This is a genomic window from Streptomyces sp. G5(2025) (assembly GCF_049542075.1).
Lineage (GTDB): Bacteria > Actinomycetota > Actinomycetes > Streptomycetales > Streptomycetaceae > Streptomyces.
This window is the reverse complement of sequence record NZ_JBMUZT010000006.1, coordinates 1,079,078-1,193,851: the sequence shown is the minus strand read 5'-3', so window position 1 is coordinate 1,193,851 and position 114,774 is coordinate 1,079,078. Positions and strand designations below refer to the sequence as shown.

At 71.6% G+C, this 114,774-nt stretch carries 99 protein-coding genes, 6 pseudogenes and 1 riboswitch (2 of these 106 only partly in view); of the genes and pseudogenes, 78 read left to right on the top strand and 27 right to left on the bottom strand.

Translation table 11 applies throughout. The annotated features are described in order from the left end of the window. The 11 genes from ruvC to ACOBQB_RS16145 all read left to right on the top strand — a co-directional run. Window positions 1–157: the final stretch of a crossover junction endodeoxyribonuclease RuvC gene (ruvC, locus tag ACOBQB_RS16195; RefSeq protein WP_423592492.1), read on the top strand. Its footprint begins 479 nt before the window's first position; only the last 157 of its 636 coding nucleotides appear in the window; its start codon lies off the left edge, out of view; the stop codon is at window positions 155–157. Then, the gene (gene ruvA, locus ACOBQB_RS16190) at window positions 154–765 is read left to right on the top strand and encodes a Holliday junction branch migration protein RuvA (RefSeq protein WP_423592491.1); all 612 of its coding nucleotides are present in this window, start codon (window positions 154–156) and stop codon (window positions 763–765) included. The genes ruvC and ruvA overlap by 4 nt, the downstream gene beginning before the upstream one ends. Window positions 766–816: 51 nt before the next feature. Next, complete coding sequence (gene ruvB / locus ACOBQB_RS16185; protein ID WP_423592489.1) at window positions 817–1,902, top strand: Holliday junction branch migration DNA helicase RuvB; 1,086 nt, start codon at window positions 817–819, stop codon at window positions 1,900–1,902. 209 nt (window positions 1,903–2,111) lie between these two features. After that, window positions 2,112–2,573 (top strand): preprotein translocase subunit YajC, encoded by a 462-nt coding sequence (yajC, locus tag ACOBQB_RS16180; protein WP_423592488.1) that lies wholly within the window; start codon window positions 2,112–2,114, stop codon window positions 2,571–2,573. Between the two features lie 164 nt (window positions 2,574–2,737). After that, window positions 2,738–4,528 (top strand): protein translocase subunit SecD, encoded by a 1,791-nt coding sequence (gene secD / locus ACOBQB_RS16175; protein ID WP_423592486.1) that lies wholly within the window; start codon window positions 2,738–2,740, stop codon window positions 4,526–4,528. 1 nt (window position 4,529) lies between these two features. Further along, window positions 4,530–5,654, top strand: coding sequence for a protein translocase subunit SecF (secF, locus tag ACOBQB_RS16170; protein WP_423592485.1), 1,125 nt, complete (start codon window positions 4,530–4,532; stop codon window positions 5,652–5,654). Continuing rightward, on the top strand, window positions 5,651–6,199 hold the full coding sequence (locus ACOBQB_RS16165; protein WP_423592483.1) for an adenine phosphoribosyltransferase: 549 nt from the start codon (window positions 5,651–5,653) through the stop codon (window positions 6,197–6,199). Before secF ends, ACOBQB_RS16165 begins: the two co-directional genes overlap by 4 nt. 217 nt (window positions 6,200–6,416) lie before the next feature. Beyond that, window positions 6,417–8,966, top strand: a complete 2,550-nt coding sequence (locus ACOBQB_RS16160; protein ID WP_423592482.1) for a RelA/SpoT family protein — start codon at window positions 6,417–6,419, stop codon at window positions 8,964–8,966. Between the two features lie 32 nt (window positions 8,967–8,998). Then, entirely contained in the window at window positions 8,999–10,294 is a 1,296-nt protein-coding gene (locus tag ACOBQB_RS16155; RefSeq protein ID WP_423592481.1) for a protein kinase domain-containing protein, read from the top strand. Beyond that, the gene (locus tag ACOBQB_RS16150) at window positions 10,291–10,680 is read left to right on the top strand and encodes an effector-associated constant component EACC1 (protein ID WP_423592480.1); all 390 of its coding nucleotides are present in this window, start codon (window positions 10,291–10,293) and stop codon (window positions 10,678–10,680) included. The genes ACOBQB_RS16155 and ACOBQB_RS16150 overlap by 4 nt, the downstream gene beginning before the upstream one ends. After that, window positions 10,661–11,806, top strand: a complete 1,146-nt coding sequence (locus ACOBQB_RS16145; protein ID WP_423592478.1) for a caspase, EACC1-associated type — start codon at window positions 10,661–10,663, stop codon at window positions 11,804–11,806. The genes ACOBQB_RS16150 and ACOBQB_RS16145 overlap by 20 nt, the downstream gene beginning before the upstream one ends. Window positions 11,807–11,874: 68 nt before the next feature. Here ACOBQB_RS16145 and ACOBQB_RS16140 read toward each other — a convergent pair whose 3' ends face one another. Continuing rightward, the gene (locus tag ACOBQB_RS16140) at window positions 11,875–13,107 is read right to left on the bottom strand and encodes a DUF349 domain-containing protein (protein WP_423592476.1); all 1,233 of its coding nucleotides are present in this window, start codon (window positions 13,105–13,107) and stop codon (window positions 11,875–11,877) included. Between the two features lie 134 nt (window positions 13,108–13,241). Next, window positions 13,242–14,066 carry a peptidylprolyl isomerase gene (locus tag ACOBQB_RS16135; RefSeq protein WP_423592475.1) on the bottom strand — a complete coding sequence of 275 codons (825 nt, stop codon included), beginning with the start codon at window positions 14,064–14,066 and terminating at the stop codon, window positions 13,242–13,244. A 184-nt stretch (window positions 14,067–14,250) separates the two neighbouring features. Between ACOBQB_RS16135 and ACOBQB_RS16130 the strand changes: the two genes are divergently transcribed. Both ACOBQB_RS16130 and hisS read left to right on the top strand, forming a co-directional pair. Next, on the top strand, window positions 14,251–14,964 hold the full coding sequence (locus ACOBQB_RS16130; RefSeq protein ID WP_423592473.1) for an MBL fold metallo-hydrolase: 714 nt from the start codon (window positions 14,251–14,253) through the stop codon (window positions 14,962–14,964). A gap of 13 nt (window positions 14,965–14,977) precedes the next feature. After that, on the top strand, window positions 14,978–16,240 hold the full coding sequence (gene hisS / locus ACOBQB_RS16125) for a histidine--tRNA ligase (RefSeq protein WP_423592471.1): 1,263 nt from the start codon (window positions 14,978–14,980) through the stop codon (window positions 16,238–16,240). A 31-nt stretch (window positions 16,241–16,271) separates the two neighbouring features. Here hisS and ACOBQB_RS16120 read toward each other — a convergent pair whose 3' ends face one another. Next, window positions 16,272–16,418 carry a hypothetical protein gene (locus ACOBQB_RS16120; RefSeq protein WP_423592469.1) on the bottom strand — a complete coding sequence of 49 codons (147 nt, stop codon included), beginning with the start codon at window positions 16,416–16,418 and terminating at the stop codon, window positions 16,272–16,274. 74 nt (window positions 16,419–16,492) lie between these two features. Between ACOBQB_RS16120 and ACOBQB_RS16115 the strand changes: the two genes are divergently transcribed. The 3 genes and pseudogenes from ACOBQB_RS16115 to rpsD all read left to right on the top strand — a co-directional run bounded on the left by ACOBQB_RS16115 (window position 16,493) and on the right by rpsD (window position 19,527). Continuing rightward, the gene (locus tag ACOBQB_RS16115) at window positions 16,493–17,134 is read left to right on the top strand and encodes a vitamin K epoxide reductase family protein (protein WP_423592468.1); all 642 of its coding nucleotides are present in this window, start codon (window positions 16,493–16,495) and stop codon (window positions 17,132–17,134) included. 46 nt (window positions 17,135–17,180) lie between these two features. After that, a pseudogene (locus ACOBQB_RS16110) lies at window positions 17,181–18,541 on the top strand (replication-associated recombination protein A). Between the two features lie 371 nt (window positions 18,542–18,912). Then, window positions 18,913–19,527, top strand: a complete 615-nt coding sequence (gene rpsD / locus ACOBQB_RS16105; protein ID WP_055698916.1) for a 30S ribosomal protein S4 — start codon at window positions 18,913–18,915, stop codon at window positions 19,525–19,527. A 22-nt stretch (window positions 19,528–19,549) separates the two neighbouring features. On the opposite strand, the pseudogene ACOBQB_RS16100 reads toward rpsD, so the two are convergent. Beyond that, window positions 19,550–21,647 (bottom strand): annotated as a pseudogene (locus tag ACOBQB_RS16100) (ATP-binding protein). Between the two features lie 186 nt (window positions 21,648–21,833). Between ACOBQB_RS16100 and ACOBQB_RS16095 the strand changes: the two are divergent. The 13 genes from ACOBQB_RS16095 to nusB all read left to right on the top strand — a co-directional run bounded on the left by ACOBQB_RS16095 (window position 21,834) and on the right by nusB (window position 34,949). Continuing rightward, on the top strand, window positions 21,834–22,292 hold the full coding sequence (locus tag ACOBQB_RS16095; protein WP_423592466.1) for a DUF948 domain-containing protein: 459 nt from the start codon (window positions 21,834–21,836) through the stop codon (window positions 22,290–22,292). A 7-nt stretch (window positions 22,293–22,299) separates the two neighbouring features. Next, window positions 22,300–22,656 (top strand): DUF6167 family protein, encoded by a 357-nt coding sequence (locus tag ACOBQB_RS16090; protein ID WP_423592464.1) that lies wholly within the window; start codon window positions 22,300–22,302, stop codon window positions 22,654–22,656. Continuing rightward, window positions 22,656–25,325 (top strand): alanine--tRNA ligase, encoded by a 2,670-nt coding sequence (alaS, locus tag ACOBQB_RS16085; protein WP_423592463.1) that lies wholly within the window; start codon window positions 22,656–22,658, stop codon window positions 25,323–25,325. Before ACOBQB_RS16090 ends, alaS begins: the two co-directional genes overlap by 1 nt. After that, the gene (gene ruvX / locus ACOBQB_RS16080) at window positions 25,325–25,810 is read left to right on the top strand and encodes a Holliday junction resolvase RuvX (RefSeq protein ID WP_423592462.1); all 486 of its coding nucleotides are present in this window, start codon (window positions 25,325–25,327) and stop codon (window positions 25,808–25,810) included. The genes alaS and ruvX overlap by 1 nt, the downstream gene beginning before the upstream one ends. Before the next feature lie 124 nt (window positions 25,811–25,934). After that, window positions 25,935–27,827, top strand: coding sequence for an endolytic transglycosylase MltG (gene mltG / locus ACOBQB_RS16075; protein ID WP_423592461.1), 1,893 nt, complete (start codon window positions 25,935–25,937; stop codon window positions 27,825–27,827). After that, window positions 27,824–28,654, top strand: coding sequence for a shikimate dehydrogenase (locus tag ACOBQB_RS16070; protein ID WP_423592460.1), 831 nt, complete (start codon window positions 27,824–27,826; stop codon window positions 28,652–28,654). Before mltG ends, ACOBQB_RS16070 begins: the two co-directional genes overlap by 4 nt. A gap of 179 nt (window positions 28,655–28,833) precedes the next feature. Further along, window positions 28,834–30,018, top strand: coding sequence for a chorismate synthase (aroC, locus tag ACOBQB_RS16065; protein ID WP_423592458.1), 1,185 nt, complete (start codon window positions 28,834–28,836; stop codon window positions 30,016–30,018). Further along, entirely contained in the window at window positions 30,015–30,530 is a 516-nt protein-coding gene (locus ACOBQB_RS16060) for a shikimate kinase (RefSeq protein WP_423592457.1), read from the top strand. The genes aroC and ACOBQB_RS16060 overlap by 4 nt, the downstream gene beginning before the upstream one ends. Then, complete coding sequence (aroB, locus tag ACOBQB_RS16055) at window positions 30,527–31,624, top strand: 3-dehydroquinate synthase (protein WP_423592455.1); 1,098 nt, start codon at window positions 30,527–30,529, stop codon at window positions 31,622–31,624. Before ACOBQB_RS16060 ends, aroB begins: the two co-directional genes overlap by 4 nt. A gap of 150 nt (window positions 31,625–31,774) precedes the next feature. Then, the gene (locus tag ACOBQB_RS16050) at window positions 31,775–32,689 is read left to right on the top strand and encodes a Pro-rich N-terminal domain-containing protein (RefSeq protein WP_423592453.1); all 915 of its coding nucleotides are present in this window, start codon (window positions 31,775–31,777) and stop codon (window positions 32,687–32,689) included. Window positions 32,690–32,781: 92 nt separating this feature from the next. Further along, a complete protein-coding gene (locus ACOBQB_RS16045; protein ID WP_423592452.1) occupies window positions 32,782–33,888 on the top strand; it encodes an aminopeptidase P family protein in 1,107 nt (368 codons plus the stop codon). A gap of 57 nt (window positions 33,889–33,945) precedes the next feature. Then, on the top strand, window positions 33,946–34,512 hold the full coding sequence (gene efp / locus ACOBQB_RS16040; protein ID WP_423592450.1) for an elongation factor P: 567 nt from the start codon (window positions 33,946–33,948) through the stop codon (window positions 34,510–34,512). Window positions 34,513–34,514: 2 nt separating this feature from the next. Next, window positions 34,515–34,949 carry a transcription antitermination factor NusB gene (gene nusB, locus ACOBQB_RS16035; protein WP_423592448.1) on the top strand — a complete coding sequence of 145 codons (435 nt, stop codon included), beginning with the start codon at window positions 34,515–34,517 and terminating at the stop codon, window positions 34,947–34,949. A 208-nt stretch (window positions 34,950–35,157) separates the two neighbouring features. Here nusB and bldD read toward each other — a convergent pair whose 3' ends face one another. Then, on the bottom strand, window positions 35,158–35,658 hold the full coding sequence (gene bldD / locus ACOBQB_RS16030; RefSeq protein ID WP_055698930.1) for a transcriptional regulator BldD: 501 nt from the start codon (window positions 35,656–35,658) through the stop codon (window positions 35,158–35,160). 224 nt (window positions 35,659–35,882) lie between these two features. Between bldD and pyrR the strand changes: the two genes are divergently transcribed. The 14 genes from pyrR to ACOBQB_RS15960 all read left to right on the top strand — a co-directional run bounded on the left by pyrR (window position 35,883) and on the right by ACOBQB_RS15960 (window position 52,682). Beyond that, window positions 35,883–36,455, top strand: coding sequence for a bifunctional pyr operon transcriptional regulator/uracil phosphoribosyltransferase PyrR (gene pyrR, locus ACOBQB_RS16025; protein WP_205038763.1), 573 nt, complete (start codon window positions 35,883–35,885; stop codon window positions 36,453–36,455). Window positions 36,456–36,541: 86 nt separating this feature from the next. After that, entirely contained in the window at window positions 36,542–37,528 is a 987-nt protein-coding gene (locus tag ACOBQB_RS16020) for an aspartate carbamoyltransferase catalytic subunit (RefSeq protein ID WP_423592446.1), read from the top strand. Window positions 37,529–37,533: 5 nt separating this feature from the next. Next, window positions 37,534–38,820: a dihydroorotase gene (locus ACOBQB_RS16015; protein ID WP_423592444.1), complete on the top strand. Its 1,287-nt coding sequence runs from the start codon at window positions 37,534–37,536 to the stop codon at window positions 38,818–38,820. Then, entirely contained in the window at window positions 38,817–39,386 is a 570-nt protein-coding gene (locus tag ACOBQB_RS16010) for a hypothetical protein (RefSeq protein WP_423592442.1), read from the top strand. The genes ACOBQB_RS16015 and ACOBQB_RS16010 overlap by 4 nt, the downstream gene beginning before the upstream one ends. Continuing rightward, window positions 39,383–40,534, top strand: coding sequence for a glutamine-hydrolyzing carbamoyl-phosphate synthase small subunit (carA, locus tag ACOBQB_RS16005; protein ID WP_423592440.1), 1,152 nt, complete (start codon window positions 39,383–39,385; stop codon window positions 40,532–40,534). The genes ACOBQB_RS16010 and carA overlap by 4 nt, the downstream gene beginning before the upstream one ends. Then, complete coding sequence (gene carB / locus ACOBQB_RS16000; protein WP_423592438.1) at window positions 40,527–43,835, top strand: carbamoyl-phosphate synthase large subunit; 3,309 nt, start codon at window positions 40,527–40,529, stop codon at window positions 43,833–43,835. Before carA ends, carB begins: the two co-directional genes overlap by 8 nt. A gap of 67 nt (window positions 43,836–43,902) precedes the next feature. Next, entirely contained in the window at window positions 43,903–45,009 is a 1,107-nt protein-coding gene (locus tag ACOBQB_RS15995; RefSeq protein WP_423592436.1) for a quinone-dependent dihydroorotate dehydrogenase, read from the top strand. 17 nt (window positions 45,010–45,026) lie between these two features. After that, a complete protein-coding gene (pyrF, locus tag ACOBQB_RS15990) occupies window positions 45,027–45,872 on the top strand; it encodes an orotidine-5'-phosphate decarboxylase (RefSeq protein WP_423598518.1) in 846 nt (281 codons plus the stop codon). A 299-nt stretch (window positions 45,873–46,171) separates the two neighbouring features. Next, window positions 46,172–46,495 (top strand): integration host factor, encoded by a 324-nt coding sequence (locus ACOBQB_RS15985; protein ID WP_005319887.1) that lies wholly within the window; start codon window positions 46,172–46,174, stop codon window positions 46,493–46,495. Window positions 46,496–46,533: 38 nt separating this feature from the next. Beyond that, window positions 46,534–47,127, top strand: coding sequence for a guanylate kinase (gmk, locus tag ACOBQB_RS15980; protein ID WP_423592435.1), 594 nt, complete (start codon window positions 46,534–46,536; stop codon window positions 47,125–47,127). Between the two features lie 59 nt (window positions 47,128–47,186). After that, on the top strand, window positions 47,187–47,459 hold the full coding sequence (rpoZ, locus tag ACOBQB_RS15975) for a DNA-directed RNA polymerase subunit omega (protein ID WP_005319902.1): 273 nt from the start codon (window positions 47,187–47,189) through the stop codon (window positions 47,457–47,459). 127 nt (window positions 47,460–47,586) lie between these two features. Then, window positions 47,587–48,789: a bifunctional phosphopantothenoylcysteine decarboxylase/phosphopantothenate--cysteine ligase CoaBC gene (gene coaBC / locus ACOBQB_RS15970; protein ID WP_423592433.1), complete on the top strand. Its 1,203-nt coding sequence runs from the start codon at window positions 47,587–47,589 to the stop codon at window positions 48,787–48,789. A gap of 396 nt (window positions 48,790–49,185) precedes the next feature. Continuing rightward, window positions 49,186–50,394 (top strand): methionine adenosyltransferase, encoded by a 1,209-nt coding sequence (metK, locus tag ACOBQB_RS15965; RefSeq protein ID WP_423592431.1) that lies wholly within the window; start codon window positions 49,186–49,188, stop codon window positions 50,392–50,394. Window positions 50,395–50,498: 104 nt separating this feature from the next. After that, entirely contained in the window at window positions 50,499–52,682 is a 2,184-nt protein-coding gene (locus ACOBQB_RS15960) for a primosomal protein N' (protein ID WP_423592429.1), read from the top strand. Between the two features lie 358 nt (window positions 52,683–53,040). Here the strand turns inward: ACOBQB_RS15960 and ACOBQB_RS15955 are convergent, their stop codons facing one another. After that, window positions 53,041–53,595 (bottom strand): hypothetical protein, encoded by a 555-nt coding sequence (locus ACOBQB_RS15955; RefSeq protein ID WP_423592428.1) that lies wholly within the window; start codon window positions 53,593–53,595, stop codon window positions 53,041–53,043. 229 nt (window positions 53,596–53,824) lie between these two features. Here ACOBQB_RS15955 and fmt point away from each other — a divergent pair, with 229 nt between their 5' ends. From fmt to ACOBQB_RS15910, 9 genes are all read left to right on the top strand, one after another. Then, entirely contained in the window at window positions 53,825–54,766 is a 942-nt protein-coding gene (gene fmt / locus ACOBQB_RS15950) for a methionyl-tRNA formyltransferase (protein WP_423592426.1), read from the top strand. A 65-nt stretch (window positions 54,767–54,831) separates the two neighbouring features. Continuing rightward, entirely contained in the window at window positions 54,832–56,340 is a 1,509-nt protein-coding gene (locus ACOBQB_RS15945; RefSeq protein ID WP_423592424.1) for an RsmB/NOP family class I SAM-dependent RNA methyltransferase, read from the top strand. Between the two features lie 109 nt (window positions 56,341–56,449). Next, complete coding sequence (gene rpe / locus ACOBQB_RS15940) at window positions 56,450–57,136, top strand: ribulose-phosphate 3-epimerase (protein WP_423592422.1); 687 nt, start codon at window positions 56,450–56,452, stop codon at window positions 57,134–57,136. An 89-nt stretch (window positions 57,137–57,225) separates the two neighbouring features. Continuing rightward, on the top strand, window positions 57,226–58,278 hold the full coding sequence (locus tag ACOBQB_RS15935; RefSeq protein ID WP_423592421.1) for a sugar-binding transcriptional regulator: 1,053 nt from the start codon (window positions 57,226–57,228) through the stop codon (window positions 58,276–58,278). A 74-nt stretch (window positions 58,279–58,352) separates the two neighbouring features. Then, window positions 58,353–58,775: a ribonuclease domain-containing protein gene (locus ACOBQB_RS15930; RefSeq protein WP_423592419.1), complete on the top strand. Its 423-nt coding sequence runs from the start codon at window positions 58,353–58,355 to the stop codon at window positions 58,773–58,775. Beyond that, window positions 58,775–59,191 carry a barstar family protein gene (locus tag ACOBQB_RS15925; RefSeq protein ID WP_423592417.1) on the top strand — a complete coding sequence of 139 codons (417 nt, stop codon included), beginning with the start codon at window positions 58,775–58,777 and terminating at the stop codon, window positions 59,189–59,191. The genes ACOBQB_RS15930 and ACOBQB_RS15925 overlap by 1 nt, the downstream gene beginning before the upstream one ends. A 277-nt stretch (window positions 59,192–59,468) precedes the next feature. After that, entirely contained in the window at window positions 59,469–60,935 is a 1,467-nt protein-coding gene (locus tag ACOBQB_RS15920; protein ID WP_423592415.1) for a GuaB1 family IMP dehydrogenase-related protein, read from the top strand. Window positions 60,936–61,258: 323 nt separating this feature from the next. Continuing rightward, window positions 61,259–62,728 (top strand): amino acid permease, encoded by a 1,470-nt coding sequence (locus ACOBQB_RS15915; protein ID WP_423592413.1) that lies wholly within the window; start codon window positions 61,259–61,261, stop codon window positions 62,726–62,728. Window positions 62,729–62,738: 10 nt separating this feature from the next. Continuing rightward, a complete protein-coding gene (locus tag ACOBQB_RS15910; protein WP_230899707.1) occupies window positions 62,739–63,194 on the top strand; it encodes an Lrp/AsnC family transcriptional regulator in 456 nt (151 codons plus the stop codon). Between the two features lie 204 nt (window positions 63,195–63,398). On the opposite strand, the gene ACOBQB_RS15905 is transcribed toward ACOBQB_RS15910, so the two are convergent. Next, window positions 63,399–64,013 carry a Repetin gene (locus ACOBQB_RS15905; protein ID WP_423592411.1) on the bottom strand — a complete coding sequence of 205 codons (615 nt, stop codon included), beginning with the start codon at window positions 64,011–64,013 and terminating at the stop codon, window positions 63,399–63,401. Window positions 64,014–64,337: 324 nt separating this feature from the next. Between ACOBQB_RS15905 and ACOBQB_RS15900 the strand changes: the two genes are divergently transcribed. Beyond that, entirely contained in the window at window positions 64,338–65,135 is a 798-nt protein-coding gene (locus ACOBQB_RS15900; protein WP_423592409.1) for a carbon-nitrogen hydrolase family protein, read from the top strand. Window positions 65,136–65,184: 49 nt separating this feature from the next. Continuing rightward, window positions 65,185–66,894, top strand: a complete 1,710-nt coding sequence (locus tag ACOBQB_RS15895) for a flavin monoamine oxidase family protein (protein ID WP_423592407.1) — start codon at window positions 65,185–65,187, stop codon at window positions 66,892–66,894. A 597-nt stretch (window positions 66,895–67,491) separates the two neighbouring features. Here the strand turns inward: ACOBQB_RS15895 and ACOBQB_RS15890 are convergent. The 4 genes from ACOBQB_RS15890 to ACOBQB_RS15875 form a co-directional block, all read right to left on the bottom strand. Further along, window positions 67,492–68,196, bottom strand: a complete 705-nt coding sequence (locus ACOBQB_RS15890) for a DUF5995 family protein (RefSeq protein ID WP_423592405.1) — start codon at window positions 68,194–68,196, stop codon at window positions 67,492–67,494. 111 nt (window positions 68,197–68,307) lie between these two features. Then, window positions 68,308–69,522 (bottom strand): Cmx/CmrA family chloramphenicol efflux MFS transporter, encoded by a 1,215-nt coding sequence (locus ACOBQB_RS15885; protein ID WP_423592403.1) that lies wholly within the window; start codon window positions 69,520–69,522, stop codon window positions 68,308–68,310. A gap of 282 nt (window positions 69,523–69,804) precedes the next feature. Then, the gene (locus tag ACOBQB_RS15880) at window positions 69,805–71,223 is read right to left on the bottom strand and encodes a uracil-xanthine permease family protein (RefSeq protein ID WP_423592401.1); all 1,419 of its coding nucleotides are present in this window, start codon (window positions 71,221–71,223) and stop codon (window positions 69,805–69,807) included. 106 nt (window positions 71,224–71,329) lie between these two features. Beyond that, window positions 71,330–72,562 carry an MFS transporter gene (locus ACOBQB_RS15875; RefSeq protein WP_423592399.1) on the bottom strand — a complete coding sequence of 411 codons (1,233 nt, stop codon included), beginning with the start codon at window positions 72,560–72,562 and terminating at the stop codon, window positions 71,330–71,332. 127 nt (window positions 72,563–72,689) lie between these two features. On the opposite strand from ACOBQB_RS15875, the gene ACOBQB_RS15870 reads away from it, so the two are divergent. Further along, window positions 72,690–73,850: an ROK family transcriptional regulator gene (locus ACOBQB_RS15870; RefSeq protein ID WP_423592397.1), complete on the top strand. Its 1,161-nt coding sequence runs from the start codon at window positions 72,690–72,692 to the stop codon at window positions 73,848–73,850. Window positions 73,851–73,896: 46 nt separating this feature from the next. Here the strand turns inward: ACOBQB_RS15870 and ACOBQB_RS15865 are convergent, their stop codons facing one another. Next, a complete protein-coding gene (locus ACOBQB_RS15865; RefSeq protein WP_423592395.1) occupies window positions 73,897–76,245 on the bottom strand; it encodes a chitinase C-terminal domain-containing protein in 2,349 nt (782 codons plus the stop codon). Window positions 76,246–76,446: 201 nt separating this feature from the next. Continuing rightward, window positions 76,447–76,577: riboswitch (FMN riboswitch) on the top strand. Window positions 76,578–76,787: 210 nt separating this feature from the next. Here ACOBQB_RS15865 and ribD point away from each other — a divergent pair. The 10 genes from ribD (at window position 76,788) to ACOBQB_RS15815 (ending at window position 85,263) form a co-directional block, all read left to right on the top strand. Next, on the top strand, window positions 76,788–77,873 hold the full coding sequence (gene ribD / locus ACOBQB_RS15860; RefSeq protein ID WP_423598516.1) for a bifunctional diaminohydroxyphosphoribosylaminopyrimidine deaminase/5-amino-6-(5-phosphoribosylamino)uracil reductase RibD: 1,086 nt from the start codon (window positions 76,788–76,790) through the stop codon (window positions 77,871–77,873). A gap of 1 nt (window position 77,874) precedes the next feature. Beyond that, window positions 77,875–78,489 (top strand): riboflavin synthase, encoded by a 615-nt coding sequence (locus tag ACOBQB_RS15855; RefSeq protein WP_423592393.1) that lies wholly within the window; start codon window positions 77,875–77,877, stop codon window positions 78,487–78,489. A gap of 44 nt (window positions 78,490–78,533) precedes the next feature. Continuing rightward, the gene (locus tag ACOBQB_RS15850; RefSeq protein ID WP_423598514.1) at window positions 78,534–79,133 is read left to right on the top strand and encodes a nicotinamide mononucleotide transporter family protein; all 600 of its coding nucleotides are present in this window, start codon (window positions 78,534–78,536) and stop codon (window positions 79,131–79,133) included. Continuing rightward, window positions 79,130–80,428: a bifunctional 3,4-dihydroxy-2-butanone-4-phosphate synthase/GTP cyclohydrolase II gene (locus ACOBQB_RS15845; protein WP_423592391.1), complete on the top strand. Its 1,299-nt coding sequence runs from the start codon at window positions 79,130–79,132 to the stop codon at window positions 80,426–80,428. Before ACOBQB_RS15850 ends, ACOBQB_RS15845 begins: the two co-directional genes overlap by 4 nt. A gap of 38 nt (window positions 80,429–80,466) precedes the next feature. Next, window positions 80,467–80,952 (top strand): 6,7-dimethyl-8-ribityllumazine synthase, encoded by a 486-nt coding sequence (gene ribH, locus ACOBQB_RS15840; RefSeq protein ID WP_223773483.1) that lies wholly within the window; start codon window positions 80,467–80,469, stop codon window positions 80,950–80,952. Between the two features lie 35 nt (window positions 80,953–80,987). Continuing rightward, window positions 80,988–81,260, top strand: a complete 273-nt coding sequence (locus ACOBQB_RS15835; RefSeq protein ID WP_389316650.1) for a phosphoribosyl-ATP diphosphatase — start codon at window positions 80,988–80,990, stop codon at window positions 81,258–81,260. A 57-nt stretch (window positions 81,261–81,317) separates the two neighbouring features. Then, window positions 81,318–82,166 carry an ATP phosphoribosyltransferase gene (gene hisG, locus ACOBQB_RS15830; protein WP_423592390.1) on the top strand — a complete coding sequence of 283 codons (849 nt, stop codon included), beginning with the start codon at window positions 81,318–81,320 and terminating at the stop codon, window positions 82,164–82,166. Window positions 82,167–82,186: 20 nt separating this feature from the next. Beyond that, entirely contained in the window at window positions 82,187–82,627 is a 441-nt protein-coding gene (locus tag ACOBQB_RS15825; protein ID WP_423592389.1) for a PH domain-containing protein, read from the top strand. A 198-nt stretch (window positions 82,628–82,825) separates the two neighbouring features. Further along, window positions 82,826–84,169, top strand: coding sequence for a hemolysin family protein (locus ACOBQB_RS15820; RefSeq protein WP_423592388.1), 1,344 nt, complete (start codon window positions 82,826–82,828; stop codon window positions 84,167–84,169). Next, window positions 84,166–85,263, top strand: coding sequence for a hemolysin family protein (locus ACOBQB_RS15815; RefSeq protein WP_423592387.1), 1,098 nt, complete (start codon window positions 84,166–84,168; stop codon window positions 85,261–85,263). The genes ACOBQB_RS15820 and ACOBQB_RS15815 overlap by 4 nt, the downstream gene beginning before the upstream one ends. A 36-nt stretch (window positions 85,264–85,299) precedes the next feature. Here the strand turns inward: ACOBQB_RS15815 and ACOBQB_RS15810 are convergent, their stop codons facing one another. After that, window positions 85,300–87,192, bottom strand: coding sequence for an AAA family ATPase (locus ACOBQB_RS15810; RefSeq protein ID WP_423598512.1), 1,893 nt, complete (start codon window positions 87,190–87,192; stop codon window positions 85,300–85,302). Between the two features lie 445 nt (window positions 87,193–87,637). Further along, a complete protein-coding gene (locus ACOBQB_RS15805; RefSeq protein ID WP_423592385.1) occupies window positions 87,638–88,312 on the bottom strand; it encodes a uridine kinase family protein in 675 nt (224 codons plus the stop codon). A 288-nt stretch (window positions 88,313–88,600) separates the two neighbouring features. Here ACOBQB_RS15805 and ACOBQB_RS15800 point away from each other — a divergent pair, with 288 nt between their 5' ends. Together ACOBQB_RS15800 and ACOBQB_RS15795 are read left to right on the top strand one after the other, a co-directional pair. Continuing rightward, entirely contained in the window at window positions 88,601–89,956 is a 1,356-nt protein-coding gene (locus ACOBQB_RS15800; RefSeq protein ID WP_423592384.1) for a peptidase C39 family protein, read from the top strand. Window positions 89,957–90,118: 162 nt separating this feature from the next. Then, the gene (locus tag ACOBQB_RS15795; RefSeq protein WP_423592383.1) at window positions 90,119–90,265 is read left to right on the top strand and encodes an SCO1431 family membrane protein; all 147 of its coding nucleotides are present in this window, start codon (window positions 90,119–90,121) and stop codon (window positions 90,263–90,265) included. Here the strand turns inward: ACOBQB_RS15795 and ACOBQB_RS15790 are convergent. Genes ACOBQB_RS15790 through ACOBQB_RS15780 form a run of 3 tightly spaced genes read right to left on the bottom strand, consistent with a single transcriptional unit; the run spans window position 90,243 to window position 92,719 of the window. Then, window positions 90,243–91,160, bottom strand: a complete 918-nt coding sequence (locus ACOBQB_RS15790) for a hypothetical protein (protein WP_423592381.1) — start codon at window positions 91,158–91,160, stop codon at window positions 90,243–90,245. The genes ACOBQB_RS15795 and ACOBQB_RS15790 overlap by 23 nt on opposite strands. Before the next feature lie 24 nt (window positions 91,161–91,184). Then, on the bottom strand, window positions 91,185–92,180 hold the full coding sequence (locus ACOBQB_RS15785) for a DUF6114 domain-containing protein (RefSeq protein ID WP_423592379.1): 996 nt from the start codon (window positions 92,178–92,180) through the stop codon (window positions 91,185–91,187). Next, entirely contained in the window at window positions 92,171–92,719 is a 549-nt protein-coding gene (locus tag ACOBQB_RS15780) for a DUF6230 family protein (protein WP_423598510.1), read from the bottom strand. Before ACOBQB_RS15780 ends, ACOBQB_RS15785 begins: the two co-directional genes overlap by 10 nt. Window positions 92,720–92,926: 207 nt before the next feature. Here ACOBQB_RS15780 and ACOBQB_RS15775 point away from each other — a divergent pair, with 207 nt between their 5' ends. Next, window positions 92,927–93,550, top strand: a complete 624-nt coding sequence (locus tag ACOBQB_RS15775) for a TetR/AcrR family transcriptional regulator (RefSeq protein WP_423592378.1) — start codon at window positions 92,927–92,929, stop codon at window positions 93,548–93,550. A 70-nt stretch (window positions 93,551–93,620) separates the two neighbouring features. Here ACOBQB_RS15775 and ACOBQB_RS15770 read toward each other — a convergent pair whose 3' ends face one another. After that, entirely contained in the window at window positions 93,621–94,865 is a 1,245-nt protein-coding gene (locus ACOBQB_RS15770; RefSeq protein WP_423598508.1) for a glycoside hydrolase family 18 protein, read from the bottom strand. Window positions 94,866–95,272: 407 nt separating this feature from the next. Here ACOBQB_RS15770 and ACOBQB_RS15765 point away from each other — a divergent pair, with 407 nt between their 5' ends. From ACOBQB_RS15765 to ACOBQB_RS15755, 3 genes are all read left to right on the top strand, one after another. Beyond that, entirely contained in the window at window positions 95,273–96,445 is a 1,173-nt protein-coding gene (locus tag ACOBQB_RS15765; protein WP_423592376.1) for an acyl-CoA dehydrogenase family protein, read from the top strand. A gap of 781 nt (window positions 96,446–97,226) precedes the next feature. Then, entirely contained in the window at window positions 97,227–98,354 is a 1,128-nt protein-coding gene (locus tag ACOBQB_RS15760; RefSeq protein WP_423592374.1) for a hypothetical protein, read from the top strand. A gap of 32 nt (window positions 98,355–98,386) precedes the next feature. Next, window positions 98,387–99,487 (top strand): phosphotransferase family protein, encoded by a 1,101-nt coding sequence (locus ACOBQB_RS15755; RefSeq protein ID WP_423592373.1) that lies wholly within the window; start codon window positions 98,387–98,389, stop codon window positions 99,485–99,487. Window position 99,488: 1 nt separating this feature from the next. Here ACOBQB_RS15755 and ACOBQB_RS15750 read toward each other — a convergent pair whose 3' ends face one another. After that, on the bottom strand, window positions 99,489–99,917 hold the full coding sequence (locus ACOBQB_RS15750) for a hypothetical protein (RefSeq protein ID WP_423592372.1): 429 nt from the start codon (window positions 99,915–99,917) through the stop codon (window positions 99,489–99,491). 211 nt (window positions 99,918–100,128) lie between these two features. On the opposite strand from ACOBQB_RS15750, the gene ACOBQB_RS15745 reads away from it, so the two are divergent. From ACOBQB_RS15745 to fxsA, 4 genes are all read left to right on the top strand, one after another. Continuing rightward, window positions 100,129–100,569, top strand: a complete 441-nt coding sequence (locus ACOBQB_RS15745) for an Lrp/AsnC family transcriptional regulator (RefSeq protein ID WP_030789227.1) — start codon at window positions 100,129–100,131, stop codon at window positions 100,567–100,569. A 63-nt stretch (window positions 100,570–100,632) separates the two neighbouring features. Then, window positions 100,633–102,294, top strand: coding sequence for an amidohydrolase (locus ACOBQB_RS15740; protein ID WP_423592369.1), 1,662 nt, complete (start codon window positions 100,633–100,635; stop codon window positions 102,292–102,294). Between the two features lie 491 nt (window positions 102,295–102,785). Then, the gene (locus ACOBQB_RS15735; protein ID WP_423592367.1) at window positions 102,786–103,601 is read left to right on the top strand and encodes a polyprenol monophosphomannose synthase; all 816 of its coding nucleotides are present in this window, start codon (window positions 102,786–102,788) and stop codon (window positions 103,599–103,601) included. A 47-nt stretch (window positions 103,602–103,648) separates the two neighbouring features. After that, window positions 103,649–104,236 carry an FxsA family membrane protein gene (gene fxsA / locus ACOBQB_RS15730; RefSeq protein ID WP_423592366.1) on the top strand — a complete coding sequence of 196 codons (588 nt, stop codon included), beginning with the start codon at window positions 103,649–103,651 and terminating at the stop codon, window positions 104,234–104,236. A 112-nt stretch (window positions 104,237–104,348) separates the two neighbouring features. On the opposite strand, the gene ACOBQB_RS15725 is transcribed toward fxsA, so the two are convergent. The 4 genes and pseudogenes from ACOBQB_RS15725 to ACOBQB_RS15710 form a co-directional block, all read right to left on the bottom strand. After that, on the bottom strand, window positions 104,349–104,723 hold the full coding sequence (locus tag ACOBQB_RS15725) for an RNA polymerase-binding protein RbpA (RefSeq protein ID WP_030360404.1): 375 nt from the start codon (window positions 104,721–104,723) through the stop codon (window positions 104,349–104,351). Window positions 104,724–104,979: 256 nt separating this feature from the next. After that, window positions 104,980–106,329 carry an MFS transporter gene (locus ACOBQB_RS15720; protein ID WP_423592364.1) on the bottom strand — a complete coding sequence of 450 codons (1,350 nt, stop codon included), beginning with the start codon at window positions 106,327–106,329 and terminating at the stop codon, window positions 104,980–104,982. An 82-nt stretch (window positions 106,330–106,411) separates the two neighbouring features. Further along, window positions 106,412–107,128, bottom strand: a complete 717-nt coding sequence (locus tag ACOBQB_RS15715; protein WP_423598506.1) for a glycerophosphodiester phosphodiesterase — start codon at window positions 107,126–107,128, stop codon at window positions 106,412–106,414. Between the two features lie 53 nt (window positions 107,129–107,181). After that, a pseudogene (locus tag ACOBQB_RS15710) lies at window positions 107,182–107,922 on the bottom strand (YczE/YyaS/YitT family protein); the annotation flags it as partial. 30 nt (window positions 107,923–107,952) lie between these two features. On the opposite strand from ACOBQB_RS15710, the pseudogene ACOBQB_RS15705 reads away from it, so the two are divergent. After that, a pseudogene (locus ACOBQB_RS15705) lies at window positions 107,953–109,451 on the top strand (PLP-dependent aminotransferase family protein). A gap of 16 nt (window positions 109,452–109,467) precedes the next feature. Here ACOBQB_RS15705 and ACOBQB_RS15700 read toward each other — a convergent pair. Together ACOBQB_RS15700 and ACOBQB_RS15695 are read right to left on the bottom strand one after the other, a co-directional pair. Beyond that, window positions 109,468–111,062 (bottom strand): annotated as a pseudogene (locus ACOBQB_RS15700) (hypothetical protein). A 49-nt stretch (window positions 111,063–111,111) separates the two neighbouring features. Next, window positions 111,112–111,306 (bottom strand): hypothetical protein, encoded by a 195-nt coding sequence (locus tag ACOBQB_RS15695; protein WP_018534760.1) that lies wholly within the window; start codon window positions 111,304–111,306, stop codon window positions 111,112–111,114. Window positions 111,307–111,579: 273 nt separating this feature from the next. Between ACOBQB_RS15695 and ACOBQB_RS15690 the strand changes: the two genes are divergently transcribed. After that, on the top strand, window positions 111,580–111,972 hold the full coding sequence (locus tag ACOBQB_RS15690) for an ankyrin repeat domain-containing protein (protein ID WP_423592362.1): 393 nt from the start codon (window positions 111,580–111,582) through the stop codon (window positions 111,970–111,972). 301 nt (window positions 111,973–112,273) lie between these two features. After that, window positions 112,274–113,697, top strand: a pseudogene (locus ACOBQB_RS15685) (HEAT repeat domain-containing protein). Window positions 113,698–113,749: 52 nt separating this feature from the next. Here the strand turns inward: ACOBQB_RS15685 and ACOBQB_RS15680 are convergent. Together ACOBQB_RS15680 and ACOBQB_RS15675 are read right to left on the bottom strand one after the other, a co-directional pair. Continuing rightward, on the bottom strand, window positions 113,750–114,622 hold the full coding sequence (locus tag ACOBQB_RS15680; protein ID WP_423592360.1) for a biotin-dependent carboxyltransferase family protein: 873 nt from the start codon (window positions 114,620–114,622) through the stop codon (window positions 113,750–113,752). Next, a protein-coding gene (locus ACOBQB_RS15675) for a 5-oxoprolinase subunit B family protein (protein ID WP_423592359.1) crosses the window boundary here: on the bottom strand, window positions 114,619–114,774 show its end. 489 nt of this gene lie beyond the right edge of the window; the window shows 156 of its 645 coding nt (coding positions 490–645); its start codon lies off the right edge, out of view; its stop codon occupies window positions 114,619–114,621. The genes ACOBQB_RS15680 and ACOBQB_RS15675 overlap by 4 nt, the downstream gene beginning before the upstream one ends.

Below are 114,774 nucleotides of genomic sequence, written 5' to 3'. Positions count from 1 at the left end.
CCGCCTCCAGCGGGCCGTCGCCCAGAACCGCCTCCAGCGGGCCGCGGCCCTGCACGCCGCCAGGACCCCGGCGGCGAAGACCCCGGCAGCGAAGACTCCCGCAGCGAAATCCCCGGCAGCGAAGTCCCCGACAGCACAGAAAGGCCGTACGGCATGATCGCCTTCGTCAGCGGCCCCGTCGCCGCCCTCGCCCCCGACACCGCGGTGGTCGAGGTCGGCGGCATCGGCATGGCCGTCCAGTGCACGCCGAACACCCTCTCCACGCTCCGCGTCGGCCAGCAGGCCAAGCTCGCCACCTCCCTGGTCGTGCGCGAGGACTCCCTGACCCTGTACGGCTTCGCGGACGACGACGAGCGGCAGACCTTCGAGCTGCTCCAGACCGCGAGCGGCGTCGGCCCGCGCCTGGCCCAGGCCATGCTCGCCGTGCACAGCCCCGACGCCCTGCGGCGCGCGGTCTCCACCGGCGACGAGAAGGCGCTGACCGCCGTGCCCGGCATCGGCAAGAAGGGCGCCCAGAAGCTGCTCCTGGAGTACAAGGACCGCCTCGGGGAGCCGCTCGGCACCGGCGGCCCCGCCGTCGGCAAGGCCGTCACCTCCGGCTGGCGCGACCAGCTGCACGCCGCGCTCATCGGCCTCGGGTACGCCACGCGCGAGGCCGACGAGGCCGTCGCCGCCGTCACCCCCCAGGCCGAGGCGACCGAGGGCACCCCGCAGGTGGGCCAGCTCCTCAAGGCCGCGCTCCAGACCCTGAACCGCACCCGCTGAGCGCTCCCGCGCCGGCCCCCGACCCCCGAACCGCATCGCGAGGCACACCGCATGAACTGGGACGACACCACCGACGAAGCTGCCGCCGCGGCCGAGCGGCTGGTCGGTGCGGCCGCCGACGGCGAGGACCAGGCCGTCGAGGCCGCCCTGCGCCCCAAGGACCTGGGCGAGTTCATCGGCCAGGAGAAGGTCCGCGAGCAGCTCGACCTCGTCCTGCGGGCCGCCCGCGCGCGCGGCGCCACCGCCGACCACGTCCTGCTCTCCGGGGCCCCCGGCCTCGGCAAGACGACCCTCTCCATGATCATCGCCGCCGAGATGGGCGCCCCGATCCGCATCACCAGCGGCCCCGCCATCCAGCACGCGGGCGACCTCGCCGCGATCCTCTCCTCCCTCCAGGAGGGCGAGGTCCTCTTCCTCGACGAGATCCACCGCATGTCGCGGCCCGCCGAAGAGATGCTCTACATGGCGATGGAGGACTTCCGCGTCGACGTCATCGTCGGCAAGGGCCCCGGCGCCACCGCCATCCCGCTCGAACTGCCGCCCTTCACCCTGGTCGGCGCCACCACGCGCGCGGGTCTGCTGCCCCCGCCGCTGCGCGACCGCTTCGGCTTCACCGCGCACATGGAGTTCTACGAACCCGCGGAGCTGGAGCGCGTCGTCCACCGCTCCGCCCAACTGCTCGACGTGGAGATCGACCCGCAGGGCGCCGCCGAGATCGCGGGCCGCTCGCGCGGCACGCCCCGTATCGCCAACCGCCTGCTGCGCCGCGTGCGGGACTACGCCCAGGTCAAGGCGGACGGCAGGATCGACCGCGAGATCGCGGGCGCGGCCCTCGCGGTCTACGAAGTCGACGGACGCGGCCTCGACCGCCTCGACCGCGCCGTCCTGGAGGCCCTGCTCAAACTGTTCGGCGGCGGCCCCGTCGGCCTCTCCACCCTCGCGGTCGCCGTGGGGGAGGAGCGCGAGACCGTCGAGGAGGTCGCCGAGCCCTTCCTCGTACGGGAGGGGCTGCTCGCCCGCACCCCCCGCGGGCGCGTCGCCACCCCCGCGGCCTGGGCGCACCTGAACCTCACCCCATCGCAGCAAGTGGGCGGGAGCACGGGCGGGAAGGGACAACAGGATCTGTTCGGAGCGTGACGGCGGCGCGTCGGCCCCGCCGGGGCGGCACGCGGGCGTCGGAACGGCGCGGATAGTCGTCCGGTCAGGAACTGCGGTGCCATGCTGAGCGTTGTTCCTTAGGCGCGGACTCGCTTAGACTCCGCCGACGCCGCCTTTGCGGGCGGCGTGCCCACCCCCATCCATCAGGCCGCTTCACCCGCGCGGTCGTGCGAAGGAAACTCCGTCCCGTGAATATCGTGACCCTCCTCCCGTTCATCGTGCTCATCGGGGCCATGTTCCTGATGACCAGGTCTGCCAAGAAGAAGCAGCAGGCCGCCGCGCAGATGCGTAACGACATGCAGCCCGGCACCGGCATCCGCACGATCGGGGGCATGTACGCCACCGTCAAGGAGGTCCACGACGACGCCGTCCTCCTTGAGGTGGCCCCCGGTGTCCACGCGGTTTACGCGAAGAACGCGATCGGCGCCGTCCTGGCCGACGACGAGTACAACCGCATCGTGCACGGCACCGAGGACGACCTGAACGAGGACGCCCCCGTCGTTCCGGACGACGCCTCCTCCCTGACCGAGCCCGCCGAGCCCGCCGACGCCTCCGACGACTCGCGCATCGACCTCGGCAAGAAGGACGCGGCCGCCGAGGCCGACGACGCGCAGCCGAAGAAGACCGACGGCGAGTCCGACGCGAAGTAGTCACGACCGGGGCCCGTGGGGCGCGCCGCTCGCGCGCACGGGCCCCGGATCACGTGCATTTCGCGCCGAATCTCGACACCACTTCATGGCCGCCCGACCGGGCCCTCCCCGCACCGTTCGGGGCCGGACCGGACGCCGGGCGGTTGGACAGGGAGAACGAGAAGGTGGCAGCACCGAAGAAGGGCCGAAGGCAGAGCGCACCGGGCAAGCCGGGCCGCGCGCTGGCCTTCATCCTGATCGCCCTCGTGGCGCTGACCGGGGGAATGTTCCTTTCCGGGCACACCACACCGCGGCTGGGCATCGACCTCGCGGGTGGTACGAGCATCACGCTGGAGGCGAGGAACGAGCCGGGCCAGGCGAACGCGATCAACCCGACCAACATGAACACCGCCGTTGACATCATCAACAACCGTGTCAACGGCCTGGGTGTCTCCGAGGCCGAGGTTCAGACCCAGGGCGATCGCAACATCATCGTCAACATCCCCAAGGGGACGAACGAGAAGCAGGCGCGCGAGCAGGTCGGTACGACCGCTCAGCTCTACTTCCGTCCGGTGATCACGCAGGCCCCCAGCGGCCCGGCTCCCGAGCCGTCCCCCAGCTCCTCGTCCGGCACGGACAAGGAGAAGGACAAGGGCAAGGCCACCGACAAGGCGACGGACAAGGCCACCGACAAGGACGAGGCGAACTCCCCGTCCTCCTCCGCGTCGCCCCAGGGCCGCGCCGTCAGCGAGGCCCTGAAGGCCGACCCGACCCCGTCCGCGTCGGACAAGGCCAAGGCCGAGGACGACAAGAAGAAGGACGAGAAGCCCTCGCCCACGCCGTCCACGGACGCGTCCACGGCCAAGCTCCAGGAGCAGTTCACCAAGCTGGACTGCACGGACAAGAAGGCCCGCGCGGCGGCCGGCAAGGGCATCAAGCCCTCCGAGCCCACCATCGCGTGCGGCAAGAGCCCCGACGGCAAGACGTGGGACAAGTTCATCCTTGCCCCGGCCGAGGTCAACGGCAAGGACGTCGACGAGGCGCAGGCGACCATCAAGCAGGACACCGGTGCCTGGGTCGTCAACATGGACTTCACCAAGGGCGGCGCGAAGAAGTTCGCGAAGACCACGAGCAAGCTCTCGCAGCAGCAGTCCCCGCAGAACCAGTTCGCGATCGTCCTGGACGGCGAGGTCGTCTCGGCCCCCAGCGTCCGCACGACCCTGAGCGCCAACGCCGAGATCTCCGGCAGCTTCAACCAGGACTCCGCGAAGGACCTCGCGAACATCCTGTCGTACGGCGCCCTGCCGCTCACCTTCCACGAGCAGAGCGTCACCACGGTCAGCCCGGCGCTCGGCGGCGAGCAGCTCCAGGCAGGTCTGATCGCGGGCGCCATCGGCCTCGCGCTCGTCATCATCTACCTGGTCGTGTACTACCGCGGTCTGTCCCTCATCGCCATCGCGAGCCTCCTGGTCTCCGCGGCGCTGACGTACACGATCATGACGCTGCTCGGCCCGACCATCAAGTTCGCGCTGAACCTGCCCGCGGTCTGCGGCGCCATCGTCGCCATCGGCATCACGGCGGACTCGTTCATCGTCTTCTTCGAACGAGTCCGCGACGAGGTCCGCGAGGGGCGTACGCTGCGCCCCGCCGTCGAGCGGGCCTGGCCGCGTGCCCGGCGCACGATCCTGGTCTCCGACTTCGTGTCGTTCCTCGCCGCCGCCGTGCTCTTCATCGTCACGGTCGGCAAGGTGCAGGGCTTCGCGTTCACGCTCGGCCTGACCACGCTGCTCGACGTCGTCGTGGTCTTCTTCTTCACCAAGCCGCTGATGACGCTCATGGCCCGCAAGAAGTTCTTCGCGAGCGGCCACAAGTGGTCCGGCTTCGACCCGAAGCGGCTCGGCATCAAGCCCCCGATCCGCCGCTCCCGCCGCGCCGCCGGCTCCTCCGTCGGCCCTGTCGACCCGAAGGAGGCGTGAGATGTCGAAGCTCGGCAATCTCGGCGCCAGGCTCTACCGCGGCGAGGTCGGCTACGACTTCGTCGGCAAGCGCAAGATCTGGTACGCCGTCTCGATCCTGATCACCATCACGGCCATCGTCGGCCTGGCGGTGCGCGGCCTGAACATGGGCATCGAGTTCGAGGGCGGCGCCGTCTTCAACACCCCGAAGACGAGCGTCTCGGTCGCGAAGGCCGAGGAGTCCGCGGAGAAGGCCGCCGGGCATGACGCGATCGTCCAGAAACTGGGCGATGACAGCATGCGCATCCAGATCGCGGGCGTGGACATCGCCAAGTCCGACCAGATCAAGACGGCGCTGGCCAAGGACCTCGACGTCAAGGCCGCGGACATCAACGCCGACCTGGTCGGCCCCAGTTGGGGTGAGCAGATCGCCAACAAGGCCTGGCAGGGCCTGGCGATCTTCATGGTCCTCGTGGTGATCTACCTCGCCATCGCCTTCGAGTGGCGCATGGCGCTGGCGGCACTGATCGCGCTCATCCACGACATCACCATCACGGTGGGTGTGTACGCCCTCGTCGGCTTCGAGGTCACGCCGGGCACGGTGATCGGTCTGCTGACCATCCTCGGTTACTCGCTCTACGACACGGTCGTGGTCTTCGACAGCTTGAAGGAGCAGTCGAAGGACCTCACCAAGCAGACCCGCTTCACCTACAGCGAGGTCGCCAACCGCAGCATCAACGGCACCCTGGTGCGCTCCATCAACACCACGGTCGTCGCGCTGCTCCCGGTGGCGGGCCTGCTGTTCATCGGTGGCGGTGTCCTCGGCGCCGGCATGCTCAACGACATCTCCCTGTCGCTGTTCGTCGGCCTCGCGGCCGGCGCGTACTCCTCGATCTTCATCGCGACGCCGCTCGTCGCCGACTTCAAGGAGCGCGAGCCGCAGCTGAAGGCCCTCAAGAAGCGGGTGCTCGCCAAGCGTGCCTCGGCCGCGGCCAAGGGGGACTCGGCGGAGGAGGGCGCCTTCACGGGTGACGACGAGCCGCAGGACAGCGCCCCCGACGACGCCACCCCGGCTGTCGTCGGCCCGCGGTCCCAGACTGCCGCGCGCAGCCGCGGCAAGGGCCGCCCCTCGGGGAAGCGCCGATGACCGAGCTCGCAGGCGTCACAGAGCTGCTGCTCAGCCGCATCCGTGACGTCCCGGACCATCCGGTGCCGGGCGTGACGTTCAAGGACATCACCCCGCTCCTGGCGGACCCGGTGGCGTTCACGGCACTCACCGACGCGCTGGCCGACTTCAGCGTGCGGCACGGCGCCACGAAGATCGTCGGCCTGGAGGCCCGCGGCTTCATCCTCGGCGCCCCGGTCGCGCTCCGCGCCGGGCTCGGCTTCATCCCCGTACGCAAGGCGGGCAAGCTCCCCGGAGCGACGCTGCGGCAGAGCTACGACCTGGAGTACGGCAGCGCCGAGATCGAGGTGCACGCCGAGGACCTGGCGGCGGGCGACCGCGTCATGGTCATCGACGACGTCCTGGCCACCGGCGGCACCGCCGGGGCCTCGCTGGACCTGATCCGGCGCTCCGGCGCCGAGGTGGCCGGCGTCGCGGTCCTGATGGAGCTCGGCTTCCTTGAGGGCCGGCGCAAGCTGGCCCAGGCCCTGGACGGGGCGCCCCTGGAGGCGCTGATCACCGTCTGAGCCGACACGCGCGACAGCACGACGGACGCCCCGGCACCGGCCGGGGCGTCCGTCGTGCCATGGGCCGCAGGGAATCCGGGGAATCGGCGCCTCGCCCCGCGCGTTTCTCCAGTACAGCGGTGTCTCACCCGCCGCAGGCGAGCGGAAGCCCCAGGATCGATACCATGGGTACTTCGGGGCCTGTCCGGGGGACCCCGATCGCGCACAGGGAGCGCTCTTGCCAGACGAGTCCCAGCCACTCACCGCCGCCAAGGCCGCCCAGAAGGCCCAGAAGGCCCAGCAGGCCTCGGCGGGCTCCGCCGTGCCCGCGAAGAAGGCAGAAGGCGCGCAGGGCGGCTCGTCCGCGCAGCGCGCCAAGGGAGAGGTTTCCCGGGGCGACAAACCGGCCGAGCAGCCCCGCCCGAGGCCGCCCGCGGACCACCACCCGACGGCCCCCGCGATCCGTCCCGCCACGGGCCAGCCCGCGCGCTCCGGCTCCTCCAACCGCGTACGGGCCCGCCTCGCCCGCCTCGGCGTCCAGCGTTCGAACCCGTACAACCCGGTCCTGGAGCCCCTGCTGCGGATAGTGCGCAGCAACGACCCCAAGATCGAGACGGCCACGCTCCGCCAGATCGAGCGGGCCTACCAGGTCGCCGAGCGCTGGCACCGCGGCCAGAAGCGCAAGAGCGGCGACCCGTACATCACGCACCCGCTCGCCGTGACGACCATCCTCGCCGAGCTCGGCATGGACCCGGCCACCCTGATGGCCGGTCTCCTGCACGACACCGTCGAGGACACCGAGTACGGCCTGGACACCCTGCGCCGCGACTTCGGCGACCAGGTGGCCCTGCTCGTCGACGGCGTCACCAAGCTCGACAAGGTCAAGTTCGGTGAGGCCGCGCAGGCCGAGACCGTGCGCAAGATGGTCGTCGCCATGGCCAAGGACCCGCGCGTCCTGGTCATCAAGCTCGCCGACCGCCTGCACAACATGCGCACCATGCGGTACCTCAAGCGCGAGAAGCAGGAGAAGAAGGCGCGCGAGACCCTGGAGATCTACGCGCCGCTCGCCCACCGCCTGGGCATGAACACCATCAAGTGGGAACTGGAGGACCTCGCCTTCGCGATCCTCTACCCCAAGATGTACGACGAGATCGTGCGCCTGGTCGCCGAGCGCGCCCCCAAGCGCGACGAGTACCTCGCCATAGTGACCGACGAGGTCCAGGCCGACCTGCGCGCCGCCCGCATCAAGGCCACCGTCACCGGCCGCCCGAAGCACTACTACAGCGTCTACCAGAAGATGATCGTCCGCGGCCGTGACTTCGCGGAGATCTACGACCTGGTGGGCATCCGTGTCCTCGTCGACACGGTCCGCGACTGCTACGCGGCGCTCGGCACCGTCCACGCGCGATGGAACCCGGTCCCCGGCCGGTTCAAGGACTACATCGCGATGCCGAAGTTCAACATGTACCAGTCGCTGCACACGACGGTCATCGGCCCCAACGGCAAGCCCGTCGAGCTCCAGATCCGTACGTTCGACATGCACCGCCGCGCCGAGTACGGCATCGCCGCGCACTGGAAGTACAAGCAGGAAGCCGTCGCCGGCGCCTCGAAGGTGCGTACGGACGTACCGAAGAAGGCGGGCGGCAAGGACGACCACCTCAACGACATGGCGTGGCTGCGCCAGCTCCTCGACTGGCAGAAGGAGACCGAGGACCCCAGCGAGTTCCTCGAATCCCTGCGCTTCGACCTCTCGCGCAACGAAGTCTTCGTCTTCACGCCGAAGGGCGACGTCATAGCGCTCCCCGCGGGCGCCACCCCCGTCGACTTCTCGTACGCCGTGCACACCGAGGTCGGCCACCGCACCATAGGGGCGCGGGTCAACGGCCGCCTCGTACCGCTCGAATCGACCCTGGACAACGGCGACCTGGTGGAGGTCTTCACCTCCAAGGCCGCTGGCGCCGGGCCGTCCCGCGACTGGCTGGGCTTCGTCAAGTCGCCGCGGGCGCGCAACAAGATCCGCGCGTGGTTCTCCAAGGAGCGCCGCGACGAGGCCATCGAGCAGGGCAAGGACGCCATCGCGCGGGCCATGCGCAAGCAGAACCTGCCGATCCAGCGCATCCTGACCGGCGACTCCCTGGTCACCCTCGCCCACGAGATGCGCTACCCCGACATCTCCTCCCTGTACGCGGCGATCGGCGAGGGACACGTCACCGCGCAGTCCGTCGTGCAGAAGCTCGTCCAGGCCCTCGGCGGCGAGGAGGCCGCCACCGAGGACATCGCCGAGAGCGCGCCGCCCTCGCGCGGACGCGGCAAGCGCCGCTCCAACGCCGACCCGGGCGTCGTCGTCAAGGGCGTCGAGGACGTATGGGTCAAGCTGGCCCGCTGCTGCACGCCCGTCCCCGGCGACCCCATCATCGGCTTCGTCACGCGCGGCAGCGGGGTGTCGGTCCACCGCAGCGACTGCGTGAACGTCGACTCGCTCTCGCGTGAGCCCGAGCGGATCCTTGAGGTCGAGTGGGCGCCGACGCAGTCCTCGGTCTTCCTCGTCGCCATCCAGGTGGAGGCCCTGGACCGCTCCCGCCTCCTGTCCGACGTCACGCGCATCCTCTCGGACCAGCACGTGAACATCCTCTCGGCGGCGGTGCAGACCTCCCGCGACCGCGTCGCCACCTCCCGCTTCACCTTCGAGATGGGCGACCCCAAGCACCTGGGGCATGTACTCAAGGCGGTGCGAGGGGTAGAGGGTGTGTACGACGTGTACCGGGTGACGTCGGCGCGCAGGCCCTGAGCGGGCGCGGCGGGTGGAGCGGGGGGAAGGCGATGGACCACGGGGAGGGCGCGATCGTCGCCGGGCGGTACCGGTTGCTCGGGCTGTTGGGGCGCGGCGGCATGGGTGTGGTGCACGAGGCCGAGGACACCCGGCTCGGGCGGCGCGTGGCGGTGAAGGTGCTGACGGCCGTCGAAGGCCTCGCCGAGGACGGCGAGGCCCGCGACCGGTTCCTGCGCGAGGCACGGGCCCTCGCCCGCATCGAACACCCGGCCGTGGTCACGCTGTACGACGCCGGGCTGGTCGAGGGCACGCCCTACCTCGTGATGCAGGTGCTCGACGGACTGAGCCTCGCGGAACTGGTCCAGCGGACCGGGCCGCTGCCGGCGCCCGTCGTCGCACAGGTCGCCCTGGACGTGGTGCGCGGGCTCGCCGCGGCGCACGAGTCGGGAGTCCTCCACCGGGACGTCAAGCCTTCCAACATCGGCATCAACCACGGCGGCCACGTCGTCCTGCACGACTTCGGGCTCGCCCGGCTCGCGGGGGAGCGGGCGATCACCAGGACGGGGGAGCTCGTCGGCACCCCGCAGTTCATGGCCCCGGAGGCCATCCGGGGCGCGGCCCCGTCACCGGCCGCCGACCTGTACGGCCTCGGCGCCTGCATGTACCTCATGCTCACCGGAGAGCTGCCGCTCGGTGACGCCACGGTGGACTACGGCGCCATCGTGGACCGCGCCCTCGGCGACGGCGTCCCCCGGCTCGCCGGACGCCTCCAAGGACCTCCCCGCGAGCTCCTCGACCTCGTCGACCGGCTCTGCGCCCAGAGCCCCGCCGACCGGCCGGGGCCCACCGGCACCACCGAAGAAGTGCTCGAACGGCACGCGGACGGCGGCCGGGACACTCTGGCCGCGCTCCTGGCCGGTCAGGTGAGGGACGAGGCGGTGCGCTCCCTGCACGAGGCGGCGGCCGTCGCCGAGGAACCGGAGTACGACTGGGAAGAGGCCGTCCCGCACCCGAGGGCCGAGCTCGCCGACCCGCTGCACCCGCCGACGCTCAGCGACGCCACCCGCCGCATCGTGCTCAGCAGCATGACCCCGCAGAACGCCCTGTCCCGCCAGCGCGAGGCGGTCAACCTCGTGCTCCGGGGCGAACTGCAGGAGGCCGCGCAGATGCTGGCCGCGGTCGTCCCCGTCTGCCTGTCGTCGCTCGGGCCCGCCCACCCGACCACGCTCATCAGCCAGTACTGGCAGGCCGTGTGCCTGGCCCGGCTGGGCGCGGGCGACAAGGCCGTCGAACTGCTCGCCCGGGTGAACCGTCAAGTGGACCAGCGAAGAGGGAGCGAGCGGTGACCGATCTGGTGGTGGAGGTACGCGAAGCCGACGCCGAGGACGCACTGCGGTCCCTGGCGGGCTGGCTGCGAGCGGACGAGTCCCTCGACGGGCAGCTGCGCAGCAGGGTCGCCCCGGCCGCGCCCGCCCCGGCGGACCACATGGGCACCGGTTTCGACGTGCTCGAACTCGTCCTCGGCAGCTCCCTGTCCACCGCCGCCCTGGTCGTCTCCCTGCTCCAGTGGCAGCTCTCGCGCCGCAGGGCCCCGGCCCTCGTCCTGAGCCGCGGCGACGTACGCGTGGAGCTGACGCCGGAAGCGGCCCGCGACGAGGAGACCCTGCGGCGCGTCATGGCGGTCCTGGAGCGCGGCGAGGGGGGCGCGGCCGATGGCGACGGCGCTTCCTGACCCGGCCCGCTCCCGCGCCGTCCTGATCGGCACCGCGTCCTACCGCCACCTGCCGCAGCTGCCGGCCGTCGAGGCCAATGTGGTGGACCTGGCGGCCGAGCTGTGCGACGCGACCGTCTGGGGACTTCCCGTCCAGCACTGCACCGTGGTCACCGACCCGCAGAGCGTGCCCGCCATGCTCGACCCCGTGCACCAGGCCGCCGATGAGGCCACGGACACCCTCGTCGTGTACTACGCCGGACACGGCATGCGCGACTCCGAGTCCGCCGACCTGTACCTCGCCCTCGGCGACTCCCGCGACACCATGGGCTACACCGCGGTCGCCTACCAGCATCTGCGCACCGCGCTGCGCGGCTCCCGCGCCCGGCGCAAGATCGTCGTACTCGACTGCTGCTTCAGCGGACGCGCCGCGCGCACCCTGTCCGGCGGTGACGTGCTCGCCGCGCAGGCCGCCGTCGACGGGGCGTACGTCCTCACCGCCTCGCCCCGCGACCGCGTGGCCCTCGCACCCGACGGGGAGCGCTACACGGCGTTCACCGGCGAACTCCTGACCGTGCTGCGCGGCGGTGTCCCCGACGGCCCCGAGCTGATCGACCTCGAAACGCTCTACCGCGTCCTGGAGGAGCGGCTGCGCGCCAAGAACCGCCCGCTGCCCCAGCGCTCCCAGGAGAACGGCGTCGGCCGGCTGCCCTTCGCCCGCAACAAGGCCCGCGCCGCCCGCAGCGCTCCCGCGGGCCCGGTCCTCGCGACCGACATCCGCGCGGCCATGGTCGCCACCGGACTGAACATCGCCCGGCTGCTGCGCGCCGAGGGGAACACCCGCGACGCCCTGCCGGTGCTGCGCCTCGCGCTCCAGGAGCAGGTCAGCGACGGCCGGGGCGAACTGCTCGCCGTACAACTGGAGTTGTCGGAACTACTGGCCGAGACGGGGCAGATCCGCGAGGCCATCGAGGTCCTCGAACTCGCCTTCCAGCAGGTGCACAAGGTGTACGGGCCCGAGGCCGTCCTCGTCTGCCGCAGGCTCGCCGATCTGCTCCAGGAGTCCGGCAACCACATCCAGGCCTGCGAGGTCCTCAAACACGCGCTGGACCTCACCGAGTACGGGGGAGTGGGCACCGCGCCGTAGGCACCGGGAACGCCGCAGGGCCCGGCCGGTGCGCTCGCCACCGGCCGGGCCCTCCTCGTGTCGCGGGATCAGCCGCCGAACTCGTGCAGGCCCTTCAGCGCCTGGTCGAGCAGCGCCTGACGGCCATCGAGCTCCTTCTGGAGCTTGTCGGCCTTGGCGTTGTTGCCCGCCGCGCGCGCCGTCTCGATCTGGCCGCGCAGCTTGTCCACGGCCGCCTGGAGCTGGCCGGTGAGCCCCTCGGCACGCGCGCGTGCTTCCGGGTTCGTGCGGCGCCACTCGGCTTCCTCGGACTCCTGGAGCGCCCGCTCCACGGCCTGCATACGGCCCTCGACCTTGGGCCGGGCGTCACGCGGGACGTGTCCGATGGCCTCCCAGCGTTCGTTGATCGAGCGGAACGCGGCACGGGCCGCCTTCAGGTCCGTCACCGGGACGAGCTTCTCGGCCTCCTCGGCCAGCTCCTCCTTGAGCTTCAGGTTCTCCGACTGCTCGGCGTCGCGCTCCGCGAAGACCTCGCTGCGTGCCGCGAAGAACACGTCCTGGGCGCCGCGGAAGCGGTTCCACAGGTCGTCCTCGTGCTCGCGCTGGGCGCGTCCCGCCGCCTTCCAGTCGCCCATCAGCTCGCGGTACCGCGCGGCCGTCGGACCCCAGTCCGTCGAGCTCGACAGCGCCTCGGCCTCGGCGACCAGCTTCTCCTTGGCCTTGCGGGCCTCCTCGCGCTGCGCGTCCAGCGACGCGAAGTGCGCCTTGCGGCGCTTGGAGAACGCCGAGCGCGCGTGCGAGAAGCGGTGCCACAGCTCGTCGTCCGACTTGCGGTCGAGCCGCGGCAGGCCCTTCCAGGTGTCCACCAGGGCCCGCAGCCGCTCACCCGCCGACCGCCACTGCTCGCTCTGGGCCAGCTCCTCGGCCTCGACGACCAGGGCCTCCTTGGCGTGCCGCGCCTCGTCGGACTGCTTGGCCTTCTGGGCCTTGCGCTCCTCGCGGCGGGCCTCGACGGTCTCCACCAGCTTGTCGAGCCGCTTGCTCAGGGCGTCCAGATCGCCGACCGCGTGCGCCTCGTCGACCTGCTGGCGCAGATGGCCGATGGCGGTCATCGCGTCCTTGGCCGACAGGTCGGTCGTCTTCACCCGGCGCTCGAGAAGTCCGATCTCGACGACCAGACCGTCGTACTTGCGCTCGAAATAGGCGAGGGCCTCGTCAGGAGAGCCTGCCTGCCACGAACCGACCACTCGCTCGCCGCCGTCGGCCGTACGCACGTACACGGTCCCCGTCTCGTCGACGCGGCCCCACGGGTCGCTGCTCACAGCGCCTCCTCCACATGATGCCTGCGCAGGGCCGTCGGGCCCCCGGCATCGTCCACAGTTTCGTCACCGCCAACATAGGCGACCGGCGGGGCGGCTGTCCGCATCCCGCACGACCGAAGTTTGCCCGGCGGCGCTCAGGATTTCGTGACGGTCGCCTTGTCGATGACGACGGTCGCGTTCGGGGCGCCGTCGCCCCGCCCGGAGCTCTCCCCGGCGGCGGCGATCTTCTTCAGCACCTTCATCCCGGAATCGGAAATGGTCCCGAACGGTGTGTAGTCGGGCGGGAGCTGACTGTCCTGGTAGACGAGGAAGAACTGGCTGCCGCCGGTGTCACGGCCCTTCTTCTCCCGGGCGTTGTACTGGTTCGCCATGGCGACCGTGCCCGCCGGATACACATTCCCCTTCAGGCGCTTGTCCTTCAGGTTCTCGTCGGGGATCGAGTAACCCGGGCCGCCCTCGCCGGTCCCCTTCGGGTCGCCGCACTGAAGGACGTAGATGCCGCCGGTGGTGAGGCGGTGGCACTTGGTGTGGTCGAGGTAGCCCTTGTTCACCAGGAAGTCGAACGAGTTGACCGTGCGCGGGGCCTTCGCCGCGTCGAGGTCCAGGCTGATGTCACCGCACGTCGTCTTCAGGTTCATCGTGTAGTCGGCGGACTCGTCGACCTTGAGGGCCGGCTCCTTCTTGAAGCTCAGCGGCTTCACCTTGCCGGGAGCCGCCTTCGCGCACGGGTCCTTGGGCGTGCTGGTGGGCTCGGTGGCAGCGTCGTCCTTCGTCGCACCGCCGCCGTCGAAGGCGCCCGCCGCGTACGACACCGCGCCGCCCGCCACCACCACCGCGAGCGCCCCCGCGATCACGCCGTTGCGCAGGCGCGCCCTGCGCCGCGCGGCCTCCCGCCGCCGCTGCTGACGCTCGAACTTCTCCCGGGCGAGCTGCCGCCGCCGTTGATCGCTGCTGACCACCGGGTTCTCTCCCCTTTTGCCGTTCGGCCCGGCTCCCCGGACCTTTCTCAAGACCGCCTGAATGTGCCCCGTACCGTATATGGGTTACCTGTGGAATCGGCAGCGCCGGTAGGCTCTGATCTGCCGCATTCTCCCGTTCCGGGGGCTGCGGCCCCTCCCGCCGGACGACGAACGAAGGACGATCGTGCTCATTGCCGGGTTCCCCGCCGGGGCCTGGGGCACCAACTGCTACTTGGTCGCCCCCGCCGCAGGCGAGGAGTGCGTGATCATCGACCCGGGCCATCAGGCCGCCCAGGGAGTCGAGGACGCACTCAAGAAGCATCGGCTCAAGCCCGTCGCGGTCATCCTCACCCACGGCCACATCGACCACGTCGCCTCGGTCGTCCCGGTCTGCGGAGCGCACGACGTGCCCGCGTGGATCCACCCCTGTGACCGGTACATGATGAGCGACCCCGAGAAGGCGCTCGGCCGCTCCATCGGGATGCCGCTCATGGGGGAGCTGACCGTGGGTGAGCCCGACGACATGCGGGAGCTGGCCGACGGCGCCGAGCTGAAGCTGGCGGGCCTCGACTTCTCCGTCGCGCACGCGCCGGGCCATACGAAGGGGTCGGTGACCTTCCAGCTGCCCGAGACGGCCGAGATCCCCTCGGTCTTCTTCTCGGGCGATCTGCTCTTCGCCGGCTCCATCGGACGCACCGACCTGCCCGGCGGCAGCCACCCCGAGATCCTTGAGTCGCTGGCCCGCGTGTGCCTGCCGCTCGACGACTCCACCGTGGTGCTGTCCGGCCACGGCCCCCAGACATCCATCGGCCAGGAGCGCGCCACCAACCCGTATCTGCGGCAGGTGGCCTCCGGCCTGGGCGCGGACCAGACGTCCGCCCCGCGACGAGGAATGTGACGAGAGAAATTCCGTGAGCACCTTCAAGGCCCCCAAGGGCACGTACGACCTGCTTCCGCCGGACTCCGCGAAGTTCCTCGCGGTGCGCGAGGCGATCTCCGCCCCGCTGCGCACCTCCGGGTACGGCTACATCGAGACGCCCGGCTTTGAAAACGTCGAGCTGTTCGCGCGCGGTGTCGGTGAGTCCACCGACATCGTCACCAAGGAGATGTACGCCTTCACCACCAAGGGCGGCGACGAGCTCGCGCTGCGCCCCGAGGGCACCGCGTCCGTGCTGCGCGCGGCCCTGGAGGGCAACCTCCACAAGGCGGGCAACCTCCCGGTCAAGCTCTGGTACTCCGGCTCCTACTACCGCTACGAACGCCCCCAGAAGGGCCGCTACCGGCACTTCTCGCAGGTCGGCGCCGAGGCGATCGGCGCCGAGGACCCGGCGATCGACGCCGAGCTGATCATCCTGGCCGACCAGGCCTACCGCGCCCTCGGCCTGCGGAACTTCCGCATCCTGCTCAACTCGCTGGGCGACAAGGAGTGCCGTCCCGTCTACCGCGCTGCGCTCCAGGACTTCCTGCGCGGCCTGGACCTGGACGAGGAGACACGTCGACGTATCGACATCAACCCGCTCCGCGTCCTCGACGACAAGCGGGCCGAGGTGCAGAAGCAGCTCGTGGGCGCCCCCTCGCTGCGCGACTACCTGTGCGATGCGTGCAAGGCGTACCACGAGGAGGTCCGTGAGCTGATCACGGCGGCCGGCGTCGTCTTCGAGGACGACGAGAAGCTGGTCCGCGGCCTGGACTACTACACCCGCACCACCTTCGAGTTCGTCCACGACGGCCTCGGCTCGCAGTCCGCCGTCGGCGGCGGCGGGCGTTACGACGGCCTCTCCGAGATGATCGGCGGCCCCTCGCTGCCCTCGGTCGGCTGGGCGCTCGGCGTGGACCGCACGGTGCTCGCCCTGGAAGCGGAGGGCGTCGAGCTCGCCCTGCCCTCGTCCACCAGCGTCTTCGCGGTCCCGCTCGGCGACGAGGCGCGCCGCGTGCTCTTCGCCAAGGTGACGGAGCTGCGCAAGGCTGGTGTGGCGGCGGACTTCTCGTACGGCGGGAAGGGGCTGAAGGCGGCCATGAAGGCGGCCAACCGCTCCGGTGCGCGGTACGCGCTCGTCGCCGGTGAGCGCGACCTCGCCGAGGGCGTCGTCCAGCTCAAGGACATGGAGTCCGGGGAGCAGGAGCCGGTCGCGGTCGACGAGATCGTCGCCGTCCTCAAGGGCAAGCCGGCGTAGGCGAGTTCGCTTCCGGTGTCGAGGGGCGAGGTCACGGGCAGAGCCCACCGGCCTCGCCCTTGGCGACGACCGTGCCCCGTACGTCCACGGCGAGTTCGTATGCGTGTGCTGTCATGCCGTCGAGCGTCCCGTGGAGGCCGGCGCCCCGCTCCCCCCGTGCGGACCTACTTATGTCCATCGAACGGTGGACACACAGGCGCGTACGGCACAATGTGCGTGCCCGCAGGCCACCACAAGCGACGGAACGGCGTGATGACCAAAACGATGTCAGCGAAGGACGGCGCCCAGGACCACGACGAGCGGGTGGAGGCTCCACGCGCCGTCGGCGGAAGCCGCGCGTTCGCCGTGCTCCTGGTGATCACGGGCGCGGCCGGTCTGCTCGCCTCCTGGATCATCACCCTCGACAAGCTGGAACTCCTGAAGAACCCGAATTTCCAGCCGGGGTGCAGCATCAACCCCATCGTGTCCTGCGGCAGCATCATGAAGAGCGAGCAGGCGACGGTCTTCGGCTTCCCCAACCCGCTGCTGGGCCTGGTCACCTACGCCATCGTCATCGGTGTCGGCATGAGCCTGCTCGCCGGGGCGCGCTTCCCGCGCTGGTACTGGCTGACGTTCAACGCGGGCACTCTCTTCGGAGTCGGGTTCTGCACCTGGCTGATGATCCAGTCGCTGTACCACATCAACGCGCTCTGCCTGTGGTGCTGCCTGGCCTGGCTCGCCACGCTCCTGATGTTCTGGTACGTCACGTCGTTCAACATCCGCCACGGCTTCCTGCCCGCGCCGCGCTGGGCCAAGAGCTTCCTGGAGGACTTCACCTGGGCGCTGCCCGTGATGCACACCGGCGTCATCGCGATGCTGATCCTCACGCGCTGGGGCGCCGACCTCTGGGCCTGAACCGCGTCAGGAAGGATTGTCAGTGGGGTGACATAGGGTTTTGGACGTGGAGCCCGACCTGTTCACCGCCGCAGCCGAAGACCGCCAGGAGAAGGATCCGTCCAGTAGTCCCCTGGCCGTCCGGATGCGCCCCCGTACCCTCGACGAAGTCGTCGGCCAGCAGCATCTGCTGAAGCCGGGCTCGCCCCTGCGCCGCCTGGTGGGCGAGGCCGGGGAGGCCCGGCGGGCCCCTCCTCGGTGCTCTTGTGGGGCCCGCCCGGCATCGGCAAGACGACCCTCGCGTATGTCGTCTCCAAGGCGACGAACAAGCGCTTCGTGGAGCTGTCCGCGATCACCGCGGGCGTCAAGGAAGTGCGCGCGGTCATCGACGGCGCCCGCAGGGCCATGGGCGGCCACGGCAAGGAGACCGTCCTCTTCCTCGACGAGATCCACCGCTTCAGCAAGGCCCAGCAGGACTCCCTCCTGCCCGCCGTCGAGAACCGCTGGGTGACGCTGATCGCGGCGACCACCGAGAACCCGTACTTCTCGATCATCTCCCCGCTCCTCTCCCGCTCCCTGCTGCTCACCCTCGAACCGCTCACGGACGACGACCTGCGCGATCTGCTGCGCCGGGCCGTCACCGACGAGCGGGGCCTCGGCGGCGCGGTCGAGCTGCCCGAGGAGGCCGAGGAGCATCTGCTGCGGATCGCGGGCGGCGACGCCCGGCGCGCGCTCACCGCCCTGGAGGCGGGCGCCGGCTCGGCCCTCGCCAAGGGCGAGAAGGAGCTCACCCTCCAGACCCTGGAGGAGTCCGTCGACCGGGCCGCGGTGAAGTACGACCGCGACGGCGACCAGCACTACGACGTGGCGAGCGCCCTCATCAAGTCCATCCGCGGCTCCGACGTCGACGCGGCCCTGCACTATCTGGCCCGCATGATCGAGGCCGGCGAGGACCCCCGCTTCATCGCGCGGCGCCTGATGATCTCCGCCAGCGAGGACATCGGCCTCGCCGACCCCACGGCCCTGCCCATCGCGGTCGCCGCCGCCCAGGCCGTCGCCATGATCGGCTTCCCCGAGGCCGCGCTCACCCTCAGCCACGCCACGATCGCCCTCGCCCTGGCCCCGAAGTCGAACGCCGCGACGATCGCCATCCAGCAGGCCCAGGCCGACATCCGCGGCGGCCTCGCCGGCCCCGTCCCGCCCCACCTGCGCGACGGTCACTACAAGGGCGCCGCCAAGCTGGGGCACGCGCAGGGTTACGTCTACCCCCACGACGTCCCCGGCGGCATCGCCGCCCAGCAGTACGCCCCGGACACCATCGAGGGCAAGCGCTACTACCAGCCGACGCGCTACGGCGCCGAGGCGCGGTACGCCGACGTGGTCGAGCGGGTCCGCGCCCGGCTCAAGGGCGAGCAGCCCGAGAGCTAGCACCGCACCGCACGCGCCCCGGCTGAGGCACCCCGCCGCACCCGGTACACTTGCCCGAAGTGCTGCGTCCCGTGCCCGGTCTCGTACCGGCACCACCAGAACGGGACATCCAGCCGGAACCCCACCGCCGTAAGGCGCGGGGATCCAGGAGCGTCGCGCACCGTCGAAGGTGTCGCGGGCAGCCCACCACCACCCCGGAGCCCAGCCCCGGGAACCGGTCGGTGGGCCACTCGCGTACTGCACATAGTGCCCAGACCAGGGAGCGGCTGCCTTGAGAGCCCATGGTGGCTCACGAGGTTTCCCAGGCTGCGGATGCGACCTCCCCTAACCACTGGTGAAGCCGAATTCACATTGAACAGAGAGGTTGGTTCATGCCGAACCAGTCCCGCCCCAAGGTCAAGAAGTCCCGTGCTCTTGGCATCGCGCTGACCCCGAAGGCCGTCAAGTACTTCGAGGCCCGCCCCTACCCGCCGGGCGAGCACGGCCGTGGGCGCAAGCAGAACTCGGACTACAAGGTCCGTCTGCTGGAGAAGCAGCGTCTGCGCGCGCAGTACGACGTGTCCGAGCGCCAGCTCGTCCGCGCCTACGAGCGTGCCGCCAAGACGCAGGGCAAGACCGGTGAGGCCCTGGTCATCGAGCTGGAGCGTCGTCTCGACGCCCTGGTTCTGCGTTCGGGCATCGCCCGCACGATCTACCAGGCCCGCCAGATGGTCGTGCACGGCCACATCGAGGTCAACGGCCAGAAGGTCGACAAGCCGTCCTTCCGCGTCAAGCCGGACGACGTCGTCATGGTCCGCGAGCGCAGCCGCGAGAAGCCGCTGTTCCAGGTCGCGCGTGAGGGTGGCTTCGCCCCCGACGGCGAGACCCCGCGCTACCTCCAGGTGAACCTGAAGGCCCTGGCCTTCCGCCTGGACCGCGACCCGAACCGCAAGGAGATCCCCGTGATCTGCGACGAGCAGCTCGTCGTCGAGTACTACGCCCGCTGACCCGGACGTAGCTCACCCTGCTTCAGCCCGTCGCCTCCCCGCCCTTCCCGGCGGGGCAGGCGGCGGGTTCGGTCGTTTCCGGGGCCGGGGCGCAGCGCCCGCGCGACCGCCGCGTCCAGATTCAGCCCCGCCCCCGTGCGTACGCACTCCTCGTACCGCTCGTCGCCGAGCGCCGCGCGGGCCCGCTCCTCGCACAACACGTGCGGCCCGCCGAAGTTCCCCGACCCGAACAGCGGCAGCCCCACCGAGGGCCAGATGCGGGACGCGGCACCCTGGAGCACCGCCGCCTCCGCCGGGTCGCCCTCCGTGACCGTGAACAGCGCGAGCAGCTCCAGGGACAGGACCGTACCCAGCAGATCGTGGAAGCGGTGGTTGAGGGCGAGCGACTCGGCCAGCAGCGCCCGCGCCTCCTGCGCCTCGCCGTGGGTCCAGGCCGCGAAGCCGAGGACATAGAGGGCGTACGCGAGGGCCCAGCGCTCGCCGTGGTCCTCGCAGATCCGGCGGACGTCCTCGCACAGCTCCACCGCCCCGGCGAGGTCGCCGCGGAAGGCCAGCGCCATCGCCAGCTCGACCTGGCCCATCAGCACATTGCTGTTGAGCTCACCGATCTCCCGGTAGCGCTCCAGCGCCGAGCGCAGCAGCCTCTCCGCGCGTGGGATGTCGTCCGTGACCAGCGCCAGACAGCCGATGCGGTGCTCGGCGTAGGCCGCCGCGACCGCACTGCCCGAGCGCTCGGCGCCGTCACGGCACTCGTGCAGCGCGGCCACGGCGGCGACGGTGTCGCCCTGGAGCACCGCCACGTAGCCGAGCACCCACAGCGCCTTGAGTCGCGCGTCCGCGTGGCCGCCGTCCAGCTCCAGCGCCCGGTCGAGCCAGTGCCTGCCCTCCGCGAGCCGACCGCAGCCGACCCAGTAGAACCACAGTGTGCCCGCGAGGTACTGCCCGAGGTGGGCCTCGCCGCCGTCGTCGAGGCAGAACTCCAACGCGGCGCGCATATTGGGCAGTTCCGCGTCGACCAGGGCCGCGACCTCGGGCTGGCGCGGCGAGAACCAGTCCAGCTCGCACCACGTGGCGAGCCCCATGTACCAGTCGCGGTGCCTGCGCCGCAGCCGCGTGGCCTCACCCGCCGCCTCCAGCCACTCCGCGCCGTACGCCCGGACCGTGTCGAGCATGCGGTACCGCACGCCCGCGGGCCACTCCTCGCGGTTCACGACGGACTGCGCGAGCAGTTCGTCCAGTACGTCGATGATGTCGTCGGCGTGCAGCCCGTCCCCGGCGCACACGTACTCGACCGCCTCCAGATCGAACTGCCCGGTGAACACCGAAAGCCGTGACCACAGCAGCCGCTCGCGGGGCGTGCACAGCTCATGGCTCCAGCCGATGGCCGTGCGCAGCGTCTGATGGCGGGGCGGCACGTCGCGGCGCACCCCCGTCAGCAGCCGGAAGCGGTCGTCGAGGCGGGAGACCAGCTGCGCGGGGGAGAGGACCCGCAGCCGCCCCGCCGCCAGTTCGACGGCGAGCGGGATGCCGTCCAGGCGCCGGCACAGCTCAAGGACGTCCTCGCGGTTGCCGTCGTCCAAAACGAAGCGGGGCACGCACGCCGCCGCCCGGTCCGTGAAGAGGTCGGCAGCTTCCTTCGGGGGCAGTGGCGCGAGCGACAGGAGCCGCTCGCCCTCGGTCTCCAGCGGCCTGCGCCCCACCGCGAGCACCCGGAGCCCGGGGGAGTGCACCAGCAGCTCGCGCACCAGCGAGGCGCACGCGTCCACGAGGTGCTCGAACCCGTCGACGACAAGGAGGAGTTCCCGCTCCGCGAGGTGCTCGCGCAGCACCTGACGCGGCGGCCTGCTCGTGTGGTCGGTCAGCCCCAGGGCCTCGGCGACGGCGTGCTCGACCAGGTCCGCGTCCCGCAGCGGCGCCAGGTCCACCAGCCAGGCCCCGTCGCGCGGCCGGCGCCGCCCCGCGGCCCGCACGGCCAGCCGCGACTTCCCCACTCCGCCGGCCCCGGTGATCGTGACCAGCCGCCCGGCCTCCAAGGCCGCGGCCAGCTCGGCCAGTTCGGTGCCGCGCCCGACGAAGGCGTTCAGTTCCAGGGGGAGGTTGCCGGGGTGAGAGGCTCGCATGAGATACGGAGCGTACTCACGCGGATGCGGTCCGTACAACCGCGTGAGGCATGTCCTGTGACGGCGGGCGGGAATGCGGTACGGACCGAGCGCCCCGGCGCGATAGGCTCGGGGGACGACTTCTCGATGTTCAGGTTCGATGTTCAGGGACGATGTCTCGGACGATGTCTCAGGGAGCGGTGCCAAGTGTCCGGTGGAGAGGTTGCCGGGATCCTGGTGGCCGTCTTCTGGGCGATCCTGGTCTCCTTCCTCGCGGTGGCACTGGCGAGGCTGGCCCAGACGCTCAGGGCGACCACCAAGCTCGTCGCGGACGTGACCGAGCAGGCGGTCCCCCTCCTGACGGACGCCTCCTCAGCGGTGCGCTCCGCGCAGACGCAGATCGACCGCGTCGACGCCATCGCCTCCGACGTCCAGGAGGTCACGTCGAACGCGTCGGCGCTCTCCAGCACAGTCGCCTCCACCTTTGGCGGCCCGCTCGTCAAGGTGGCCGCGTTCGGTTACGGCGTACGCCGGGCCATCAGCCGCAAGCCCGGCCCGGAAGTGAAGGACATGCCCGCCAAACCGTCCCGTCGTACGGTGATCGTGGGCCGCACCGTCCCCTCCGCACGGCAGCGGAAGCGGGACAACCGGAATAAGAGGGACTGACGCAGCGATGTTCCGCCGTACGTTCTGGTTCACCGCGGGCGCAGCCGCCGGCGTATGGGCCACCACCAAGGTCAACCGCAAGCTGAAGAAGCTGACGCCCGAGAGCCTCGCCGCGCAGGCGGCGAACAAGGCGATCGAGGCGGGTCACAAGCTGAAGGACTTCGCACTCGACGTCCGCGACGGCATGGTCGAGCGCGAGGCCGAACTGGGCGAGGCCCTTGGCCTGAACGACCACCCCGACACCGCACTTCCCGCCGGGCGCCGCTTCGCGGTCATCGAGAACACCACACACGACAGCGACAACAAGAAGACGCAGTACCTCGGCGACACGAGGCACTCGTACAACCGGAATGAGGACCACTGATGGAGTCGGCTGAAATCCGCCGCCGCTGGCTGAGCTTCTTCGAGGAGCGCGGGCACACCGTCGTCCCTTCGGCGTCGCTCATCGCCGACGACCCGACTCTGCTCCTGGTCCCCGCGGGCATGGTGCCCTTCAAGCCCTACTTCCTCGGTGAGGTCAAGCCGCCCGCGCCGCGCGTGACCAGCGTGCAGAAGTGCGTGCGTACGCCCGACATCGAAGAGGTCGGCAAGACCACGCGCCACGGCACGTTCTTCCAGATGTGCGGCAACTTCTCGTTCGGCGACTACTTCAAGGAAGGCGCCATCGAGCTGGCCTGGGAGCTGCTCACCGGCTCCGTGGCCGACGGCGGCTTCGGCCTCGACCCCGAGCGCCTGTGGATCACGGTCTACCTCGACGACGACGAGGCCGAGCAGATCTGGCGCGAGAAGATCGGTGTCCCGGCCGAGCGCATCCAGCGCCTGGGCAAGAAGGACAACTTCTGGTCCATGGGCGTCCCGGGCCCCTGCGGCCCCTGCTCCGAGATCAACTACGACCGCGGCCCCGAGTTCGGCGTCGAGGGCGGCCCCGCCGTCAACGACGAGCGGTACGTGGAGATCTGGAACCTCGTCTTCATGCAGTACGAGCGCGGCCAGGGCACCTCGAAGGAGGACTTCGAGATCCTCGGCGAGCTGCCGACCAAGAACATCGACACCGGTCTCGGCCTCGAACGTCTCGCCATGATCCTGCAGGACGTACAGAACATGTACGAGACCGACACCCTGCGCGTCGTCATGGACAAGGCCACCGAGCTGACCGGCGTGCGCTACGGCGCCGACCACGGCTCGGACGTCTCCCTGCGCGTGGTCGCCGACCACATCCGTACGTCCGCCATGCTCATCGGCGACGGCGTCACGCCCGGCAACGAAGGCCGCGGGTACGTCCTGCGCCGCATCATGCGCCGCGCCATCCGCAACATGCGCCTGCTCGGCGCCACCGGCCCGGTCGTCAAGGACCTCATCGACGTCGTCATCGACACGATGGGCCTCCAGTACCCCGAGCTGATCACCGACCGCAAGCGCGTCGAGACCGTCGCCCTCGCCGAAGAGGCCGCCTTCCTCAAGGCCCTCAAGGGCGGCACGAACATCCTCGACACCGCCGTCACCGAGACCAAGGCCGCGGGCGGCAAGGTCCTCTCCGGCGACAAGGCGTTCCTGCTGCACGACACGTGGGGCTTCCCCATCGACCTCACCCTGGAGATGGCCGCCGAGCAGGGCCTCTCGGTGGACGAGGACGGCTTCCGCCGTCTGATGAAGGAGCAGCGCGAGCGCGCCAAGGCCGACGCCCAGGCCAAGAAGACCGGCCACGCCGACCTGCACGCCTACCGCGAGATCGCCGACGCCGCGGGCGCCACCGACTTCACGGGCTACTCCCTCACGGAGAACGAGGCCGTGATCGTCGGCCTGCTGGTCAACGGCGTCTCCTCGCCCGCCGCCACCGAGGGCGACGACGTCGAGATCGTCCTCGACCGCACCCCGTTCTACGCCGAGGGCGGCGGCCAGATCGGCGACACCGGCCGCATCCGCCTGGACAGCGGGGCCATCGTCGAGATCCGTGACGTGCAGAAGCCGGTCCCCGGCGTGCACGTCCACAAGGGTGTCGTCCAGGTCGGCGAGATCACCGTCGGCGCCCCGGTGTGGGCCTCGATCGACTCGCACCGCCGCCGCGCCATCGCCCGCGCCCACTCCGCGACGCACCTCACCCACCAGGCGCTGCGCGACGCGCTCGGCCCCACGGCCGCCCAGGCCGGTTCGGAGAACCAGCCAGGCCGCTTCCGCTTCGACTTCGGTTCGCCGTCCGCCGTGCCCACGGCCGTGATGACGGACGTCGAGCAGAAGATCAACGAAGTCCTCGCCCGCGAGCTGGACGTCCAGGCCGAGGTCATGTCGATCGACGACGCCAAGAAGCAGGGCGCCATCGCCGAGTTCGGCGAGAAGTACGGCGAGCGCGTGCGCGTCGTCACCATCGGCGACTTCTCCAAGGAGCTGTGCGGCGGTACGCACGTCCACAACACCGCCCAGCTCGGCCTGGTGAAGCTGCTCGGCGAGTCCTCCATCGGCTCCGGTGTGCGCCGCATCGAGGCCCTGGTCGGCGTCGACGCGTACAACTTCCTCGCCAAGGAGCACACCGTCGTCGCCCAACTCCAGGAGCTGGTCAAGGGCCGCTCCGAGGAGCTGCCCGAGAAGATCTCCGGCATGCTCGCCAAGCTGAAGGACGCCGAGAAGGAGATCGAGAAGTTCCGCGCGGAGAAGGTCCTCGCGGCCGCCGCCGGTCTCGTCGACTCCGCCAAGGACGTCCGCGGCGTCGCCCTCGTCACCGGCCAGGTGCCGGACGGCACGGGCGCCGACGACCTGCGCAGGCTCGTCCTCGACGTGCGGGGGCGCATCCCGAGCGACCGCCCCGCCGTGGTCGCCCTGTTCACGACGGCCAACGGCAAGCCGCTCACGGTCACCGCCACCAACGAGGCCGCCCGTGAGCGCGGCCTCAAGGCCGGCGACCTGGTCCGTACGGCCGCCAAGACCCTCGGCGGTGGAGGCGGCGGCAAGCCGGACGTCGCCCAGGGCGGCGGCCAGAACCCGGCCGCGATCGGCGACGCCATCGCCGCCGTCGAGCGCCTCGTCACCGAGACGGCCTGATGACCGAGCCTGCCCGGGGCATGCGCAGGGGCCGACGGCTGGCCGTCGACGTCGGTGACGCCCGGATCGGGGTCGCCTCGTGCGACCCCGACGGGATCCTCGCCACGCCGGTGGAGACCGTGCCGGGACGCGACGTCCCGGCCGCCCAGCGCCGATTGAAGCAGCTCGTCGACGAGTACGAGCCGATCGAGATCGTCGTCGGCCTCCCTCGCTCCCTCAACGGGCGCGAGGGCCCGGCGGCCGCGAAGATCCGCGTGTTCGCACAGGAGCTCGCCCGCATGGTCGCCCCCATCCCGGTGCGGCTCGTGGACGAGAGGATGACCACGGTGACGGCCAGTCAGGGCCTGCGTGCCTCGGGCGTGAAGTCCAAGAAGGGCAGGTCCGTCATCGATCAGGCAGCGGCCGTGATCATCCTCCAGCAGGCCCTGGAGTCCGAACGGGCGTCAGGGAAGGCACCCGGCGAGGGCGTCGAAGTGGTCATCTGATCGCGATACGGTAACGTTCCGCGCGATGCGGCGGTGTTCGAACAGCTGCCGCACAGCATCAAGAGGCGGAACGGTTGCCCGGCCATCCCAACGGCGGCCCCGCCTCGCGGCATGTAGGGGATCGATGACTGAGTATGGCCGGGGCCCAGGCTCCGAACCGTGGCATCCGGAGGACCCGTTGTACGGGGACAGCGGATGGGGAGGACAGCAGCCCGCGGGCGGCCAGTCCCCCTACGGCGGCCAGGGGCAGTACCACCACCAGCCGCATCAGCATCAGCAGCCGCACCAGTCCCAGTACGGCGGTGACTGGGGCACCGGGCAGCAGCAGGCCGCGTACGACGCGCAGGGTTACGAGGGCGGACAGCAGCAGTACGAGGGCGGCCCCGCTCAGGCGTACAACGGCCCTGACCACGGTTACAACGGTGGTTCCGGCCAGGGTTACGACGGCGGGTCCGGCCAGGACTACAACGGCGGGTCCGACCAGGGCTACAACGGTGCGCCCGGTCAGGGCTACGGCGGGGGATCGGACCAGCATCACAACGGCGGGTCCGACCAGGGCTACGGCGGGGGATCGGACCCGCATCACCAGGGCGGCCAGGACGCACCCAACGGTGGCTGGCACGCCCGGCAGCAGGGACAGGTCCCTTACACCGACCCGATGGACCCCCTGGACCCCTACGCCGGCCAGCAGGCCGGTTACGGCCAAGAGGCCCCCGACTACTACGCCACCCCCGACGCCTACGCGCCCCCGGAGCCGCCGACCCGCCGCCGGCCCGAACCGGACCCCGAGGCCGAGCCCGACCCCGAGACCGACTGGGACCCGGGGCCCGACCGCGGCGAGCACGCCTTCTTCGCGGGCGGCGACGAGGACGACGACGATGAGCCCGGCCGCCGGGGTAGCCGCGGCGATCGGCGCGGGGGCCGCGGCGGCAAGAAACCGAAGAAGCGGCGCAGCGGCTGCGCCTGCCTGGTCGTGACGCTCGTCTTCGGCGGTGGCCTCGGCGGGGTCGGCTACTTCGGCTACCAGTTCTACCAGGACCGTTTCGGCACGGCGCCGGATTACGCGGGCGACGGCTCGGGCTCGGTGACCGTCGACATCCCCGAGGACTCCCTCGGCTATGCCATCGGCCAGAAGCTGAAGGAGAAAGGTGTCGTCAAGAGCGTCGACGCCTTCGTCTCCGCCCAGGGCAAGCACCCGCAGGGGCAGACCATTCAGGCGGGCGCCTACGTCCTCAAGAAGCACATGTCGGCGGCGAGCGCCGTCGAATTGATGCTCAACCCCAAGAGCCGCGCCAACCTCATCGTCCCCGAGGGCAAGCGGAACGCGTGGATCTACGAAAAGATCGACGAGCGCCTCAAAGTGGACTCGGGTACGACGGAAAAGGTCGCCAAGAAAGAATGGCGGACCCTCGGTCTGCCCAAGTGGGCCAACACCAACAAGGACATCAAGGACCCGCTGGAAGGATTCCTCTTCCCCGCCAGCTATTCGGTCGCCCCGGGGCAGAAGCCCGAGGACGTCCTGCGCAAGATGGTCGCCCGGGCCAACGAGAAGTACGAGGAACTGGGCCTCGCGTCGAAGGCCGCCGAGCTGAACCTGAAGGACCCGCTGGAAGTCCTCACGGTGGCGAGCCTGGTCCAGGCGGAGGGCAGGTACAAGCACGACTTCGAGAAGGTCGCGACAGTCGTCTACAACCGCCTGAAGCCGAACAACACCGAGACATACGGCCTGTTGGACTTCGACTCCACGGTGAACTACCTCAAGGGCGAGTCCAAGCTCGCCATCGGCTCGGTCGACGAGCTGCGCAAGATCAAGGACCCGTACAACACCTACAAGGTCAAGGGTCTGCCGCCCGGACCGATCAGCAACCCCGGAGAGGTGGCGCTGAACTCGGCGCTGCACCCGGCCAAGGGAAACTGGTACTACTTCGTCTCGATCCCCAGCGAGGACAAGACGCTCTTCGCCGAGACGAACGCAGAGCAGAACCGCAACCGCGAGAAATACCTGAAGGGGCAATGAGCGCGCCACAGCGTCGAGCCGCCGTCCTCGGCTCCCCGATCGGTCACTCCCTCTCCCCGGTGCTGCACCGCGCCGCTTACGAGGAACTCGGGCTGATCGACTGGACGTACGACCATTTTGAGATCGACGAGGCGGCGCTGCCCGAATTCATCGGGGAACTCGGCCCGGAATGGGCCGGGCTTTCCCTGACGATGCCGTTGAAGCGGGCGATCATTCCGCTGCTCGACGAGGTCAGCGGGACCGCCGCCTCCGTGGAGGCCGTGAATACCGTCGTGCTCGGTGAGGACGGCAGGAAAGTCGGCGACAACACCGACATCCCCGGCATGGTCGCCGCGCTGCGCGAACGCGGCATCGAGCAGGTCGACTCCGCCGCGATCCTCGGCGCCGGTGCCACCGCGTCCTCCGCGCTCGCCGCCCTCGCGCGGATCTGCACCGGCGAGGTCGTGGCGTACGTACGCAGTGACGCCCGCGCGGCCGAGATGCGGCAGTGGGGCGAGCGGCTCGACGTGGAGGTCAGGACCGAGGCCTGGGAGGACGCCCGCGAGGGGCTGAGCGCGCCGCTGGTGATCACCACCACTCCGGCGGGTGCCACGGACGCGCTCTCCGGGCTTGTGCCCGAGCGTCCGGCGACCCTCTTCGACGTGCTGTACGACCCGTGGCCCACCGAGCTCGCGGCCCGCTGGTCCGCGTACGGCGGGGCGGTCGTCAGCGGACTCGACCTGCTCGTGCACCAGGCGGTGCTCCAGGTCGAGCAGATGACCGGCCGCGGCCCCGTGCCGCTGGACGTGATGCGCAAGGCGGGGGAGCACGCGCTCGCCCAGCGATAGCTCCGTGGCCCCGGGACGCGTCGAGGCCGTGTCCGGGAGGTGGGCGCGGCGTCCGCCTGGTGGACCGGAGGCCGGGGGCGCCCCGCGGACGTGGGAGGATCGGGGGCGGCGGGCCAGGGCCGCGCACCCGGCCGCGCCGTCGAAGACCGTAGTTCCAGGCGCGAGCATGAGGAGCACCGTTGAGCAGGTTGCGCTGGCTGACCGCTGGGGAGTCCCACGGACCCGCACTCGTCGCCACGCTGGAGGGACTTCCCGCCGGCGTGCCGATCACCACGGACATGGTGGCGGACCACCTGGCCCGGCGGCGGCTCGGCTATGGACGCGGCGCCCGCATGAAGTTCGAGCGCGACGAGGTCACCTTCCTCGGCGGCGTGCGGCACGGCCTGACCATGGGCTCGCCGGTCGCGATCATGGTGGGCAACACCGAGTGGCCCAAGTGGGAGCAGGTCATGGCGGCCGACCCGGTCGACCCCGCCGAACTCGCCGAGCTGGCCCGCAACGCCCCGTTGACCCGCCCCCGCCCCGGCCACGCCGACCTCGCGGGCATGCAGAAGTACGGCTTCGACGAGGCCCGGCCGATCCTGGAGCGCGCCTCCGCCCGCGAGACCGCGGCCCGCGTCGCGCTCGGCGCGGTCGCCCGCTCGTACCTCAAGGAGACGGCCGGGATCGAGATCGTCAGCCATGTGACGGAGCTGGCGGCCGCCAAGGCCCCTTACGGCGTCTACCCGACCCCCGCCGATGTCGAGAAGCTCGACGCCGACCCGGTGCGCTGCCTGGACGCCGACGCGTCGAAGGCGATGGTCGCCGAGATCGACCAGGCCCACAAGGACGGCGACACCCTCGGCGGCGTCGTCGAGGTCCTCGCGTACGGCGTCCCGGTCGGCCTCGGCTCGCACGTGCACTGGGACCGGCGGCTGGACGCGCGGCTCGCCGCCGCGCTCATGGGCATCCAGGCCATCAAGGGCGTCGAGGTCGGCGACGGCTTCGGCCTCGCGCGCGTGCCCGGCTCCCAGGCGCACGACGAGATCGTCACCACCGAGGACGGCATCAGGCGCGCCTCCGGCCGCTCCGGCGGTACCGAGGGCGGCCTGACCACCGGTGAACTGCTGCGCGTACGGGCCGCGATGAAGCCCATCGCGACCGTGCCGCGCGCGCTCGCCACCATCGACGTGGCCACCGGCGAGGCCGCCAAGGCGCACCACCAGCGCTCCGACGTGTGCGCCGTGCCGGCCGCCGGCATCGTCGCCGAGGCCATGGTCGCGCTCGTCCTCGCCGACGCCGTCGCCGAGAAGTTCGGCGGCGACAGCGTGCCCGAGACCCGGCGCAACGTGCGGTCGTACCTCGACAACCTCCACATCCGGTGACCGGCCCGCAGATCGTCCTCATCGGCCCCATGGGCGTCGGCAAGACCACGGTCGGCGAGCTGCTCGCCGACCGGCTCGGCACCGCCTTCCGGGACACCGACGCCGACATCGTCGCCGCCCAGGGCCGCCCGATCGCGGACATCTTCGTCGACGAGGGCGAGCCGTACTTCCGTGAGCTGGAACGGCAGGCCGTACGCGCCGCCGTCGAGGAGCACAGCGGCGTCCTCGCGCTCGGCGGGGGCGCGGTCCTCGACGAGTCGACGCGCGCGCTGCTCGGCGCGCACCCCGTCGTCTACCTCTCGATGGACGTCGAGGAGGCCGTCAGGCGCACCGGCCTCAACCAGGCGCGCCCGCTGCTCGCGGTCAACCCGCGCAAGCAGTGGCGCGAGCTGATGGACGCCCGCCGCCACCTGTACGCCGAAGTCGCCCGCGCGGTCGTCGCCACCGACGACCGCACCCCTGAAGAGGTCGCCCAGGCGGTCCTCGACGCACTGGAGTTGAAGGAAGCATGACGACCGAGCAGAGCCCCACCCGCATCCACGTCGGCGGCACCGCCGGCACGGATCCGTACGAGGTCCTGGTCGGTCGGCAGCTCCTCGGCGAGCTGCCCGGCCTCATCGGGGACCAGGTCAAGCGTGTCGCCGTCATCCACCCCGAGGCGCTCGCCGAGACCGGTGACGCGCTCCGGGAGGACCTCGCAGGCCAGGGGTACGAGGCCGTCGCGATCCAGGTGCCCAACGCCGAGGAGGCCAAGACGGCCGAGGTCGCCGCGTACTGCTGGAAGGCCCTCGGCCAGTCCGGGTTCACGCGCAGCGACATCATCGTCGGCGTCGGCGGCGGGGCCACCACCGACCTCGCCGGGTTCGTCGCCGCGACCTGGCTGCGCGGCGTGCGCTGGATCGCCGTCCCGACCACGGTGCTCGGCATGGTGGACGCGGCCGTCGGTGGCAAGACCGGCATCAACACCGCCGAGGGCAAGAACCTCGTGGGCTCCTTCCACCCGCCGGCCGGGGTCCTGTGCGACCTCGCGGCGCTCGACTCGCTGCCGGTGAACGACTACGTCTCCGGGCTCGCGGAGATCATCAAGGCCGGGTTCATCGCCGACCCGGTCATCCTGGAGCTCATCGAGGCGGACCCGCAGGCCGCCCGCACGCCCGCGGGACCGCACACCGCCGAACTCATCGAGCGCTCCATCAAGGTCAAGGCCGAGGTTGTCTCCGGCGACCTCAAGGAGGCGGGCCTGCGCGAGATCCTCAACTACGGGCACACCCTCGCGCACGCCATCGAGAAGAACGAGCGCTACAAGTGGCGGCACGGCGCCGCGGTCTCCGTCGGCATGCTCTTCGCCGCCGAACTGGGCCGACTGGCCGGGCGCCTGGACGACGCGACCGCCGACCGGCACCGCACCGTCCTGGAGTCGGTCGGGCTGCCGCTGACCTACCGCTACGACCAGTGGCCCAAGCTTCTGGAGACCATGAAGGTCGACAAGAAGTCCCGCGGTGACCTGCTGCGCTTCATCGTCCTGGACGGCCTCGGCAAGCCGACCGTCCTGGAGGGCCCCGACCCGGCGGTGCTGCTCGCCGCGTACGGCGAAGTCGGGCAGTAACGCGCTTTCGTGGCCCGTCGATCCGGCCACGGGCACTTCAGCGCCTCCCCGGCCGTTCACACAACGGCGGCCGGGGACGGTACCGTTCGGTGACGGGCGGCCCGGCCGCCGCCCGACCAGCGTCAGTCGCACGAGACGGAGTGGCACCGGATGCAGCACGCAGTGGGGTCTCCGCTGCCGCCGCCCCATCAGCCGGGGCACGGACCGGCCACCGGCTGGTCCCCGGCCGCACATCACCCGCCCGGGGCCCCGCAGCCCCCCGCACCGGGTTTCACGGGCGGCCCCGCCGCCCCGCACACCCCGGGGCAGGCCCCGCACGCCCCGGGCCACGCTCCCCACGTCCCGGCACCGCCGCCCCGTCCGCAGGGCCAGGCGCCCGCGACGCTCCAGCTGGGGCCCGGCCCCGTGCCGCCGGCCCCGGACACCACGGGGCACGTCCAGCTGCCGCCCGGCGGTCCCGTCGCGATGCCGAGCCCCCCACCGGGCACGGCACAGGCCGACTCCGGGGCCACGACGCTCGCCGTGCTGCTCATCGGCCCCGCGGGCGCGGGCAAGACGAGCGTGGCGAAGTTCTGGGCCGAGCACCGGCGGGTGCCGACGGCCCACATCAGCCTCGACGACGTACGCGAATGGGTCCGCTCGGGGTTCGCCGACCCCCAGTCGGGCTGGAACGACCACTCGGAGGCGCAGTACCGCCTGGCCCGCCGCACCTGCGGCTTCGCCGCCCGGAATTTCCTGGCGAACGGCATCTCGTGCATCCTCGACGACGCGGTCTTCCCCGACCGCCCCGTCGTGGGCCTCGGCGGCTGGAAGCGCCACGTGGGGCCGGGACTGCTGCCCGTCGTGCTCTTGCCGGGCCTGGAAGTCGTCCTGGAGCGCAACGCCGAGCGCAGCGGCAACCGCCGCCTCTCCGACGAGGAAGTGGCCCGCATCCACGGCCGCATGGCCGGCTGGTACGGCTCGGGCCTGCCCATCATCGACAACTCCCAGATGGACGTCCCCGCCACGGCCCGCGTCCTGGACGACGTCCTGGCCCGCGCCATCGCGAGCCCGCCGCAGTGGTAGCGCAGGGCCCTCCACAGTCGTAGGGAAGGGCCCGCCGCCCGGTCGGACGCGCTGACCGGGCCGGGTCGCCGCGGCGCTCATAGGCTCGCCCCATGTCAGAGGTGTACGCGGTCCGCAGGGAGCGGGTGAGGGAGCGGTGTGCCGCCGGCGGTGGCGCGGCGGCACTGGTCTCCCGGCCCGCCAACGTCCGCTATCTCGCCGGAGCGGCGCCCCGCGGCGCCGTGCTCCTGGTCGGCGCGGACGAGGACGTCCTGCTGTGCGGGCGCCCACCCGGTGACCTGCCGGGCGAGGGGCGGCCGGACGAAGCGCTGCGGACGCGGCTGCTGCCCGTGCCGGGCGCCGATCCGGCCGTCGCGGGGGCCAAGCTGGCAGCCGCCCGCGGAGCCGACTCGCTGGCCGTCGAGGAGCACCACCTGACGGTGGCCCGGCACCGGGCGCTCGGCTCGGTCGCGCCGCGGCTGCGGCTCGTGGACCTCGGCGGCGCGGTGGAACAGCTGCGGTTCGTCAAGGACGAGGAGGAGATCTCCTGTCTGCGGATCGCCGCGGAGATCGCCGACCAAGCGCTGGGGGAGCTGTTGGAGTCCATCCTCGTCGGCCGCACGGAGCGGCATCTGGCGCTGGAGCTGGAGCGGCGGCTCGTCGACCACGGCGCGGACGGGGCCGCCTTCCCGACCTCGGTGGGCACCGGACCGAATTCCGGCAAGGGCGGCCACCGGCCCACCGACCGCCGGGTGGAGGAGGGCGACTTCCTCTCCGTCTGCCTGGGGGCGAGTTACCGGGGATACTGCTGCGAGATCGGCCGTACGTTCGTGATCGGGACGTCCCCCGCGGACTGGCAGATCGAGCTGTACGACCTCGTGTTCACCGCTCAGCGGGCGGGCAGGGAGGCCCTCGTACCCGGTGCGGCCTGCCGCGACGTGGACCGCGCGGCACGTCACGTACTGGACTCGGCGGGCTATGCGGAGGGGCTTGCTCCGCTGATGGGACACGGTGTGGGGCTCGAAATCGACGAGGACCCGCAGTTGGCGCCCTCGGCCATGGGTAAACTGGACGCTTGCGTGCCGGTCACCGTCGAACCGGGGGTTCACCTCCCTGGCCGGGGTGGTGTCCGGATCGATGACACGCTCGTCGTGCGCCCCGAGGCGGACGGCGGACCCGAGCTACTCACCATCACGACCAAGGAACTGCTCGCGCTCTAGCGCGCGTGCCCGACCGGGGTCGTCCACCAGTCAGTCAGTGCAGGAGATTCCGCAACCGTGGCTTCCACGAACGACCTCAAGAACGGCCTGGTGCTCAAGCTCGAAGGCGGCCAGCTCTGGTCCGTCGTCGAGTTCCAGCACGTCAAGCCCGGCAAGGGCCCGGCCTTCGTGCGCACCAAGCTCAAGAACGTGCTCTCCGGCAAGGTCGTCGACAAGACGTTCAACGCCGGCGTCAAGGTCGAAACGGCCACGATCGACAAGCGCGACATGCAGTTCTCCTACATGGACGGCGACTACTTCGTCTTCATGGACATGGAGACCTACGACCAGCTGCACATCGACAAGAAGGCCGTCGGCGACGCCGCCAACTTCCTGATCGAGGGCTTCACCGCCACGGTCGCCCAGCACGAGGGCGCGGTTCTCTTCGTCGAGCTGCCCGCCGCCGTCGAGCTGACCATCAAGGAGACCGAGCCGGGCGTCCAGGGCGACCGCTCCACCGGTGGCACCAAGCCCGCCACGCTGGAGACCGGCCACCAGATCCAGGTGCCGCTCTTCATCACCACCGGCGAGAAGATCAAGGTCGACACCCGTGACAGCGGCTACCTCGGCCGGGTGAACAGCTAACCGTGGCTGCTCGTAATACGGCCCGCAAGCGCGCCTTCCAGATCCTCTTCGAGGCGGACCAGCGCGGAACGGACGTCCTGACGGTCCTCGCCGACTGGGTGCGCCACTCGCGGTCCGACACCCGGCAGCCGCCGGTGAGCGAGTACACGATGGAGCTCGTCGAGGGGTACGCGGAGCATGAGCGCCGCATCGACGAGCTCATCTCGCAGTACGCCGTCGGATGGACCCTGGACCGCATGCCGGTCGTCGACCGGAACATCCTGCGGCTCGGCGCCTACGAACTGGTCTGGGTCGACGGCACCCCTGACGCGGTGGTCCTCGACGAGGCGGTCCAGCTTGCCAAGGAGTTCTCCACGGACGAGTCGCCGTCCTTCGTCAACGGTCTGCTCGGACGCTTCAAGGACTTGAAGCCGTCCCTGCGCCGGGACGAGTCGTAAGGCTGACGAGTCGTAAGGCTCCTTCCGTACGTCACCGCCGGGGCCCGCAGCAATCCGCTGCGGGCCCCGGCGGTTTTCCCGTCCCAGGTTTTCGCCGGGGCGGCCCGGGGAATTGCTCCGGAATAGCGAAAAGCCGCCGGGGTGGCTCCAGCCTTTTGGCTGGAGCCACCCCGGCGGCACGTTTCTGCTGCCGTTTCGGGCGTGGGGGTCAGACCTCTTCGTGGGCCACGGCGCGGCGCGCGTCCGCGTCCAGGACACCCCAGCTGATGAGCTGCTCGGTCAGGACCGAGGGGGACTGGTCGTAGATGACGGCGAGGGTGCGCAGGTCGTCCTGGCGGATCGAGAGCACCTTGCCGTTGTAGTCACCGCGCTGCGACTGGATCGTGGCGGCATACCGCTGGAGCGGGCCCGCCTTCTCCGCCGGCACGTGGGCCAGGCGCTCCAGGTCGAGGACGAGCTTCGGCGGCGGCTCGGCGGCGCCACCGGGAGCCGTGCCAGGCAGGAGCTCCTGTACGGGGACGCCGTAGAAGTCCGCCAGCTCGGCGAGGCGCTGCACGGTCACGGCGCGGTCGCCGCGCTCGTACGACCCCACGACGACCGCCTTCCAGCGTCCCTGGGACTTCTCCTCGACGCCGTGGAGGGAAAGGCCCTGCTGGGTACGGATCGCGCGGAGCTTGGCCCCGAGCTGCTTGGCGTATTCGCTGGACATATAGCTCCCCGGACGCTGCGACAATCATGCGGCTCCGCCGCGTGGCTGGTAACTCACTGTGAGGTTACGCAGCGTTACTTGCCTGCGTCAAGCCGAATGGTCCGTACCGCCCCTTCGGTGGAGGCCGATGACGCGTTCGGTCATCAGTACTGGTAGTGTGACTGGCGCAATTTCGACGTCCTTTAATGTCCGTCCCGTGAGGCGGAGAAGGAGGTCCGTTTCATATGGACACGCAAGGCTCCAAAGACTCCGTTGTCGCGCGCCCCGTACTCGAAGGGCCGGACATCGCGCGGGTGTTGACCCGCATCGCCCACGAGATCGTCGAGCGCGCCAAGGGCGCCGACGACGTGGTGCTCCTCGGCATTCCCACCCGCGGCGTCTTCCTCGCCCGCCGGCTCGCCACGAAGCTCGAAGAGATCACCGGCAGCAAGATCCCGGTCGGCTCCCTCGACATCACTATGTACCGCGACGACCTGCGCATGCACCCGCCGCGCGCGCTGGCCCGCACCGAGATCCCCGGTGACGGCATCGACGGCCGCCTCGTCGTCCTCGTCGACGACGTGCTCTTCTCCGGCCGCACCATCCGGGCCGCCCTCGACGCGCTGAACGACATCGGGCGCCCGCGCGCGGTGCAGCTCGCCGTGCTCGTCGACCGGGGCCACCGCGAACTGCCCATCCGCGCCGACTACGTAGGCAAGAACCTCCCCACGTCGCTGCGGGAGACGGTCAAGGTGCAGCTCACCGAGGAGGACGGCCGCGACGCCGTGCTGCTCGGCGCCAAGCCCGCTTCCGCTTAAAGGACCGGCTTCCCACCGCACGGGCCCAGGGCACGACCCTGCGCGCCCGCGTGCCCGCAGACCTCCACACACCGGAGTACCCCCCGATGATGCGACACCTCATCTCGGCCGCCGACCTCTCCCGCGACGACGCCGTCCTGATCCTCGACACGGCCGAGGAGATGGCCCGGGTGGCCGACCGGCCGATCAAGAAACTGCCCGCCCTGCGCGGGCGCACCGTGGTCAACCTCTTCTTCGAGGACTCGACCCGGACCCGGATCTCCTTCGAGGCCGCCGAGAAGCGCCTCTCCGCCGACGTCATCAACTTCGCCGCCAAGGGCTCGTCCGTCTCCAAGGGCGAGTCCCTCAAGGACACCGCCCAGACCCTGGAGGCGATGGGCGTGGACGCCGTCGTCATCCGGCACGGCGCCTCCGGCGCGCCCTACCGCCTGGCCACCTCCGGGTGGATCGACGCCGCCGTGATCAACGCCGGCGACGGCACCCACCAGCACCCCACCCAGGCCCTGCTCGACGCCTTCACCATGCGGCGCCGCCTCGTGGGGCGTGACGCGGGCCTCGGCCAGGACCTCGCGGGCAAGCGCATCACCCTCGTCGGCGACGTCCTGCACAGCCGCGTGGCCCGCTCCAACGTCGACCTGCTGCACACCCTCGGCGCCGAGGTCACCCTGGTCGCCCCGCCCACCCTGGTGCCGGTCGGCGTCGAACAGTGGCCCTGCGAGGTCTCGTACGACCTGGACCGCGTGCTCGCGAAGTCCGACGCCGTGATGATGCTGCGGGTGCAGCGCGAGCGCATGAACGCCGCGTTCTTCCCCACCGAGCGCGAGTACTCGCGGCGCTACGGCCTGGACGGCGAGCGCATGGCGAAGATGCCGGAACACGCCATCGTCATGCACCCCGGCCCGATGGTCCGCGGCATGGAGATCACCGCCGAGGTCGCCGACTCCGACCGCTGCACGGTCGTCGAACAGGTCGCCAACGGCGTCTCCATCCGCATGGCCGTCCTCTACCTGCTCCTGGGCGGCAACGAACCTGCCCTCACCCCCACCCGCCCCACCGGTTCCGAGGAGAAGTAACAACCATGAGCAAGATCCTGATCCGCGGTGCGAAGGTGCTGGGCGGCGAGGCGCAGGACGTCCTCCTCGACGGGGAGACCATCGCCGACGTCGGTGCCGGCCTGTCCGCCGAGGGCGCGGCCGTCGTCGAGGCCGAGGGCAAGATCCTCCTGCCGGGCCTCGTCGACCTCCACACCCACCTGCGCGAGCCGGGCCGCGAGGACTCCGAGACCGTCCTGACCGGTACGCGCGCCGCCGCCTCCGGTGGCTACACCGCCGTCTTCGCCATGGCGAACACCTTCCCCGTCGCCGACACCGCCGGCGTCGTCGAGCAGGTCTACCGCCTCGGCAAGGAGTCCGGCTACTGCGACGTACAGCCCATCGGCGCCGTCACCGTCGGCCTTGAGGGCAAGAAACTCGCCGAGCTGGGCGCCATGCACGAGTCCGCCGCCGGAGTCACCGTCTTCTCCGACGACGGCAAGTGCGTCGACGACGCCGTGATCATGCGGCGCGCCCTGGAGTACGTGAAGGCCTTCGGCGGCGTCGTCGCCCAGCACGCCCAGGAGCCGCGCCTCACCGAGGGCGCCCAGATGAACGAGGGCGTCGTCTCCGCCGAGCTGGGCCTCGGCGGCTGGCCCGCCGTCGCCGAGGAGTCGATCATCGCCCGGGACGTGCTGCTCGCCGAGCACGTCGGGTCGCGCGTCCACATCTGCCACCTGTCGACCGCCGGGTCCGTCGAGATCGTGCGCTGGGCCAAGTCCCGCGGCATCGACGTGACGGCCGAGGTCACCCCGCACCACCTGCTCCTCACCGACGAGCTGGTCCGCTCGTACAACCCCGTCTACAAGGTCAACCCGCCGCTGCGCACCGAGCGCGACGTCATGGCGCTGCGCGAGGCCCTCGCCGACGGCACCATCGACATCGTCGCCACCGACCACGCCCCGCACCCGCACGAGGACAAGGACTGCGAGTGGGCCGCGGCCGCCATGGGCATGGTCGGCCTGGAGACCGCGCTGTCCGTCGTCCAGCAGACGATGGTCGACACCGGCCTGCTGACCTGGGAGGCGGTCGCCGACCGCATGTCCTTCAAGCCGGCCGCGATCGGCCGCGCCACCGGCCACGGCCGTCCCGTCTCGGCAGGTGAGCCCGCGAACCTCGTCCTGGTCGACGCCGATTACCGTGGGGAAGTGGACCCCGCGCGCTTCGCCTCGCGCAGCCGCAACACCCCCTACGAGGGCCGTGAGCTGCCGGGCCGCGTCACGCACACCTGGCTCCGGGGCCGGCCCACGCTCATCGACGGGAATCTCGCGTGACAACACTTCTGGAACTGGCCGCCGAGAAGGAATCGGCGGACGTGACCGACTGGGCCGCACGGCTCGGCTGGGTCGTCGGACTGCTGCTCTTCATCGCGCTCGTCTACTGGCTGATGCGCGAGGGCTGGAAGTGGCGCGGCACCCTCCAGGGTGACCTGCCCGAGCTCCCCGGCGCGCCGAGCGACCCGGGCCCGGCCAGACTTGAGCTGAGCGGCCGCTACCACGGCTCCACCACGGCGGGGCAGTGGCTCGACCGCATCGTGGCGCACGGCCTGGGCACCCGTAGCCGCGTCGAGCTGACGCTCACCGACGCGGGGCTCGACGTCGTACGCCCGGGCGCGGCCGACTTCTTCATCCCCGTCGGCCAACTGCGTGAGGCCCGTCTCGACAAGGGCATCGCCGGGAAGGTCCTCGCGGAGGGCGGTCTGCTGATCGTCACGTGGGAGCACGGCGAGAAGCTCATCGACTCCGGCTTCCGCTCGGACCACGCGGCCGAGCAGGCCGAATGGGTCGAGACCATCAACACCATGATCAAAACCGCTACTACGGAAGGCATCGCACGATGACGACCTCCACTCGGGGAGCCGGCAAGGCTCCCGCCGTACTCGTCCTGGAGGACGGCCGCATCTTCCGCGGCCGCGCCTACGGGGCCGTGGGGGAGACCTTCGGCGAAGCGGTGTTCTCCACCGGCATGACCGGCTACCAGGAGACCCTGACCGACCCCTCGTACGACCGCCAGATCGTGGTCGCCACCGCCCCCCAGATCGGCAACACCGGCTGGAACGACGAGGACGACGAGTCGGGCCGCATCTGGGTCTCCGGATACGTGGTCCGCGATCCCGCCCGCATCCCCTCCAACTGGCGTTCCCGGCGCTCGCTCGACGACGAGCTGATGAAGCAGGGCGTCGTCGGCATCTCCGGGATCGACACCCGCGCCCTCACCCGCCACCTGCGCGAGAGCGGCTCCATGCGCTCCGGCATCTTCTCCGGCGAGGCGCTGGCGTCCGACGCCGAGCTCGTCGCCCGCGTCCAGGCGCAGCCCCACATGAAGGGCGCCAGCCTGTACGAGGAGGTCGCCACCAAGGAGGCCTACGTCGTCCCGGCCGTCGGTGAGAAGAAGTTCACCGTCGCCGCCATCGACCTCGGCATCAAGGGCATGACCCCGCACCGGATGGCCGAGCGCGGCATCGAGGTGCACGTGCTGCCCGCGACCGCCACCGAGGAGGAGGTGTACGCCGTCGCCCCCGACGGAGTCTTCTTCTCCAACGGCCCCGGCGACCCGGCCACCGCCGAAGGGCCGGTCGCGCTGATGACCGCCGTCCTCAAGCGCAAGACGCCGCTGTTCGGCATCTGCTTCGGCAATCAGATCCTCGGCCGCGCCCTCGGCTTCGGCACGTACAAGCTGAAGTACGGCCACCGCGGCATCAACCAGCCGGTGCAGGACCGCACCACCGGCAAGGTCGAGGTCACCGCGCACAACCACGGCTTCGCCGTGGACGCGCCGCTCGACAAGGTCTCCGACACCCCCTACGGGCGTGTCGAGGTCTCCCACGTGTGCCTCAACGACCAGGTGGTGGAGGGGCTCCAGCTTCTCGACCAGCCCGCGTTCAGCGTCCAGTACCACCCCGAGGCGGCCGCCGGCCCGCACGACGCCGCGTACCTCTTCGACCGTTTCGTATCGCTGATGACCGCAGAAGGAGCCCAGCGTGCCTAAGCGCACCGATATCCAGTCCGTCCTGGTCATCGGCTCCGGCCCGATCGTCATCGGTCAGGCCGCCGAGTTCGACTACTCCGGCACCCAGGCGTGCCGGGTCCTCAAGTCCGAGGGCCTGCGCGTCATTCTCGTCAACTCCAACCCGGCGACGATCATGACCGACCCGGAGATCGCCGACGCCACGTACGTCGAGCCGATCACCCCGGAGTTCGTCGAGAAGATCATCGCCAAGGAGCGCCCCGACGCGCTGCTGCCGACGCTGGGCGGCCAGACGGCCCTCAACACGGCGATCTCCATGCACGAGCAGGGCGTCCTGGAGAAGTACGGCGTCGAACTCATCGGAGCCAACGTCGAGGCGATCAACAAGGGCGAGGACCGCGACCTCTTCAAGGGCGTCGTCGAAGAGGTCCGCAAGAAGATCGGGCACGGCGAGTCCGCCCGCTCGTACATCTGCCACTCCATGGACGACGTCCTCAAGGGCGTCGAGGAGCTCGGCGGCTACCCCGTCGTCGTCCGCCCCTCCTTCACCATGGGCGGCGCCGGTTCCGGCTTCGCGCACAACGAGGAGGAGCTGCGCCGCATCGCCGGGCAGGGCCTCACGCTCTCGCCGACCACCGAGGTGCTCCTTGAGGAGTCCATCCTCGGCTGGAAGGAGTACGAGCTGGAGCTGATGCGCGACAAGAACGACAACGTCGTGGTCGTCTGCTCCATCGAGAACTTCGACCCGATGGGCGTGCACACCGGCGACTCGATCACCGTCGCGCCCGCGATGACGCTGACCGACCGCGAGTACCAGGTCCTGCGGGACGTCGGCATCGCGATCATCCGCGAGGTCGGCGTCGACACCGGCGGCTGCAACATCCAGTTCGCGGTGAACCCCGAGGACGGCCGGGTCATCGTCATCGAGATGAACCCGCGTGTCTCCCGGTCCTCCGCGCTCGCCTCCAAGGCCACCGGCTTCCCGATCGCGAAGATCGCCGCCAAGCTGGCCGTGGGCTACACGCTGGACGAGATCCCGAACGACATCACCGAGAAGACGCCGGCCTCCTTCGAGCCGACCCTCGACTACGTCGTCGTCAAGGCCCCGCGCTTCGCCTTCGAGAAGTTCCCCTCGGCGGACTCGACCCTGACCACCACCATGAAGTCGGTCGGCGAGGCCATGGCCATCGGCCGCAACTTCCCCGAGGCCCTCCAGAAGGCGCTGCGGTCGCTGGAGAAGAAGGGCTCACAGTTCACGTTCGTGGGCGAGCCCGGCGACAAGAAGCAGCTTCTCGAAGAGGCCGTCCGCCCCACCGACGGCCGCATCAACTCCGTCATGCAGGCCATCCGCGCGGGCGCCACCCCGGAAGAGGTCTTCGACGCCACGAAGATCGACCCGTGGTTCGTCGACCAGCTCTTCCTGATCAAGGAGCTCGCGGACGAGCTGGCCGCCGCCGAACGCCTGGACGCCGACCTGCTCGCCGAGGCCAAGCGGCACGGCTTCTCCGACGCCCAGATCGCCGAGATCCGCGGCCTGCGCGAGGACGTCGTCCGCGAGGTGCGCCAGACGCTCGGCGTGCGCCCGGTCTACAAGACGGTCGACACCTGCGCCGCGGAGTTCGCCGCGAAGACCCCGTACTTCTACTCCTCGTACGACGAGGAGAGCGAGGTCGCCCCGCGTGAGAAGGCCGCGGTGATCATCCTGGGCTCGGGCCCGAACCGCATCGGCCAGGGCATCGAGTTCGACTACTCCTGCGTCCACGCCTCCTTCGCGCTGAGCGACGCGGGCTACGAGACCGTGATGGTCAACTGCAACCCCGAGACCGTCTCCACGGACTACGACACCTCCGACCGGCTCTACTTCGAGCCGCTCACCCTGGAGGACGTCCTGGAGATCGTCCACGCCGAGGCGCAGGCCGGGCCGATCGCGGGCGTCGTCGTCCAGCTCGGCGGCCAGACCCCGCTCGGCCTCTCGCAGGCCCTCAAGGACAACGGCGTCCCGATCGTCGGCACCTCGCCCGAGGCCATCCACGCCGCCGAGGACCGCGGCGCCTTCGGCCAGGTGCTCGCGGAGGCCGGGCTGCCCGCGCCGAAGCACGGCACCGCCACCACCTTCGCCGGGGCCAAGGCGATCGCCGACGAGATCGGCTACCCCGTCCTCGTACGCCCCTCGTACGTGCTCGGCGGCCGCGGCATGGAGATCGTGTACGACGAGGTCCGCCTCGCCACGTACATCGAGGAGTCGACCGAGATCAGCCCCTCGCGGCCGGTCCTCGTCGACCGCTTCCTGGACGACGCGATCGAGATCGACGTGGACGCCCTCTACGACGGCACCGAGCTGTACCTCGGCGGCGTCATGGAGCACATCGAGGAGGCCGGCATCCACTCCGGCGACTCCGCGTGCGCGCTGCCCCCGATCACGCTCGGCGGCTTCGACATCAAGCGCCTGCGCGCCTCCACGGAGGCCATCGCCAAGGGCGTCGGCGTCCGCGGACTGATCAACATCCAGTTCGCCATGGCGGGCGACATCCTGTACGTCCTCGAAGCCAACCCGCGCGCCTCCCGCACCGTCCCCTTCACCTCGAAGGCCACCGCGGTGCCGCTGGCCAAGGCCGCCGCCCGGATCTCGCTGGGCGCGACCATCGCCGAGCTGCGCGCGGAGGGCATGCTGCCCAGGCACGGCGACGGCGGCACGCTGCCGATGGACGCGCCGATCTCCGTCAAGGAGGCCGTCATGCCGTGGTCGCGCTTCCGCGACATCCACGGGCGCGGCGTCGACACCGTCCTCGGCCCGGAGATGCGCTCCACGGGCGAGGTCATGGGCATCGACTCGGTGTTCGGCACCGCCTACGCCAAGTCGCAGGCGGGCGCGTACGGCCCGCTGCCGACCAAGGGCCGCGCCTTCATCTCCGTCGCCAACCGCGACAAGCGCTCGATGATCTTCCCAGCGCGTGAACTGGTCGCGCACGGCTTCGAGCTGTTCGCCACGTCCGGCACGGCCGAGGTCCTCAAGCGCAACGGCCTGCCCGCCACGGTCGTGCGCAAGCAGTCCGAGGGCGAGGGCCCGAACGGCGAGAAGACCATCGTCCAGCTCATCCACGACGGCGGCGTCGATCTCATCGTCAACACCCCGTACGGCACCGGCGGCCGCCTCGACGGCTACGAGATCCGTACGGCCGCCGTGGCGCGCTCCGTGCCGTGCCTGACGACGGTCCAGGCGCTCGCCGCCGCGGTCCAGGGCATCGACGCGCTCAACCGCGGCGACGTGGGCGTCCGGTCACTCCAGGAACACGCGGAACACCTGACCGCGGCCCGCGACTAGCAGCCCTGAGGGGGACACCGGAAACGGTGTCCCCCTCTTCATGAGGCTCTTTCTGAGGACAACGACCATGTACAAGTTCTTCTTCAACCTCGTCTTCAAGCGCATGGACCCGGAGCGGGCCCACCACCTGGCCTTCCGCTGGATCCGCCTCGCGGCCCGCGTCCCCGTGCTGCGCACGTTCCTCGCGGCCGCCCTCGCGCCCCGCCACAAGGAGCTGCGCACCGAGGCCTTCGGGCTGCGGATGCACGGCCCCTTCGGGCTCGCCGCGGGCTTCGACAAGAACGCCGTCGCGATCGACGGCATGGCGATGCTCGGCTTCGACCACATCGAGATCGGCACCGTCACGGGCGAGCCGCAGCCCGGCAACCCCAAGAAGCGGCTCTTCCGCCTCGTGCAGGACCGCGCGCTCATCAACCGCATGGGCTTCAACAACGAAGGCTCGGCGGCCGTGGCGGCCCGTCTGGCGGCCCGCGAGGCGGTCTTCAAGACCGTCGTGGGCGTCAACATCGGCAAGACCAAGGTCGTCCCGGAGGAGGAGGCCGCCGCCGACTACGTGAAGTCGGCCGAGCGCCTCGCCCGCCACGCCGACTACCTGGTCGTCAACGTCTCCTCGCCGAACACCCCGGGGCTGCGCAACCTCCAGGCCACCGAGTCGCTGCGCCCGCTGCTGACCGCCGTGCGTGAGGCCGCCGACCGCAGCGTCGAGGGCCGCCGTGTACCGCTCCTCGTGAAGATCGCCCCGGACCTGGCGGACGAGGACATCGACGCGGTCGCGGACCTCGCCGTCGAGCTGGGCCTGGACGGCATCATCGCCACCAACACGACCATCGCGCGCGAGAGCCTCGGTTTGAAATCCGAACCCTCGCTGGTCAAGGAGGTCGGCGGACTCTCCGGAGCGCCCCTCAAGGAGCGCTCCCTGGAGGTTCTGCGCCGCCTCTACGCGCGCGTGGGCGACCGCATCACGCTCGTGGGCGTCGGCGGCGTCGAGAGCGCCGAGGACGCCTGGCAGCGCATCCTCGCGGGCGCCACGCTCGTCCAGGGCTACAGCGCCTTCATCTACGAGGGGCCCTTCTGGGCCCGCGCCGTCCACAAGGGCCTCGCCGCGCGCCTGAACGCCTCCCCGTACGCCACGCTCGCCGAGGCCGTCGGCGCCGACGCAAGGAAGTCCGCATGACCGCCGAGGAGATCCGCATGAGCGCCCTCGAACCCTTCGGTACGCGCCTGCGCCGCGCCATGGACGAGCGGGGCCCGCTCTGCGTCGGCATCGACCCGCACGCCTCGCTGCTGTCCGCCTGGGGCCTGGACGACGACATCGCGGGCTTGGAGCGGTTCACGCGGACCGTCGTCGAGACGCTCGCCGGGACCGTCGCCGTCTTCAAGCCGCAGAGCGCGTTCTTCGAGCGCTTCGGGTCGCGCGGCATCGCCGTCCTGGAGAAGGCGGTCGCCGAGCTGCGGGCGGCCGGGGCCCTGGTCGTCATGGACGCCAAGCGCGGCGACATCGGCTCGACCATGGCCGCGTACGCCGAGACCTTCCTGCACAAGGACTCGCCGCTGTTCAGCGACGCGCTCACGGTCTCGCCCTACCTCGGCTACGGCTCCCTGAAGCCGGCCGTCGAACTGGCCCGCGAGAACGGCGCGGGCCTCTTCGTGCTCGCCCTCACGTCCAACCCGGAGGGCGCCGAGGTGCAGCACGCGCTCCGCGAGGACGGCCGCACGGTCGCGGCCACCGTCCTCGGGCACCTCGCCGACGAGAACGCCGGGCAGGCGCCCCTGGGGTCCTTCGGGGCCGTCGTCGGCGCGACGCTGGGCGACCTCTCCTCGTACGACCTCGGCGTCAACGGCCCGCTGCTCGCCCCCGGGATCGGCGCCCAGGGCGCGACTCCAGCGGATCTGCCGGGCGTCTTCGGAGCGGCCGTACGCAATGTCGTGCCGAGCGTCAGCCGGGGCGTGCTGCGGTACGGGCCGGATGCGGCGGGCCTGCGGGGTGCCGCGGAGCGCTTCGCGGACGAGATCCGGGCCGCGGTCGAGGCAGCGTGAACGGGACGGCGGGGCGCGCGCTTGGCTCTCGCCGCCGGTTCACCGGCGACTCGGTGAGGGCTCACTGAGGGCTCACCGACGACTCGCTGGCTCAAATCGGAGTCGATATGCCCGATATGTACGGCTCGACAGAGGCTGACCAGGACTTTTCGTCTGTTCTCGCTGACTCCAGCGGCCATGGCCGCTAGTCTCCGAGGGAGCCAACGAGCAAGCGCGTTGCACGTTGCTCCCCTGGTGTGGGGCGAATAGGTTCCTCACCGGTCCGTATCCGACAGTTCGACATCCGAGGTGACGTAGGCGTGGCTCTTCCGCCCCTTACCCCTGAACAGCGCGCAGCCGCGCTCGAAAAGGCCGCCGCGGCTCGCCGGGAGCGGGCCGAGGTCAAGAATCGACTCAAGCACTCCGGCGCCTCGCTTCACGAGGTCATCAAGCAGGGCCAGGAGAACGATGTCATCGGCAAGATGAAGGTCTCCGCCCTCCTGGAGTCCCTGCCGGGCGTGGGCAAGGTCCGCGCCAAGCAGATCATGGAGCGTCTTGGCATCTCCGAGAGCCGCCGTGTGCGCGGTCTCGGCTCCAATCAGATCGCGTCTCTTGAGCGCGAGTTCGGCGGTGGCGCTGCCTGACGTTCTCAGGCACTCCTGAGAACCTGGATAATCGCTGCATGGCTGCAACATCCCGGGGGACGACCCCCGTACCCCCGGACGTACGTCCGCGGCTGACCGTGCTCTCCGGCCCCTCCGGGGTCGGCAAGAGCACGGTCGTCGCTCATATGCGCAAGGAACACCCCGACGTCTGGCTCTCGGTCTCCGCCACCACGCGCAAGCCGCGCCCCGGTGAGAAGCACGGAGTCCAGTACTTCTTCGTCTCCGACGAGGAGATGGACAAGCTGATCGCCAACGGCGAGCTCCTGGAGTGGGCCGAATTCGCGGGCAACCGCTACGGCACCCCGCGGCGTGCGGTCCTCGAACGCCTGGAGGCCGGTGAGCCCGTCCTCCTGGAGATCGACCTCCAGGGCGCGCGCCTGGTGCGCGAGTCGATGGCCGAGGCGCAGCTGGTCTTCCTCGCCCCGCCGAGCTGGGACGAGCTGGTCCGCCGGCTCACCGGCCGGGGGACCGAGGCACCCGAGGTGATCGAGCGCAGGCTGGCCGCGGCGAAGATCGAGCTGGCGGCCGAGGCCGAGTTCGACACCACCCTGGTCAACACCTCCGTCGAGGACGTGGCCCGTGAGCTGCTAGCCTTGATGAAAGTTCTCTGATCTGTACCCCTGTCTTGACTTCTGGTCTTGACTCACTTGATCCCACCGGAAGGCAGAGCGTGTCCTCTTCCATCACCGCGCCCGAGGGCATCATCAACCCGCCGATTGATGAGCTGCTCGAAGCCACCGACTCGAAGTACAGCCTCGTGATCTACGCCGCCAAGCGCGCGCGCCAGATCAACGCGTACTACTCGCAGCTCGGTGAGGGCCTCCTGGAGTACGTCGGCCCCCTGGTGGACACCCACGTCCACGAGAAGCCCCTCTCGATCGCGCTCCGCGAGATCAACGCGGGCCTGCTGACGTCCGAGGCCATCGAGGGCCCCGCCCAGTAGGCAGCGGCTCAGCTTCACAGCACACGTACTTCACCACAGGCCCGGCAGCGCGACTGCCGGGCCTGTGGTGTGTCATGGAGTCGAACGTCTCCGGTCGCGGAGATCCAAGTGCGGGGAGGCACGGACGGTGGACAAGCCCAAGGTCGTTCTGGGGGTCAGCGGTGGCATCGCCGCCTACAAGGCGTGCGAGTTGCTGCGGCGGTTGACCGAGTCGGGCCATGATGTGCGCGTCGTGCCGACCGCGTCGGCGCTGCACTTCGTCGGCGCCGCGACCTGGTCCGCGCTCTCCGGCCACCCCGTCTCGACCGAGGTCTGGTCGGACGTCCACGAGGTGCCGCACGTCCGTATCGGCCAGCACGCCGACCTCGTGATCGTCGCTCCCGCCACCGCCGACATGCTCGCCAAGGCGGCCCACGGCCTCGCCGACGACCTCCTCACCAACACGCTCCTCACCGCCCGCTGTCCGGTGGTCTTCGCCCCGGCCATGCACACGGAGATGTGGGAGCACCCGGCCACGCAGGAGAACGTCGCCACGCTGCGCCGCCGCGGCGCCCTGGTCGTCGAGCCCGCCGTCGGCCGCCTCACCGGCGTGGACACGGGCAAGGGCCGCTTCCCGGACCCCGCGGAGCTCTTCGAGGTCGTACGCCGTGTCCTCGCGCGCGGTGATCTGACGCAGGACCTCGCCGGGCGCCACGTCGTCGTCAGCGCCGGCGGGACCCGCGAGCCCCTCGACCCGGTGCGCTTCCTCGGCAACCGCTCCTCCGGCAAGCAGGGGTACGCGCTCGCCCGGAGCGCGGCGGCACGGGGCGCCCGCGTCACGCTCGTGGCGGCGAACGCGGCCCTGCCGGACCCGGCGGGCGTCGACGTCGTGCCGGTGGGCACCGCCGTGCAGCTGCGCGAGGCCGTCCTGAAGGCCGCGGCCGACGCCGACGCCGTGGTGATGGCGGCCGCCGTGGCCGACTTCCGGCCCGAGACGTACGCGGCGGGCAAGATCAAGAAGAAGGACGGCCAGGAGCCGGCGCCCATCGCCCTGGTCCGCAACCCCGACATCCTCGCCGAGATCGCGGGGGAGCGGGCGCGTCCGGGCCAGGTGATCGTCGGCTTCGCCGCAGAGACGGACGACGTCCTCGCCAACGGCCGCGCCAAGCTCGAACGCAAGGGGTGCGACCTGCTCGTCGTCAACGAGGTCGGCGAGCGCAAGACGTTCGGCTCCGAGGAGAACGAGGCCGTCGTGCTCGGCGCGGACGGCAGCGAGACGCCGGTGCCGTACGGGCCGAAGGAAGCGCTCGCGGACACGGTGTGGGACCTGGTCGCGCGGCGGCTGTCCTGAGACGGTGCGGGGCATCCTGAAACGGCCCGGACATCTCTGACCGTCCGTGGTCGTCTTTGTCCGGCTTTTCGCGACCGTCCATCCGCCGTCTTTCGTCTCTTGGCGGAACTCGGCCACAATGTGACGTGTTACTTGACGAGACCCACCGGCGGGGCTCACTGTCATCTTCGTCTCACCAGGGGCCTCAAACCCGGGGAAATCGGGGTGAAGCCCCTTGGCGGGGACTGATCGTCGTACCGCACAAGGCAGTGCCGCAGGTCACAGGGCTCCCAAGTGGCGAGATATGTGGTCCGGCGGACGAGTGTGACCGATAAACTGGTCTCGGACGACGTCGGGCGCAGCTCCCGGCCGTTCACCAATGATCAGACAGCAGCCGCTGCAACCACAGGGAGCGATGTGTCCCGGCGCCTCTTCACCTCGGAGTCTGTGACCGAGGGTCACCCCGACAAGATCGCTGACCAGATCAGCGACACCATTCTCGACGCGCTTCTGCGGGAGGACCCGACCTCCCGGGTCGCCGTGGAGACGTTGATCACCACCGGCCTCGTCCACGTGGCCGGCGAGGTCACGACGAAGGCGTACGCGCCGATCGCGCAGCTCGTGCGCGACAAGATCCTCGAGATCGGTTACGACTCCTCGAAGAAGGGCTTCGACGGCGCCTCCTGCGGCGTGTCGGTGTCCATCGGCTCGCAGTCCCCCGACATCGCGCAGGGCGTCGACACGGCTTACGAACAGCGTGTGGAAGGCGACGAGGACGAGCTGGACAAGCAGGGCGCGGGCGACCAGGGCCTGATGTTCGGCTACGCCTGCGACGAGACGCCGGAGCTGATGCCGCTCCCGATCCACCTCGCGCACCGCCTCTCGCGGCGCCTGTCCGAGGTCCGCAAGAACGGGACCATCCCGTACCTGCGCCCCGACGGCAAGACCCAGGTCACCATCGAGTACGACGGCGACAAGGCCGTCCGGCTCGACACGGTCGTGGTCTCCTCGCAGCACGCGAGCGACATCGACCTGGACTCGCTCCTTGCTCCGGACATCCGTGAGTTCGTGGTCGAGCCCGAGCTGAAGGCCCTCCTTGAGGACGGCATCAAGCTGGAGACCGAGGGCTACCGCCTCCTGGTCAACCCCACCGGCCGCTTCGAGATCGGCGGCCCGATGGGCGACGCCGGCCTCACCGGCCGCAAGATCATCATCGACACGTACGGCGGCATGGCCCGCCACGGCGGCGGCGCCTTCTCCGGCAAGGACCCGTCCAAGGTCGACCGCTCCGCCGCGTACGCGATGCGCTGGGTCGCCAAGAACGTCGTCGCGGCCGGCCTCGCGGCCCGCTGCGAGGTCCAGGTGGCGTACGCGATCGGCAAGGCCGAGCCGGTCGGCCTCTTCGTCGAGACCTTCGGCACGGCCACGGTCGACACCGAGAAGATCGAGACGGCCATCGCCGAGGTCTTCGACCTGCGCCCGGCCGCGATCATCCGCGACCTCGACCTGCTCCGCCCGATCTACTCCCAGACCGCCGCGTACGGCCACTTCGGCCGGGCGATCCCCGACTTCACGTGGGAGCGCACGGACCGCGTGGACGCGCTGCGGAAGGCGGCGGGGCTGTAGTCCTCGCAACGTTCGGTTCGCGGTGAGGCCCGGTGCCCCTGGTGGGGTGCCGGGCCTCGGCCGTTCTTGCGGCGCTGTCAGTACGGTCTGGTAGGAATGCTGCTGTGAGCAGCGAGAACGGGTCGGGTGTGGGTGAGGGTGCCGGGGGTGGGGTGCCTGAGGCCGAGCAGCTCGCGCTGATTCGGGAGAGTGTGCGGGGGGCCAAGGTGCCGCGGGCCAAGCCGCGGACGTGGCGGGGGGCCGCGCTGGCCAAGGAGCTGCCCGTGGCGCGGGTGCTGGTGGACAAGGGAGTGCTGCATCTCGACCGGTACTTCGACTATGCCGTGCCCGAGGAGCTGGACGCGGCCGCACAGCCCGGCGTCCGGGTCCGCGTGCGCTTCGGGGCCGGGTCGCGGAACGTGCGCGACGGACGGCGTGAGGGCGGCGGGCTGATCGACGGGTTCATCGTCGAGCGGTGCGCCGAGAGCGAGTACAGCGGGCCGCTGGCCGCCCTGGCGCAGGTCGTCTCGCCGGAACCGGTCCTCGACGCCGGGCTGCTCGGACTCGCCCGCGCCGTCGCCGACCGGTACGCGGGAAGCCTCGCCGATGTGTTGCAGCTGGCGGTCCCGCCCCGCCACGCGCGCGCCGAGTCCCGGGCGGCCGCCGCCCCTCCGGCGCCGCCGGCCGCCCCGGAGGCGGGGACCTGGCGGCGGTACGGGCACGGGGCAGAGTTCCTCGGGGCGCTGGCCTCGGGAGGGGCGCCGCGTGCGGTATGGACCGCGCTGCCCGGGCCGCAGTGGGCCGAGGAGATCGCCCGCGCCGTGCGGGCCACGCTCGCCTCCGGACGGGGCGCGCTCGTCGTCGTACCGACCGGGCGGCCCGCCGCGCGCGTGGACGCCGCGCTCACCGCGCTCCTCGGCGAGGGGCAGCACGCGGTGCTGACCGCCGACGCCGGGCAGGAGCGGCGCTATCGGGAGTGGCTGTCCGTGCGCCGGGGAGAGGTGCGGGCCGTCGTCGGGACGCGGGCCGCCATGTTCGCGCCCGTGCGGAACCTCGGGCTGGTGGCCGTCTGGGACGACGGCGACTCCAACCACAGCGAGGACCGCGCCCCCTTTCCGCATGTGCGGGAGGTGCTGGAGCTGCGGGCCACACGCGACAAGTGCGGTTTCCTGCTGGGGAGTTGGAGCTGCACGGTCGAGGCCGCGCAGCTCGTCGAGAGCGGCTGGGCCGCGCCTTTGGTCGCCGATCGCGAGCAGGTCCGGGGTGCGGCGCCGCTCGTGCGCACTGTGGGCGACGGGGACCTCGCCCGCGACGAGGCGGCGCGGGCCGCGCGGCTGCCGACACTGGCCTGGCGGGTCGTACGGGAAGGGCTGAAGCACGGGCCCGTCCTGGTGCAGGTGCCCCGGCGCGGCTATGTGCCGCGGCTCGCGTGCGAGCGGTGCCGGGAGCCCGCGCGATGCCGCCGGTGCGCCGGTCCGCTGGAGGCGCAGGAGGGCGGCGGCGCCGCGCTGCGGTGCGGCTGGTGCGGGGTCGAGGAGGCCGCCTGGCACTGCGATTCCTGCGGCGGGTTCCGGCTGCGGGCCCAGGTCGTGGGGGCGCGGCGGACGGCCGAGGAGCTGGGCCGGGCGTTTCCGGCGGTGCCGGTACGGACGTCGGGGCGCGAGCAGGTGCTCGACACGGTGCCGGGAGCGCCCGCGCTGGTGGTGAGCACGCCCGGGGCGGAACCGGTCGCCGACGGCGGTTACGCCGCCGCCCTGCTGCTGGACGGCTGGGCCATGCTGAGCCGTCCCGATCTGCGGGCGGGCGAGGACGCGCTGCGGCGGTGGATCGGCGCCGCCTCGCTCGTACGTCCGCAGGGTGCGGGCGGCACCGTGGTGGTCGTCGCCGAGCCGACGCTGCGGCCCGTGCAGGCGCTGGTGCGCTGGGACCCCGTGGGGCACGCGGTGCGGGAGCTCGCGGACCGGGCCGAGCTGGGCTTCCCGCCGGTGTCGCGGATGGCGGCGGTCTCGGGGCCGCCGGAGGCGCTCGCGGGGTTCCTCGCCGGTGCCGAACTGCCGCCGGACGCCGTGGTGTTGGGCCCCGTGCCGGTGCGGGACGCCGGGCCCGGCCCCACGCGGCGGCCCGGCGCGGCGCCCGTCGGTGAGCAGTGGGAGCGGGTACTGATCCGCGTGCCGCCGGGCAGCGGTGCCGCGCTCGCCGCCTCGCTGAAGGCGGCGCAGGCCGCACGGATGGCCCGGGGCGCCCGGGGAAGCCGGGACGGCGCCGCCGAGCCGGTACGGATCCGGGTGGACCCGCTGGACATCGGCTGAGGGGTCTGTCGCGGGGCGGGGGTGCGGCTGGCTCGTCGGGGGATCAGAGGCCGGCGTGGGCTGCCGCTTCGCCGCCGTTCAAGAGGTGGCGGGGGCATGTGGCTGCCGCGCCTCAACCGCAGGCGAACGGCATACGTGCGCTGTTGTACCGCAGGTGAGGAAGCAGCAGCGGCACGGCAAGTGGCTGGCTCTTCCCCGCGGGCAAGGAGGCTGCCCCTGCCCCCGCCGCAGGCAGACAGCACACGACTGCCTCTTCGCCGTGCCCAGAGAGGCAGCGCGGCGAAGAGGCAGTGGTCGTGGAACCCGGGAGAATCGTGTGGCGGGTGGGGTACGGCCCAGCCGCTAAGCGTGCCCGGAGTCAGCCGTTGCGTGGGCCCGGGAACGCGCTCGGCCTGGCTTCGTCGCGGAGGGCGGGGCTGCCCGCCGTCGGCTGGGTCGGCATCGTGCGGGCCGCCGGGACGGACGGCAAGGGAGCGCCGACCGGGATCGGGCGGGTGGCCGTGGTCGTCGCGGTCGGCGCCGAGACGTCCGTCGCCCGCTCCGCCTCGGCCGCCGCCTGCGTGGTGGCCCGCCGGGCGCCGTAACGGCGGTGGACCGCCTGCTTGGTGACCCCGAGGGCCGAGCCCACCGCGTCCCACGAGAACCCGAGCGAGCGGTCGAAGTCCACCGCCGCGGTGACCAGCGTCTCGACGCTGTCCCGCAGTTCCTGGGCGAGGCGGACGGTCGGGGCGGGGGCCCGCCCGTACACGACGAAGCCCGCGGACGGGCTGGAGCGGCGCGGGCGGTAGACGTTGCCGAGCTGGGCGGTGAGGGTGCGCAGTGCGTCCACCTGCCGGCGGACCCGCTCGATGTCCCGCACCAAGAGGTGCAGGCTGGCCCGTGCCTGGGCGTCGTGGGTTGCGTGGTCGGCCATGAACAAGCCTCTCGAACCGGCGTTGAAAAGGATCGAGCCGCGACCGCGGCCCATTGTGGTCAACTCTTACTTGACCAACGCGCTAGCGCGTGTGGGGTCACGGTGCAGGGGCGTATGCGCATATGCACAGGGCGCGCGTCAGTACGTACGCCCCCACGTGCGTCAACGACCGCCGCCCATAGACTGGTGCGCTGCCGTCGCTCCCACCAGAGATCCGAGGTACCACCCAGTGAAGCTCGTCTTCGCAGGCACCCCTGAGGTCGCCGTCCCCGCGCTGGACGCCCTGATCGCCTCCGACCGGCACGAGGTGGCCGCCGTCGTGACCCGCCCGGACGCGCCCGCGGGCCGTGGCCGCAGGCTCGTCGCGAGCCCCGTCGCGGAGCGCGCGCAGGAGGCGGGCATCGAGGTGCTGAAGCCCGCGAAGCCACGCGACGAGGAGTTCCTGGCGCGGCTGCGGGAGATCGGGCCGGACTGCTGCCCCGTCGTCGCCTATGGAGCGCTGCTGCCCAAGGTCGCCCTCGACATCCCGGCCCACGGCTGGGTCAATCTGCACTTCTCGCTGCTGCCCGCCTGGCGCGGTGCCGCGCCCGTGCAGCACGCCGTGATGGCGGGCGATGAGATCACGGGCGCCTCGACGTTCCTGATCGAGCAGGGGCTCGACTCCGGGCCGGTGTACGGCACGGTCACGGAGGAGGTGCGGCCCACCGACACCAGCGGCGACCTGCTCACCCGCCTCGCCTTCGCGGGCTCCGGGCTGCTCGTCGCCACCATGGACGGCATCGGGGACGGCAGCCTCAAGGCGGTGCCGCAGCCGGCCGACGGCGTCACCCTCGCCCCGAAGATCACCGTCGAGGACGCCCAGGTGGACTGGGCCGCGCCCGCCCTGCGCGTCGACCGCGTGGTGCGCGGCTGCACGCCCGCGCCCGGTGCCTGGACCGTCTTCCGCGGCGAGCGGCTGAAGATCATCCAGGCGGCGCTCGTGCCCGACCGCACCGATCTCGCGCCCGGCGAGTTGGCCGCCGCCAAGAACAACGTGTACGTCGGTTCCGGCTCGCACGCCGTGGAGCTGCTCTGGGTCCAGCCGCAGGGCAAGAAGCCGATGCGCGGTGCCGACTGGGCGCGCGGGGTGCGGATCGCCCCCGATGAGCGTCTCGGCGGCGACGCGGGCTGAGTGGGGGCAGGCTGAGCGGGGACGTAGGCTGAGTGGGTTCGACCCATTCCAGCAGCGGAGCACCTTTGAACGACCAGCCGAACCGGCGCCCCCGCAAGCCCTCCGGCGACCCGGCGAAGTCCGGCAACCCGGGGAAGTCCTCCGGCGGGCCCGGGAAGTCCGGGAAGCCCGGCAAGCCGTACCGCCGGCCTCAGAAGGACCCCGTCCGCTTCCTCGCCTTCGAGGCGCTGCGGGCCGTGGACGAGCGTGACGCGTACGCGAACCTCGTCCTGCCGCCCCTGCTGCGCAAGGCCAGGGAGAAGGAGGGCCCCGAGAAGTTCGACGCGCGGGACGCGGCGCTCGCCACCGAGCTTGTCTACGGGACGCTGCGCCGCCAGGGCACGTACGACTCGATCGTGGCGGCCTGCATCGACCGGCCGCTGCGCGAGGTCGACCCGCCGGTGCTCGACGTGCTCAACCTCGGCGTGCACCAGCTGCTCGGCACGCGCATCCCGACGCACGCCGCCGTCTCCGCCTCGGTGGAGCTGGCGCGCGTGGTGCTCGGCGACGGGCGGGCCAAGTTCGTGAACGCCGTGCTCCGCAAGGTCGCCCAGGACGATCTCGACGGCTGGGTGGCGAAGGTCGCGCCGCCTTACGACGAGGACCCCGAGGACCACCTCGCCGTCGTGCACTCGCACCCCCGGTGGGTCGTCTCGGCGCTGTGGGACGCGCTCGGCGGCGGCCGCGCCGGGATCGAGGACCTGCTCGAAGCCGACAACGAACGCCCGGAGGTCACGCTCGTCGCCCGGCCCGGCCGCTCCACCGCCGATGAGCTGCTCGACTCGGTGGGCGAGGAGTCGGCGCTGCCGGGCCGCTGGTCGCCGTATGCCGTGCGGCTCAGCGAGGGCGGGGAGCCGGGCCTGATCGAGGCGGTGCGGGAGGGCCGCGCCGGTGTGCAGGACGAGGGCAGCCAGCTCGTCGCGCTCGCCCTCGCGAACGCCCCGCTGGAGGGCCCCGACACGAAGTGGCTGGACGGCTGCGCGGGACCCGGCGGCAAGGCGGCCATGCTGGCCGGGCTCGCCGCTCAGCGCGGCGCCGCGCTGCTCGCCGCCGAGAAGCAGCCGCACCGGGCCGGCCTCGTCGCGAACGCGCTCGACGGCAACCCGGGTCCCTACCAGGTCATCGCCGCCGACGGCACCCGCCCGCCGTGGCGCCCCGGCACCTTCGACCGCGTCCTGGTGGACGTGCCCTGCACCGGCCTCGGGGCGCTGCGCCGCCGCCCGGAGGCCCGCTGGCGCCGCCGCCCGCAGGACCTGGACGGCTTCGCCCCGCTCCAACGCTCCCTGCTGCGCACGGCGTTGGAGTCCGTACGGATCGGCGGCGTCGTCGGGTACGCCACCTGCTCACCGCACCTGGCCGAGACCCGCGCGGTCGTCGACGACGTCCTCAAGCACGCCGACGGCGCCGAACTGCTCGACGCGCGACCCCTGCTGCCCGGCGTCCCGGCGCTGGGGGACGGCCCCGACGTACAGCTGTGGCCGCATGTGCACGGAACGGACGCGATGTATCTGGCGCTGATCCGGCGGACCGCCTGACGCGGTGGGCGGACCGATCCGGTGGGCGGACTGATCCGGCGGTCCGCCGGGTCGGTCCACGGCTCGGACCGGGGTCGGCGGCGTGCGCCGGGCATGGCAGGCTTGGGGCATGGCCGTGCAGATCAATCCCAGCATCCTGTCCGCGGACTTCGCCCGCCTTGCCGACGAGGCCAAGGCTGTCGAGGGCGCCGACTGGCTCCATGTCGACGTGATGGACAACCACTTCGTCCCGAACCTGACCCTCGGCGTGCCGATCGTGGAGTCGCTGGCCCGGGCGACGGACACGCCCCTGGACTGCCACCTGATGATCGAGGACCCCGATCGCTGGGCGCCGCAGTACGTCGAGGCGGGCGCCGGATCCGTCACCTTCCACGCGGAGGCCGCCGCCGCTCCGGTCCGCCTCGCCCGCGAGATCCGCGCCAAGGGCGCCCGCGCCTCCATGGCGCTGAAGCCGGCGACGCCCATCGAGCCGTACGAGGACCTGCTGCGCGAGCTCGACATGCTGCTGATCATGACGGTCGAGCCGGGCTTCGGCGGACAGGCGTTCCTCGACATCATGCTGCCCAAGATCCGTCGCACGCGTGAGCTGATCGGCAAGCACGGTCTGGAGCTGTGGCTCCAGGTCGACGGCGGTGTCTCCGCCGACACCATCGAGCGCTGCGCGGAGGCAGGCGCCGATGTCTTCGTCGCGGGCTCGGCCGTCTACGGCGCCAAGGACCCGGCGGAAGCGGTACGTTCATTGCGTGCCCAAGCGACGGCAAAGACCGCGTCAAGTGCCTGGGCGTGCGACCACTGAGCCACCCCTGAGCCACAGGAACGTGAACGCAGTCCCTCAGGGCTGATCGACTAGGCCGGATCTGCAAGGATGAACGGCGAACCCAGTTTGTGAACAGCAGTGAGGAGAGCGCCGTGTCGGCCATGTCGGCGGGTCGGTCAGCCATGCGGATGGGCCCCGCGGAGCTGGTGCAGGCGGCGGCCATGGCCCGCCGCTTCTACCTTGAGGGCAAATCCAAGATCCAGATCGCCGAGGAGTTCGGCGTCAGCCGCTTCAAGGTGGCCCGGGTCCTGGAGACGGCCCTGGAGCGGGATCTCGTGCGCATCGAGATCCGGGTCCCGGCGGAGCTGGACGCCGAGCGCTCCGACGCGCTGCGCGCCCGCTACGGCCTGCGGCACGCCGTGGTCGTGGAGTCCCCGGCGCCCACCGACGAGATCGAGGACTCGCCCGACCCCGAGAATCTCGGCGAGGTCGCGGCGGACCTGCTCGGCGAGCTCGTCACCGAGGGCGACGTGCTCGGCCTCGCCTGGGGCCGCTCCACGATCCACATGGCGGCGGCGCTCGACCAGCTGCCGCCGTGCACGGTCGTGCAGCTGACCGGGGTCTACGACGCGGGGACCGCCGAGCGCGGCTCGGTCGAGGCCGTGCGCAGGGCCGCCCAGGTCTCCGGCGGCGAGGCACACCCCATCTACGCGCCGATGCTGCTGCCGGACCCCGCCACCGCGGCGGCGCTGCGCAACCAGACCGGCATCGCCCGCGCCTTCGAGTACTTCGACAAGGTCACGGTCGCCGCGGTCTCCATCGGCTCCTGGGAGCCGGGCATCTCCACCGTCCACGACATGCTCAGCGACGAGGAGCGGGCGCATTACGCCTCGCTGGGCGTGGCCGCGGAGATGTCCGCGCACCTGTTCGACGCCGAGGGGCGTCGGGTGGGGCGGGATCTGGGGGAGCGGTGCATCACCGTCGAGGCCGACCGGCTCCGGCGTATTCCTGAGGTCGTCGCCATCGCGGGCGGGCAGCGGAAGGCCGCGGCCATCGACGCGGTGCTGCGGTCCGGGCTCGTCACCAGCCTCGTCACGGATACGGCTGCGGCTGATCAGCTGCTGGTGGCGGGGCCGCCGCCGCGGCCCGCGCTGAATCGGGCGGACCCTGACGGCAGCTGAGTCGCCGCGGGCCATGGGGGCCGGTGGCGCGGTTCCCCGCGCCGCTGCCGGGCCGCTGTGGCAGGGTCTCATGCATGGTGAACAGCGTTGTTCCCCGCTTGGTGAGCAGGTTTGTTCCCCGCTTGGCGTGCCGCTTGGTGGGGGTCGTGCTGGTCTGTCTCGCCGTTCTGGTGAGCGGATGTTCGACGGGAGCCTCCGCGCCGCCGGACTGGGCGCGCGGCATGGACACCGTCCGGGCCGACCGGCTGCCCACCGAGGCGCGGCGGACGCTGCGCCGCATCGACGACGGGGGCCCCTTCCCGTACGAGAGGGACGGCGCCGTCTTCAGCAACTTCGAGCGGGAGCTGCCCCGGCGCGCACGCGGCTACTACCGGGAGTACACCGTCCGCACCCCGGGCGAGCGTGACCGGGGGGCCCGGCGGATCGTCACCGGCAGCGGCGGCGAGATCTACTACACCGATGACCATTACGCGTCCTTCAAGGCGGTGCTGAGGTAATGCCCGGCGATACCGACACCACGCCCGACCCGCTCCAGCCCGTGCTCGACGCGGCGCGTGACGCGGGGTGGACCACCGCGGCGCTCTCCCTGGCCGGGGTACGGGACAAGGCCGCCTTCATGGAGCGCTGCGCCCGTGGCCTCGGCCTGCCCAACTGGTTCGGGCGCAACTGGGACGCCCTCGCCGACTGCCTGGGCGACCTGTCCTGGGCGCCTCCCGCGCGCGGCAGGCTGCTCGTCGTCTCCGACTGGCAGGAGTACGCGCGGGCCGCGCCGGAGGAGTGGGAGACCGCCCAGGAGGTGTTCTCCTCGGCGATCGAGCACTGGCGGGGCGCGAAGACGGGCCTGGAGATCGTCCTCAGGCTCGGGCCGGGGCCGGGGCCGGGGCCGGGGCCTGCGGGGCGGGACGGGGCTTGAAGCGGGCTGTGGTCGGTGGTCCGGGGTCGGAGGTACGACGTCCGCCCAATCCCCGTTGGTGCCCTGCCGCCGCGCTCGCTGAAAAAAAGGGCAGCCCCCCGGGTCGGCCGTTGGCTCGCCGAAGTGTTCGACCTCGGGTAACCTTTCGACGTAAGGCAGGCCCACTGTCCTGCGCATCAGCCCCCGTACCTCTTTGGAGGACCAGACATGGTCGGGGGCGTTTTGCTGTGTCTTCGTGGGAGTGACCTGCGCCGTTTCGCGTGAAAATGTGAGACTTATGCGTTTCCTTGAGCCCGGTACGGGGCGGCATGTATCGACTCCTCCGGTTCCCTATGACCTGACGTACGACGACGTCTTCATGGTCCCGAGGCGTTCCGCCGTCGGTTCCCGTCAGGGCGTCGACCTCACCTCGCCCGATGGCACCGGCACCACGATTCCGCTGGTCGTCGCCAACATGACCGCGATCGCCGGCCGCCGGATGGCCGAGACGGTCGCCCGCCGCGGCGGGCTGGTCGTCATCCCCCAGGACATCCCGATCGAGGTCGTCACCGAGGTCGTCTCCTGGGTGAAGACGCGCCACCACGTCCTGGACACCCCGATCGTCCTGGCCCCCACGCAGACGGTCGCGGACGCGCTCGCCCTGCTGCCCAAGCGCGCGCACAACGCCGGTGTCGTGGTCGACGCCGACCAGAAGCCCGTGGGCGTCGTCACCGACACCGACCTGAACGGCGTGGACCGCTTCACGCAGCTCTCCGAGGTCATGTCCAAGGACCTGCTGCTCCTGGACGCCGACATCGACCCGCGCGACGCGTTCAACAAGCTGGACCACGCCAACCGCCGCTACGCCCCCGCCGTGGACACGGACGGCCGCCTCGCCGGCATCCTGACCCGCACCGGCGCCCTGCGCGCCACCCTCTACACCCCGGCCGTCGACGCCAACGGCGGCCTGCGCATCGCCGCCGCCGTCGGCATCAACGGCGACGTGGCGGGCAAGGCCAAGCAGCTCCTCGACGCCGGCGTCGACACGCTCGTCGTGGACACCGCGCACGGCCACCAGGAGTCGATGATCGCCGCGGTCAAGGCCGTACGCGCGCTGGACCCGCGGGTCCCGATCGTCGCGGGCAACATCGTCGCCGCCGAGGGTGTGCGCGACCTGATCGAGGCCGGCGCCGACATCATCAAGGTCGGCGTGGGCCCCGGCGCCATGTGCACCACGCGCATGATGACCGGCGTCGGCCGCCCGCAGTTCTCCGCGGTGTTCGAGTGCGCCGCCGAGGCGAAGAAGTACGGCAAGCACGTGTGGGCCGACGGCGGTGTCCGCCACCCCCGCGACGTCGCCATGGCGCTGGCCGCCGGTGCCTCGAACGTCATGATCGGCTCCTGGTTCGCCGGGACGTACGAGTCCCCGGGCGACCTCCAGCACGACGCCCAGGGCCGCGCGTACAAGGAGTCCTTCGGCATGGCCTCCGCCCGCGCGGTGCGCAACCGCACGAGCGAGGAGTCGGCGTACGACCGGGCCCGCAAGGCGCTCTTCGAGGAGGGCATCTCGACCTCCCGCATGTTCCTCGACCCGACCCGCCCGGGCGTCGAGGACCTGATCGACTCGATCATCGCGGGCGTCCGCTCCTCCTGCACCTACGCGGGCGCGGCCTCCCTCGCGGAGTTCACCGAGAAGGCCACGGTCGGCATCCAGAGCGCCGCCGGATACGCGGAGGGCAAGCCGCTGCACGCCAGCTGGAGCTAGTCACGTCCGTACCGGACACGTGTCGGACATCTCACGAAAGGCCCCCTCGGAGCACTCCGAGGGGGCCTTTCGCCGTCCTGAGCGAAAGGGCGGAACGCAACGGACTTAACGGACCGCGCAACGAAGGCACGTATAACCCGGAAGTGCGCAATGATCAACTGGTGGTGCGCAAGGTTGCTGCATTACGGTCGGGAAGGCGCGGACCTTAGAGTCAGGCGCTGAACGTGGTGTGGCGGGGACTGCCTGCTCGGTGGTTCCCGTCTTCCGACGCGGGTGCCACGGGTCCTCGCCGCCGTGACCGGCAGTGATGAAGGAGCCAGCACGTGCTCGACCAAGGCGCACCCCCGCAGAACCGCCCAAGCCCGCCGGGACCCACCGGGCTCGGCGGCCGTTTGATGCGCCGCAAGCCGGTGGAACTCCTGGTCGCGGAGGGTGGCCAGGGTGAGGGAGGCTCGCTGAGGCGCTCCCTCGGCATGTGGCAGCTCACCATGATCAGCATCGGTGCCACGCTCGGCACCGGCATCTTCGTCGTCCTCGGCGAGAGCGTCCCCAAGGCCGGGCCCGCCGTCACCGTGGCCTTCGTGATCGCCGGACTCACCGCCCTCTTCTCGGCTCTCTCGTACGCGGAACTGGCGGGCTCCATACCCGTCGCCGGTTCCTCGTACTCGTACGCGTACGCAACGATGGGCGAACTCGTCGCCTGGGTCTGCGGCTGGTGTCTCGTCCTGGAGTACGGCGTCTCGGTCGCGGCCGTCGCCGTCGGCTGGGGCGAGTATCTGAACGAACTGCTCGACGGCACCATCGGCGTCACCATCCCGGACGCGCTCTCCGCCGCGCCCGGCGAGGTCGACGGCGCCATCATCAACCTGCCCGGCCTCATCGTCGTGCTGCTCGCCATGGTCTTCCTGCTCGGCGGCGCCAAGGAGTCGGCGACGGCCAACACGATCATGGTCATCGTGAAGATCGCCGCGCTCGTGCTCTTCTGCACCATCGGCTTCATGGGCTTCAAGTCCGGCAACTACTCCGACTTCATGCCGCTCGGCATGGCCGGCGTCAGCGCCGCCGGGGCGAGCCTGTTCTTCTCCTACATCGGCTTCGACGCCGCCTCCACCGCCGGTGAGGAGGCCAAGAACCCCCAGCGCGACCTGCCCCGCGCGATCATGCTGTCGCTGATCATCGTCACGGCCCTCTACGTCCTGGTCGCCGCCGTCGCCGTCGGTGCCTGGAACTGGAAGGACTTCGAGGGCTCCGAGGCCACGCTCGCCGCGATCATGAACGACGTCAGCGGCCAGACCTTCTGGGGCACGCTGCTCGCCGCCGGCGCGGTCATCTCCATCGCCTCCGTCGTCCTGACCGTGCTCTACGGCCAGACCCGTGTGCTCTTCGCCATGTCCCGTGACGGCCTGGTCCCCAAGGCGTTCGGCAAGGTCAGCAAGAAGACCGGCACGCCCCGCGTGAACACGGTCATCGTCTCCCTGTTCTGCGGCGCCCTCGCCTCGGTCATCCCGCTCGGCAAGCTCGTCGACGCCACCAGCATCGGCACGCTCTTCGCCTTCGGCCTGGTCAACATCGCCGTCATCGTGCTGCGCCGGACCCGGCCCGACATGCCGCGCACGTTCCGGGTGCCGCTCGGCTGGCTCTTCCCCGTGCTCGGCTTCGGCTTCTGCGCGTACAACATGTTCAGCCTCGACTCCGTGACCTGGGTCGTGTTCGGTGTCTGGATGGCCATCGGCCTCGTGTTCTACTTCCTGTACGGCATGAGCCGCTCCCGATTGGCCACAGCAGAAAAGTGATCCACCCCCCGTGCGACTGAACGATCTCGACGAACGCATCGTGCACGCCCTCGCCGAGGACGCCCGCCGTTCCTACGCCGACATCGGCCAGCTGGTCGGACTCTCCGCGCCCGCCGTCAAGCGGCGCGTGGACCGGCTGCGGGCCACCGGAGCCATCACGGGCTTCACGGTGCGGGTGGACCCCGCGGCGCTCGGCTGGGAGACCGAGGGGTTCATCGAGATCTACTGTCGCCGCAATACCTCGCCGGAGGCGATCAAGCGGGGGCTTGAGCGGTATCCGGAAGTCGCGTCCGCGTCCACCGTCACGGGGGACGCGGACGCGATCGTCCAGGTGTTCGCTGCGGATATGCGGCATTTCGAGCGGGTGCTTGAGCGGATCGCGGGGGAGCCGTTCGTTGAGCGGACGAGGTCTGTGCTGGTGCTTTCGCCGTTGATGCGGAGATTCTCTTCGGGGTCTCCGGCGTAGGTTTTTTCCTGGCTGCGGGTCGGTGATGGCTGGTCGCGCAGTTCCCCGCGCCCCTTGGGTGGGGTGCCGCTTGGGGTCGGTTCTCTGGGTGCGGGTTGGTGGGGGCTTGTCGCGGAGTTCCCCGCGCCCCTTAGGGGGGTGCCTCTTGGGGCGGGTTTTTGGGTGCGGCGTCGTTGGGGCTGGTCGCGGAGTTCCCCGCGCCCCTTACGGGGCCTTCGGGTACGGGACCTTCCAGGGTGTGACGTGGAAGTCGCCCGTGCCCCTCTTGACCTTCTCGTGCGGGGCCGAGCTGGTGCACTTCGGCAGTTTCTTCGTGCCGTCGGGGCCGCCCACCGCCGCCCAGCTGTAGCCCACGCGGTCGGTGCCGCCCGTGTCGTGGATCGTGAAGCCGACCCGGCCGCCCTTGATGTCCTTGAGGTTGGTGCCGGTGATGATCCCGGTTGCCGTGGCCACCTTGCCGCCGGTCATCAGGCAGTCGATGCGGCCCTCGGCCCAGCCGCCCTTGCCGCCGGGCTTGTCGAGGTGGACGAAGCGGAAGGTGCCGGTCGCCTTCGACGGGTCGCCGTTGTTCTCCGCCGCCAGATGCGCGTCGAAGGTGAACGTCACGTCCTCCGTGGTCTTGCGGTACATCTTCGCCGAGCCGGTGAGCGCGGCGGCCTCGCGCTTCGTCTGCGGCGCGGCGGCCGACGTGGCGGGGCGGGGCTCGTCCTGACCGGACGCGGCGGCCACGCCGGCCGCCCCGGCGGTCACGAGGAGCGCGGCGCCCACCGCCAGGCCGCGGCGGCGGTCGAGGGCGCGGTCGTTGGTCGTACGGCTCACGGGAAGCCCTCCGTCTGCGAGGTGTTCGCCCGGTCTCTCCGGGTGCTCTCACGCTCTCGCGGAACGGGGGCCCGGCACGTCCGGCCACGGGCGGCACCCCGCCTCCGCCGTACGGTGGGGACGGCCGCGCGGCCCCTGCGCCTGTGGGTGGACACCGCTGATACGTGAGGCGCGTCTCCCCGCGCAATGAATCGCCGCTCGGAGCTCGCCACGCGCAACAGATCGTGCGGCTGCCCGCAACGGTCGCGCCTTGTCCCGGTGAGGCCGCCGACCGTACCGTCTAACGGACCCCACCTTCCCCTTCGTACGCCCTGAGGATCAGCCATGCCTGCGCTGCGCACCGCCCTGCTCCAGAGTTCCGGGCAGCTCGGATCCGTCACCGAGAACCTCAGGGCGCTCGACGAGGCGGCGGGGCGCGCGGCCGCCGCGGGGGCCGGGCTGCTGGCGGCTCCCGAGCTCTTCCTCACCGGCTACGCGATCGGCGACGACATCGCCCGCCTGGCCGAGCCCGCCGACGGGGCGTCCGCGAAGGCCATCGCCGAGATCGCCGTCCGCCATCAGATCGGCGTCGCCTACGGCTACGCCGAGCGTGCGGGCGAGGCCGTCTTCAACTCCGTGCAGTTGATCGGCCCGGACGGGACCCGCCTCGCGAACTACCGCAAGACCCACCTCTTCGGCTGCTTCGAGCGCGACTCCTTCACGCCGGGCGAACAGTCCGTCGTCCAGGCCGAGCTGGGCGGCGTCCGCGTCGGCCTCATGATCTGCTACGACGTGGAGTTCCCGGAGAACGTCCGCGCGCACGCCCTCGCCGGCACCGACCTCCTGATCGTCCCCACCGCGCAGATGCACCCCTTCCAGTTCGTGGCCGAGTCCGTCGTGCCGGTGCGCGCCTTCGAGAACCAGATGTACGTCGCGTACGTCAACCGGGTCGGCCCGGAGGGGGAGTTCGAGTTCGTCGGCCTCTCCACGCTGGCCGGACCCGACGGCGTGGCGCGCGCCCGCGCGGGCCGCGGCGAGGAACTGGTCTTCGGTGACGTCGACCCGGAGTTTCTGAGCGCCTCCCGCGCGAACAACCCCTACCTGCGCGACCGCCGCCCCGGCCTGTACGCGTCCCTCGTCTGAGCCTGCCCCCCACCTGCCTTTTCAGTTCCGTGCAAGGAGTCCGTACCCCATGACGTCCACGGTGCCCACCGCCATCCAGCACACCGACGCCCAGCCGCCGATCACCATGTTCGGCCCGGACTTCCCCTACGCGTACGACGACTACCTCGCGCACCCCGCGGGCCTGGGCCAGATACCCGCGACCGAGCACGGCACCGAGGTCGCCGTCATCGGCGGCGGCCTGTCCGGCATCGTGGCCGCGTACGAACTGATGAAGATGGGCCTCAAGCCCGTCGTGTACGAGGCCGACCAGATCGGCGGCCGGCTGCGCACCGTCGGCTTCGAGGGCTGCGACCCCTCGCTCACCGCCGAGATGGGCGCGATGCGCTTCCCGCCGTCCTCGACGGCGCTCCAGCACTACATCGACCTGGTGGGCCTGAAGACCAGCCCGTTCCCCAACCCGCTCGCCGAGTCGACCCCCTCGACGGTGGTGGACCTCAAGGGCGAGTCGCACTACGCCGAGACCGTCGCCGACCTGCCGCAGGTCTACCGCGACGTGGCGAAGGCGTGGGCCGACTGCCTCGAAGAGGGCGCGGACTTCTCCGACATGAACCGCGCCCTGCGCGAGCGCGACGTGCCGAAGATCCGCGAGATCTGGGCCAAGCTCGTCGAGAAGCTCGACAACCAGACCTTCTACGGCTTCCTCTGCGACTCCGAGGCCTTCAAGTCCTTCCGGCACCGCGAGATCTTCGGCCAGGTCGGCTTCGGCACCGGCGGCTGGGACACCGACTTCCCGAACTCCATCCTGGAGATCCTGCGCGTCGTCTACACCGAGGCCGACGACCACCACCGCGGCATCGTCGGCGGCAGCCAGCAGCTGCCACTGCGCCTGTGGGACCGTGAGCCGCAGAAGATCGTGCACTGGGAGCCGGGTACGTCCCTGAAGTCGCTGCACGAGGGCGGCGAGCCCAAGCCCGCCGTGACCCGCCTCAACCGGACCGCCGGGAACCGCGTCACCGTCACCGACGCCTCCGGCGACATCCGCACCTACCAGGCGGCGATCTTCACCGCCCAGTCGTGGATGCTGCTCTCCAAGATCGAGTGCGACGACTCGCTCTTCCCCATCGACCACTGGACGGCGATGGAGCGCACCCACTACATGGAGAGCTCGAAGCTCTTCGTGCCGGTGGACCGGCCGTTCTGGCTGGACAAGGCCGTCGACGACAGGGGAAACCCGACCGGCCGTGACGTCATGTCGATGACGCTCACCGACCGCATGACGCGCGGCACCTACCTGCTCGACGACGGGCCGGACAAGCCCGCCGTCATCTGCCTCTCGTACACCTGGTGCGACGACAGCCTGAAGTGGCTGCCCCTGTCGGCGAACGAGCGCATGGAGGTCATGCTCAAGTCGCTCGGCGAGATCTACCCGAAGGTCGACATCAGGAAGCACATCATCGGCAACCCGGTGACCGTCTCCTGGGAGAACGAGCCCTACTTCATGGGCGCCTTCAAGGCCAACCTGCCGGGCCACTACCGCTACCAGCGGCGCCTGTTCACCCACTTCATGCAGGACCGCCTGCCCGAGGACAAGCGCGGCATCTTCCTCGCGGGCGACGACATCTCCTGGACGGCCGGCTGGGCCGAGGGCGCGATCCAGACCGCGCTGAACGCGGTGTGGGGCGTGATGCACCACTTCGGCGGGTCCACGGACGCCACCAACCCCGGGCCCGGGGACGTGTACGACGAGATCGCGCCCGTCGAGCTGCCCGAGGACTGACGGCACCGTTCCTCCGGGGCGCGTGGGAATCCGCCGGGCCGTTGTGGCTGGTCGCGCGGTTCCCCGCGCCCCTAGGGCCGCGCCCCTGCGAGGCGCCTGCCCTGGACCCGGCCGACCGCGCCTCCTCGTACACCTGGGCGGCGAGGCCCTGGAGCCTCGACGGGCTGCTGGACGTTGCCGCGGAACGGGGCGCGGTCCGGGCCGTCGTACACCGTGCGGGTGCTGCGGGCGAGTTGGAAGGGCACGTGCAGCGGGGCGACCAGGACGCTGGTGCCGAGCCGGGCCCGCTCCGTGGCGGCGGCGGCCGGCGTCAGGGTGATCAGCGGGTCGGCGACCGAGCGGTAGTGGGGGGCCAGGCCCGGCCCGGGATGCCGTACAGCCCTGCGTCGTGGGGTGGTCGGGGTACAGGTTGCGTCCGAAGACCCACTCGCGTAGCCGATGTCGTCGCGGCCCTGGCTGCCGCCGGGACGTCGCGTCCGATGTCGTACCGCCTGCCCTGCGGGAGGCTCAGTCCGCGTCGGGGCCGTCGTTGCAACGTACAGCGACGTCGCCCGAAGGGGCCGGACGGCTGGGTCGGAGGGGAGCGGCGGAGTCCGGTCAGTCCGGCAGCGGCGTCAGCAGGATGCGGCCCACCAGTCCCACCGCCCCGTCGAGCCGCTCCGCGAACTCCCGGGCGACGCCCGGCAGTTCGCGGAGGGCCCACAGGGCCCGGGCCGCCCCCCACGCGCCGTCGCGGGCCCGCTCCAGGCTCCAGGAACCGGCCAGATGCGTCAGCGGATCGCCGATCTGGAGGAGGTCCGGGCCGGGCATCAGCTCTTCGCGGATGCGCTCCTCCAGGGAGACGAGGATGTCGCCGACGCGGTCGAACTCGTCCTCCAGATCGGTGGGTTCGCAGCCGAGCGTACGGCAGGCGTCGACGAGGGCGAGCGCCAGATCGTGTCCGATGTGCGCGTTGATGCCCGCGAGGGCGAACTGCAGGGGACGTACGCCGGGATGGTGCCGGTACTGGAACAGCGGGCGCCAGCAGGCGGGCGGCCGGCGCTCTTCGGCCGCCGCGTCGACGGCCGTCAGATAGCGCTCGGCGAACCGGACGCCCAGCGTGGTCGCCGCCCGGGTGTCCGGGAAGACGCCGAGGCCGAGGTGGCGGCCGAGCTCCTCGGTGACCGAGAGATAGACCCGGTTGAAGACGGCCACCCCGTCGCCCGGCGGCAGGTCGTCGCCGAGCGCCCGCATCCGCGCCACCACGCCGTCGACCCCGCGCTCCGGGGCCCTGGACTCTGCGAACCGCTCCAACTGCGCCATGGGGGCAGCGTCGCAGCCCCGGCCCGGCCGGAGGGCCACCGCACCGGCCGCATCCCCGAAACGAGGGACGCGGGGATGACCGCCCGCCCGGTTCGACCTGAGCCGCCGCCGTCACCGCCTCCTACGCCGACGAGTCGCTACGTGACCGCGCCACCGCGCCGGCACCGGGCGCCCGCGCCGAGAAAGGCCGAGTGCCGCGCCTCCGATGACCAGCGCCGCCGTCACGAGCAGCGCGCTCACCCACAGCGGTGAGCGGTAGCCGAGCCCCGCGAAGATCGCCAGGCCGCCGCACCAGGGGCCGATCGCGCCGCCCACGTTGAACGCGGCCGTGGCGAAGCCGCCGGCCAGGGTGGGGGCGCCCGTCGCCGCGTACAGGGCCTGGGAGATGAGCGTGGAGCCGACGCCGAACGCCAACGCGCCCTGGACGAGGACCAGGACGAGTACCGCCACCGCGGACGCGGCGGTCACCGCGAGCAGCACCCAGCCGGCGAGCAACGCGAGTGAACCGCCCACCAGAAGCGGCACGGGCCGCACATCGGCGACCCGCCCGCCCAGGCTGACACCGATGAACGAACCGATGCCGAAGAGGGCGAGCACCACCGGCACCCAGCCCGAGCCGAGCCCGGTCACCTTGGTGACCAGCGGCGCCAGATAGGTGAACGTACAGAACGTCGCACCGTTCACCAGCGCGCCGAGCAGCAGCGTGATCACGAGCCGCGGACCGCGCAGCGCGCGCAGCTCGCCGACGGCGCTCGGCGCGGTGGCGTCCGGCGCCCCGGCGGTCCCGGCCGGCACGGCCCGCCCGATCGCGAGGACGGCGGGCACGGAGAGCAGGGCCACGGCCCAGAAGGCCGAACGCCAGCCCCACACCTCGCCGAGCACCGCCCCCGCGGGCACCCCCGCGACACAGGCGACCGTCACACCGCCGAGCAGCACCGAGGTGGCGCGCCCCTTGGCGTTCGGCTCGACGATGCTCGTGGCCGTCACCAGGGCGACCGCGAGGAAACCGGCGTTGGCGAGGGCGCCGGCCACGCGCGTCGCGAGCAGCACCGCGAAGCTCGTGGTGAGCGCACCGACGACGTGGACCAGCAGGAAGGCGCCCAGGAAGGCCAACAGCGCGCGCCGCCGCGAGAAACGACGGCTCAGCAGGGCCATCAGCGGCGCGCCGACGACCATTCCCACGGCGAAGGCCGAGGTGAGATGGCCCGCGGACGGGATGGAGACATCCAGGTCCCGGGCGATGTCCGGCACCAGGCCGGACAGCATGAACTCGGAGGTGCCTTGCGCGAAGACGGCAAGTCCGAGCAGGTAGATGGCAAAGGGCACAGCGAAACTCCGCAACCACGGTGTGGACCGAACGAAACGATCAGGACACGGGAGCGGTGATCCGGTGGCTGCGCGAGCGCGCGGAACGCGGCACATGACGGTCGCGCGGATAGCGCACGTGCTGGTCGCGAAGAAGGCGCACGTGACGGTCGCGCGAAGGCGGCGGGGGCGTCAGTGCGACGGCGCGGGAAGCCACCGGACGACCGGTGGCGGGAGTCTGTCGGACTCGGGGCTGGACATGGTGCGCACGGTAGTCAGCCGGTGCGCACCCCGTCCACCGGATTACCGGGCGCTCTCGCTCCCGCCCTCGCTCCCGTCCCGGGTCTCGCTCTTCTCGTCGTACGTCGACATGCCCGCGTCCAGCAGCGGGTCCTGGGTCTTGAGGTGCGGCGGGGCGAACGCGCGCAGCACGTGATAGCCGGTGATGACGACGATCGTGCCGAGCGCGATGCCGCTCAGCTCGAAATTGTCGGTGAACTTCAGCGAGACGCCGCCGACGCCGATGATGATGCCCGCCGCGGCGGGGACCAGGTTCAGCGGGTTGCGCAGGTCCACCTTGGCGTTGATCCAGATCTGCGCGCCGAGCAGGCCGATCATGCCGTAGAGGATGACGGTGATGCCGCCGAGCACACCGCCCGGGATCGCCGCGACGACCGCGCCGAACTTGGGGCAGAGACCGAAGAGCAGCGCGAAGCAGGCCGCCGCCCAGTACGCGGCCGTGGAGTAGACGCGGGTCGCCGCCATCACGCCGATGTTCTCGGAGTACGTCGTGTTGGGCGGGCCGCCGACCGCGGTGGAGAGCATGGACGCGGCGCCGTCGGCCGAGATCGCCGTGCCGAGCTTGTCGTCGAGGTCGTCACCGGTCATCTCGCCGACGGCCTTGACGTGACCCGCGTTCTCCGCGACCAGCGCGATGACGACGGGCAGCGCCACGAGGATCGCCGACCACTGGAAGCTCGGCGCGTGGAAGGTGGGCAGCCCGATCCAGTCGGCCTTGCCGACGGCGGACAGGTCCAGGCGCCAGTGGTCGACAACCTTGCCCGAGCCGTCCGCCGAGTGGATCCTGCCGAAGACCTGGTCGAAGACCCAGGAGATGCCGTAGCCGAAGAGGAGGCCGAGGAAGATCGCGATGCGTGACCAGAAACCGCGCAGACACACCACGGCCAATCCGGTGAACAGCATCACCAGCAGCGCAGTCCACTGGTCCTGCGGCCAGTACGTCGACGCGGTGACCGGCGCCAGATTGAAGCCGATCAACATGACGACCGCGCCGGTCACGATCGGCGGCATCGCGGCGTGGATGACCCGCGCCCCGAACTTCTGCACCGCGAGCCCCACCAGGAACAGCGCGGCGCCGACCACGAAGACCGCGCCGGTCACCGTCGCGCTGGAGCCGCCCTGGGCGCGGATGACCGCGGCGACCCCGACGAAGGAGAGCGAGCAGCCCAGGTAGCTGGGGACCCGGCCGCGCGTGGCGAGCAGGAAGATGGCGGTCGCGACACCCGACATCATGATGGCCAGATTCGGGTCAAGACCCATCAAAACGGGCGCCACGAAGGATGCGCCGAACATGGCCACCACGTGCTGTGCACCGAGCCCGAAGGTGCGCGGCCACGAGAGCCGCTCGTCGGGCCGTACGACCGCGCCGGGGGCGGGGGTGCGGCCGTCGCCGTGCAGTTTCCAGCGCACGCCGAGATCCATGGTGAGTGTCGCTTTCTGTGCGCTGAGCCGGGCCGGATGTCGACTGCGCGTGGCCCGAAATGATCGACGCCATGTTAATGCGACATCAGTACGGCTTCGGTCCGCGTCAGCGCGACTTCCCTTCGGTCGGCTGCGGGCTCCGGGGCCGCGCCGGCTTGCGGCCGTCCGTCCGCAGCACCCCCGCGAAGACCGCGAGACCGAACGCGAGCAGCGTCACCAGGCCGAACGAGGTCACCAGGCTGGTCGCGTCCGCCAGCGTCCCGATCGCCGAGGGCGCGATCAGGCCCGAGGTGTACGTGATGGTGGCGACGCCCGCGATGGCCTGGCTGGGGTTCGGCCCGCTGCGCCCCGCCGCGGCGAACGCCAGCGGCACCACCACCGCGATGCCAAGACCCAGGAGCGCGAAGCCGCCCATGGCCATGAGCGGGTGGGAGGCGAGGACCACCAGCAGCCCGCCGAGCGCCGCGAGTACCCCGCCGACCCGCACCGTGCGCACCGCGCCGAACCGGTTCACCACCGCGTCGCCCGCCAGCCGTGCCACAGCCATGGTGAGCGTGAAGCCGGTGGTGGACGCGGCGGCGACACCGGCCGACGAGTCCAGGACATCCCGCAGATAGACCGCCGACCAGTCGAGGCTCGCGCCCTCCGCGAACACCGCGCAGAAGCCGACCGCGCCGATCAGCAGCGCCGACCTGGGCGGCAGCGAGAACCGCGGGGGCGCCTCTTGCTCGGGCGTCGCCTGGAGGTCGAGTACGCCCTGGCAGGCGGCGAGGCCGAGCGCGGTCAGGGCCGCGGCGGCCAGCGCGTGGTGGAGCCTGGCGTCCGAGCCGAGATGGGCGGCGACGGTGCCGGCCGCGGAGCCGATCAGGGCGCCGACGCTCCACATGCCGTGCAGGCCCGACATGATCGACTTCCGCATACGGTTCTCGGTCTCGACGCCGAGGGCGTTCATCGCCACGTCCGACATGCCGGACGTCGCGCCGTACACGAAGAGCGCCAGACAGAGCGTGAGCAGGTTCGGCGCGAGCGAGGGCAGGAGCAGGGAGAGCGTCCACATCGCGAGGAGTCCGCGCAGCGCGTTGCGGGCGCCGAAGCGGTGGCTGATGCGGCTCGCGAGCGGCATCGCCAGGGAGGCGCCGATCGCGGGGAAGGCGAGTGCGAGGCCGAGCATGCCCGCGCCGACCGAGGAGTGCTCCTGGATCCACGGCACGCGGGTCGCGAAGGAGCCGGTGACCGCGCCGTGCACACAGAAGACGGCGGCCACGGCGATCCGCGCGCGCCGCAACCGGGCCTCGTCGTAGACCGCTTCGCCGACCGCTTCGCCGACCGCTTCACTCATCGCGTCCCGCCCCTCCCGAAGGTGGCTTCCGTCACGGCGCAGGTGTGCCCCGATACGGGGCGTAAACTATCAGGAACCCTGCCTGATAAATAGAAGCTCCCGAAGTTCCTGTGGAAGGATCCCCGGCATGCCTGCCTCACCCAGTACCGCCCGGGCCATCAACGACCGGCTCGCGCTGGGCCTCCTGCAGAGCGAAGGGCCCCTCACCGCGAACCAGCTGAAGCAGCTCACCGGCCTGTCCCGGCCCTCCGTGGCCGACCTCGTCGAACGCCTCCAGGGGTCCGGGCTCATCACCGTCGTCGGTGAGGCGGGTGCCCAGCGCCGCGGCCCGAACGCCCGGCTGTACGGAATCGTCGCCGACCGGGCCCACCTCGCCGCGCTCGACGTACGCACCGACAGCGTCTCCGTCGTCGTGACCGACCTGCTCGGCGCGGTGCTCGCCGAGGCCTCCGCGCCCATCGGCGGCGACACCGCCACCGCGGTGGAGAGCGCCCTCACCCTCGTCGAGAGCGCCGCGCGCGAGGGCGGCGCCCGGCGGCTGCACACCGTCGGCATCGGCGCGCCCGGCCTCATCGACCCGGCCACCGGCGACCTGCACGACACGACCTCGCTGCCCGCCTGGCACCGCGCTCTCGTCGGCGCCCTCCAGGAGCGGCTCGGCGCGCGTGTCCTGGTGGAGAACGAGACCAACCTCGCGGCCCGCGCCGAACAGCGGGACGGTGCCGCCCACGACCGGGACACCTTCGTGCTGCTCTGGCTCGGTGAAGGCGTGGGCGCGGCCGTCGTGCTCGACGGGGCGCTGCGCAGGGGCGCCTCGGGCGGCACCGGAGAGATCGGCTTCCTGCCGGTGCCGGGCACGGGTGGACTGCCGTCCGCCACCGGCTGCGAGGGCGGTTTCCACTCGCTGGCCTGCGCCGCCGCGCTCCTTGCGCTCGGCGCGGAGCACGGGCTCGTGCGGCCCGGCATGTCCGCCGCCGACGTGGTGCGGCACGCGGTTCAGGCGCGCGAGGACGCCTTCCTGGACGCCGTCGCCGACCGCGTGGCCATCGGCGCCGCCGCGATGGCCGCGATCCTCGACCCCGGGTGCGTCGTACTCGGCGGCGAGGTGGGCCGCGCGGGCGGCGCCGCGCTCGCCGCCCGCGTCGAGGACCGTGTCACCACCATGTCACCGCTGCCCACGGAGGTCCGCGCCGGAGTGCTGGGCGGCTCCGCGGTATCGCGCGGCGCGCTCCTGGCCGCGCAGGACGCGGCCCGGGACGAACTGTTCGGCCCGCCGCCCGGCCGTTGAGGCGAGGCGGCGGGCCGACGCGGCGGACCGCGCGGTCAGGCGGGGATCAGCAGGCCCCCAGGTCCTGCCAGACGCCCCACTCGCCACCGGCGCCCGGCTCGTCGCCCTTCGTCCACCACTTGGCCTTGTAGGTGCGGGACTTGTGGGAGACGGCCGTTCCGGAGCCGTACTCGGCCGAGGAACTCCACGCGGGAGCCGTGCACGTACCGGGCGGCGTGGGCGGGTCGGTCGGCCCGGGCGGGTCCGTCGGTCCGGTGCCCGTGCCCGGCTCGACGACCGTGGTGCCGCGCGCCAGGTCACCGGCGAGCGCGTACGTCGTGCCGCTGATGTTCACCGTCCAGTTCCACGGGGTGGACACCGGCAGGTAGTAGTTGAAGGAGAGGTCCACGGACGCGCCGGGTGCCAGCGACTGCCAGGCCGGAAGCTTCAGCGAGACCCGGTGGAAGTCGCCCTTCAGACCGCCGACGTTGCTGCCCGTGTGGTCGCTGCTGATCACCTTCGTACCGAATCCGGACTGGTCGGAGGCGTTGCCCGGCGCCGAGGTGGAGTAGTCGAACTGGAACTCCGTGCCACCCGGCAGCGCCGTCTTCGTGTTGTTGGTGATCTTCACCTTGGGCGTGATCGGGTAGTTGGAGTCGCCGAGCTTGAAGTCCCCGAACTCCACACCGATGTCCACGGCCTTGGTGGGCATCTCCCTGTTCGCGACCTTCGCGCCGTATGGCTTGGCGGTCTTGAACTTGTCGTGCATCAAGGAGGTGAGCGTGTCGCCCATCTCGTACTGGCCCTTGGCGGCGTTCCAGTCGTAGTCGCCCGCCATCTCCCAGACCATCGTCCCGCCGATGCCCCGGTCGATCACGTAGTCGGCCTTCTTCGCCACCGACTCCTCGTCCTCCGTCGACAGGAAGACCTTCTTGTCCGCGTTCCACAGCCACGGCGCGACCAGCGAGGAGCTGTACTTGCGGGCGTAGGTGCCGGTCAGCTTGGTGCCCGCCGCGAAGCCGTACTTGGTGACGTAGTCGCCGACGATCCCCTTCTCCAGGTTCTTGGCGTGCCACATCGGGTTGGAGCCCGCCGGGGACTCCTTGCCGTTGTCGTCCTTGTCGTGCCAGAGGTTGTCGATGCCGACCGCGCCGTCACCGCACTTGGTCAGCCCCGAACCGGCCGGGCAGCTGCTCGCGGCGGCCTTGCCCCACAGCCCGTCGGTGCCGCCCTGCACGTTCTTGTGGCCGCGCGTGTAGTACGGAAGGCCGATGTTGATGCGCCCGGCGGGCATCGAGCCGCGGAAGTAGTGGTACGCCCAGTCGGTGTTCAGATAGCCGATGCCGCCGTACTGCTGGCTGCCATAGACACCCGCGGCCGCCAGCTCGGCGTCCTTGCCGTCGTCGAAGAGGGAGGCGTTGGGGCCGACGTACTCGTTCCAGGCGCCGTGCAGGTCGTACGACATGATGTTGACGTAGTCCAGGTACTTCTGGACCTGGAAGGTCTCCATGCCGCGCAGCAGGTAGCCGGACGAGGGGGCCGCCACGGTCAGCATGTAGTGCTTGCCGTCGGCCGCGCCCGCCCTGTCCAGCTTCTCGCGCAGGGTCTTCATCAGGGCCGCGTAGCCCTTGACCAGTCCGCCGCGCCGGGCGTTGGAGATCGGGAAGTCCGCCGGGTGGCCCGCGTCCTTCATCGACGTCGGGTACTCGTAGTCGATGTCGACGCCGTTGAAGCCGTACTTCTTTATGAAGGTGACCGCTGAGTCGGCGAAGGTGTCGATGCCGGCCTGGTTCACCGAGCCGTCGGCGTTGGTCGCCATCGAGTAGAAGCCGCCGGAGCCGACCCGCTTGCCGTCGTCGTCGAAGTAGCCGCCCGTCTCGGCCCAGCCGCCCACGGATATCAGCGTCTTGACGTCCGGGTGCTGCTTCTTGAACTTGCTGAGGAGGTTGAAGTGGCCCTTGTAGGGCAGCGCGGGATCCATCTCGGCGCCCGCGACACCCGGCCACGTCATGCCGGTCGCGGCGTTCTTCTCGCCGTCGGAGCCGACGGAGACCTTGTTGTCCTTGCCGACGTGCGCGAAGGCGTAGTTGATGTGGGTGACCTTGTCCCAGGGGATGTCGGGGGCGAGGTAGGCGGGCTCACCGTTCTTGCCGGTGCGCCAGCCCGTGAAGTAGCCGATGACGCGCCGCTGGTGGTCGGCGCCCATCTTCTCGCGGCCGTCGCTGTCGTAGACGGAACAGTAGGGAACGTCGACGCCGGGCGTCTTGTGGAGGCCGTCGGGGCGGCAGGACGAGTGGTCGGCGGACGCGTCGTCGGCGGCGTGCGAGACGCTGCCGGAGACCATGCCGAGCAGCATTCCGGCGAGCGCGGCGCCGGTCGCGAACAGGGCGGGTCTCGCGCGGTTGTGGGGCGGCATGCGGGCCTCCTGGGGACGGTGCGGAACACGGACGGGCTCCTCTGAGGTGACGCAGAGATTAAGAGGACTAGACCAGTCGGTCAATAGGTCTGGACCAAACTGGTTGAAGAGAAGATTGAACGGTGATGCTGTGAGCCGGCCCACAGCCGATCGCTCGCGTGACCGTCGATCAGACGTGGCACACTGGCCACGTACCAGAAGCAGCGCACTCCGGGGTCGGTGTAATTCCGAACCGGCGGTTACAGTCCGCGACCCGGCCGCCTCCAGCGGCCGGTTGACCAGGTGAAATTCCTGGACCGACGGTGAAAGTCCGGATGGGAGGCAGTGCGCGGCGGGCGGGCATCTTTGCACGCCGTCGTAGTGGCTTGTTCCTGGCTGCGGTCAGGAGTGGTTCCTGGGATCCTCCGGGGACACGTGTCCTTCGGCGTCGGCGTCGCTCCCGATGCCGTCGTCCGTACATGTCGTCGTCACGACAGCCCCGGAGTCCGTGCCCCACGAGGCAGGAGGACCCGGTGGCCACCCCCGTAGCCGAAGCAGCCGCCATGCGGCGCGCCATTGTGCTCGCCGCGCGCGGACTCGGTTCCACCAGCCCCAACCCCGTCGTCGGCTGCGTCATCCTCGACGCGTCCGGCGAAGTCGCGGGCGAGGGCTGGCACCACCGGGCCGGCGGCCCGCACGCCGAGGTCAACGCCCTGCGCGAGGCGGGCGAGGCGGCCCGCGGCGGCACCGCCCTCGTCACCCTGGAGCCGTGCAACCACACCGGCCGCACCGGCCCGTGCGCGCAGGCCCTCATCGGCGCCGGGATCGCCCGCGTCGTCTACGCCGTCGGCGACCCCACCCCCACCGCGACCGGGGGCGCGCAGACCCTGCGTACGGCCGGGATCTCCATCGAGCAGGGCCTGCTGGAGGCGGAGGCCGCCGAGGGGAACGCCGCCTGGCTGACCTCCGTGCGGCGCGGTCGCCCCCACGTCACCTGGAAGTACGCCGCCACACTCGACGGTCGTGTCGCCGCCGCCGACGGCACCAGCCGCTGGATCACCTCCGCCGAGTCCCGCGCCGACGTGCACCGGCTGCGCGCCGAGTGCGACGCCGTCGTCGTCGGCTCCGGCACCCAGCGCGCCGACGACCCGCACCTCGCCGTGCGGGGCATCGAAGGCGCCGTCCAGCCCCTGCGGGTCGTCATCGACACGAACGGCACCGCCGTCACCCCCGGCGCCCGCGTCCTGGACGAGGCGGCACCGACGCTGATCGCCGTCGCCGACGACGCCACGCCCGCGTACGAAGGCGACGCCACACCCGCGTACGAAGGCGCGGAGACCGTCCGGCTGCCGCGCGCCCAAGAAGGTGGGTTGGACATTCCAGCCCTTCTCGCCGTGCTGCACGCGCGTGGCGTGCGTTCCGTCCTCCTCGAAGGCGGCCCGACGCTCGCCGGGGCCTTCGTCGCCGCCGGTGCCGTCGACCGCGTCGTCGGCTACCTCGCCCCCGTCCTGCTGGGCGCGGGCCCCGCAGCCCTGACCGGCGGCGGAATCACCACCATCACCGACGCGTTGCGGCTCGACGTGAGCGAGACCGTCCGCCTCGGACCCGATCTGCGCGTCACCGCGACCCTCGTAGCGAAGGAGCACTGAAGTGTTCACCGGAATCGTCGAAGAGCTGGGCGAGATCACCGCCGTCGAGAACCTCCCCGACGCGTCCCGGTTCCGCCTGCGCGGCCCCGTGGTCACCGAGGGCGCCAAGCACGGTGACTCCATCGCGGTCAACGGCGTATGTCTGACGGTCGTGGAGCACGAGGGCGACGAGTTCACCGCCGACGTGATGGCGGAGACCCTGAAGCGCTCCGGCCTCGGCGCGCTCACCGTCGGCTCCCGCGTCAATCTGGAGCGCCCCACCTCGGTCGGCGCGCGCCTCGGCGGACACATCGTGCAGGGCCACGTGGACGGGACCGGCACGATCGTCGCGCGCGAGCCCTCCGAGAACTGGGAGATCGTCACGGTCTCCCTCCCCGCCGGCCTCTCCCGCTACGTCGTGGAGAAGGGCTCCATCACGGTCGACGGCGTCAGCCTCACCGTGGTCGACGCGGGCCCCGACCACTTCACCATCAGCCTCATCCCGACCACCCTCGCGCTGACCACGCTCGGCACCAAGCAGCCCGGCGACCCGGTCAACCTTGAGGTCGACATCATCGCCAAGTACGTGGAGCGCCTCCTCGGCGACCGCGCGCCCGCTCAGGAGGCCACCCGGTGAACTGGCTCAACTCCGAGGCCTTCACGGCCTTCGACCAGCGCATCATGTGGTCCGACATGATCGGCAACACCGTCGGTCTCGTCGCCCTCGCGCTCGGCTGGCGGCGCTCGATATGGACCTGGCCCGCCCAGCTCCTGTCCGGCGTCATCCTCGTCGCCGCGTACGCCTCCGCGCAGCTCTCCGGCGGCGTCGGCAAGCAGCTCCTCGTCATCGGCGTCGCGCTGTGGGGCTGGCGGCTGTGGACGCGCGGCACGCAGCAGGCGCAGGACGGCTCCATCGCCATCCGCTTCGCGACCTGGAAGGAGCGGGGCGTCCTGGTCGCGGGCACCGCCGCCGGCACGCTCGCGGTCGGCGCGCTGTTCGCGGCCGTCCCCTCGCTGTCCTGGAACCCCTGGCCGGACGCCTACATCTTCGTCGGCACGCTCGCCGCGATGGTCGCCCAGGCCCGCGGCCTCGTCGAGTTCTGGTTCGCCTGGCTGCTCGTCGACGTGGTCGGCGTGCCGCTCGCCTTCAGCAGCGGCCTGGCCTTCTCCGGCCTCGTCTACGTCGTCTACCTCGCCCTCGTCCTGTGGGGCATGCGCGACTGGTGGCTGCGCTCCCGCGCGGCGGCCTCTCGGCCCGTCATGGAAGGAGCCCCGGCATGACTCCGGCACCCGTCTGGTACAGCACCGCCCTCGACGAGGACACCTCGGACCTGTCCCTCGACCCGGTGGAGCAGGCCATCCGCGACATCGCGGCCGGCCGCCCCGTCGTGGTCGTCGACGACGAGGACCGCGAGAACGAGGGCGACCTCGTCGTCGCCGCCGAGAAGGCGACCCCCGAGATCGTCGCCTTCATGATGACCGAGTGCCGCGGCCTGATCTGCGCCCCCATGGAGGCCGGGGAACTCGACCGGCTGCGGCTGCCGCAGATGGTCGAGGACAACACCGAGTCGATGAGCACGGCCTTCACCGTCTCCGTCGACGCCTCCGCCGCGCACGGCGTCACCACCGGCATCTCCGCCGACGACCGCGCCACCACCCTCCAGCTCCTCGCGGGCGGCCAGGCCACGGCCGACGACTTCGTGCGCCCCGGGCACATCTTCCCGCTGCGTGCCCGCGCCGGTGGCGTCCTGGCCCGCGACGGCCACACGGAGGCCGCCGTCGACCTCGCCCGCCTCGCGGGCCTGCGCCCCGCCGGTGCCATCGTGGAGATCGCGGGCGAGGACGGCAAGATGCTCCGCCTGCCGGAGCTGATCCCCTTCGCCCGCAAGCACGGCCTGACGATCATCTCCATCGAGGACCTGATCGCCTACCGCCGCTCCTCGGAGCCCACCGTCCGCCGGGAGGCCGAGGTCAGGCTGCCCACCGCCTTCGGCGACTTCACGGCGTACGGCTACCGCTCCACCGTCGACGGCGTCGAGCACGTCGCCCTCGTCCACGGCGACATCGGCGACGGCGAGGGCGTCCTCGCCCGGCTCCACTCCGAGTGCCTGACCGGCGACGTCTTCCACTCGCTGCGCTGCGACTGCGGGCCGCAGCTGGAGGAGTCCATGCGGCGCATCACCGAGGAGGGCCGCGGCGTCGTCGTCTACCTCCGCGGCCACGAGGGGCGCGGCATCGGCCTGCTCTCCAAGCTGCGGGCGTACGAACTCCAGGAGCGCGGCAGCGACACCCTCGACGCCAACCTCGAACTCGGCCTGCCCGCCGACGCCCGCGACTACGGCGCGGGCGCCCGCATCCTGGACGACCTCGGCGTGCGGGGCGTACGGCTGATGACCAACAACCCCGACAAGGTCGACGCCGTCCTGCGGCACGGCCTGAGGGTCACCGCACGCGAGCCGATGCCCGTCACGGCCGGCGAGCACAACCTCCGCTACCTGCGCACCAAGCGGGACCGGATGGGCCACGACCTGCCCTGGCTGGACGCCCCCGGCGTCTCGACCTGCGGCAACCAGTAAGCACCCACCCCCGTCATCGAGAACCGAAGGAGAAGCGCGTGAGCGGCAAGGGCGCACCCGAACTGAGCGTGAAGAACTGCGGCGACCTGCGGGTCGCGGTGATCGCCGCGCAGTGGCACGAGAAGGTCATGGACGGCCTCGTCGACGGCGCCCTGCGCGCCCTGAACGAGCTCGGCATCAGCGAGCCGACCGTCCTGCGCGTGCCGGGCAGCTTCGAGCTGCCGGTCGTCGCGAAGGTCCTCGCCGGACGCGGCTACGACGCGATCGTGGCGCTCGGCGTCGTCATCCGCGGCGGCACCCCGCACTTCGAGTACGTGTGCCAGGGCGTCACCCAGGGCCTCACCCAGGTCTCCGTGGACACCGGCGTCCCGGTCGGCTTCGGCGTGCTGACCTGTGACACCGAGGAGCAGGCCCTGGACCGCGCCGGCATCGAGGGCTCCAGCGAGGACAAGGGGCACGAAGCGGTCACCGCGGCCGTGGCCACCGCCACCACGCTCCGTACCGTCTCCGAGCCCTGGCGCTGAGCGGGTCCGGGCGGGCGCGTAGAGTGAACGGCATCATGTCCAAGAAGACTTTCGAGGAGCTCTTCACCGAGCTCCAGCACAAGGCCGTCAACGGCGACCCCACGACCTCCCGCACCGCCGAGCTGGTCGACAAGGGCGTCCATGCCATCGGCAAGAAGGTCGTCGAGGAGGCCGCCGAAGTCTGGATGGCCGCCGAGTACGAAGGCAAGGAAGCGGCCGCCGAGGAGATCTCGCAGCTGCTCTACCACGTCCAGGTGATGATGGTGGCCCGCGGTATCTCCCTCGACGACGTCTACGCCCACCTCTGAGCCGTACGCCGGTCCCTCAGGCTCAACCCCACCACTCACGCGAAGGAATCCGACCTCATGCTGCGCATCGCCGTCCCCAACAAGGGTTCACTGTCCGGACCTGCGTCGGCGATGCTCCATGAGGCCGGATACCAGCAGCGCAAGGAGTCCAAGGAACTCGTCCTCGTCGACCCCGAGAACGAGGTCGAGTTCTTCTACCTCCGGCCCAAGGACATCGCGATCTACGTCTCGGCCGGGCGGCTCGACATCGGGATCACCGGCCAGGACCTGCTGGTCGACTCCGGTGCCAACGCCGAGGTGATCCTGCCGCTGGGCTTCGCCCGCTCCACCTTCCGCTTCGCCGCGAAGCCGGGCACGGCCACCGGCATCGAGGACCTCGCGGGCAAGACCGTCGCCACCTCCTACGAGGGCATCGTCGCCAAGCACCTCGCCGACAGCGGCGTCGACGCCTCCGTCGTCCACCTCGACGGCGCCGTCGAGACCGCCATCGAGCTCGGCGTCGCCCAGGTCATCGCGGACGTCGTGGAGACCGGCACCTCCCTGCGCAACGCGGGCCTGGAGGTCTTCGGCGACCCGATCATGAAGTCCGAGGCGGTCGTCATCCGGCGCACCGGCGCCGACGCCGCCGAACCCAAGGTGCAGCAGTTCCTCCGCCGCCTCCAGGGCGTCCTGGTCGCGCGGGCGTACGTGATGATGGACTACGACTGCCGCGCCGAGCACCTGGAGCGGGCCGTCGCCCTCACGCCCGGCCTCGAATCGCCGACGATCTCCCCGCTGCACAACGAAGGCTGGGTGGCCGTGCGCTCCATGGTCCCCGCCAAGGAGGCGCAGCGCGTCATGGACGACCTGTACGCCCTCGGGGCGCGGGCCATCCTCACCACCGCCATCCACGCATGTCGTCTCTGAACCGGCAGAAGGACCCGCTCGTGTCCGAGACCCCCGTCCTCCCCGTCACCTTCCGGCCGAAGCGGACCAGGGCGGTGCTGCTCGGCACGGGTGCGGTGATGTTCGTGGTCCTCACGGTGATCTCCCTGCTGCTGCCCACGCTCAGCCCGGGGGAGCGGATCAGCTTCATCTTCACCGGCGTCCTGCTCTTCGGCGCACTCATGCTGCTCAGCAGGCCCAAGGTCGTCGCCGACGACTCCGGAGTCACCGTCGTCAACATCGCGAGCAGCCGCCGTCTGGCCTGGGCCGAGATCGTCCAGGTCACCCTGCGCCCCGGCGACCCCTGGGTGTTCCTGAACCTCAGCGACGGCACCAGCCTGGCCGCCCTCGGCATCCAGCCGGGCATCGCCAGGGAGCAGGCCGTCGCCGACGCCAAGGCCCTCCGTGCCCTGGTGGACGCCCGCACGCCGCGAGGGGACTGACGTCCCGCGTCGCGTCTTGATTAATCTGGTGGCGGGGCGCGCCCGGTGTGCCGCCCCGCCCCTGACGGGCCCGCCCGGCCCCCAGGGGCTCCTGCTATCCGAGGAGTGACTCCCTCCGGCGATGGACGGATCGTCCTGTAGTACCCGCGCCGCCCTCTCCCGACATACCGGGACCCGTACGACCGGAGGGGCGGCGGCATGACAGTCCCCCTTCTGCTCCTTGCGGCGGCATTCCTGCTGATTCTCGCCAACGGCTTCTTCGTGGCGGCCGAGTTCGGCCTCGTCACCGTCGAGCGGCCCGACGCGGAGAAGGCCGCGGCCGACGGCGACCGCCGGGCCCGCACGGTGGTCGCCGCCCTCAAGGAGCTGTCGTTCCAGCTCTCCGGCACCCAGCTCGGCATCACCATCACCTCGCTCGTCGTCGGCATGCTCGCCGAACCGGCCCTCGCGCACCTGCTCGCGGGCCCGTTCACGGTGCTCGGCGTCCCCGACGGCGCCGTCGGCGGTGTCTCCGTGATGGTCGGCATGCTGCTCGCGTCCGCCGTGCAGATGGTCATCGGCGAGCTGGTGCCCAAGAACTGGGCGGTCTCCAGGCCGCTCCAGGTCGCGCGGTTCGTCGCGGGCCCGCAGCACGTCTTCGCGCGGCTCTTCCGCCCCGTGATCGCCCTCCTGAACGCCGTGGCCAACCGGTTGGTGCGCGCCCTCGGCGTCGAGCCCGCCGAGGAGCTGGCCTCGGCCCGCACCCCCGGCGAACTGGTCTCCCTGGCCCGCCACTCGGCCCGGGCGGGCGCCCTGGAGCAGGACACCGCCGACCTGTTCGTCCGTACCCTCTCCCTCGGCGAGCTGACCGCGCAGCACGTCATGACGCCGCGTGTGAAGGTCAGCGCGCTCCAGTCGTCGGCGACCGCCGAGGACGTGGTGAACCTGACGCGCGCCACCGGCCTGTCCCGCTTCCCGGTCTACCGCGAGCGGATCGACGAGATCGTCGGCATGGTGCACCTCAAGGACGCCCTGGCGGTCCCCGCCCACGACCGGCTGCGCACCCCGGTGAGCCGCATCGCGCAGGCCCCGCTCCTCGTCCCCGAGACGCTGCCCGTGCAGCCGCTCCTGGCGCGGCTGCGCAGCGAGCAGCCCATGGCCGTCGTCGTCGACGAGTACGGCGGTACGGCCGGGGTGGTCACTCTGGAGGACATCGTCGAGGAACTCGTCGGCGAGGTGCGCGACGAGCACGACCTCCTCGACGTGCCCGAGCTGTGCCCCGTGGCGCCCGAGGACGGCAGGCCCGCCTGGGACGCCGACGGCGGCTGCCGCGTCGACACCCTGCGGCGCATAGGACTCGACGTGCCCGAGGGGCCCTACGAGACGGTGGCGGGCCTCGTCGCGGATCTCCTCGGCCGCATCCCGGCCCCCGGCGACCGGGCCGAACTGCCCGGCTGGCGGCTCTCGGTGCGCCAGGTCGGGCACAACCGCGCGGAGCGGGTCAGGATCGCCATGACGGCGGACGCCCCCGCGCTCGCGGCCGCCGCGGAGGCCGGCCGATGAGTCTGGTCAGTCTGCTCCAGCTCCTCTTCGCCGTCCTGCTGGTGCTCGCCAACGGCTTCTTCGTCGGCGCCGAGTTCGCACTCGTGTCCGTACGCCGCAGCCAGATCGAGCCCCTGGACACCAAGCGGGCCCGCCAGGTCCTGTACGGCCTCGAACACCTGCCGCAGATGATGGCCGCCGCCCAGTTCGGCATCACCGTCTGCTCGCTGACGCTCGGCGCCGTCGCCGAGCCGACCGTGGCGCACCTTCTGGAGCCGCTCTTCCACGCGGTCCACCTGCCCGAGGGAGTGATCCACCCCCTCGGCTACGTGATCGCGCTCGCCGTCGTCGTCTTCCTGCACCTCGTCATCGGCGAGATGGTCCCGAAGAACCTCGCGATGGCGGCCCCCGAGAAGACCGCGCTCTGGTTCAGCCCGGGCCTCGTCGCCTTCGCCCGGCTGTGTCGGCCGGTGACGGTGGCGCTCGGGGCGTGCGCCCGCGTCGTCCTGAAGCTCTTCGGGGTGGAGCCCAAGGACGAGGTCGAGGCTGTCTTCACCAGCGAACAGCTCAACCGCCTCGTGGAGGACTCCGGCCAGGCGGGCCTGCTCGACCCCGAGGAGCAGGAGCGCCTGGAGGACGCCCTTGAGCTGGGCTCGCGCCCGGTGACGGACGTGCTCCTCCACACCGCCTCGCTGGTCACGGTGGACGCCTCGGTCACCCCGGCGCAGGTCGTCGGGCTGACCGGCCGTACCGGCTACTCCCGTTTCCCGGTCCGCGCGGAGAACGGTGCCTTCATGGGCTACCTCCACGTCAAGGACGTACTGGATCTGGAGGAGACCGACCGGGCCGTGCCCCAGCAGGTCTGGCGGCCGATGACGACCCTGCGGGCGGAGCTGCCGCTCGACGACGCCCTGACCGTGATGCGGCGCGCCGCGACCCATCTGGCGCAGGTCGCCGACGCCTCGGGCAGGGTGCTCGGCCTGGTCGCCCTGGAGGACGTACTCGAACTCCTGGTCGGCGAGGTCCGCGACCCGGCGCACCGCGTGGCGGTGCCCCGCAGGCCGCAGGAGGCCACGGGCGGCCGCGAGAACCTGGACGGCGCGCTCGTCGGGTGAGGGTGGCGTCCGGCGGGCGGCGGGGCGCGCCGGGGCTCAGCCGCCCGGCGTGTCCTGCGGCCCGCGCCCTGAGAGCACCTCGCCGTACGCCTGCATGAGGTCCGGGAGCCGCAGCGTCGACAGGTCCCCGCGGTCCGGCTCGCCCGGGTAGCAGGAGAGCCGCAGATCGCGGTAGGCGCAGCTCTTCTCATAGAGCGTGCGCAGGAACCGGCCGTTGCCCAGCTCGTCGATCCAGCCCTGGTCGACGACGTGCCCGCTGATGGAGCGCAGCTCCTCCACGGCCTCCTCGTCCCACACGTCGCCGTTCTCGGCGGCCAGCACCTCACCGATCGCCGTCAGCTCCAGGGGGCGGTACGAGGGGAAGTCGACCCGCGTCGTGAACCGCGAGGACAGGCCGGGGTTGGCGGCGAGCAGCCGGTCCATGCCCTCGGGGTAGCCGGCGAGGATCACCACGAGGTGGTCGCGGTTGTCCTCGGCCCGCTTCAGGAGCACCTGGAGCGCCTCGTCGCCGTACGCGTCGCCCTTGCCGTACCCGGAGTTGGAGAGGGAGTACGCCTCGTCGACGAAGAGGACGCCGCCGATGGCCGAGTCGATCAGTTCGTTGGCCTTCACGGCGGTCTGGCCGAGGTACTCGCCGACGAGGTCGGCGCGCTGCGCCTCCACCAGGTGGTCACCGCCGAGCAGCCCGAGGGCGTAGAACACCCGGCCGAGGATGCGGGCCACGGTGGTCTTGCCGGTGCCCGAGGGACCGGAGAAGACGAAGTGTCGTTTCGGCGGCTGCACGGGCAGGCCCTCGGCGGCCCGTAGCCGTGCCATGTTCAGCTGCGCGGAGAGCGCCTTGACCTGGCGTTTCACCGGCTCCAGGCCGACCATGCCCTCCAGTTCGGCGAGCGCGGCCTCCAGGAGCGCGGGGTCGGTGGGCCCCGGCGGCAGCTGTGGGGGCCCCGGCTTGATGGGGATGATCGCCTTCTCTCGGACGGCGTCGGCCTCCGGGGAACCGCTCTGCGTGCCGGGCGGCCCGCCCGGCGGCGGCTCAGGGCCGGTGACCTTCACGTCGCGGCCCTCGGTGCCGAAGAGGACGTCGATGCCGTCGGGCCCCTCCAGCGCGTCCTGGCCGCCGCCCGCCAGGCTGATCGCCGCGGCGAGGTCAGCCGCCTCGTCGTAGCCGTCGCCCTCGGCGATCGCCGCGAGCCGTGCCGAGGTGTCCATGAAGGCGGCGTCGACCCGGTGCACCGCGCGGTACAGGGGCAGCGCCGCCGCCGAGCGCCCGGTGCCCTCGTGCGCGCGGGCCAGCCAGTACCGCAGCTCCTTGCGCTGGGGCTGCTCGCTGCGGCACCGCATCAGGGCGGCGGACAGCAGCGGCTCGGCCTGGCCGTACATCTCCAGGCGCACCCGGGCCATGCCGCCGAAGAGCCCGGCCTCGATGCCCAGCATCGGGTCGTCAATGAGCGGGTCGGTGTGCCGCACCAGCTGCTCCCAGTCCTTGACCAGGTAGGCGCGGCAGGCGTGCAGGAACCGCACCTGCGGGTCCGCGTCGACGGGCGGCAGGCCCGCGAGCGCCCGGTCGAGCTCCGGGACGTGGCGGCCGTCGAGCCAGTGGGAGGCGTGCGCGAGCAGCAGGTCGCGGGCGCTCTCCAGGACGGGCTGGACCCACCAGCCGAGCCAGTACCAGGAGTTGAGGGTGCGCGCGTGCCGCCCCCGCTGCTCGCCGAACCGGGCCCGGTGCTGGAACATCCGCAGCAGCGCCGTCGTCGTGTCCACGCGCAGCGCGTGCAGCCCGAGCCAGGCGTCGGCCATGCCGGGATCCATCCGCACCGCTGTGCGGAACTCCTCCTCGGCCTGCGGATAGGCGCCCATCGTGTAGGCGTCGACGCCCCTCAGCCAGGCGAGGTCGGCCGGGGCGGGTGCGCCCACCGCGTCGAAGTCCATCGCGTCCCCCACGAGCCGTGCCCCCGTTTGCGTACCAGCGGGCCGGTGCCCGCCGGCCACTTCGCTGAACCGCCGTGCTGCGGACGGGAGTTGATCCGGCGCGCAGAGCATCCGTCCGGAAAAGGCGCACCGATAGGCATCGTACCTGCGGGGGAGCGGTCGGCCGTAGGGTGCCGCACTGCCGGATCGGCTGGAAAGGGCCGTCGGGAAGCGGGGTCGATGGTGACCGAGGGTGAGCGGATGGCGGCTCGGAGCGGTCGGGAATCGGGCCCGGAGGGCAGAACGAAGCCCCCGATCACGGGGGAACAACCGGGGGCTTCGCGTCTGCGGGCGGCCTCGGAAGGCCGCACCATCAGAACGTAAGTCCTGTAAGGCCCCTGGGTCAAGCGGAGTTGGGGCACTCGTGAAAAGTCGCCGGGCCAACTGGAAGTCGTTTTCCGGGGGTTCAGCGGACCGCCGACGGCCCCTCACCCTGGGTGACGGCTTGGGTTCCGGCTGACGCCCCACCGGGCCCCCGCAGTACCTCGTATCCCTCTGGGCACTGTCGTACCAAGAGGTCGGCGAAGGGCCGGGAAGGGTCCACGGTGAAGTGCCGCAGTTCCGCGGGCTCCCACCCGTCCCAGAAGTCCCGTTGGACCACCCCGTCCCTGCGGCGCCCGCGCTGCCACGCCGCCTCGCGCGGCACGTCCATCCACAGCACGGCGGCGAGGTGCCCGCGCAGCGCGCGACGGCCCGCGCCCACGCCCTCGACGATCACCACGGGCGCCGGCGGCAGGGTCTGCTCGGCGGGGCCGAAGCGGCGCTCGGTCCAGTCGTACGCGGCATAGCGCGCCGTCTCGCCGCGGGAGAGCGGATCGAGGATCCGCCGCCGCAGCCGTTCGGTCCAGTCGAACAGGTGGTCGTGGCTCGCGATGTCGTCGAGCCGCAGGACCGGCGCGCCGCCGAGCGCCTCGGCGAGGCGCCGCGCGAACGTCGACTTCCCCGAGCCCGCGTGCCCGTCGACGGCGATCAGCCGGACGGGGCCGCACGAGGGCGACAGGCCGCGCAGGGCGGTCGCGAGCGCGGGCAGCGAGGTCAGTGGGGTGCGTGGGGCGTTCGGGGTGCGCGGGTCAGGGGTCATCATCGGCAAGCCTACGGCGCGCGGAAGCAGGTGTTCCGCGTGCCGTCCCAGGTCATGCCATTGGTTGAGGCCAATATTGGTGCGCGCGGTGGTGCCCGAAGCGCTGGCAGAAGTCGGCCGGGACCGGCCATAGTTGCCCCACTTCCGTGCGGCCGACCACTTCCGTGCACCGGAACGCCTCCGCGCACCTGAACCGACCCTTCCGGCTCCGGCCGGAGACCACGTCGACTGGGGGTCCCCCTGATGGACCGAGCTGACCGAGCTGACCGCCCCGCCCGGGGCGACGACATGTCCCGCAGATCCGTGTTCGCCACGGCCGCCGCCCTGGCCGCCGCCGCGGCGGCCGCGAGCCCCGCTCTGGCCACGGGCGGCCAGGCCGGAGGGCGCCGCGCACCGCGCGCGGACCGCTTCGTGGACAACCGCTTCTGGACCTCGTACGAGGACTGGCGCACCGGCACCGCCGAGGGCACCGCGGTCCTCGCCAAGGGCCGCCCCGGCCTGCGGATCGCCAAGGCCGCAGGCCGCACCGACTACACCGACCCGCACACCGGCACGACCGCCACCTGGGAGTACGCGCGCTGGACCTCGCCCACGCACCGCTCCACGGTCCCCGCGACGGAACTCATCGCCTCCTGGAACGCGCACACGCCCGCCGGGACCTGGCTCCAGGCCGAACTGACGGGCACCTACGCCGACGGCACGAAGAGCCCCTGGTACGTGATGGGCCGCTGGGCGGCCGGTGACGACCGAGAGACCGACATCCGGCGGACCTCGGTCGACGACCAGACCGACGGCACCTCGACGGTCTGGACGGACACGCTCTCCCTGGACGACGCGGCGGCCGGTCCGCGCGTCGTCTCCTACCGGCTGCGCCTGACGCTGTACCGCAAGCCGGACGCCACCGCGACCCCCACGGTCTGGCGACTCGGCGCGATGGCCTCGGCGGTTCCGGACCGCTTCACCGTCCCGGCCTCCGAGCCGGGCCTCGCCAAGGAGCTGACGGTCCCGCGCTACTCGCAGGAGATCCACGTCGGCCAGTACCCGGAGTACGACAACGGCGGCGAGGCCTGGTGCAGCCCCACCTCCTCGCAGATGATCATCGAGTACTGGGGCCGCGGGCCGAGGCCCGAGGACCTGGCCTGGGTCGACCCCTCGTACGCCGACCCGCAGGTGTGCCACGCGGCCCGCCGGACGTTCGACTACCAGTACAACGGCTGCGGGAACTGGCCTTTCAACGCGGCGTACGCGGCGACGTACAAGGACCTCCAGGGCGTTGTCACCCGCCTCGCCTCGCTCACCGAGCTGGAGATGCTGATCGCCGCGGGCATCCCGGCCATCACGTCCCAATCCTTCCGCAAGGAGGAGCTGACGGGCGCCGGATACGGCACGGCGGGCCACCTGATGACGGTCATCGGCTTCACGGCGGACGGCGACGTGATCGCCAACGACCCGGCATCGCCGAGCAACGAGGCGGTGCGCCGCGTCTACAAGCGGCGTGAGTTCGAGAACATCTGGCTGCGCACCAAGCGCTACAACTCCACCGGCAAGGTCGTCTCCGGCACGGGCGGCGTCTGCTACCTGTACTTCCCGGTGAAGCTCTCCACGGCGCAGCGGCAGGCCCTCGCGGCGGTCGGCGTCAAGTGACCGCAGGCAGGTGACCGGACGACCCTTACGGGGGCGCGGGCCAGGGTGCCCGCGTCCCCGGCGGGGGCGTGAGCAACGTCTCGCCCACAAGCCCGTTTCGTGCTGGCAAAGTGGATGCGAGCCAGTGGGGAAGCCACTGCCAGACGACGTCAGCGAGAAGACATGACCGCGACCACTGCCACCGCTGTCCGCGCGCGGGCCCGCACCGGCGGCCCCCAGGAAGACGGGCCGAAGCTCCTGGAACACCTGGCGGGCTGGACGCTCGTCGTGGTCCTCGCGATGCTCGTCACGCAGGCCGGTCTGCTGTGACCCCACTGCCGTAACCGTCCTCGTCCGCGTCGTCGAGGCCGGCCCGCCAGTGCCGGTGGGGGACGCCCACCAGGCCGTACAGCCACCGCACCGGCGAGCGCCCGTGCAACAGCGTGAACCCCGCCACGACCGCGAACAGCGGCAGCCCGAGCCACCCGCCGAGCAGGCGCACCAGCACGCTCGCGAGGAGCGCGCCCACGAACGGCAGCCCGTACACCCCGGCGGCGGCGATCACGACGGCGAGGACCCTCGGCACCTTCCGGTCCTGGTCGGCCCCGGGCAGCGACCAGCCCTCCATGAGCCAGCCGATCTCGGTCGCCAGCATGGTCCCGATCACGGCGGCCCCGAAGAGCAGCAGCGCCAGGAACGTCCCGGATGTCAGGAAGTCCAGTACGTGATTGACGACGCCGTCCCGCGGCCAGTCGGCGAAGTCCTCGGCGCCGGGTGAGAGGAACCGTTCGTACCCGCGGCCGTCCCACCCGTGGACGAGCGCCCCGAACAGCAGGAAGTACCCGCCGACGCACTGGAGGTAGGCCCAGTAGCCCGCCCCCACGAGCACCAGCGCCTGCGCCACGAGGAACCCGAGGATCGCGGCCACCGGGATGCCACCCGCGTAGAAGAGGACGAACCCCGCCCACACGCCGTCGTGGCCGTCCGCGACGTGCATGGTCGCCCAGGCAGGGTTCTGCCACAGCAGGAAGAGCCCCGTCGGCACCAGCAGGACGGCGGCGAACAGCGCCGTGAGCGCCAGGTAGGGGTTCGCGGCCCGGCTGCGGGTGCGCGGCCCCTCACCTGCGTTGATCCGCTCCCACACCTGCAACTGGCGCCCGGCGGAGAGCGCGGACGTCGCGCCGATCGCGTACGCCCAGAAGAGGGCGGCCTGGATCTGGATCATGCCGAACCCTTCATGCCGGGATGGTCATGCCGAGGCCTTCAGGGAGAGTCCGCCCGCCACGATCGAGTCCGAGGTGACCAGGGCCTGTTCGGCACTGACGTCCGTCATGAAGACGAACGGCGGTACGAGGGGCGGGACCGGCAGCCTGTCGGGCGTGAACGTCAGACAGAGCAGTCCCTCGATGCACCCCTTGAACTTGGTCAGGTAGAGCGTGACGGAGCCGCTGAGGTCCAATGTGTCGGCGCCCAGGGCGAGTTCATCGCCTCCGTCCCGCGTCCTCAGCGCGTAGTCGGTGAGCGAGGCGGCCTTCATCCGCAGCACCATGACCTTCAGCGGGCCGTCGGCGGTCGGGATCTCGGTGACGCCCGCCACGATGAAGGCCTGCGGGGCGAAGAGCGTGGTGGTGATGGTCGGCGGCGTCCTGGCCGCCACGATCGGCTCGGCGGCGGGCGGGGCGCCGGGCGGGACCGCCCGGGCCGGACTCCCGTTCACGATCCCCGCGACGATCACCACCGGCAGCAGCACGGCGAGCGTCCGCGTGCCCTGCCCGTCCCGCACCCGCGGCGGCGCCGGGTCCTCCTCGGCGTCCTCGGGCACCGGTGTCCACCCGAAGCCCATGGCGCTGCCGGCGATCCCCAGGAGCATGCCGACGAGGAACCCGCCGAGGTTCGTGGCGGCGAACGACAGCACCGAGAGGATCAGGGCGTTGACGCTCACATAGTGGTGCGTGTGCGGCAGGAACCACAGGAAGAGCCCCGCCACGACCAGCGCGATTCCGATGCCGACCGCCGCGATCCCGCCGAGCCCGAGGCTCACCAGGACCGTCAGCGGCGAGAGCGGCACCAGCAGTAGTTCGGCGCCGCCGAGGATCAGCAGCAACCCGCCCCAGAACGGCCGCGTACGCCGCCACCTGCGCAGCACCCGCCGCTGTTGGGGCCAGGGCAGTCGCCGGTCCAGGGGGCCGCCGCCGTCCTTGCGGAAGGGTCTGACGCCGCCTGAGCCGCCGCCGGTCAGAAGCACTTCTTGCCGCCGAGGCTGACGTCGACCCGCATGCCCTTGAGCCGGAAGTTCCCGCCGGTCGCCGACCAGGCGTGGGACTTCACCCCGGAGACCGTGATGTCCCCGGCCTGGAGCCCGAACTTGCCCCGCTCGCCCTTGACTCCGGGCACCGCGTCCAGTGTCGAGGCGTCCCGGCCGATCTGCGCGGTGCCGAAGCGGGCGTCGCCCACCAGGTCCTCGCCGTCGATGACGAGGTTGCTGGCGGTGACGTTCCCCGCGTCGCCGCCCGCGGTCAGCTTGAAGACCACCGTGCCGAGCGGGGTCTTCACCTCCGCGGCCTGACAGATGTCGGACAGGGTCGCGTCACCGATCCCGAGGAGCGCCACCGGGTGCCCCTTGCCGTCGATGTCCCGGTCCGTCTGGACGTACGAGGACAGGCCCTCGCTCGTCAGCTTGCCCGAGGAGACTTGAAAGCTCGTGCCCGAGACGGCGAAGGACGCGGCGAGCGCGCCCTCGGCCATCACGGACGCCATCACACCGACGGCCAGCACGGCCGGCATGGCCACCACGGCCGTCTTCTTCCAGGAGGTCCTGCCCTCGCGTAACGCGTTGCGGCTAGCGCCCACTGTTCTTCCTCCCGTACGTCGTTCCGCGTCGTCAAGCGTGCGTAAGGGGAGTGCGTGAAGCGCCGTCGGGAGCCGGCCGGCAGGTGGCACCGCTCTGCCATACTGCGGACATCCCACGGCAGTTGGAGACTAGGGCCGAAATTGAATAATAGTCAACAGCGCGGTACCGGCCGTTCCGCGGCTCGCCGCGCCGAGCTCATCACCATCGGCCGGAAGCTGTTCGCCGACACGTCCTACGACGCCCTGTCGATGGACGACATCGCGAGGCAGGCGGGCGTCGCCAAAGGGCTGATCTACTACTACTTCAAGTCCAAGCGCGGCTACTACCTCGCGATCATCGAGGACTCCGTCGCCGACCTGGTCGCGCGCGCCGGACGCCACGACGACCTGCCGCCCGTGGAGCGCGTGCAGCGCACCATCGACGGCTATCTGCGCTACGCGGAGCAGCACCAGGCGGCCTACCGGGCGATCATCAGCGGTGGCGTCGGCTTCGACGCCGAGGTGCACGCGATCCGCGACGGCGTGCGCGAGGCGATGATCAAGGCGATCGCCGAGGGGACGTACGGCCGCGAGGACATCCCGTGCCTCGCCCGCACCGCGCTGCTCGGCTGGCTGTGCAGCGTCGAGGGCATCACGCTCGACTGGGTCGGGCACCGCGGCCTGGCGCGCGAGCGGGTCTGCGCCCTGCTCGTGCGCACCCTCGGGGACACGCTGCGCGTCATCGAGGACTTCGAGCCGTCGTTCCCGGCGCCGTCGCGGTCATGAGGGAGGGGTGGGAGCCGAGAACCGGCTCCCACCCCAAAACCCGTGCCCGGTACGTCAGTTCATCGGCGCATCAGTTGATGGCCTTGATCAGCTCACCGTTCGCCGTATCGCCGCTGAGCTCCCAGAAGAACGTGCCGCCGAGCCCCGCCTGGTTCTTGTAGTTCATCTTCCCCGCGATGGTCGCCGGGGTGTCGTAGCTCCACCAGTTGTTCCCGCAGTGCGCGTACGCGGTCCCGCCGACCGTGCCGTTCGCCGGGCACTTGGTCCGCAGTTCCTTGTAGTCGTCGATGCCCTGCTCGTATGTGCCCGCGGCGGGCCCGGTCGCGGAGCCGCCGGGTGCCTTCTGTGTGACGCCCGTCCAGCCGCGTCCGTAGAAGCCGATGCCGAGCAGCAGCTTATGGGCCGGGATGCCGAGGCCGCGGAGCTTCTTGATCGTGGCGTCGGAGTGGTACGAGGCCTTCGGGATGCCGGTGTAGGAGGTGAGCGGCGAGTGCGGGGCGGTCGGCCCCTTCGCGTCCCAGGCGCCGAAGTAGTCGTACGTCATCGGGTTGTACCAGTCGACGTACTGGGCGGCGCCCGCGTAGTCGGCCGCGTCGATCTTGCCGCCCGCGGAGGCGTCCGCCGGGATCGCCGCCGTGACGAGGTTGCCGCCGCCGAACTTGGCGCGGACCGCCGCCATCAGCTTCTTGTAGGCCTCGCGCCCGCTGGTGTCGCAGGTCAGACCGCAGGCGTTGGGGTACTCCCAGTCGATGTCGATGCCGTCGAAGACATCGGCCCACTTGGAGTTCTCGACCAGGTCGTAGCAGGACTGGGCGAAGGCCACCGGGTTCTTCGCGGCCTCGGTGAAGCCGCCCGACCACGTCCAGCCGCCGAAGGACCACAAAACCTTGAGGTCGGGGTGCTTCTTCTTGAGCTTGCGCAGCTGGTTGAAGTTGCCGCGCAGCGGCTGGTCCCAGGTGTCCGCCACGCCGTCCACGGACTGGGCCGCGGTGTAGGCCTTGTCGGTCGCGGCATAGGCGTCGCCCATCGCGCACTTGCCGCCCTGGACGTTGCCGAAGGCGTAGTTGATGTGCGTCAGCTTGTTGGCCGAGCCGGACGTCTCGATGTTCTTGACGTGGTAGTTCCGGTCGTAGACGCCCCACTCGGTGAAGTATCCGACGACCTTGGAACCGGCGGCGTCCTTCGTCGCCGGGGCCTTCTCCGACTCGGCGGCGGCGCTGCCGGCCCGACCGAGGAGCCCCGCGCCGAGGACGGCGCAACAGGCGGTGGCGATCAGGGTGCGGAGGCCGGGGCGCAGGGAGTGCGGTCTGAGCATCATGTCTCCTCGTGGGGGGAGCCGGTGCGGCGCGGGGGAGGGGGGAAGTGCTGCTGTGGACCTGCGGATGTCCGCTGACATGCACGCTTTGGCATGAACGCGGTAAGTCGTTCAACGGAACACTAGGAGGACTAGACCAGTACGGTCAATGGTTCGGACCAAGCCCACCGGCCAACCCCGGACCAAGTCCGGACCAAGGCCGTCGCTTGCGGCGCTCGGTGGCCATCTTTCGAGTAAGCGGTCGTTAACCAGTGACTGGCTGCCGCCGATCGGGCATACTCAACGCGCCGCAGCCGCTGGTCAGCCGCTTCCGTGACCCGGGAGGAGACCCTGGCTCGGCATCGTTTCCGGCGTCGCCGCCTCACCCTTCGCGGGCGTCGCCGTAGCCCGACAGGGAGGAGAGCGTCATGCCCGACCACGCCCCGCAGCCGGTGGACCGACAGCTGCCGACGGATGAGGCCAGGGATCTGCTCTCACTGGTCCGGGACATCGTCCACCGCGAGATCGCGCCGACGGCGGCCGAGGAGGAGGAAGCCGGGCGCTTCCCGCGTGAGGTCTTCACCCTGCTCTCCGAAGCGGGACTGCTCGGTCTCGCGTACGACTCCGAGTTCGGCGGCGGCGACCAGCCCTACGAGGTCTACCTCCAGGTCCTGGAAGAGCTCGCCGCCGCGCGCCTGACCGTCGGCCTCGGCGTCAGCGTCCACTCGCTCTCCTGCCACGCGCTCGCCGGGTACGGCACCAAGGAGCAGCAGGGCGAACACCTGCCCGCCATGCTCGGCGGCGGGCTCCTCGGCGCGTACTGCCTCTCCGAGCCCTCGTCGGGCTCGGACGCCGCGTCCCTGCGCACGAAGGCCGTCCGGGACGGCGACAGCTGGGTCATCGACGGCACCAAGGCCTGGATCACGCACGGCGGCGTCGCCGACTTCTACACCGTGCTGGCCCGCACCGGCGGCGAGGGCGCCCGCGGCGTCACGGCCTTCCTGGTGCCGGGCGACGCCGAGGGGCTCACCGCGGCGGCGCCCGAGAAGAAGATGGGCATGAAGGGCTCGCCCACCGCGCAGATCCACTTCGACGGCGTCCGCGTTCCGGACTCCCGCCGCATCGGGGACGAGGGCCAGGGCTTCGCCATCGCGCTCTCCGCGCTCGACTCGGGGCGGCTCGGCATCGCGGCCTGCGCGATCGGCGTGGCCCAGGCGGCGCTGGACGAGGCGCTGGCGTACGCCACCCAGCGGCGGCAGTTCGGCCGGCCGATCGCGGACTTTCAGGGCATGCGCTTCATGCTCGCGGACATGGCGACGCAGATCGAGGCGGGCCGGGCGCTCTATCTGGCCGCGGCCAGGCTGCGCGACGCGGGCCGGCCGTTCGCCAAGCAGGCGGCCATGGCCAAGCTGCTGTGCACGGATGCCGCGATGAAGGTGACGACGGACGCCGTACAGGTCCTCGGGGGCTACGGCTACACGGCGGACTTCCCTGTTGAGCGCTTCATGCGCGAGGCGAAGGTGCTCCAGATCGTCGAGGGCACCAATCAGATCCAGCGCATGGTCATCGCCCGTCACCTCGCGGGTCCCGAGACGCGCTGAACTGGTTCCGGGCCGCGGGCGGCGCCACGAGCCGGGCCCACTCCGGGTCGTGGCGCCCGGGAAGCGTCCGGCCGCGCTCGGCCCAGTGGCGGATCAGGGCACGGTAGATCGGCGGGTCCTGGAGGGGGGACTGCGGGCGGGACTGTGGGTGCGCATGCGGCTGCGGGTGCGGCTGCGAGTGGGGGGCCGCAGGGGCTTGCTGGTGCACTGGAGGCCGGCGCGGCTGCTGGTACGTCTGTTGCGGGTAGACCAGTTGCTGGTACGTCGGCTGCGGATGCGCAGACTGCTGGTGCGCTGACTGCTGGTACGTCGGCTGCTGGTACATCTGCTGATGCGGCTCCGCCGGTTGAGCCCGCGGGGGAACCGATTCTGCGGAGGCGGGCACCATCACCAGGGTGCGACGCCGACGGCTGGTGGGGACGTGCGCCGGGCCCATGTCCGTGGGGGTCATGCCAGGCCAACGCCTGTTCCGGCGCCGAAGTCACCGCCGTGCGGATTAGGGCGTCAGTTCACGGCTATCCGCGTGTCGGGGGCGGCGGACGCGAAGCGCGCGGCGGGCGCACGGATCGGCGTACCCCGGCCGAAGCGCGCCTGCGCGCGCCCGAGAACCCCACCCGCGCCCCGCGCGGCCCCCGCCCATGCCCCACGGCTCCACCCACGCCCCCTCGAAGGCGGCCCCGCACGTCTATGGCCCCGGCTCCGGAACTGACGTACCGTCAACTCCGCGCCGGGGCCCCGCCCCCCAACGCGTCGAAGTGTCCCGCGCCCAGGGAGGCCTGTCGTGGAGGACGACCGTCCGGTCTCGCTCGACGAGTACCCCGTGCACCAGGTCCCCCTGTCGATGAAGCACGTCGCGACGGGCGACCGCAACGCCTACGACCGGTGCATCTTCCACCTCTTCGACCACGAGGGCCACGCCCTGCTCATCGTCGGCCTCGGCGTCTACCCGAACACCGGCGTCATCGACGCGTACGCCACCCTGCGCACCGGCGACACGCTGCACGCCGTACGCGCCGGCGATGCCCTCGGCGACGACCGCACGGACCTCTCGGTCGGCCCCTTGCGCATTACCGTCGACGAGCCGCTGCGCCGGCTGCGGCTGGAGTGCGCCGCCGACCCCGCCGACCCCACGTCCCTGTCGTACGACCTCTCCTGGAACGCCGACTTCCCCGCGCTCTGGGAGCCGCACCACATTCAGCGGCGCGGCGGCCGGCTCACCCTCGAAGGGCGCCGCTTCGTCCAGGCGGGCCACCCCTCGGGGACGATCCGCGTGGGCGGTGAGGAGATCCCCGTGACGGCGGGGGAGTGGACCGCGACCCGCGACCGCAGCTGGGGGGTGCGGCCCATCCCCGGCGAGGCAAGCGGGCGCCTGGAGGAGGAGTTCGCCGCCGAGGGCTTCCACTGGATCTGGTGCCCGGTGCGCTTCGAGGACCGCTTCCTGATGGTCGTCGTCCAAGAGGACGCGGACGGCTACCGCACCCTCAACGACGCCACCCTCGTCCACCCCGGCCATCGCGACCGCCAACTCGGCTGGCCGCGGGCCGACATCGCCTATCGCCCCGGTTCCCGCCACCCCGAGCGCGCCGTCATCCACCTCACGGACCCCGGTGGGCGCAAGCCCCTGGAGCTGGGTGTCGAGGTGCTCGCCTCGCTGCCCCTGGCCGTCGGCGCGGGCTACCCGCCCGCCGACGACTGGCAGCACGGCACCTGGCGGGGCCGCGGCTGGACCGACCGCCGCACCTACGACCTCGCGGACCCCGCGGCCCACCCGCTGGCCGCGTACGGCGTCATCGACCACGCCGCGCGTTTCACCCTGAACGGCCGGACGGGCCACGGCATCTTCGAGCACGGCAGCTTCGGCCGCCACGATCCGAGCGGGTTCACCGGTTTCGGCTCCGTGGCGCCCTGAGGCCGCCGGCAGTCCGACGAAGGAGCACGGACATGGCATCGGCACCCCGCCCCCGCACCACCACCCGCGACCCGGAAGAACTCACCCGCCGCCTCACCGCCTGGCTCGGTACCCGTCTGCCCGGCGCCAAGGCGGTCGACGTGAGCGTCCCGGAGTCCAACGGCATGTCCAGCGAGACCCTGCTCTTCACCGTCGAGCACCCCCAACCACCCCCGTGGGGCTGCGCGTTGCGCCTGGCGGCCGACCCGGCGGCGTACACGGTCTTCCCCGTCTACGACATGCCGCGCCAGTACCGCACGATGCGGCTCGTCGCCGAGCGCACCGACCTGCCGGTGCCGCGCGTCCTGTGGCTGGAAGAGGACCCCGGACCGCTCGGCGCGCCCTTCTTCGTCATGGAGCGGGTCGAGGGCCGCGTACCGCCGGATGTCATGCCCTACACGTACGAGGGGAACTGGCTGCACGCCGCCACCGACGCCGAACGCGCACACCTGGAGGAAGCCTCGGTCGCCCTCGTGGCCCGGCTGCACGACCAAGTCCCGGCGGGTCAGGCGCGGTTCCTTGCCCTGCCCGGTGAGGGCAGCCCGCTGCACCGCCACGTCGAGGCCCAACGCGCGTACTACACCTGGGCGGTGGACGGGCTGCCCCGCTCACCCCTCATAGAGCGCGCCTTCGACCGCCTCGAAGAGCTGTGGCCGCAAACCGAGGGCGAACCAGTTCTCAACTGGGGCGACGCGCGCATCGGCAACATCGTCTACGACGGCTTCGAACCCGCGGCCGTCCTCGACTGGGAGATGGCCGCGCTCGCCCCGCGCGAGGTCGACCTCGGCTGGATGATCTATCTGCACCGCTTCTTCCAGGACCTGACGGTGAGTTTCGGCCAGCCGGGGCTGCCGGACTTCCTGCGCCGGGACCGCGTCGAGGACACATACGCCCGGCTCACCGGACACGCCCCGCACGCCATGGACTTCTACACGCTGTACGCGGCGCTGCGGCACGCGATCGTCATGCTGCGCGTCGCCTGCCGCCAGGTCCACTTCGGCGAGGCCGCCGCGCCCGCCGGCCCACGGGAGGCGGACACGCTGATCCTGCACCACGGCAGCCTCGCGGCCATGGTGCAGGGCAGCTACTGGTGAATCAGGCGGCGGGCCGCTGCTGTTGGGCCGCGCGCATCGGGCGTGAACCGGGGCCGCCCACGTGCGAGAACGGCTGTGTCCGCCAGTCGAGTCCCTGAGGGAGCGTCAACAGCAGGGCGGTGTCCTGCTCCTGAACCTCCATCGACTCATCGGTGGGCGTGGCGTCCGTGGCCGCGCGGCCCGTACCGGCACAGACCGTGAGCCCGAACGGGTTCCACGGAGTGGGGCACAGCGCGTGCTCGGGCAGGACGTCCTCGTCGGCGAGGAGCGCGATCGGCTGCCCGCAGTCGGGGCAGTTCACGCGGTACATCTCAAAGGTGTCGTAGGCGTCGAGAAGGGCGTCAGCCGGTTCGACGCCCTCCGGCTCGGGCTCGTCGACCTGCTGCTGCTTGGCGCGAGTGGACCTGCCGGGGCGCTTCAAATTCTGCATGGGACTCTCCCCCTTGGGTGGGCCGACAAGGCGCTGCGGCCTCGACCACAGCAAGCACTTCCCGTCCCGTCGTAGGGGTAATCGTGGCATCCCATCGGACACGGTCGCAGCCGTGTGGCGTTCGTCACATGACCACGGGAGTCGCGTGGGCGGGCGAGTCCTTCGCACGCTCAGGTATCCGCGGGGATCAAGAGCCCTGTAGGTTCGGCGCATGGAGGAGCTGGACCGACAGATCGTGCAGCTGCTCGTCAAGGACGGGCGGATGAGCTACACCGACCTGGGCAAGGCCACGGGCCTGTCCACGTCGGCCGTGCATCAGCGGGTGCGCCGCCTTGAGCAGCGGGGCGTCATCCGCGGCTATGCCGCGGTCGTCGACCCCGAGGCAGTGGGACTGCCCCTGACGGCCTTCATCTCGGTGAAGCCGTTCGACCCCAGCGCGCCCGACGACATCGCCGAGCGCCTCGCCGGCGTTCCGGAGATCGAGGCGTGCCACAGCGTCGCGGGGGACGAGAACTACATCCTCAAGGTCCGCGTCGCCACCCCGCTGGAACTGGAGCATCTGCTGAGCCGTCTGCGCGCGCTCGCGGGTGTCTCCACGCGGACGACCGTCGTGCTCTCCACGCCCTATGAGGCCCGCCCGCCGCAGGTCTGAACGGCATGCGCTCCGGGGTGACCCCCGCGTCGGACGTCGGCCCGCAGGGGCGAGACTGGAGCCATGAGCCAGAGCACCGCCCCTGGGAACGACGCCCAGGGCCCCCAGGACCCCCACAGCCACCGCACCGTGCTGCTGCGCGGCGGCGACGTCCACAGCCCCGCCGACCCGTTCGCCACCGCGATGGTCGTCGAGCGCGGCCATGTCGCCTGGGTCGGCTCCGAGGGCGCGGCAGACGCCTTCGCGGACGGCGTCGACGACATCGTCGACCTCCAAGGCGCCCTGGTCACCCCGGCCTTCACGGACGCCCACGTGCACACCACGGCCACCGGCCTCGCCCTCACGGGGCTCGATCTGTCGGGGGCCCGGTCACTGGACGACGCGCTCGTATCCGTACGCGAACACGCCGCCGCACGGCCGCACGACACCGTCCTGCTCGGCCACGGCTGGGACGCCGCCCGCTGGCCCGGCGGCCGCCCGCCCACGCGCGCGGAGCTGGACGAGGCCACCGGGGGCCGGCCGCTCTACCTCTCGCGCATCGACGTCCACTCGGCGGTCGCCACCACCGCGCTGCTCGACCTCGTCCCCGGCATCACCGAGCGCACCGGCTTCCGCCAGGACGCCCCGCTCACCGGCGACGCCCACCACGGGGTGCGCGCCGCCGCACTCGCCGCCGTCACGCCGCGCCAGCGCGCGGAGGCCCAGCGCGCCGCCCTGCGGCGTGCCGCCTCCCTCGGCATCGGCTCCGTGCACGAGTGCGCGGGCCCGGAGATCTCCGACGAGGACGACTTCACCGGGCTGCTGCGGCTCGCCGCGCAGGAGCCCGGGCCACGCGTCGTCGGCTACTGGGCCGAGCACGGCGAGGAAGGCGTCGCGCGGGCCCGGGAGTTGGGTGCGCTCGGCGCCGCCGGTGACCTCTTCGTGGACGGCGCCCTCGGCTCGCACACCGCCTGCCTCCACGAGCCGTACGCCGACGGCGACCACACCGGCACGGCCCACCTGGACGCCGCCGCCGTCGCCGCCCACGTCGTGGCGTGCACCGAGGCGGGCCTCCAGGCCGGCTTCCACGCCATCGGAGACGCCGCGGTGAGCTCCGTGGTCGACGGCATGCGCCGGGCCGCCGAGAAGCTCGGCCCGGCGCGCGTCCGGGCCGCCCGGCACCGCGTGGAGCACGCCGAGATGCTCACCCCCGAGACGATCGCCGGCTTCGCGGAGTTCGGCCTCACCGCGTCCGTGCAGCCCGTCTTCGACGCCCTGTGGGGAGGCGAGGACGGCATGTACGCCCAGCGCCTCGGCGCCGAACGGGCCCGCACCCTCAATCCCTACGCGGCCCTGCTGCGCGCCGGTGTGCCCCTCGCCTTCGGCTCCGACAGCCCCGTCACGCCGCTCGGGCCCTGGGGCACGGTCCGCGCCGCCGCCTTCCACCGCACGCCCGAGCACCGCGTCTCCGTGCGCGCCGCGTTCACCGCCCATACCAGGGGCGGCTGGCGGGCCGTCGGCCGCGACGACGCGGGTGTCCTGGTGCCCGGCGCGCCCGCGGACTACGCCGTGTGGCGCACCTCCGATCTGGTGGTGCAGGCCCCCGACGACCGCGTGGCCCGCTGGTCGACCGACCCGCGCTCGGGCACGCCCGGCCTGCCCGACCTGTCACCGGGGGCCGAACTCCCGGTCTGCCTGCGTACGGTGGTCGGCGGCCGGACGGTCCATGTGGGGCCGGACGAGTGATGTACCGGCGGTGCGCGGTGCCGGTCACGGCCCGCCGGGGCTCCGCACGACCTGGGAATCATGGGCACTCACCTGGGGGCTCTCGCCATCGGCGCAGTTCACCGGGCTATTGACAGGGAGCCGTCGTGGGCCGGTAGGTTCGGCCGGGTCCACCACAGGACGTCCGAGAGGCGAACCTCCACGCAGTCGTCGAACGCCGCTGGGTCATGGGTGGTGTGCCGCACCGGCGCACCACCACTGGGAGCCAGGTCCAGCGCCCGCGACGCGGAGGCGAGGGAACGTATGAGCCGATCGGCAGGTGTGACCCGGGTGGGGCCCGGACGCTCAGTAGACAACGGCTTTCGGTCGATCCGCAGCCAGCGGGTCCCAGGCCGGCCCGAAGGGCGCCGGGCCCCGATCCGCAGTGCCGGCCGCCACTACCTCCGTGCCGCGGCTGCGGCGCAGGCCGCGGCCACTATGGTTGTCCTCTGCGTACGAACGAAGGGGCAGTAGTGAACGACGGCGGTCGGGTCTTCGAAGCGGAAGACCAGGGGAGGCGGTTCGGCTCGCTCGGCACGGCCTTGGTGATCATTCCGACCTACAACGAGGCGGAGAACATCACGTCCATCGTCGGCCGGGTGCGGGACTCCGTCCCGGACGCGCACGTCCTGGTCGCCGACGACAACAGCCCCGACGGCACCGGCAAGATCGCCGACGAGCTCGCGGCCGAGGACGAGCAGGTGCACGTGCTGCACCGCAAGGGCAAGGAAGGGCTCGGCGCCGCCTACCTCGCGGGTTTCCGCTGGGGACTCGACCACGACTACGGCGTGCTGATCGAGATGGACGCCGACGGCTCCCACCAGCCCGAGGAGCTGCCCCGTCTGCTGACCGCGCTCAAGGGCGCCGACCTCGTGCTCGGCTCGCGCTGGGTGCCCGGCGGCCGGGTCGTGAACTGGCCCAAGCACCGTGAGTTCATCTCCCGCGGCGGCAGCACCTACTCGCGGCTGCTGCTCGACGTGCCCATCCGGGACGTGACGGGCGGTTACCGCGCCTTCCGCCGCGAGACCCTCGAAGGCCTCGGTCTCAGCGAGGTCGAGTCGCAGGGCTACTGCTTCCAGGTCGACCTGGCGCGCCGCGCGATCAAGGCGGGCTACCACGTCGTCGAGGTGCCCATCACCTTCGTCGAGCGCGAACTGGGCGACAGCAAGATGAGTCAGAACATCGTCGTCGAGGCGCTGTGGCGGGTCACCGCCTGGGGCGTGGGCGAGCGGGTGGGCCGGGTCATCGGCCGCAAGCCCACCGAGCGTCCGCAGGATCCCGCCTCTTGATCATCCCCCTTGTCCCGGCCTGAGACGGACCCAGGCACACTGGGAGCATGACGACTGGCGCACCGCCTCCCATCAGACCTGCCCGCCCCCGGCGCTCCGGGCCGCTGAAGTTCCTGCCGCTCGGCATCGCCGCGTGGCTCGTCCTCGAAATCTGGCTGCTCACCGTCGTGGCGGGCGCAACGAGCGGGCTCGTGGTCCTCCTGCTCCTGGTGGGCGGCCTCGTGCTCGGCTCCGCGGTGATCAAGCGCGCGGGCCGCAGGGCCTTCCGCAAGCTCAGCGAGGCGGTGCAACAGCAGCAGGGCGGCATCCCGCCCGAGCCCACTGCCGACGGGGGCGGTGGCGGGGCCCTGACGATGCTGGGCGGCCTCCTGATCATCCTGCCGGGGCTGATCTCGGACGCCCTGGGGCTGATCCTGCTGGTGCCACCGGTCCAGAAGGCCCTGGGGAGGTACACCGAGCGGGCCATCGACCGCAAGATGCGCAAGCTCGGCGAGACGACGCCCGGCGGCCTCGGCGACGCCTTCCAGCGGGCGCGCATGCACCGCCCCGACGGCAAGGTCGTCCAGGGCGAGGTCATCAGGGACGAGCCCCCGGCGCGCGACCCGCGCCCGGACGACCCGCAGTTGCCGCACTGACGGTGCCCCGGCCCTGCCGCCGGTAGACGCACACGAGGGCCGGGGCCACTGCTGAGCAGTGGCCCCGGCCCTCGTACTTGTGCTGCTGTGCGGTTGTGTGCCGAGTCCGTCGTCAGGCGGACTTGCGGCTGTCCCGCGGATGCACCGCGATGTTCATGGCGCCGGACCGAAGGACCGCCAGGCGCTCCTCCAGGACCTCTTCGAGTTCCTCTCGAGTACGGCGCTCCATGAGCATGTCCCAGTGCGTACGCGCCGGCTTGCCCTTCTTCTCCTCAGGTCCGTCGCCGTCTACCAGGAGTGCCTGGGCCCCGCAGACCTTGCACTCCCACTCCGGCGGGATCTCCGCCTCGACCGAGAACGGCATCTCGAAACGATGTCCGTTCTGGCATGCGTACTCCACGGCCTGGCGCGGGGCCAGGTCGATGCCGCGGTCGGTCTCGTAGCTTGTCACCACGAGGCGCGTGCCGCGAAGAGCTCGCTCACTCATGAATCGTGCCTCCCGGGCTTGTCGCCCACAGGACAGGTGTCGCTGTCGTCGTCATCCGGTCAACGTCCGGTCGGCGGTAAAGATTCCCGTTCAGGGTCATGCGTCGCCGTCGTATGCCGCCCCTTGTTGTACCCACCAGCGCCCGGTTTGTCACATCTGGCAGCAGATGTCACCCAGCGTTTCTGAAACTCCAGATCGCAGTAACGGTCCGCCTGGCAGGCCAAACGCGTACACTACCGCCCTTTGCCCTCAGTTGCTAAATCTTCTCGGGTACGGGGTTCCCCGCGTCGCGCACCGCACGCCTCACCGGCACCCTCGCGAGCAACACGAATCCGAGCGCGAAGAAGGCCACGAGGGAGACGATCGCGTCCCGGTAGCTCCCGGTGAGCTGATAGGTGAGGCCGAAGATCAGCGGCCCCAGCCAGGCCATGCCGCGGTCGCTGATCTCGTACGCGGAGAAGTACTCCGCCTCTTTGCCGCGCGGCACCAGGTGCGAGAAGAGGGAGCGGGACAGGGCCTGCGTGCCGCCGAGGACCAGGCCGATCCCCGCCGCCAGGACGAAGAACCACCCGGGCACCTCTGAGGGCAGGAAGTAGCCCGCCCCGATCGTCACCGTCCAGGCGACGAGGGAGCCGAGGATGACGCGCTTGGCGCCGTGGGTCCGGGCGAGCCTGCCCATGGTGAGCGCCCCGGCGACCGCGAGCAGCTGCACCAGCAGGACCGCCACGATCAGGGTGGACTGGCCGAGCCCGAGCTCCTCGGAGCCGTAGACGGACGCCTGGGAGATCACCGTCTGCACGCCGTCGTTGTAGACGAGGTACGCCAGCAGGAAGGCGAGCGTGTGGGGGTGGCGCCGCATGTCGCGCACCGTCGCCGCCAACTGCCGCAGGCCGCCGCGCGGGGCCCCCGCCGACGGCGCCGTCCCCCGGTCGCGCAGCCGCTTCAGCGGTACGAGGGTGAAGGCGCCCCACCACACGCCGGCCGACGCCAGGCAGATGCGGACCGCGGTCGACTCGGAGACACCGAAGGTGTCATGGGCGAGGAACAGCACCAGGTTCGCCACCAGGACCAGGGCGCCCGAGGCGTAACCGAAGGCCCAGCCGCGCGAGGAGACCGCGTCGCGCTCCTCAGGAGGGGCGATCTGGGGCAGGTAGGAGTTGTAGAGCACCATCGACACGGCGAGCGAGGCGTTGGCGACGATCAGCAGGAGACCGCCGAGGAGATAGCGGTCGCCGTCCAGGAAGAACATCCCCGCCGTCGTGGCCGCCCCCAGATACGCGGCCGCGGCCAGCAGCGGCTTCTTGCGGCCCGTGCGGTCGGCCGCGGCCGCCGCCGGCGGCATCACGAAGACGGACACGAGCACGGAGGCCGACACCGTGTACGCGAAGAAGGAGCCCGCACGCACCGGGATGCCCAGCGGGTGCACGAACCCTTCGGGATCGGCGGCCGCCTTGGCGATCTCCGTGAGGTAGGGCCCCAGGAAGACGGTCAGGACGCTCGTCGAGTAGACCGAGCACGCCCAGTCGTAGAAGTACCAGCCCCGCTGTTCGCGCCGCCGTTCGGCGGCGTCGGCCGCCGCCGCTGCCTTCTCGGTGTCGGTGCCCACCCGTGTCCTCGCTGTTCCCCGTGATGCGAAGCCGCCCTCGGGCGCTCGGACCAGTCAGGACGGTCGGACCAGCCGGGACCGGTCAGACCCAGCTCCCCCGGCCCTCCAGCACCTCGCGCAGCGTCTCGATGTGATCGGAAACTATGCCATCCACGCCCAGGTCCAGCAGGGCCGCCATCCGCTCGGCGTCGTTGACGGTCCACACGTGGACCTGGAGCCCGCGCGCGTGGGCGGCCCGCACGAAGCGGTGGTCGACCACCCGGATCCCGCCGTGTGTCTCGGGCACCTGCGCGCAGACCGCCGAGCGACGGACCACCGCCGGCACGCCGTACGACCGCAGGCGCAGCGCCGCCACGCCCCGCGTACCGAACGACGTGGCGAGACGGGGGCCCGCGAGGCGCTGTGCGCGGGCCACGCGCGCCTCGGAGAACGAACCGACGCAGACGCGGTCCCAGGCCCCGGCGCGACGGATCAGGTCGAGCAGCGGCGCGAGCGCGGGGTCGGCCTTCACATCCACGTTCCAGCGCACGTCGGGGAAGGTCTCCAGGAGCTCTTCGAAGAGGGGCACCGGTTCCGTGCCCGCCACGCGCGCGTGGCGCACCTGGCTCCACGGGAGGTCGATGATGCGGCCCGCCGCGTCCGTCACGCGGTCGAGCGTCGCGTCGTGGAAGGCGACGAGACGACCGTCGGCCGTGGCGTGCACATCCGTCTCGATGTAGCGGTAGCCGAGGCCGACGGCGCGCCGGAAGGCGGCGGCGGTGTTCTCCAGGCCGTCCGCGGCGCCCCCGCGGTGGGCCAGGGCGAGGGGGCCCGGGTGATCGAGGTAGGGATGGCGTACGCGCGTGGTCGCCGCTGCAGTATCGCCTCCGCCGAAGCGCCGGACGCGGCGACGCTTCCCGCGCCGGGTGCCGGCAGGGCGAAGCGGCGCAGGAAGAACTGGGCTAGCGGGCCGATCGACAGCGCGTAGAGGACCGTGCCGACGCCGACCGTGCCGCCCAGGACGAAGCCCGTGACGACGACCGTCGCCTCGATGGAGGTCCTGATGAGCCGGATCGAGCGGCCGGTGCGGCGGTGCAGACCCGTCATCAGGCCGTCCCGCGGGCCGGGGCCGAAGGCCGCCGTGATGTACAGCCCGGTCGCCACGCCGTTGAGCAGGACCCCGGCCACGAGCAGCGGCACCCGCAGGGCGAGCGCGTGGGTGTCCGGCAGCAGCGCGAGGGTGGCGTCCATCGCCACGCCGCAGACGACGACGTTCGACACCGTGCCGAGGCCGGGGCGCTGGCGCAGCGGGATCCACAGCAGCAGGACCGCCGCGCCCACGACGATCGACACGGCCCCGATGGACAGCCCGGTCAGCTCGGACAGGCCCTGGTTCAGGACGTTCCACGGTTCGGGCCCGAGCCCCGCCGCGACCATCAGCGCGGAACTTGCCCCGTACAGCGCAAGTCCCGCGTACAGCCGGACGAGCCGTCTCGTGAGACGCGGGCTCAGCTGTGGCCTCAGAAGTGGCTCAGTGACGGACAAGGAAGGCTCCCCCGTAGTGCTGTGGCTTGACGCATGACACCCTGTGGCTTGGAAGCAGACCGCAACCATGGCCAATCCGGGGAAGGTGGACTGGGAATCATGGCTCAGTGGACGTCAGCGATGGGCTCGACCCAGCTGGCCCGGCTCCTCGCCTCCCAACAGGCGCGCCCCACCGGCACCGGCGCCCGCCGCCCGCCCGCCTACCGCGCGCTCGCCGACGGCATCCGGCTGCTGGTCCTCGAAGGCCGCGTCCCCGTCGCCGCGCGCCTGCCCGCCGAACGCGAACTGGCGGTGGCGCTCGCCGTCAGCCGCACCACCGTGGCCGCCGCCTACGAGGCGCTGCGCACCGAAGGCTTCCTGGAGTCCCGCAGGGAGCCGGCAGCTGGACCGCCGTCCCCGCTGGAAACCCCCTCCCCGCGCGCGGGCTCGAACCGCTGCCTCCGGAGGCGCTCGGTTCGATGATCGACCTGGGCTGCGCGGCGCTGCCCGCGCCCGAGCCGTGGCTGACCCGCTCGGTGCAGGGCGCCCTTGAGGCGCTCCCGCCGTACGCCCACACGCACGGCGACTACCCCGCGGGCCTGCCCGCTCTGCGCGAGATGCTCGCCGAGCGCTACACCGCGCGCGGGATCCCGACGATGCCCGAACAGATCATGGTCACCACGGGCGCGATGGGCGCCATCGACGCGATCTGTCATCTCTTCGCGGGGCGCGGCGAACGCATCGCGGTGGAGTCCCCCTCGTACGCCAACATCCTCCAGCTCATGCGCGAGGCGGGCGCCCGGCTCGTCCCCGTCGCCATGGCGGAGGGTCTCGCGGGCTGGGACATGGACCGCTGGCGGCAGGTCCTGCGCGACGCGGCGCCCCGGCTCGCGTACGTCGTCGCCGACTTCCACAACCCCACGGGCGCGCTCGCGGACGAGGACCAGCGCAGGCAGCTCGTCGAGGCGGCCCGCTCGGCGGGCACGGTCCTCGTCGTCGACGAGACGATGAGCGAGCTCGGCCTCGAACCGGACCTCGCCATGCCGCGCCCCGTCTGCGGCTTCGACCCGGCCGGCTCCACCGTCATCACCGTCGGCTCGGCGAGCAAGGCCTTCTGGGCCGGCATGCGCATCGGCTGGGTGCGGGCCGCCCCGGACGTGATCCGCAGCCTCGTCGCGGCGCGCGCGTACGCGGATCTGGGCACCCCCGTCCTCGAACAGCTGGCCGTGAACTGGCTCCTGAACACCGGCGGCTGGGAAGCCGCCGTGGACATGCGCAGGGAGCAGGCGCGGGAGAACCGTGACGCGCTGGTCGCCGCCGTGCGCCGCGAGCTGCCCGGCTGGGAGTTCGAGGTGCCGCGCGGTGGCCTGACGCTGTGGGTGCGCACCGGCGGCCTGTCCGGGTCGCGGCTCGCCGAGGTGGGCGAGCGCGTGGGGGTGCGGGTGCCGTCGGGGCCGCGCTTCGGTGTCGACGGGGCCTTCGAGGGGTATGTGCGGCTGCCGTTCACCGTGGGCGGGGCGGTGGCCGAGGAGGCGGCGGTGCGCCTGGCCGCCGCCGCACGCCTCGTGGGGAGCGGCGTCGGTGCGGGGGCGGAGGTCGCGCACCCGTTCGTGGCCTGAGCTTTGCCGCCCCGGGCTAGCTCTCCGCCGGGACCGGCTCCGCGCCGGCGATCGCTTCGGGCAGCTCTTCCGGGGCCTCGTCGGCGGACACGGCGTCCGCCGGAGTGCTCCGCTCGGGCAGCAGTTCCATGACCGCGTGGCGGTGCGCCTCGCTGGTCGCGTCGTCGTACGGGTCGGGCGTCGCGGGCACCTGGAGGCGGAGCACCGGGCCCGCGCCGAGCCGCGCGTAACCCCGGCCGGGCGGGACCTCGGCGGTGGGCGTCGTGGTGGGGCGCGTCCCGAGGACCTCCTCCAGCTGGTCGGGCAGGGCGGGCCCGAGCACCACACGCGCGCGCGTGTGGTGGCGTACGGAGTCGCTCAGGGCGTCCAGGCAGTCCAGCTGGTCCGCGACGACCACCGTCACGTTCGCCGCCCTGCCGTGCCGCAGCGGGACGTGGAGCAGCGACTGGGGGTCGTCGCGTCCGTCGGCGGCGGCGAGGTGACCGAGGACGCTCGGCCGGTCGAGGAGGATCCACAGGGGGCGCCTGGTGTCCTCCGGGTGCGGGTGGCCTCCCTGCCGGGCGCGGTTGGCGGCGATGAGCCTGCGCTCGGTCTCGTGCGCCGCCCATTCGAGGCTCGCGAGGACCCCCGCGAGCCCGCACTCGATGGCCAGGACCCCTTCGCGGCCCGTCAGACAGGCGTAGTCGCCGGTGCCGCTGCCCTCGACGATGAGGACGTCGCCGTACCGCAGCGCCTGGAGGGCGATGGAGCGCAGCAGTGTCGTCGTGCCGCTGCCCGGCTGGCCCGCGACCAGCAGGTGGGGCTCGGTGGAGCGGATGCCGGTGCGCCACACGACGGGGGGCACGTCCCGGTGCTCCCCGCCGTCGGCCACCGGCAGGGTGCGCTGGACGCCGGTCGCGTCGGTGAAACCGAGGACGGTCTCCCCGGGGGCGGTGACGAAGCGCTGGGCCGCGATGTCGGTGGGGAGCGGGGGCAGCACGGCGACGGTCAGTTCGTTGTCCTCCTCGTCCCACGCGAAGTGGTACTCGCGTCCGCGTCCCGACTTCGCGTGCAGCAACTGTTCGATCCGCGCGCGGGCCTCCGCCTCGCCGTCCGTGAAGTACGCGGGGTAGCGCACCACGAGCCGGGAGATCCGTCCGGTGTCGTCGAAGTCGTAGGAGGGGAACGCCTTGTCCCATTCGCCGCCGTGGGTGAAGAGCGGGGCGGGGTCCTCGGGCACCGAGAAGTACGGGACGAGCGCTTCGTAGAGGCACCGCAGTCGCTGCGCCCGCGTCTCCTCGGGCCGGCCGACGCGGGAGCGGTGCGATCGCGGCCCTTCCACGCGGCGGCCCCCATCAGGGCGATGAGGGCGCCCCCCGGGCCGTAGGGGACGAGGGCCACGACCAGCAGCACGGAGGCCACGAAGAACAGCAGCGGCCCGCGCTTGTCCTTGGGTGTGTCGACCCACTTGCGCCGCCCGGCGGCAGCCAGCCGGCGCAGTCCACGAGCGATCGTGATCAGCGGGTGGAGAACGTCGGTGGCGCTGTCGGCGGCCGACCGCGCCAGCTCCCGGCCTCGCGCGATGGCCGCGGTGCCGTTGCTCAGGATGCGGGGAAGTGGGCGCCTGGCCACGTCAGTCTCCTGGAGGTGCGTACGAGAGTGCCTACGAAAGGCGGGGGCGTCAGAACTTGATCCCGCCCAGCAGGCTCGCCAGGCTCGCGCCGCCGGCCTTGATGCTCGGGGCGATGGCGGTGCCCGCGAGATAGAAGCCGAAGAGTGCGCAGACCAGGGCGTGGGAGGCCTTGAGTCCGTCCTTGCGGAAGAAGAGGAAGACGATGATGCCGAGCAGCACGACGCCGGAGATGGACAGAATCATGAGGGTTCTCCTGGTTGGTGGGGACAGTCACCATGAGTTCTTCCAGGCTCACAGGATGTATCCATACGACAAAAGGTGCAAATGAGTGAAATAACCGGAATTTCCCTCTCATGGCAGAGCTGTCCCCGGCGTCGACGCGCAGCTCCGAGGGCTTGTGGGCCCGCCCTGAGCTTTGCCTCGGCCGGGCCGCGTCATGTGCCTCCAGGGGCAGTACCCTGTCGATTCACTCGTACGGCTGCACCGGCAGCGCATCCCAGAAAGGCGGACGCCCCCATGAGCGAAGCCCCCGACCCCGAGGTCGTGGAGCTGGCGACCAAGATCTTCGATCTGGCCCGGCAGGGTGACGCCGCGGCGCTCGCGGCGTACGTCGACGCGGGCGTCCCCGCCGACCTCACCAACGACAGCGGCGACTCGCTCGTGATGCTCGCGGCCTACCACGGCCACGCCGACGCCGTCCGCGCCCTCCTGGAGCGCGGCGCGGACGCCAACCGCGCCAACGACCGCGGGCAGACGCCGCTCGCCGGTGCCGTCTTCAAGGGCGAGGACGCGGTCGTCCGGGCCCTCCTGGACGGCGGGGCCGACCCGGCCGCCGGGATGCCGTCGGCGGTGGACACCGCACGGATGTTCCAGAAGACGGAGCTGTTGAAGCTGTTCGGGGCCGCCTGAGCGGGTAGCGGACCAACAGCGACGGGGGCGATGGAAATGTGGTCGCGGCGGGCATGACCGCCGGGTCATCATGACGACGTGATTTACGGACGCGACGGCGGGGCAGATCTTGCCGCACCGCGCGGACCGTGAGCGGCCCGCCCCCGGACCTCCGTCCGGGATCCCCCAAGGGCCACGGACGAGAGGCAGAGGAAGATGGTCTTCGACAAGCAAAAGACGGCGGGCGGCCCGACGTGTTGGCGCACGGCCAGGTAATGCGTGATTCCCGGTTGCGTCGACGCTTGATGTGAGGCTGTTTCCCATGTTCGATCCGGTCATAGCGCCCAGCGGTACGCTGCTCGGCCTGCTCCAGCGGGGCCGCGGCGACGGCACGCTGCACGCACTCACGGCACCTCGGTCCGAGGCGCTCGCCGCCCTCGACCACTGCGTGCTCAACGATCCACGCCACGACTGGCAGGTGGAGAACCGCTCGCTGTACTACGCCCGCCTCTACCTCGACCTGCACGGCGGGCTCGGCGCGATCGAGCGGCACCTCTTCGATGCCGAGGACGTCCTGAACACGGACGACTCACGCACCGGGCTCGCCCTCGCCGTCCTCGGGCACCTCGCCTCGTACGGCAGGCACGACGCCCTGCAACTCCTGCGGCGGTACGCGGCCTTCGGCACCAACTGGGCGTGGGCCCTGGACGAGCTGGCCCTGCGCGACGACGACGCGGGCCTGCGCGCTCTCGCGGCCCCCGTGCTCGCCAGATTCCCCGCCGACGCCGAGGGCGAGGCCGAACTTGCCGCCACCGTCCGCGACGCCTACGAACCACGGCCCTGGCGGCTGTGGGAGGAGGACCCCCGCGCCGATATCGGCGCCCGCGTCCGAGCCGCCCGGGAACAGGGCTCCTTCGACCGCTGGCAGCGCCAGATGCGACCCGCCGGACCCCGCCCCGGCTGGAGCGTCCAGGCGGTCTTCGACTGGGCCCAGGAGGGCCTTGAGCGCGGCGCCGTGCTGCACGTGCCCGCCGCCCGCTGTCTGAGCGCCGTCGCCGGCCCGAGGACAGGGCCGAGATCGTCGAAGCCGCCCGGAGCGGCTCCGACGGGGCGCGCGGCACCGCGCTGCGTTACCTGGCGGACTCCCGTGACCCCGCCGTCCTCGACCTCATCGAGTACGCCGTGGAGGGCCACTCCCCGGTTGTGGTGGACGCCGCGACCGAGGCCTTCGAACGGATGGGCGACTCCGCCGCCGTCGAGCGCGCCCGGCGTTGGGCCTACCGCCCCGACGCCCTGGGCGCCGCCGCCGGACGAGTCCTCGCCTGCCGGGGCGACGCGCAGGACAGCAAGCCGGTCCTCGCCGCGCTCCGCGAGGCGGTCCGCGGCGAGGGACCTGACGCGCCGACGCTGTGGACCCTCGTCGACGGCGCCGGACGCCTCGGCATCGCCTGCGCCGCCCCCGTGCTGCGGCACGTCTACCGCGAGACCGCCTCCTCCCACCTGCGCGGCCGCACCGCCCGAGCACTCGCCGCCACCGACCCCACCTTCGCCGCGGGCTTCGCCGTCGAATGCCTCTGGGACTGCGAGGAATCCACCCGTGGGGTCGCCGCCCGGCACGCCGAGACCGGTGACGCCCGCGTGGTCAACCGCTTGCGCAGGCTCGCCGCGGACCCCGCCGAGGAGGACGAGGTGCAGACGGCGGTACGGAGCAGGATCGGGCCCGACGCGGACGCTCCCGCGGTGTAGGCGTGACGCCCGCGCGGGCCGCCGGTGACGGCGGCGCGATGGGCGACGACGCTCAAGGGCGGCGCCCGGTGCCGATGAACCGTACCGGCGTGCCCGGCCGTGCCTGGGCCGCCGCGGCGAGGTCGGCCTCCCGGACGACCGCGATGACCGGATAGCCGCCGGTCGTCGGGTGGTCGGCGAGGAAGACGACCGGCCTGCCGTCCGGCGGCACCTGCACCGCCCCCAACACCATGCCCTCGCTCGGCAGTTCGCCCTGGACGGCGCGTTCCAATGACGGACCCTCGGTGCGCAGACCGATGCGGTTGCTCGCCGAGGACACGCGGTACGCGCGCGTGGTGAGCGTGTGCAGAGCCGCCGGTGTGAACCAGTCGGCGCGCGGCCCGAACGTCACCCGCAGCACCAGCTCCCGGGGCGGGGCCGACTGCGGGACGATGTCCACGCGCGCGTGCGTGCCGCTCGCGCTGCCCAGCGGCAGCACCGCGCCGTCCGCGAGCGGGGGCGGACCGAGCCCGGAGAGCAGGTCCGCGGAACGGCTGCCGAGCACCGCCTCCACGGCCACCCCGCCGTCGAACGCTACGTATGTACGTACTCCGGAGAGCGCCGCCCCGACGTCCAGGAGCGCCCCGGCGGGCACCCGTACCGGCGCTCCCCAGGGGGCCGGGCGGCCGTCCACGGTCACGGGGCAGGGCGCGCCGCCGATCGCCACCGTGACGGGGCGGCGGGGGCGTACGGCGCAGCCGGTGAGGGTGGTCTCCAGGACGGCGGCGTGGGGCGGGTTGCCCACCAGGCGGTTGACCAGGCGGACCGTGGACGGGTCCAGGGCCCCGGAACGCGGTACCCCCAGATGCGCGTGCCCGGGGCGCCCGAGGTCCTGGACGGTGGTCAGGGCACCGGCTCGTACGACGGCGAAGGCGCGGTCGGTCATCGCGCCCCCTTCGGCGAAGTGTCCGCCACCAAGGTGTCCACCACGAAGCGGACGCGGACGCCGGGGGAGAGCAGCGCGGCGGGCACGCGCGCGTGGTCCCACAGCACGGCGTCCGTCGAGCCGATCAGCTGCCAGCCGCCGGGCGAGGCGCG

What these genes read in the sequence shown, in the direction of transcription:
- ruvA (WP_423592491.1), top strand. Translation starts at nt 154, where the DNA reads ATGATCGCCTTCGTCAGCGGCCCCGTCGCCGCCCTCGCCCCCGACACC.
- ruvB (WP_423592489.1), top strand. Translation starts at nt 817, where the DNA reads ATGAACTGGGACGACACCACCGACGAAGCTGCCGCCGCGGCCGAGCGG.
- secF (WP_423592485.1), top strand. Translation starts at nt 4,530, where the DNA reads ATGTCGAAGCTCGGCAATCTCGGCGCCAGGCTCTACCGCGGCGAGGTC.
- ACOBQB_RS16165 (WP_423592483.1), top strand. Translation starts at nt 5,651, where the DNA reads ATGACCGAGCTCGCAGGCGTCACAGAGCTGCTGCTCAGCCGCATCCGT.
- ACOBQB_RS16155 (WP_423592481.1), top strand. Translation starts at nt 8,999, where the DNA reads ATGGACCACGGGGAGGGCGCGATCGTCGCCGGGCGGTACCGGTTGCTC.
- ACOBQB_RS16145 (WP_423592478.1), top strand. Translation starts at nt 10,661, where the DNA reads ATGGCGACGGCGCTTCCTGACCCGGCCCGCTCCCGCGCCGTCCTGATC.
- ACOBQB_RS16120 (WP_423592469.1), bottom strand. Translation starts at nt 16,418, where the DNA reads ATGGACATAAGTAGGTCCGCACGGGGGGAGCGGGGCGCCGGCCTCCAC.
- ACOBQB_RS16115 (WP_423592468.1), top strand. Translation starts at nt 16,493, where the DNA reads ATGACCAAAACGATGTCAGCGAAGGACGGCGCCCAGGACCACGACGAG.
- rpsD (WP_055698916.1), top strand. Translation starts at nt 18,913, where the DNA reads ATGCCGAACCAGTCCCGCCCCAAGGTCAAGAAGTCCCGTGCTCTTGGC.
- ACOBQB_RS16090 (WP_423592464.1), top strand. Translation starts at nt 22,300, where the DNA reads ATGTTCCGCCGTACGTTCTGGTTCACCGCGGGCGCAGCCGCCGGCGTA.
- alaS (WP_423592463.1), top strand. Translation starts at nt 22,656, where the DNA reads ATGGAGTCGGCTGAAATCCGCCGCCGCTGGCTGAGCTTCTTCGAGGAG.
- ruvX (WP_423592462.1), top strand. Translation starts at nt 25,325, where the DNA reads ATGACCGAGCCTGCCCGGGGCATGCGCAGGGGCCGACGGCTGGCCGTC.
- mltG (WP_423592461.1), top strand. Translation starts at nt 25,935, where the DNA reads ATGACTGAGTATGGCCGGGGCCCAGGCTCCGAACCGTGGCATCCGGAG.
- ACOBQB_RS16070 (WP_423592460.1), top strand. Translation starts at nt 27,824, where the DNA reads ATGAGCGCGCCACAGCGTCGAGCCGCCGTCCTCGGCTCCCCGATCGGT.
- aroB (WP_423592455.1), top strand. Translation starts at nt 30,527, where the DNA reads ATGACGACCGAGCAGAGCCCCACCCGCATCCACGTCGGCGGCACCGCC.
- ACOBQB_RS16050 (WP_423592453.1), top strand. Translation starts at nt 31,775, where the DNA reads ATGCAGCACGCAGTGGGGTCTCCGCTGCCGCCGCCCCATCAGCCGGGG.
- ACOBQB_RS16045 (WP_423592452.1), top strand. Translation starts at nt 32,782, where the DNA reads ATGTCAGAGGTGTACGCGGTCCGCAGGGAGCGGGTGAGGGAGCGGTGT.
- bldD (WP_055698930.1), bottom strand. Translation starts at nt 35,658, where the DNA reads ATGTCCAGCGAATACGCCAAGCAGCTCGGGGCCAAGCTCCGCGCGATC.
- pyrR (WP_205038763.1), top strand. Translation starts at nt 35,883, where the DNA reads ATGGACACGCAAGGCTCCAAAGACTCCGTTGTCGCGCGCCCCGTACTC.
- ACOBQB_RS16020 (WP_423592446.1), top strand. Translation starts at nt 36,542, where the DNA reads ATGATGCGACACCTCATCTCGGCCGCCGACCTCTCCCGCGACGACGCC.
- ACOBQB_RS16015 (WP_423592444.1), top strand. Translation starts at nt 37,534, where the DNA reads ATGAGCAAGATCCTGATCCGCGGTGCGAAGGTGCTGGGCGGCGAGGCG.
- carA (WP_423592440.1), top strand. Translation starts at nt 39,383, where the DNA reads ATGACGACCTCCACTCGGGGAGCCGGCAAGGCTCCCGCCGTACTCGTC.
- ACOBQB_RS15995 (WP_423592436.1), top strand. Translation starts at nt 43,903, where the DNA reads ATGTACAAGTTCTTCTTCAACCTCGTCTTCAAGCGCATGGACCCGGAG.
- pyrF (WP_423598518.1), top strand. Translation starts at nt 45,027, where the DNA reads ATGAGCGCCCTCGAACCCTTCGGTACGCGCCTGCGCCGCGCCATGGAC.
- gmk (WP_423592435.1), top strand. Translation starts at nt 46,534, where the DNA reads ATGGCTGCAACATCCCGGGGGACGACCCCCGTACCCCCGGACGTACGT.
- ACOBQB_RS15955 (WP_423592428.1), bottom strand. Translation starts at nt 53,595, where the DNA reads ATGGCCGACCACGCAACCCACGACGCCCAGGCACGGGCCAGCCTGCAC.
- rpe (WP_423592422.1), top strand. Translation starts at nt 56,450, where the DNA reads ATGGCCGTGCAGATCAATCCCAGCATCCTGTCCGCGGACTTCGCCCGC.
- ACOBQB_RS15930 (WP_423592419.1), top strand. Translation starts at nt 58,353, where the DNA reads ATGGTGAACAGCGTTGTTCCCCGCTTGGTGAGCAGGTTTGTTCCCCGC.
- ACOBQB_RS15925 (WP_423592417.1), top strand. Translation starts at nt 58,775, where the DNA reads ATGCCCGGCGATACCGACACCACGCCCGACCCGCTCCAGCCCGTGCTC.
- ACOBQB_RS15920 (WP_423592415.1), top strand. Translation starts at nt 59,469, where the DNA reads ATGCGTTTCCTTGAGCCCGGTACGGGGCGGCATGTATCGACTCCTCCG.
- ACOBQB_RS15900 (WP_423592409.1), top strand. Translation starts at nt 64,338, where the DNA reads ATGCCTGCGCTGCGCACCGCCCTGCTCCAGAGTTCCGGGCAGCTCGGA.
- ACOBQB_RS15895 (WP_423592407.1), top strand. Translation starts at nt 65,185, where the DNA reads ATGACGTCCACGGTGCCCACCGCCATCCAGCACACCGACGCCCAGCCG.
- ACOBQB_RS15890 (WP_423592405.1), bottom strand. Translation starts at nt 68,196, where the DNA reads ATGGCGCAGTTGGAGCGGTTCGCAGAGTCCAGGGCCCCGGAGCGCGGG.
- ACOBQB_RS15880 (WP_423592401.1), bottom strand. Translation starts at nt 71,223, where the DNA reads ATGGATCTCGGCGTGCGCTGGAAACTGCACGGCGACGGCCGCACCCCC.
- ACOBQB_RS15875 (WP_423592399.1), bottom strand. Translation starts at nt 72,562, where the DNA reads ATGAGTGAAGCGGTCGGCGAAGCGGTCGGCGAAGCGGTCTACGACGAG.
- ACOBQB_RS15870 (WP_423592397.1), top strand. Translation starts at nt 72,690, where the DNA reads ATGCCTGCCTCACCCAGTACCGCCCGGGCCATCAACGACCGGCTCGCG.
- ACOBQB_RS15865 (WP_423592395.1), bottom strand. Translation starts at nt 76,245, where the DNA reads ATGCCGCCCCACAACCGCGCGAGACCCGCCCTGTTCGCGACCGGCGCC.
- ribD (WP_423598516.1), top strand. Translation starts at nt 76,788, where the DNA reads ATGCGGCGCGCCATTGTGCTCGCCGCGCGCGGACTCGGTTCCACCAGC.
- ACOBQB_RS15850 (WP_423598514.1), top strand. Translation starts at nt 78,534, where the DNA reads ATGTGGTCCGACATGATCGGCAACACCGTCGGTCTCGTCGCCCTCGCG.
- ACOBQB_RS15845 (WP_423592391.1), top strand. Translation starts at nt 79,130, where the DNA reads ATGACTCCGGCACCCGTCTGGTACAGCACCGCCCTCGACGAGGACACC.
- ACOBQB_RS15835 (WP_389316650.1), top strand. Translation starts at nt 80,988, where the DNA reads ATGTCCAAGAAGACTTTCGAGGAGCTCTTCACCGAGCTCCAGCACAAG.
- hisG (WP_423592390.1), top strand. Translation starts at nt 81,318, where the DNA reads ATGCTGCGCATCGCCGTCCCCAACAAGGGTTCACTGTCCGGACCTGCG.
- ACOBQB_RS15820 (WP_423592388.1), top strand. Translation starts at nt 82,826, where the DNA reads ATGACAGTCCCCCTTCTGCTCCTTGCGGCGGCATTCCTGCTGATTCTC.
- ACOBQB_RS15815 (WP_423592387.1), top strand. Translation starts at nt 84,166, where the DNA reads ATGAGTCTGGTCAGTCTGCTCCAGCTCCTCTTCGCCGTCCTGCTGGTG.
- ACOBQB_RS15810 (WP_423598512.1), bottom strand. Translation starts at nt 87,192, where the DNA reads ATGGACTTCGACGCGGTGGGCGCACCCGCCCCGGCCGACCTCGCCTGG.
- ACOBQB_RS15805 (WP_423592385.1), bottom strand. Translation starts at nt 88,312, where the DNA reads ATGACCCCTGACCCGCGCACCCCGAACGCCCCACGCACCCCACTGACC.
- ACOBQB_RS15800 (WP_423592384.1), top strand. Translation starts at nt 88,601, where the DNA reads ATGTCCCGCAGATCCGTGTTCGCCACGGCCGCCGCCCTGGCCGCCGCC.
- ACOBQB_RS15795 (WP_423592383.1), top strand. Translation starts at nt 90,119, where the DNA reads ATGACCGCGACCACTGCCACCGCTGTCCGCGCGCGGGCCCGCACCGGC.
- ACOBQB_RS15790 (WP_423592381.1), bottom strand. Translation starts at nt 91,160, where the DNA reads ATGATCCAGATCCAGGCCGCCCTCTTCTGGGCGTACGCGATCGGCGCG.
- ACOBQB_RS15780 (WP_423598510.1), bottom strand. Translation starts at nt 92,719, where the DNA reads ATGCCGGCCGTGCTGGCCGTCGGTGTGATGGCGTCCGTGATGGCCGAG.
- ACOBQB_RS15770 (WP_423598508.1), bottom strand. Translation starts at nt 94,865, where the DNA reads ATGCTCAGACCGCACTCCCTGCGCCCCGGCCTCCGCACCCTGATCGCC.
- ACOBQB_RS15765 (WP_423592376.1), top strand. Translation starts at nt 95,273, where the DNA reads ATGCCCGACCACGCCCCGCAGCCGGTGGACCGACAGCTGCCGACGGAT.
- ACOBQB_RS15755 (WP_423592373.1), top strand. Translation starts at nt 98,387, where the DNA reads ATGGCATCGGCACCCCGCCCCCGCACCACCACCCGCGACCCGGAAGAA.
- ACOBQB_RS15750 (WP_423592372.1), bottom strand. Translation starts at nt 99,917, where the DNA reads ATGCAGAATTTGAAGCGCCCCGGCAGGTCCACTCGCGCCAAGCAGCAG.
- ACOBQB_RS15745 (WP_030789227.1), top strand. Translation starts at nt 100,129, where the DNA reads ATGGAGGAGCTGGACCGACAGATCGTGCAGCTGCTCGTCAAGGACGGG.
- ACOBQB_RS15740 (WP_423592369.1), top strand. Translation starts at nt 100,633, where the DNA reads ATGAGCCAGAGCACCGCCCCTGGGAACGACGCCCAGGGCCCCCAGGAC.
- fxsA (WP_423592366.1), top strand. Translation starts at nt 103,649, where the DNA reads ATGACGACTGGCGCACCGCCTCCCATCAGACCTGCCCGCCCCCGGCGC.
- ACOBQB_RS15725 (WP_030360404.1), bottom strand. Translation starts at nt 104,723, where the DNA reads ATGAGTGAGCGAGCTCTTCGCGGCACGCGCCTCGTGGTGACAAGCTAC.
- ACOBQB_RS15695 (WP_018534760.1), bottom strand. Translation starts at nt 111,306, where the DNA reads ATGATTCTGTCCATCTCCGGCGTCGTGCTGCTCGGCATCATCGTCTTC.
- ACOBQB_RS15690 (WP_423592362.1), top strand. Translation starts at nt 111,580, where the DNA reads ATGAGCGAAGCCCCCGACCCCGAGGTCGTGGAGCTGGCGACCAAGATC.
- ACOBQB_RS15680 (WP_423592360.1), bottom strand. Translation starts at nt 114,622, where the DNA reads ATGACCGACCGCGCCTTCGCCGTCGTACGAGCCGGTGCCCTGACCACC.